General features: G+C 72.4%; 87 protein-coding genes, 4 pseudogenes and 1 riboswitch. Of the genes and pseudogenes, 42 read left to right on the top strand and 49 right to left on the bottom strand.

The genetic code is table 11. The features are described from left to right. Positions 1–477 precede the first annotated feature (477 nt). The gene (gene tyrS / locus ACWDAK_RS09110; protein WP_427394892.1) at positions 478–1,743 is read right to left on the bottom strand and encodes a tyrosine--tRNA ligase; all 1,266 of its coding nucleotides are present in this window, start codon (positions 1,741–1,743) and stop codon (positions 478–480) included. 292 nt (positions 1,744–2,035) lie between these two features. On the opposite strand from tyrS, the gene ACWDAK_RS09105 reads away from it, so the two are divergent. After that, positions 2,036–2,545: an HNH endonuclease gene (locus tag ACWDAK_RS09105; protein ID WP_344635410.1), complete on the top strand. Its 510-nt coding sequence runs from the start codon at positions 2,036–2,038 to the stop codon at positions 2,543–2,545. 115 nt (positions 2,546–2,660) lie between these two features. Here ACWDAK_RS09105 and ACWDAK_RS09100 read toward each other — a convergent pair whose 3' ends face one another. The 6 genes from ACWDAK_RS09100 to ACWDAK_RS09075 all read right to left on the bottom strand — a co-directional run bounded on the left by ACWDAK_RS09100 (position 2,661) and on the right by ACWDAK_RS09075 (position 8,806). Then, entirely contained in the window at positions 2,661–4,847 is a 2,187-nt protein-coding gene (locus ACWDAK_RS09100) for a hypothetical protein (RefSeq protein ID WP_427394891.1), read from the bottom strand. A gap of 98 nt (positions 4,848–4,945) precedes the next feature. Beyond that, on the bottom strand, positions 4,946–5,248 hold the full coding sequence (locus ACWDAK_RS09095; RefSeq protein ID WP_427394890.1) for a 4a-hydroxytetrahydrobiopterin dehydratase: 303 nt from the start codon (positions 5,246–5,248) through the stop codon (positions 4,946–4,948). A 225-nt stretch (positions 5,249–5,473) separates the two neighbouring features. After that, positions 5,474–6,232 carry a sulfite exporter TauE/SafE family protein gene (locus ACWDAK_RS09090; protein ID WP_427394889.1) on the bottom strand — a complete coding sequence of 253 codons (759 nt, stop codon included), beginning with the start codon at positions 6,230–6,232 and terminating at the stop codon, positions 5,474–5,476. Between the two features lie 176 nt (positions 6,233–6,408). Beyond that, positions 6,409–7,464, bottom strand: coding sequence for an SPFH domain-containing protein (locus ACWDAK_RS09085; protein ID WP_344635406.1), 1,056 nt, complete (start codon positions 7,462–7,464; stop codon positions 6,409–6,411). Positions 7,465–7,474: 10 nt separating this feature from the next. Continuing rightward, positions 7,475–7,897, bottom strand: a complete 423-nt coding sequence (locus tag ACWDAK_RS09080; RefSeq protein WP_344635405.1) for an NfeD family protein — start codon at positions 7,895–7,897, stop codon at positions 7,475–7,477. 117 nt (positions 7,898–8,014) lie between these two features. After that, positions 8,015–8,806, bottom strand: coding sequence for an ABC transporter ATP-binding protein (locus ACWDAK_RS09075; protein ID WP_344635404.1), 792 nt, complete (start codon positions 8,804–8,806; stop codon positions 8,015–8,017). A gap of 202 nt (positions 8,807–9,008) precedes the next feature. Between ACWDAK_RS09075 and ACWDAK_RS09070 the strand changes: the two genes are divergently transcribed. Next, positions 9,009–9,809 (top strand): hypothetical protein, encoded by an 801-nt coding sequence (locus ACWDAK_RS09070; protein WP_344635403.1) that lies wholly within the window; start codon positions 9,009–9,011, stop codon positions 9,807–9,809. Between the two features lie 54 nt (positions 9,810–9,863). Here ACWDAK_RS09070 and ACWDAK_RS09065 read toward each other — a convergent pair whose 3' ends face one another. From ACWDAK_RS09065 to ACWDAK_RS09055, 3 genes are all read right to left on the bottom strand, one after another. Next, positions 9,864–10,511, bottom strand: a complete 648-nt coding sequence (locus ACWDAK_RS09065; RefSeq protein WP_344635402.1) for a response regulator transcription factor — start codon at positions 10,509–10,511, stop codon at positions 9,864–9,866. Beyond that, entirely contained in the window at positions 10,504–11,673 is a 1,170-nt protein-coding gene (locus tag ACWDAK_RS09060) for a GAF domain-containing sensor histidine kinase (RefSeq protein ID WP_344635401.1), read from the bottom strand. The genes ACWDAK_RS09065 and ACWDAK_RS09060 overlap by 8 nt, the downstream gene beginning before the upstream one ends. Before the next feature lie 156 nt (positions 11,674–11,829). Continuing rightward, entirely contained in the window at positions 11,830–14,439 is a 2,610-nt protein-coding gene (locus tag ACWDAK_RS09055; protein ID WP_344635400.1) for an ABC transporter ATP-binding protein/permease, read from the bottom strand. A gap of 384 nt (positions 14,440–14,823) precedes the next feature. Between ACWDAK_RS09055 and serB the strand changes: the two genes are divergently transcribed. Next, positions 14,824–16,086, top strand: coding sequence for a phosphoserine phosphatase SerB (serB, locus tag ACWDAK_RS09050; RefSeq protein ID WP_344635399.1), 1,263 nt, complete (start codon positions 14,824–14,826; stop codon positions 16,084–16,086). A gap of 128 nt (positions 16,087–16,214) precedes the next feature. On the opposite strand, the gene ACWDAK_RS09045 is transcribed toward serB, so the two are convergent. The 3 genes from ACWDAK_RS09045 to ACWDAK_RS09035 all read right to left on the bottom strand — a co-directional run bounded on the left by ACWDAK_RS09045 (position 16,215) and on the right by ACWDAK_RS09035 (position 18,379). Continuing rightward, positions 16,215–16,742 carry a SixA phosphatase family protein gene (locus tag ACWDAK_RS09045; protein ID WP_344635398.1) on the bottom strand — a complete coding sequence of 176 codons (528 nt, stop codon included), beginning with the start codon at positions 16,740–16,742 and terminating at the stop codon, positions 16,215–16,217. Between the two features lie 92 nt (positions 16,743–16,834). After that, the gene (locus ACWDAK_RS09040) at positions 16,835–16,957 is read right to left on the bottom strand and encodes an SGM_5486 family transporter-associated protein (protein WP_344635397.1); all 123 of its coding nucleotides are present in this window, start codon (positions 16,955–16,957) and stop codon (positions 16,835–16,837) included. Positions 16,958–17,071: 114 nt separating this feature from the next. Beyond that, positions 17,072–18,379: a CynX/NimT family MFS transporter gene (locus ACWDAK_RS09035; RefSeq protein ID WP_344635396.1), complete on the bottom strand. Its 1,308-nt coding sequence runs from the start codon at positions 18,377–18,379 to the stop codon at positions 17,072–17,074. 148 nt (positions 18,380–18,527) lie between these two features. On the opposite strand from ACWDAK_RS09035, the gene ACWDAK_RS09030 reads away from it, so the two are divergent. Further along, the gene (locus ACWDAK_RS09030; protein ID WP_344635395.1) at positions 18,528–19,202 is read left to right on the top strand and encodes a FadR/GntR family transcriptional regulator; all 675 of its coding nucleotides are present in this window, start codon (positions 18,528–18,530) and stop codon (positions 19,200–19,202) included. Between the two features lie 148 nt (positions 19,203–19,350). Here the strand turns inward: ACWDAK_RS09030 and fabI are convergent, their stop codons facing one another. Beyond that, on the bottom strand, positions 19,351–20,118 hold the full coding sequence (gene fabI, locus ACWDAK_RS09025) for an enoyl-ACP reductase FabI (RefSeq protein ID WP_427394888.1): 768 nt from the start codon (positions 20,116–20,118) through the stop codon (positions 19,351–19,353). A 3-nt stretch (positions 20,119–20,121) separates the two neighbouring features. Further along, positions 20,122–20,841, bottom strand: coding sequence for a 3-oxoacyl-[acyl-carrier-protein] reductase (fabG, locus tag ACWDAK_RS09020; RefSeq protein ID WP_344635393.1), 720 nt, complete (start codon positions 20,839–20,841; stop codon positions 20,122–20,124). Positions 20,842–21,335: 494 nt separating this feature from the next. Here fabG and ACWDAK_RS09015 point away from each other — a divergent pair, with 494 nt between their 5' ends. The 6 genes from ACWDAK_RS09015 to ACWDAK_RS08990 all read left to right on the top strand — a co-directional run bounded on the left by ACWDAK_RS09015 (position 21,336) and on the right by ACWDAK_RS08990 (position 27,286). Further along, complete coding sequence (locus tag ACWDAK_RS09015) at positions 21,336–22,481, top strand: MBL fold metallo-hydrolase (protein ID WP_427394887.1); 1,146 nt, start codon at positions 21,336–21,338, stop codon at positions 22,479–22,481. Between the two features lie 261 nt (positions 22,482–22,742). Further along, a complete protein-coding gene (locus ACWDAK_RS09010; protein WP_344635391.1) occupies positions 22,743–24,335 on the top strand; it encodes a TldD/PmbA family protein in 1,593 nt (530 codons plus the stop codon). Beyond that, complete coding sequence (locus ACWDAK_RS09005) at positions 24,335–25,735, top strand: metallopeptidase TldD-related protein (RefSeq protein ID WP_344635390.1); 1,401 nt, start codon at positions 24,335–24,337, stop codon at positions 25,733–25,735. Before ACWDAK_RS09010 ends, ACWDAK_RS09005 begins: the two co-directional genes overlap by 1 nt. 26 nt (positions 25,736–25,761) lie before the next feature. Then, positions 25,762–26,310 carry an RNA 2'-phosphotransferase gene (locus ACWDAK_RS09000; protein WP_427394886.1) on the top strand — a complete coding sequence of 183 codons (549 nt, stop codon included), beginning with the start codon at positions 25,762–25,764 and terminating at the stop codon, positions 26,308–26,310. Between the two features lie 118 nt (positions 26,311–26,428). Next, entirely contained in the window at positions 26,429–26,758 is a 330-nt protein-coding gene (locus ACWDAK_RS08995) for a DUF3099 domain-containing protein (RefSeq protein WP_344635388.1), read from the top strand. A gap of 282 nt (positions 26,759–27,040) precedes the next feature. Continuing rightward, complete coding sequence (locus tag ACWDAK_RS08990) at positions 27,041–27,286, top strand: hypothetical protein (RefSeq protein WP_344635387.1); 246 nt, start codon at positions 27,041–27,043, stop codon at positions 27,284–27,286. A 32-nt stretch (positions 27,287–27,318) separates the two neighbouring features. Here the strand turns inward: ACWDAK_RS08990 and moaA are convergent, their stop codons facing one another. From moaA to ACWDAK_RS08970, 4 genes are all read right to left on the bottom strand, one after another. Next, positions 27,319–28,308, bottom strand: a complete 990-nt coding sequence (gene moaA / locus ACWDAK_RS08985) for a GTP 3',8-cyclase MoaA (RefSeq protein ID WP_427394885.1) — start codon at positions 28,306–28,308, stop codon at positions 27,319–27,321. 120 nt (positions 28,309–28,428) lie between these two features. Continuing rightward, positions 28,429–30,057: a solute symporter family protein gene (locus ACWDAK_RS08980; protein WP_427394884.1), complete on the bottom strand. Its 1,629-nt coding sequence runs from the start codon at positions 30,055–30,057 to the stop codon at positions 28,429–28,431. Then, positions 30,054–30,434, bottom strand: coding sequence for a DUF485 domain-containing protein (locus ACWDAK_RS08975; protein WP_344635384.1), 381 nt, complete (start codon positions 30,432–30,434; stop codon positions 30,054–30,056). The genes ACWDAK_RS08980 and ACWDAK_RS08975 overlap by 4 nt, the downstream gene beginning before the upstream one ends. Before the next feature lie 215 nt (positions 30,435–30,649). Beyond that, entirely contained in the window at positions 30,650–31,693 is a 1,044-nt protein-coding gene (locus tag ACWDAK_RS08970) for a zinc-dependent alcohol dehydrogenase family protein (protein ID WP_427394883.1), read from the bottom strand. A gap of 185 nt (positions 31,694–31,878) precedes the next feature. Between ACWDAK_RS08970 and ACWDAK_RS08965 the strand changes: the two genes are divergently transcribed. Then, positions 31,879–32,883 (top strand): DEDDh family exonuclease, encoded by a 1,005-nt coding sequence (locus ACWDAK_RS08965; RefSeq protein WP_344635382.1) that lies wholly within the window; start codon positions 31,879–31,881, stop codon positions 32,881–32,883. A 31-nt stretch (positions 32,884–32,914) separates the two neighbouring features. After that, the gene (locus tag ACWDAK_RS08960) at positions 32,915–33,739 is read left to right on the top strand and encodes an SURF1 family cytochrome oxidase biogenesis protein (protein WP_344635381.1); all 825 of its coding nucleotides are present in this window, start codon (positions 32,915–32,917) and stop codon (positions 33,737–33,739) included. A gap of 41 nt (positions 33,740–33,780) precedes the next feature. Here the strand turns inward: ACWDAK_RS08960 and ACWDAK_RS08955 are convergent, their stop codons facing one another. Beyond that, positions 33,781–34,737 carry an alpha/beta fold hydrolase gene (locus ACWDAK_RS08955; RefSeq protein ID WP_427394882.1) on the bottom strand — a complete coding sequence of 319 codons (957 nt, stop codon included), beginning with the start codon at positions 34,735–34,737 and terminating at the stop codon, positions 33,781–33,783. A gap of 103 nt (positions 34,738–34,840) precedes the next feature. Between ACWDAK_RS08955 and ACWDAK_RS08950 the strand changes: the two genes are divergently transcribed. Beyond that, positions 34,841–35,602, top strand: coding sequence for an SDR family oxidoreductase (locus ACWDAK_RS08950; protein WP_344635379.1), 762 nt, complete (start codon positions 34,841–34,843; stop codon positions 35,600–35,602). A gap of 241 nt (positions 35,603–35,843) precedes the next feature. Here ACWDAK_RS08950 and ACWDAK_RS08945 read toward each other — a convergent pair whose 3' ends face one another. The 4 genes from ACWDAK_RS08945 to ACWDAK_RS08930 all read right to left on the bottom strand — a co-directional run bounded on the left by ACWDAK_RS08945 (position 35,844) and on the right by ACWDAK_RS08930 (position 40,342). After that, positions 35,844–36,647 carry an enoyl-CoA hydratase/isomerase family protein gene (locus tag ACWDAK_RS08945; RefSeq protein ID WP_344635378.1) on the bottom strand — a complete coding sequence of 268 codons (804 nt, stop codon included), beginning with the start codon at positions 36,645–36,647 and terminating at the stop codon, positions 35,844–35,846. Positions 36,648–36,915: 268 nt separating this feature from the next. Continuing rightward, positions 36,916–37,149: a helix-turn-helix domain-containing protein gene (locus ACWDAK_RS08940; protein ID WP_030285640.1), complete on the bottom strand. Its 234-nt coding sequence runs from the start codon at positions 37,147–37,149 to the stop codon at positions 36,916–36,918. 329 nt (positions 37,150–37,478) lie between these two features. Further along, positions 37,479–39,077: an ABC-F family ATP-binding cassette domain-containing protein gene (locus ACWDAK_RS08935; protein WP_344635377.1), complete on the bottom strand. Its 1,599-nt coding sequence runs from the start codon at positions 39,075–39,077 to the stop codon at positions 37,479–37,481. Positions 39,078–39,400: 323 nt separating this feature from the next. Further along, positions 39,401–40,342, bottom strand: coding sequence for a PQQ-binding-like beta-propeller repeat protein (locus tag ACWDAK_RS08930; RefSeq protein WP_427394881.1), 942 nt, complete (start codon positions 40,340–40,342; stop codon positions 39,401–39,403). A 356-nt stretch (positions 40,343–40,698) separates the two neighbouring features. On the opposite strand from ACWDAK_RS08930, the pseudogene ACWDAK_RS08925 reads away from it, so the two are divergent. Both ACWDAK_RS08925 and ACWDAK_RS08920 read left to right on the top strand, forming a co-directional pair. Next, positions 40,699–40,833: pseudogene (locus tag ACWDAK_RS08925) on the top strand (neutral zinc metallopeptidase); the annotation flags it as partial. A 182-nt stretch (positions 40,834–41,015) separates the two neighbouring features. Further along, positions 41,016–42,269, top strand: a complete 1,254-nt coding sequence (locus tag ACWDAK_RS08920) for a glycoside hydrolase family 26 protein (protein WP_427394880.1) — start codon at positions 41,016–41,018, stop codon at positions 42,267–42,269. Here ACWDAK_RS08920 and ACWDAK_RS08915 read toward each other — a convergent pair. From ACWDAK_RS08915 to ACWDAK_RS08875, 9 genes are all read right to left on the bottom strand, one after another. Continuing rightward, positions 42,246–43,406: a GNAT family N-acetyltransferase gene (locus ACWDAK_RS08915; protein WP_427394879.1), complete on the bottom strand. Its 1,161-nt coding sequence runs from the start codon at positions 43,404–43,406 to the stop codon at positions 42,246–42,248. The genes ACWDAK_RS08920 and ACWDAK_RS08915 overlap by 24 nt on opposite strands. 43 nt (positions 43,407–43,449) lie before the next feature. After that, positions 43,450–44,115 (bottom strand): YveK family protein, encoded by a 666-nt coding sequence (locus ACWDAK_RS08910; RefSeq protein WP_344635373.1) that lies wholly within the window; start codon positions 44,113–44,115, stop codon positions 43,450–43,452. 129 nt (positions 44,116–44,244) lie between these two features. Beyond that, entirely contained in the window at positions 44,245–45,435 is a 1,191-nt protein-coding gene (locus ACWDAK_RS08905) for a glycosyltransferase (protein ID WP_344635372.1), read from the bottom strand. Beyond that, the gene (locus ACWDAK_RS08900) at positions 45,432–46,229 is read right to left on the bottom strand and encodes a polysaccharide deacetylase family protein (RefSeq protein WP_344635371.1); all 798 of its coding nucleotides are present in this window, start codon (positions 46,227–46,229) and stop codon (positions 45,432–45,434) included. The genes ACWDAK_RS08905 and ACWDAK_RS08900 overlap by 4 nt, the downstream gene beginning before the upstream one ends. After that, positions 46,219–48,123 (bottom strand): lipid II flippase MurJ, encoded by a 1,905-nt coding sequence (locus tag ACWDAK_RS08895; protein ID WP_344635370.1) that lies wholly within the window; start codon positions 48,121–48,123, stop codon positions 46,219–46,221. The genes ACWDAK_RS08900 and ACWDAK_RS08895 overlap by 11 nt, the downstream gene beginning before the upstream one ends. Further along, the gene (locus tag ACWDAK_RS08890) at positions 48,120–49,556 is read right to left on the bottom strand and encodes an O-antigen ligase family protein (protein ID WP_344635369.1); all 1,437 of its coding nucleotides are present in this window, start codon (positions 49,554–49,556) and stop codon (positions 48,120–48,122) included. The genes ACWDAK_RS08895 and ACWDAK_RS08890 overlap by 4 nt, the downstream gene beginning before the upstream one ends. Positions 49,557–49,558: 2 nt before the next feature. After that, positions 49,559–51,055: a sugar transferase gene (locus tag ACWDAK_RS08885; protein WP_344635368.1), complete on the bottom strand. Its 1,497-nt coding sequence runs from the start codon at positions 51,053–51,055 to the stop codon at positions 49,559–49,561. A 369-nt stretch (positions 51,056–51,424) separates the two neighbouring features. After that, positions 51,425–52,609 carry a glycosyltransferase gene (locus ACWDAK_RS08880; protein WP_427394878.1) on the bottom strand — a complete coding sequence of 395 codons (1,185 nt, stop codon included), beginning with the start codon at positions 52,607–52,609 and terminating at the stop codon, positions 51,425–51,427. A 210-nt stretch (positions 52,610–52,819) separates the two neighbouring features. Beyond that, entirely contained in the window at positions 52,820–53,260 is a 441-nt protein-coding gene (locus ACWDAK_RS08875; protein WP_344635366.1) for an SRPBCC family protein, read from the bottom strand. Between the two features lie 140 nt (positions 53,261–53,400). Here ACWDAK_RS08875 and ACWDAK_RS08870 point away from each other — a divergent pair, with 140 nt between their 5' ends. After that, a complete protein-coding gene (locus ACWDAK_RS08870) occupies positions 53,401–54,318 on the top strand; it encodes a HipA family kinase (protein WP_427394877.1) in 918 nt (305 codons plus the stop codon). A 426-nt stretch (positions 54,319–54,744) separates the two neighbouring features. Here ACWDAK_RS08870 and ACWDAK_RS08865 read toward each other — a convergent pair whose 3' ends face one another. Together ACWDAK_RS08865 and ACWDAK_RS08860 are read right to left on the bottom strand one after the other, a co-directional pair. Next, complete coding sequence (locus ACWDAK_RS08865) at positions 54,745–55,815, bottom strand: amidohydrolase family protein (protein ID WP_427394876.1); 1,071 nt, start codon at positions 55,813–55,815, stop codon at positions 54,745–54,747. Positions 55,816–55,847: 32 nt separating this feature from the next. After that, positions 55,848–57,188 (bottom strand): glutamine synthetase family protein, encoded by a 1,341-nt coding sequence (locus ACWDAK_RS08860; protein ID WP_344635363.1) that lies wholly within the window; start codon positions 57,186–57,188, stop codon positions 55,848–55,850. A gap of 373 nt (positions 57,189–57,561) precedes the next feature. Here ACWDAK_RS08860 and ACWDAK_RS08855 point away from each other — a divergent pair, with 373 nt between their 5' ends. The 11 genes from ACWDAK_RS08855 to ACWDAK_RS08805 all read left to right on the top strand — a co-directional run bounded on the left by ACWDAK_RS08855 (position 57,562) and on the right by ACWDAK_RS08805 (position 71,964). Next, positions 57,562–58,206: a TetR/AcrR family transcriptional regulator gene (locus tag ACWDAK_RS08855; protein ID WP_344635362.1), complete on the top strand. Its 645-nt coding sequence runs from the start codon at positions 57,562–57,564 to the stop codon at positions 58,204–58,206. Between the two features lie 67 nt (positions 58,207–58,273). Continuing rightward, entirely contained in the window at positions 58,274–59,764 is a 1,491-nt protein-coding gene (locus tag ACWDAK_RS08850) for an MFS transporter (RefSeq protein WP_344635361.1), read from the top strand. Between the two features lie 476 nt (positions 59,765–60,240). Continuing rightward, entirely contained in the window at positions 60,241–62,019 is a 1,779-nt protein-coding gene (locus ACWDAK_RS08845) for a 3-hydroxyacyl-CoA dehydrogenase family protein (protein WP_344635360.1), read from the top strand. 185 nt (positions 62,020–62,204) lie between these two features. Further along, entirely contained in the window at positions 62,205–63,131 is a 927-nt protein-coding gene (locus tag ACWDAK_RS08840; protein WP_344635359.1) for a TetR family transcriptional regulator, read from the top strand. A gap of 328 nt (positions 63,132–63,459) precedes the next feature. Continuing rightward, positions 63,460–64,797: a crotonyl-CoA carboxylase/reductase gene (ccrA, locus tag ACWDAK_RS08835; protein ID WP_344635358.1), complete on the top strand. Its 1,338-nt coding sequence runs from the start codon at positions 63,460–63,462 to the stop codon at positions 64,795–64,797. Continuing rightward, the gene (locus ACWDAK_RS08830) at positions 64,797–66,836 is read left to right on the top strand and encodes a protein meaA (RefSeq protein ID WP_427394875.1); all 2,040 of its coding nucleotides are present in this window, start codon (positions 64,797–64,799) and stop codon (positions 66,834–66,836) included. The genes ccrA and ACWDAK_RS08830 overlap by 1 nt, the downstream gene beginning before the upstream one ends. 22 nt (positions 66,837–66,858) lie before the next feature. Then, positions 66,859–67,839, top strand: coding sequence for an HpcH/HpaI aldolase/citrate lyase family protein (locus ACWDAK_RS08825; RefSeq protein ID WP_427394874.1), 981 nt, complete (start codon positions 66,859–66,861; stop codon positions 67,837–67,839). A gap of 21 nt (positions 67,840–67,860) precedes the next feature. After that, entirely contained in the window at positions 67,861–68,394 is a 534-nt protein-coding gene (locus ACWDAK_RS08820) for a MaoC family dehydratase (protein WP_344635355.1), read from the top strand. Positions 68,395–68,592: 198 nt separating this feature from the next. Further along, positions 68,593–69,795, top strand: coding sequence for an acyl-CoA dehydrogenase family protein (locus ACWDAK_RS08815; RefSeq protein WP_427394873.1), 1,203 nt, complete (start codon positions 68,593–68,595; stop codon positions 69,793–69,795). 614 nt (positions 69,796–70,409) lie between these two features. Further along, positions 70,410–71,099 carry a phosphatidylserine decarboxylase gene (locus ACWDAK_RS08810; RefSeq protein ID WP_344635353.1) on the top strand — a complete coding sequence of 230 codons (690 nt, stop codon included), beginning with the start codon at positions 70,410–70,412 and terminating at the stop codon, positions 71,097–71,099. After that, on the top strand, positions 71,086–71,964 hold the full coding sequence (locus ACWDAK_RS08805; RefSeq protein WP_427394081.1) for a CDP-alcohol phosphatidyltransferase family protein: 879 nt from the start codon (positions 71,086–71,088) through the stop codon (positions 71,962–71,964). The genes ACWDAK_RS08810 and ACWDAK_RS08805 overlap by 14 nt, the downstream gene beginning before the upstream one ends. 174 nt (positions 71,965–72,138) lie before the next feature. Here ACWDAK_RS08805 and ACWDAK_RS08800 read toward each other — a convergent pair whose 3' ends face one another. Both ACWDAK_RS08800 and ACWDAK_RS08795 read right to left on the bottom strand, forming a co-directional pair. Continuing rightward, positions 72,139–73,644 (bottom strand): hypothetical protein, encoded by a 1,506-nt coding sequence (locus ACWDAK_RS08800; RefSeq protein ID WP_344635352.1) that lies wholly within the window; start codon positions 73,642–73,644, stop codon positions 72,139–72,141. A gap of 250 nt (positions 73,645–73,894) precedes the next feature. After that, complete coding sequence (locus ACWDAK_RS08795) at positions 73,895–75,010, bottom strand: alpha/beta hydrolase family protein (protein ID WP_427394080.1); 1,116 nt, start codon at positions 75,008–75,010, stop codon at positions 73,895–73,897. 251 nt (positions 75,011–75,261) lie between these two features. Beyond that, a riboswitch (cobalamin riboswitch) is annotated at positions 75,262–75,443 on the top strand. A 118-nt stretch (positions 75,444–75,561) separates the two neighbouring features. Between ACWDAK_RS08795 and ACWDAK_RS08790 the strand changes: the two genes are divergently transcribed. From ACWDAK_RS08790 to ACWDAK_RS08770, 5 genes are read left to right on the top strand one after another with little or no spacing between them, the layout of a single operon-like run. Beyond that, positions 75,562–76,518 carry a cobalamin biosynthesis protein gene (locus tag ACWDAK_RS08790; RefSeq protein ID WP_344635350.1) on the top strand — a complete coding sequence of 319 codons (957 nt, stop codon included), beginning with the start codon at positions 75,562–75,564 and terminating at the stop codon, positions 76,516–76,518. A gap of 55 nt (positions 76,519–76,573) precedes the next feature. Further along, on the top strand, positions 76,574–78,109 hold the full coding sequence (locus ACWDAK_RS08785; protein ID WP_427394079.1) for a cobyric acid synthase: 1,536 nt from the start codon (positions 76,574–76,576) through the stop codon (positions 78,107–78,109). Positions 78,110–78,115: 6 nt separating this feature from the next. Next, positions 78,116–80,173: a putative cobaltochelatase gene (locus ACWDAK_RS08780; protein WP_427394078.1), complete on the top strand. Its 2,058-nt coding sequence runs from the start codon at positions 78,116–78,118 to the stop codon at positions 80,171–80,173. A gap of 3 nt (positions 80,174–80,176) precedes the next feature. Continuing rightward, positions 80,177–80,782 carry a cob(I)yrinic acid a,c-diamide adenosyltransferase gene (gene cobO / locus ACWDAK_RS08775; protein WP_344635347.1) on the top strand — a complete coding sequence of 202 codons (606 nt, stop codon included), beginning with the start codon at positions 80,177–80,179 and terminating at the stop codon, positions 80,780–80,782. A 10-nt stretch (positions 80,783–80,792) separates the two neighbouring features. Next, the gene (locus tag ACWDAK_RS08770; RefSeq protein ID WP_427394077.1) at positions 80,793–82,157 is read left to right on the top strand and encodes a cobyrinate a,c-diamide synthase; all 1,365 of its coding nucleotides are present in this window, start codon (positions 80,793–80,795) and stop codon (positions 82,155–82,157) included. Positions 82,158–82,280: 123 nt separating this feature from the next. Here the strand turns inward: ACWDAK_RS08770 and ACWDAK_RS08765 are convergent, their stop codons facing one another. After that, positions 82,281–83,924 carry an APC family permease gene (locus tag ACWDAK_RS08765; protein ID WP_344635345.1) on the bottom strand — a complete coding sequence of 548 codons (1,644 nt, stop codon included), beginning with the start codon at positions 83,922–83,924 and terminating at the stop codon, positions 82,281–82,283. A gap of 305 nt (positions 83,925–84,229) precedes the next feature. Continuing rightward, positions 84,230–84,679 carry a GNAT family N-acetyltransferase gene (locus ACWDAK_RS08760; RefSeq protein WP_344635344.1) on the bottom strand — a complete coding sequence of 150 codons (450 nt, stop codon included), beginning with the start codon at positions 84,677–84,679 and terminating at the stop codon, positions 84,230–84,232. Positions 84,680–84,782: 103 nt separating this feature from the next. On the opposite strand from ACWDAK_RS08760, the gene ACWDAK_RS08755 reads away from it, so the two are divergent. The 4 genes and pseudogenes from ACWDAK_RS08755 to ACWDAK_RS08740 all read left to right on the top strand — a co-directional run bounded on the left by ACWDAK_RS08755 (position 84,783) and on the right by ACWDAK_RS08740 (position 88,479). Next, a complete protein-coding gene (locus tag ACWDAK_RS08755; RefSeq protein ID WP_344635343.1) occupies positions 84,783–85,544 on the top strand; it encodes an MBL fold metallo-hydrolase in 762 nt (253 codons plus the stop codon). A gap of 87 nt (positions 85,545–85,631) precedes the next feature. After that, positions 85,632–85,976, top strand: coding sequence for a hypothetical protein (locus ACWDAK_RS08750; RefSeq protein ID WP_344635342.1), 345 nt, complete (start codon positions 85,632–85,634; stop codon positions 85,974–85,976). A gap of 44 nt (positions 85,977–86,020) precedes the next feature. Further along, entirely contained in the window at positions 86,021–87,148 is a 1,128-nt protein-coding gene (locus tag ACWDAK_RS08745; RefSeq protein WP_427394076.1) for a hypothetical protein, read from the top strand. Between the two features lie 187 nt (positions 87,149–87,335). Continuing rightward, positions 87,336–88,479 (top strand): annotated as a pseudogene (locus ACWDAK_RS08740) (serine hydrolase domain-containing protein). A gap of 86 nt (positions 88,480–88,565) precedes the next feature. Here the strand turns inward: ACWDAK_RS08740 and cynS are convergent. Together cynS and ACWDAK_RS08730 are read right to left on the bottom strand one after the other, a co-directional pair. Beyond that, positions 88,566–89,036: a cyanase gene (gene cynS, locus ACWDAK_RS08735; RefSeq protein WP_427394075.1), complete on the bottom strand. Its 471-nt coding sequence runs from the start codon at positions 89,034–89,036 to the stop codon at positions 88,566–88,568. A 100-nt stretch (positions 89,037–89,136) separates the two neighbouring features. Then, on the bottom strand, positions 89,137–89,724 hold the full coding sequence (locus ACWDAK_RS08730) for a carbonic anhydrase (RefSeq protein WP_427394074.1): 588 nt from the start codon (positions 89,722–89,724) through the stop codon (positions 89,137–89,139). A gap of 122 nt (positions 89,725–89,846) precedes the next feature. On the opposite strand from ACWDAK_RS08730, the gene cynR reads away from it, so the two are divergent. The 4 genes from cynR (at position 89,847) to ACWDAK_RS08710 (ending at position 93,302) form a co-directional block, all read left to right on the top strand. Beyond that, positions 89,847–90,749, top strand: coding sequence for a transcriptional regulator CynR (gene cynR / locus ACWDAK_RS08725; RefSeq protein ID WP_427394073.1), 903 nt, complete (start codon positions 89,847–89,849; stop codon positions 90,747–90,749). 234 nt (positions 90,750–90,983) lie between these two features. Continuing rightward, the gene (locus ACWDAK_RS08720) at positions 90,984–91,490 is read left to right on the top strand and encodes a SigE family RNA polymerase sigma factor (RefSeq protein ID WP_427394072.1); all 507 of its coding nucleotides are present in this window, start codon (positions 90,984–90,986) and stop codon (positions 91,488–91,490) included. Beyond that, positions 91,477–92,001 carry a hypothetical protein gene (locus tag ACWDAK_RS08715; RefSeq protein WP_427394071.1) on the top strand — a complete coding sequence of 175 codons (525 nt, stop codon included), beginning with the start codon at positions 91,477–91,479 and terminating at the stop codon, positions 91,999–92,001. The genes ACWDAK_RS08720 and ACWDAK_RS08715 overlap by 14 nt, the downstream gene beginning before the upstream one ends. Before the next feature lie 44 nt (positions 92,002–92,045). Then, complete coding sequence (locus ACWDAK_RS08710) at positions 92,046–93,302, top strand: hypothetical protein (protein ID WP_427394070.1); 1,257 nt, start codon at positions 92,046–92,048, stop codon at positions 93,300–93,302. Between the two features lie 85 nt (positions 93,303–93,387). On the opposite strand, the gene ACWDAK_RS08705 is transcribed toward ACWDAK_RS08710, so the two are convergent. Next, complete coding sequence (locus ACWDAK_RS08705; protein ID WP_427394069.1) at positions 93,388–94,572, bottom strand: serine hydrolase domain-containing protein; 1,185 nt, start codon at positions 94,570–94,572, stop codon at positions 93,388–93,390. Between the two features lie 223 nt (positions 94,573–94,795). On the opposite strand from ACWDAK_RS08705, the gene ACWDAK_RS08700 reads away from it, so the two are divergent. Next, positions 94,796–95,515, top strand: a complete 720-nt coding sequence (locus ACWDAK_RS08700; protein ID WP_427394068.1) for a GbsR/MarR family transcriptional regulator — start codon at positions 94,796–94,798, stop codon at positions 95,513–95,515. A 58-nt stretch (positions 95,516–95,573) separates the two neighbouring features. Here ACWDAK_RS08700 and ACWDAK_RS08695 read toward each other — a convergent pair whose 3' ends face one another. Next, complete coding sequence (locus tag ACWDAK_RS08695; protein ID WP_427394067.1) at positions 95,574–96,695, bottom strand: threonine aldolase family protein; 1,122 nt, start codon at positions 96,693–96,695, stop codon at positions 95,574–95,576. Between the two features lie 234 nt (positions 96,696–96,929). Beyond that, positions 96,930–97,081, bottom strand: a pseudogene (locus tag ACWDAK_RS08690) (cupin); the annotation flags it as partial. A gap of 320 nt (positions 97,082–97,401) precedes the next feature. On the opposite strand from ACWDAK_RS08690, the gene cobC reads away from it, so the two are divergent. Then, positions 97,402–98,868: an Rv2231c family pyridoxal phosphate-dependent protein CobC gene (gene cobC / locus ACWDAK_RS08685; RefSeq protein ID WP_427394066.1), complete on the top strand. Its 1,467-nt coding sequence runs from the start codon at positions 97,402–97,404 to the stop codon at positions 98,866–98,868. 87 nt (positions 98,869–98,955) lie between these two features. Here the strand turns inward: cobC and ACWDAK_RS08680 are convergent, their stop codons facing one another. From ACWDAK_RS08680 to ACWDAK_RS08660, 5 genes and pseudogenes are all read right to left on the bottom strand, one after another. After that, the gene (locus ACWDAK_RS08680) at positions 98,956–100,089 is read right to left on the bottom strand and encodes a M48 family metallopeptidase (protein WP_427394065.1); all 1,134 of its coding nucleotides are present in this window, start codon (positions 100,087–100,089) and stop codon (positions 98,956–98,958) included. Between the two features lie 76 nt (positions 100,090–100,165). Then, positions 100,166–100,816, bottom strand: coding sequence for an HAD family hydrolase (locus tag ACWDAK_RS08675; protein ID WP_344635328.1), 651 nt, complete (start codon positions 100,814–100,816; stop codon positions 100,166–100,168). Between the two features lie 136 nt (positions 100,817–100,952). Next, positions 100,953–101,975 (bottom strand): glutamine synthetase, encoded by a 1,023-nt coding sequence (gene glnII / locus ACWDAK_RS08670; protein WP_344635327.1) that lies wholly within the window; start codon positions 101,973–101,975, stop codon positions 100,953–100,955. A gap of 11 nt (positions 101,976–101,986) precedes the next feature. Next, a complete protein-coding gene (locus tag ACWDAK_RS08665; RefSeq protein WP_427394064.1) occupies positions 101,987–102,739 on the bottom strand; it encodes a hypothetical protein in 753 nt (250 codons plus the stop codon). Positions 102,740–103,016: 277 nt separating this feature from the next. Next, positions 103,017–103,358, bottom strand: a pseudogene (locus ACWDAK_RS08660) (hypothetical protein); the annotation flags it as partial.

The following is a 103,358-nucleotide window of genomic DNA, read 5'->3' as shown; positions in this document are numbered from 1 at the left end:
ACGAACCACAAGGATCCGAGGCCGGGGATGTCAACATATCTGGCGTTGACTTTTGGCACGCTGTTGAGTTCTCAAGGAACGGACGCTTCCTTCGGGCCGCCTTCCAGCGGAACCTCCGGGCGCTTCGTTCTTTCGTGTTTCCAGCTTATCAGATGCTTTCCGCTCCGTTTACCGGATCGAATTCCATCGGATTTGCTTTCTTCTTTCGCCTTTCGGCGCTCCCGAACTCTACCAGAGCTTTCCGGTCGAATTTCCCAATCGATCGAGATCGAAAGGGCGTGCGACGGACCATCACTGGTCGAAGGGGAGTCCACCCGAATCAGGCGACTCGACCTACGTTAGGACACCGGTCAACGGTAGTCAAACGTGGACGGGCCGGATCTGGCTTGATCCGGCCCCTCCCACCCGAAGGTGCAGCTCAACACGAGTCGGTTTGCGCCAACCCGTGTCCTGCAGGCTGTCGCTGTTGCTCGGGTGTCAGGCGGTCTTCAGTTCGATCGCGGCGAGGTTGCGCTTACCCCGGCGCAGCACCAGCCAGCGGCCGTGCAGCAGGTCGGCGGTGGAGGGGGACGCCTCCTCGTCGGTGACCTTGGCGTTGTTGAGGTAGGCGCCGCCCTCGTTGATGGTGCGACGGGCGCCCTTGCGGCTCGGGGCCAAGCCGGCCTCGACCAGGAGGTCGACCATCGGGAGCAGCTCGCTGACCGTGGCCTTGGGGACCTCGGCCAGGGCGGCGGCGAGGGTCGAGGGCTCCAGGTCGGCGAGGTCGCCTTGGCCGAAGAGCGCCTTGGAGGCCGCGACGGCGCGCTCGTACTGCTCCGCCCCGTGCACGAGGGTGGTGAGCTCCTCGGCGAGGGCGCGCTGGGCGAGCCTGGCGGCGGGGCGCTCGGCGGTCTCGCGCTCCAGTTCCTCGATCTCCTCCCTCGAACGGAAGGAGAAGATGCGCAGGAAGTTGGAGACATCCCGGTCGTCCGCGTTCAACCAGAACTGGTAGAAGGCGTACGGGGTGGTGAGCTCCGGGTCCAGCCACACGGTGCCGGACTCGGTCTTGCCGAACTTGGTGCCGTCCGCCTTGACGATCAGCGGGGTCGCGAGGGCGTGCACGGACTTGCCCTCGGCCTTGCGGATCAGGTCGGTTCCGGCGGTGAGGTTGCCCCACTGGTCGCTGCCGCCGGTCTGCAGGGTGCAGCCGTAGCGGCGGTTCAGCTCCAGGAAGTCCATGCCCTGGAGGATCTGGTAGCTGAACTCGGTGTAGCTGATACCCGCGTCGGAGTTCAGCCGCCGGGCGACCGCCTCCTTGGCGATCATGTTGTTGACGCGGAAGTACTTGCCCACGTCGCGCAGCAGGCTGATCGCCGACATCCCGGAAGTCCAGTCCAGGTTGTTGACCATCCTGGCCGCGTACTCGCCCTCGAAGTCGAGGAAGCGGGAGATCTGGCCACGCAGGCGGTCGACCCAGCCGGCCACCACCTCGGGGTCGTTGAGGACCCGCTCCGCGGTCGGCTTGGGGTCACCGATCAGGCCGGTGGCGCCGCCGACCAGGCCGAGCGGGAGGTTTCCGGCCCGCTGGATGCGGCGCATGGTGAGGATCTGCACCAGGTTGCCCAGGTGCAGGCTCGGGGCCGTCGGGTCGAAGCCGCAATAGAACGTGACCGGGCCGTCCGCGAACGCCTTGCGCAGTGCGTCCTCGTCGGTGGACAGGGCGATCAGCCCGCGCCACCGCAGCTCGTCGACGATGTCCGTCACGGTCTCGCTTCTCCTTCGATCGGGCACCCAGGCGCGTGTCAGTGGGCCGTTCCATCGGGCCCCGCGTCTGGACGACTCCAGCGTTCTAGAGGGTACGCGGTCCTGGCCAGCGGATTTCAGTTCGGGCGTGCCACCGCTGTGGCCGGGCAGGCGAAATTCCGTTGTTCGGGCGCCCGGGCCCGTCCAGAGTGTTTGCACCGCCACCGGGCGACGAGCAACGGGGCGGCTGACAGGCATGGGATCAGGACGGCCGGGCCGTCGGGGCACGGTCGGGACAGGGAGGGTGGCCCCGGTGCGCAACACGCTGGTACTCAACGCGAGCTATGAACCCCTGACGACGGTGTCGCTCAAGCGCGCCGTGGTGCTCGTCCTCCAGGACAAGGCCGTGGTCGAACACGCCCGTCCGCTGGGCGTGGTTCGCGCGACCGGCGTGTCCGTACCGGTGCCCCGGGTGATCCGGCTGCGGCGGTACGTCAGAGTGCCGTTCCGACAACGGGCCCCGTGGTCCCGGCGCGGGGTGCTGATCCGGGACCAGCACGTGTGCGCGTACTGCGGGCGGCGGGCCGGGACGGTCGACCATCTGGTGCCGAAGTCCCGGGGTGGCACCGACAGCTGGCTGAACACCGTGGCGGCCTGTGCGGAGGACAACCAGCGCAAGGCCGACCGGACCCCGGAGCAGGCCGGGATGCAGCTGCTCCGCAGGCCGTTCGAACCCACGCCGGAGGCCTCGCTGATGATGGCGCTCGGCCTGCGCGGCAGCGAGGCGGGCGAGTTCGCACCGTGGCTGCCGGCCGCGGCCTGACCGGCTCACCTGGCTCCCGGTGGACCGATCCGATCTCGTGGGGGGACGGATCGGCCCACCGGGCCGATGGCAGCGGGCCTCGGCCACCGGACGGCCGGGTACCGGTAGGGGCTGTCTAGCCCTTGGCCTGGAAGGCGGTGGCGGTACCGAAGTTGGTCGAGTGCTCGGGGACGGCCACCACCTTGTCGCCGCCGATCAGGACCCGGCCCGCGGTGAGCAGCGAGCCGGTCCCCTGCGGGTAGGCGCCGCCGGTGGACTCCTGGCCACCGGTGAGGGCGAAGCGGCTGAGGTGGGCCGGCTGGTCGAGCCGCTCGTCGACGGCGAGCATCAGCGCGCCGTTGTCGATGCCCACCGCGCGGGCTTTGCCCTTCTCCGTGGCGGCGGACTTCCAGAGCGGTTTGCCGGTGGTCAGGTCGTACGCGGTCACGGCGACCGGACTGCCTTCGGCCGGCGTCAGCGTGGTGACCATGGTGTGGCCCTGGAAGAACACGGTGGGCGTCGGGCTGAAGGTGCCCCGGGCCACGTCGAGGCGGCCGCCGTTGCCGGAGACCGGGATCTCGGTGGCGGGGTCGCCGTTGGGTCCCCAGGACAGGACCCGGTCGTCGGCGGGGCTCTGGCCGGTGGTGAGGATCGTGGCGGGTTCGGCCGACAGCACGGTGACGGTCTTCGGGCTGTTGTTGAGCCCGCGCCACCACTTGACCTTGCCGTCGGCGGTGTTGAGCGCGACGGCCTGGACGTTCGGGTCGCTGTCCGCGCAGCTGCTGCTGAGCAGCACGGTGTCGCCGCCCGCGCCGCCGGACAGGGTGCAGAACTTGCCCTGGCCGGTGTACTGCCAGGCGTCGCTGCCGTCGGCCGCTGCCCAGGCCCAGGCCTTGTCGTCGCCGACCGCGATCACCTTGTCGCCGCTGACCGCGACGTGCGCGGAGTACGGGTCCTTGGTGTCGGAGAGGGTCTTGGTCCAGGCCGTCTTGCCGGTCTTGGTGTCGATCGCGGCGAGCATTGTGCAGGGGCTCTTCGGATCGGCCTGCGGCCGGAACAGGGCGACGCCGAGACCGTTGGTGTTCACGGTGGGCGAGAGGCCGCAGGCGGCGGCGTTGTCGGCCGGCGGGGTGACGGTCCAGGCGGGCTTCCCGTCGGTCAGCGCGTACGCGTGCACACCGGTGCTGTCGGCACGGACGGCCGTGTCGGCGAGCAGCCAGCTGCCGACCAGCGTGTCGTCGGAGCCGGCCGCACCGGCGGCCGCGGGCTGGGCGGTCCAGGCCTTGGCGTGGGCGACCGCGAAGGCCTTGGCCGCGGCCGGGTCCTCGGTGCTTCCGCCGCTGCTGCCACTACTGCCGCTGCCGCTGCCGTCGGTGGCCAGCACGGCCGCCGTGATCAGGACGAGGACGGCGGCGGCACCGGCGCCGGCTCGGATCGCCAGGGTGCGCCGGTCGGGGCCGTGCTCGGCCGAGACCACGGCGGAGACTGCGGCCTTGGCCCGGTCGACGAGCGAGCCCTTGCCCTCGCCGTCGTTCGAGCCGCCGCCGTTCCGGCTGCCGTCGTCCGGCTGCTCCGCCGGGGTGGCGACCACGAAGGGCGAGAGAGGGACGGCTGCCGAGTCCCCGGAGACGGGGGGCATCGTGGCGGTCGCGGCCTGGTCGAACGGGGGGAAGGCGGCGGTGGGCGGGCCCTGGTCCGGCTCGGCGCCGGCGCGGGACGCCGGGCCGGCCGGTGGCTGGGCGCCCTGGGCGGCGGGGCCGGTGGGATCCGCGGGGTACTGCTGGTCGAAGCCGTAGTAGCCGTTTTCAGTACCCGGCGGCGCGTAGAGCTGCTGCTCCGGGGCCTGGTACTGGCCGTACACGGAGTCGGCGGTGGTGGCGGCCGCGCTCGTCCCGAACGGGTCGTAGCCGGGGGTGGCCCCGAATTCCTGGCCACCGGCGCCGGGCGCCTGGGGTGCGTAGAAGCCGTCGCCGTGCCCGCCGGCCTCCTGCTGCCCCGGATGGCCGCCCTGCCCGGGCACGCCGCCCTGCCCGTGGAGTCCGTTCTGCCACGGTCCGGTGTTCTGGCCGTCCCAGCCCGGCTGGCCCGGCAGCCCGTGCTGCTCGGGGAAGCCGGCCTGGGCGGGGGTACCGAACCCGCCGGGCTGCTCGGCGAAGCCCGGCTGCTCGTGGAAGCCGTGGTCGCCGCTCGGATACTGCTCCTGCGCGCCACCCTGCCAGGGGTCACCGGCCGCAGCCGGCTGCTGCGCTGGGTACCAGGGCTGCTGCTGGTAGTCGTACCCGATGGGCTCCTGCCCGGCGGTCCCGGAGTGGTCCTGAGCCATGCGTCCCGTCCGTCCGACTGCGTGCTACGAGGCGCCAGCATCTCACGTCGACGGACGCGGGCCCTCCCAAACCCTGGGCTCCGGCCACTGACCGGGGCTCAGGCCCCGGCGCGCACGGCCTCGTCGATCCTGCCCGCGAGGGCGAAGTCAAGGCTGGTCAGACCGCCTTCGCTGTGGGTGAGAAGGACGAAGCGCAGGGTCCGCCAGCGGATGTCGATGTCGGGGTGGTGGTCCATCTGCTCGGAGGTCACGGCGATCGAGTCCACGATCCGGATGGCGGCCGGGAAGCTGGACGCCTCGACGGTACGGGTGATCGAGTCTCCCTCGCGGGTCCAGTCGGGCAGGGCGGTGAGTGCCGCCGTGATCTCGTCCTCGGTCAGCAGGGCCGGGCGTCCGCTCATGGTGTTGCTGCCTCTCCCTCGGGGTGCGCTCACCGGTGCCTGGTGCGCTCACAGGAGCATAGGGAGGCGGCCGCCGGCGGGCCCGGCGACACCGCGCACCGCCCACGGATCGGCCGCCTCCCGCCTGTGACGGACCGTCGAACCAACAGGCCGGCGAGCCGACGGGCCAGCGGACCGCCAGACCGCCAGACCGCCAGACCGGCGAGCCAACGCACCCGCTCCCCGTCAGGCGATCAGCAGCCGGACCACCGCGACCAGGCCGATCGCCACGATGACGCCGCGCAGCACGGGTGGCGCCAGCCGTCGGCCGACCTTGGCCCCGATCTGGCCGCCGAGCACCGAACCGGCCGCGATCAGCAGCACCGCCGTCCAGTCGGTGTGCGAGGAGAAGAGGAAGAAGACTGCGGCGACGCCGTTGACGGTCAGCGCGAGCACGTTCTTGGCCGCGTTGAGGCGCTGCATCCCGTCGTCCAGCAGCATTCCCAGGATGGCGATCAGCAGCACGCCCTGGGCCGCGCCGAAGTACCCGCCGTAGATGCCGGTGAGGAACACTCCGAGCAGCAGTACCGGGCCGGTACCGGTCGCGGCGCCGTCTCTCCGCCGGGCGGCCATCGCGCGGGCCACCCTGGGTTGCAGGACCACCAGGACCAGCGCGAGCAGGATCAGGACCGGGACGATCGCCTTGAACGCGCTGCCCGGCAGCCTGATCAGCAGCCAGGCGCCGAGCAGCCCGCCGAGCAGGGAGGCGGTGCCGAGCCGGCGCAGCCGCCCGCCCTGTCCGGCGAGCTCGCGGCGGTAGCCGATGGCTCCACTGAGCGAGCCGGGAACCAGGCCGATGGTGTTGGAGACGTTGGCGGTGACCGGCGGCAGGCCGAAGGCGAGCAGCACCGGGAAGGTGATCAGGGTGCCCGAGCCGACCACCGTGTTGATCGTCCCGGCACCGATCCCGGCGGCGAGGACGAGCAGCGCCTCCCACCACGTCATGTCCGAACCCTTCGCTCGCCCCTGTCACGCTGATCCTCCAGCAGTGGCGGTACCAGGATCAGGGGGTATCCATCATCCGGAACGGGAGGCCGGAGACGGCGGACGGCCCGCCCCCGGACGGTTCCGGGGGCGGGCAGAGGCGTCACGGGCGGATCAGCATGGCCGGATCCGGTCGGTCACTCCGGGTCGATCTTGGGGTACTCACGGGTCGGCTCGACCCGGGGGCGGGCGGCGCCCTTGTCGATGTCCACCGGCCCCGGCCCCGCGGGCGGGGTGGCGGCCGGACGGGCGGCCGGGTCGAGCGGGACCTGAGTGGCCGTCGGGGCGGCGGGCGCGGCGGCGGGGCCGGCCCCGTTGCCGCCGGTCAGCCCGGTGAAGGCGCCGCCGAGGCCCTTGAGCGCGTCGCCGACCTCGCTCGGGATGATCCAGAGCTTGTTGGAGTCGCCCTTGGCCAGCTCGGGCAGGGTCTGCAGGTACTGGTAGGCGAGCAGCTTCTGGTCGGCGTCGCCGTCGTGGATGGCCTCGAAGACCGTACGGATGGCGGCCGCCTCACCGTCGGCGCGCAGCACCGCGGCCTGGGCCTCACCCTCGGCCTTGAGCACCTCGGCCTGCTTCTCACCCTCGGCGCGCAGGATCTGGGCCTGGCGGGCACCCTCGGCGGCGAGGATCGCGGCGCGCTTGTCACGGTCGGCGCGCATCTGCTTCTCCATCGAGTCCTGGATGGAGTTCGGCGGCTCGATCGCCTTCAGCTCGACCCGGTTGACCCGGATGCCCCACTTGCCGGTGGCCTCGTCGAGCACTCCGCGCAGACCCGCGTTGATCACCTCACGGGACGTCAGGGTGGACTCCAGGTCCATCGAGCCGATGATGTTGCGCAGTGTGGTGACCGTGAGCTGTTCGATCGCCTGGATGTAGCTGGCGACCTCGTAGGTGGCGGCGCGCGGGTCGGTCACCTGGTAGTAGATGACGGTGTCGATGTTGACCACCAGGTTGTCCTGGGTGATCACCGGCTGCGGCGGGAACGGGACCACCTGTTCGCGCAGGTCGATCCGGTTGCGGACGGTGTCGATGAACGGGACCACGATGTTCAGTCCCGCGTTCAGGGTCCGGGTGTAGCGGCCGAAGCGCTCCACGATGGCCGCACTGGCCTGCGGGATCACCTGGATCGTCTTGATCAGTGCGATGAAGGCCACCACGACCAGGACGACCAGCACGATAAGGACGGGTTCCACGGACTCTCCCCTAGACGACCAGGGCGGTCGCGCCCTGGATTTCGACGACATCGACCTGCTGCCCCGGCTGGTAGACCGTGCCGGGATGAAGCGCGCGAGCCGACCAGATCTCACCGTTGAGTTTGATCCGCCCGCCCTCCCCGTCGACCTGTTCCTGGACGATCGCGGTGGCCCCGATCAGCGCCGCCGTCCCCGTCCGGAACTCCGGCGCCTGGCGCAGCTGCCGGTAGGCGATCGGCCGGACGAACACCAGCAGTGCGACGGACACCCCCACGAAGAGCAGGAACTGAAGTACCACGCCGGCCCCGAGCCCGGCGGCCAGCGCGGCGGCACCGGCGCCGATCGCGAACATCGCGAACTCCGGCAGCGCGGTGAGCACCAGCGGTATGCCCAGGCCGACGGCGGCCAGCAGCCACCAGATCCAGCTCTCCACAGATCCATCCTAGGTACGGGAAGACTCTTCCCGCGTTGGTTCCCGCAGGTGGATGGGCGGAAACCGGTCGCACGTGCGACCGGTCTCCCAGCGGCCTTATTCGGTTGTCGACCGGCCTCAGCCGAGCGGCAGGCCCTGGGCGGCCCAGCGGTCGCCGCGGCGCTCCAGGGTGAGCGGCAGGCCGAAGCAGCGCGAGAGGTTGCGGGCGGTCAGTTCGGTGTCGATCGGACCGGCGGTCAGCACCTTGCCCTGACGGATCATCAGCACGTGGGTGAAGCCGGGGGCGATCTCCTCGACGTGGTGGGTGACCATCGCCATCGCGGGCGCGTTCTCGTCCTGGGCCAGCGCGCCGAGGCGGCGGACCAGGTCCTCGCGGCCGCCCAGGTCCAGGCCGGCGGCGGGCTCGTCGAGCAGCAGCAGCTCGGGGTCGGTCATCAGACCGCGGGCGATCAGGGTGCGCTTGCGCTCGCCCTCGGAGAGGGTGCCGAACTTGCGCTCGACCAGGTTCACCATGCCGAGCCGGTCGAGCAGGGCGAGTGCCCGCTGCTCGTCGGTGGTCTCGTACTGCTCCCGCCAGCTGACCGTCATGCCGTACGCGGCGGTGAGCACCACCTGGAGCACGGTCTGGTCGGCCGGCAGCCGGTCCATCATCGAGGCGCCGGCCAGGCCGATCCGCTGGCGCAGCTCGAAGACGTCCACGGAGCCGAGCTTCTCGCCGAGGATCGCGGCGGTGCCGGTGCTCGGGAAGAGGTAGGTGGAGGCGACCTGCAGCAGGGTCGTCTTGCCCGCGCCGTTCGGTCCGAGGATCACCCAGCGCTCGCCCTCCGAGATCGACCAGGAGACCTGATCGATGAGCGCGTGCCCCTCCCGGACCACGGATACGTCCACCAGCTCCAGCACGTCGCTCATGCCTAGCCTTCCCCAATGCAGATTCGGCCGTCCGTGGGACCTGGGCGAAAGGTCCTCGGGGTGCGGTCCACTCGTCTCGTCAGTCGGTGCGAACGGACGGACCACTCCGACGGCCGGGATGGGGCTCGGAGGGGTGCGCCGCGCGCAGCACTCTCCCAAACCTACGCCACGCGGATGGCCGAGTTTTCCGTAGGCTGGCCGGATGCTCGTCACTCCTGCCGACAATCCGTACGAAGAACCCCGCTCCGGGCGGCTCACCGCCTGGGGCAACGCCCTGCTCGCCGGGCTGGTTCCGCCCGACGACGCCGCCACGGCGGTGCTCGGCGCGGACGAGACGCACCGGGTCACCGGACTGCCGGGCGACGCCGCCGAGGACGAGCACGGGCTCACCTGGGCGCTCGGACGGCTGCGCGTCCTCGGCGTGACCGGGCTCCGGCTGGCCCTGCCCGACGCCGGGCACCCGCTGGGGCTGACCGGTCCCCCGGCGTTCAACGCGGAGGCGTTGGCGGCCGGTGAGGCGGTGCTGGCGGCCGGTGTGCCGATCGGGCTGGTCCCCGAGGTCGAGGTCTACGGACCGGCCGGCGACCAGGCGGTGCGGGTGCTGTGGCGCTGCGGCGCCGTCAACGACGGCCCGCCGGCCGGGGTCCCCTCGCTGCACGAGGCCGAGCGGGAGCTCGCGGAGGGGCTGCGGGAGGCGACCGTACTGCTCGCCGGGCTGGACGTCGCGGGGGCCGGGCCCGAGGCGCTGCGGGCGCTGGAGGAGTACCGGCGGCGCGGGCACGTCGAGCTGCTCGCGCCCGGGTACTCACCGCGGGCGGTGCGCGTCCTGGAGTCGGCTCGGCAGATCTCGGCACTGCTCGCCATCGCGCTGGGCGGGCACGGGGCCGCGGTCAGCGCCTCCGAGATGGCGGCCCGCCGCGAGGTGCTGGCGCCGCTGACCCGGACCGCCCGGCGGGCCCAGGTCGCCGCCTACAACTCGCTCGCCGACGAGCCGCGCGGCTGAGACACGGAGGGCTCGCCGCGGTGCCGGGCGGCCCACCGGGCGTCGCGAGGGCGGCTACGCCTCGCCGTTGCGGACGGCCCAGAGGGCGGCCTGGGTGCGGTCGGCGAGGTCGAGTTTCATCAGGATGTTGGAGACGTGGGTCTTGACCGTCTTCTCCGACAGGTGGAGCGTCCGGGCGATCTCCCGGTTGGAACGCCCGTCGGCGATGTGGCTCAGGACCTCGCGTTCGCGTTCGGTGAGGGTGCCGCCCCGGCCCTGCGGGGCCCGGGCTCCGTCGTCGGAGAGCAGGGCCTCGGCGAGTTCTGGCTGGAGCAGGACGTGCCCGGCGTGCACGGACCGGATCGCCCCGGCCAGCGCCTCCGGGTCGACGTCCTTGTACACGTAGCCGGCCGCGCCGGCCCGCAGCGCGGGGACCATGGTCCGGTGTTCGGTGAAGCTGGTGACGATCAGGACCCGGGCCGGGTTGCCCTGCTCCTTGAGCAGCCTGAGCGCCTCGATCCCGTCCGTCCCTGGCATCTTCAGGTCCATCAGGACGACGTCCGGCAGCAGATCCCGGGCGCGTTCGACGGCCTCCGCACCGTCCGCGGCCTCACCGACCACCTCGATGTCCTCCTGCACCTCCAGGAATGTGCGCAGGCCGCGCCGGACCACCTGGTGGTCGTCCACCAGCAGGACGCGGATCGCCGACGACGTGTCAGGCACCGGGTACCTCCAACTCCACGACCGTCCCCTCGCCGGGGGCGGACTCCAGTACCAGGGTGCCGCCGACCGCGGACGCCCGGTCGCGCATCGACACCAGTCCGAGGTGGCGCCCGGCCCGCCGGACCGAGTCGGGGTCGAAGCCGCGTCCGTCGTCGACCACCCGCAGCACCGCGCCGCGGCCGGCGGTACCGGCCAGGGTGACGTCGACGTGCCGCGCACCGGCGTGCCGCAGCGCGTTGTGCAGGGCCTCCTGGGCGACCCGGAGCAGGGCCGCCTCCTGGGCCGAGGGCAGCGCCCGCACCCCGCGGCTGGTGAAGCGGACCGCCGCGGAGTGCGCCCGGTCGAGTAGTTGGACCTGTGAGGCGAGGGTGGCCGCCAGGCCGTCCTCGTCCAGTGCGGCCGGGCGCAACTCGACCACCACGGTGCGCAGTTCGTCGGCGGCCTCGGCGGCGAGCCGGGCCACTTCGGCGAGTTCGGCGCGGGCCCTGGCGGGGTCGCGGTCGACCAGGGTGGCGGCGGCCTTGGCGGTGAGGCGCAGCGAGAAGAGCTTCTGCGAGACCGCGTCGTGCAGGTCGTGGGCGATCCGGGCGCGTTCGTCGGCCAGGGTGAGCTCGCGGCTGCGCTCGTAGAGGCGGGCGTTGCCGAGGGCGATGGCGGCGTGCGCGGCGAGGATGCGCAGCAGTTCCTCGTCCCGTTCGGTGAAGCCGCGGGTCCGGCCCTTGGCGCCGAGTTTGTTGGCGAGGAAGACCGCGCCGAGGACCTCGCCGTCGTCGGTGATCGGCATCCCGAGGAAGTCCTTCAGTTCGGGGTGCGCGTCGGGCCAGCCGCCGAAGTCGGGGGCGAGGCGGACGTCGGCCAGCCGGGTCGGGTCGAGCCGGTGCAGCATCGAGGCGAGCACGCCGTGCTGGCGGGGCAGCGGGCCGATGGCCTTCCACTGCTCGTCGGTGACCCCGTCCACCACGAACTGGGCGAAGCCGCCGTGGTCGTCGGGCACGCCGAGGGCCGCGTACTCGGCGTCCAGCAGTTGCCGGGCGGAGGCGGTGATCCGGCGCAGCACCTCGCGGACCTCCAGGTGCCGGCTCATCGCGAGGACGGCGGCGCTGACCGCTTCGATCCCGCCGAGGCTGGGGTCGCAGGCGGGGAGGGGTTCGTCGGCGGTCATGTCCCCAACGCTACCGCCGGCGGGACGGGCCCGGCATGGGGCGCCGGGCGTAGGACCTGCGGCGTAGCGGGGCGGGGCCGTCGGTCCCGAAGACGGAAACGGGCGGCCCGGCCGAATCCGCGATTCGACCGGGCCGCCCGTACCCGAGCGTCCGGGTCAGCCCTTCTGCATGACCTCGGGCTCGTGGCGGCGCTGCAGCCGCTGCACCAGGAACGCCAGGGCGACCGACATGGCCACCAGGACCAGGCAGTTGACGGCCCAGTGGCCCACCGAGTGGGACCAGAGCGCGTCGATCTCGGTGTCCTTGCTGCCCATCGGGTCGAGGTGTGCCAGGTCCAGGGTGGTGCCCGGGGCGGCGACGCCCCAGCGGGCGGGCATCAGCCAGGCCAACTGCTCCAGGCCGGGCTTGTGGAAGAGCTGGAAGACCGTACCGGTGAAGACCATCTGCACGAGGGCGAACATCACCAGCAGCGGCATGGTCTTCTCGGCCGTCTTGACCAGGGCGGAGATCACCAGGCCGACCATCATCGAGGTGATGCTGAGCAGGACGATGCCGATGCCCATCTCGATGATCGGCGCGTGCTTGAACACCAGCCCCTCGGTGGGCAGTTTGCGCGCACCGAAGCCGATCGCCGAGATGACCGCGCCCTGCACCACGCTGACCCCGCTGAGCACGGTGATCTTCGACATCAGGTACGCCGAGCGGGAGAGCCCGGAGGCGCGTTCCCGTTCGTAGATCGCCCGTTCCTTGATCAGCTCACGGACCGAGTTGGCCGATCCGGACAGACACGCGCCGAACGCGATGACCATCAGGATCATCCCGGCGATGCCGTTGGTGCCACGGGGGCCGGGGCGCAGGCCCAGGTCGTCCGGGATCAGCGTGCTCAGCGTGCCGAGCAGCAGCGGCATCAGCAGGGACAGTCCGATGTAGCCCCAGTCGGAGCCGATCACCGAGAGGTAGCGGCGTACCAGCGTCCACCACTGGGAGAGCCAGCTCTGCGGCTTGGGCGGGCGGAGCTGCTCCTGGGCGACAGCGGCCGGCTGGGCGGCGCCCGAGTCCACGTCCGCCGAGTACTGCTGGTAGTGCACCGAACCCCGGTAGCGGCCGGCCCAGTCGTGGTCCGGGTAGTTCTCGAACGCCTGGAAGACGTCCGCCCAGCTCTCGTAGCCGAAGAAGTGCAGCGCCTCGTCCGGCGGCCCGAAGTACGCCACCGAACCGCCCGGCGCCATCACCAGCAGCCGGTCGCAGAGCGCGAGTTCGGCGACGGAGTGGGTGACCACCAGGACGGTGCGGCCGTCGTCGGCGAGCCCGCGCAGGGTCTGCATGACCTCGCGGTCCATGCCCGGGTCGAGGCCCGAGGTGGGCTCGTCCAGGAAGATCAGCGAGGGCTTGGTGAGCAGCTCGAGGGCGACCGAGACGCGCTTCTGCTGGCCGCCGGAGAGCGCGGTGATCCGGTTGTCGGCGCGCTTGTCCAGGCGCAGCTCGTACAGCACCTCGTCGATCCGGCGCTCGCGCTCGGCGGCCTCGGTGTCGCCGGGGAAGCGCAGCCGGGCGGCGTACTTGAGGCCGGTGCGGACGGTGAGTTCCTTGTGCAGGATCTCCGACTGCGGCACCAGGCCGATCCGGGAGCGGAGTTCGGCGAACTGCTTGTAGAGGTTGCGGCCGTCGTAGAGGACGTCACCGCGGTCGGCGGGGCGGTAGCCGGTGAGGGCCCGCAGCAGCGTCGACTTGCCGGAGCCCGAGGGGCCGATGACGGCGACGAAGGACTTCTCCGGGAGGGAGAAGCTGACGTCGTTCAGCAGGATCTTCTTGGCGCCCTTGTGCTCGACCTCGACGGTCAGGTGGCGGGCGGAGAAGGAGACCGCGCCGGTGTTGAGGAACTCCTGCAGCTGGTCGCCGACCAGGGTGAAGGTGGAGTGGCCGACGGTGAGCCGGTCCTGCTGCCCCATCAACTGGCGCTGCACCGGCTGGCCGTTGAGGAAGATTCCGTTGTGGCTGCCGAGGTCGACGATCTCCCATCGGCCGTCGGGCAGTTGGCGCAGTTCGGCGTGGTGGCGGGAGACCTGTAGGTCGGAGACCACGATGTCGTTGTCCAGCGCACGGCCGATCCGGATGGTCCGCGCCCCGGTGTTGAGGCTGCGCACCATGGTCGGGCTGCCGAGACCGGGCTGCGGCTGCGCGCCACCCGAGGACTGCTGCACGCCGCCCGAGGACTGCTGCGGGAAGGCGGGCGGCTGCGGAGTGGGCCACTGCTGCTGCGGCTGCGGCTGCTGGACCGGCGGCTGGGCGGGCCAGGGCTGCTGCTGCGGCACGTACGGCTGTTGCTGCGCCGGGGGCTGCACCGGCTGCTGCGGTGGCTGGTACTGCTGGGGCTGGGGTTGGGCCGCGTTCGGGCCCGGCCTCGGCGCCGTGGTGGCCTCGTACCACGCGGGCGCCTGCGGCTGCTGGGCCTGCTGCTGGGACGGCACCCCGGCCGGCGCCGAGAAGGCCAGCCTGGGCCCGTTCTCGGCGTTGCCGAGGTGCAGCACCGTGCCCGGCAGCAGCTGCGCGTGCAGCGTGCGGGCGCCGGAGGCGTACGTGCCGTTGGTACTGCCGTGGTCCTCCAACTGCCAGCTCGCGCCGTCGAAGGAGATGGTGGCATGCCGCCAGGAGACCCTGGCGTCCTCGAACCTGAAGTCCGAGTTCGGGTCACGCCCGATGGTGTACGACTGTTCGGGCTCCAGGACCCGCTGCTGCCCGCTGATGTCTAGTACGAGTTGCGGCACTGTCCGCCCGCCCCGCTCTCCGGTTCCCCCGGTGTTTCCTGCATCTGACAGGGCGAATCATTCCAGCCGTCCGCCGCGCCTCGAAAGTCGGTCCGTCACCGGCGCGGGCCCGGGGACGAGTCGTGAGGAACCTCGGCACGAAGGGTGAACCTTCCTGGACGCGGGTGAACCTTCGGTGGCACCGGCCGCGCGACGGAGAGTCCCCGCACCCGGTGGGCCGGTCGCGCCCCGAAGCCCCCGGTGCAGCGCCGCCCCGCACGGGCCGGAGGACTGCTACGCCTTCCCTGCGCCCCTGGCGGCCGGCCCGGGTGGCTGCGCGGGGAGGTCCAAGCTCCGGACGCGTGCGGTGCGCGGACGCGGGGGCCCGGTAGCGTGGGAATCACCATGAACGCAACGCCTCCGGCCGCTGAGCCCCTCCCCGCCTCGCAGCCCCCCGCCCCGCTCGTGCAGCGCGGCGCCGACGACGAGCGAACCCTGCTGGTCAAGGTGTTCGGCAAGGACCGCCCGGGTATCACCGCGGGTCTGTTCGCCACCCTCGGCGAGTTCGGTGTCGACGTGATCGACATCGAACAGGTGGTCACCCGTGGCCGGATAACGCTGTGCGCCCTGATCACTCCCCCGGCCACCCAGAGTGCCGAGGGCACGCTCCGGGTCACCGTGCACCGCTGGGCCGAGGGCCTCCGGCTCCAGGCCGAGATCATCTCGGGTACCGGCGACAACCGCCCCCGCCGCGAGGGCCGCTCGCACGTGACCGTGCTGGGGCACCCGCTGACCGCCACCGCCGTCGCGGCGCTGGCCAACCGGGTCTCCGAGGCCGGCGGCAACATCGACCGCGTCTTCCGGCTGGCCAAGTACCCGGTGACCGCGGTCGAACTGGCCGTCTCCGGCGTCGCCACCGAGCGGTTGCGCGCCGAACTGGCCGTCGAGGCGGCCGCGCAGCGGGTGGACATCGCCGTGATCCAGGCCGGGCTGCAGCGCCGGGCCAAGCGCCTGGTCGTGATGGACGTGGACTCCACCCTGATCCAGGACGAGGTGATCGAGCTCTTCGCCGCGCACGCCGGCTGCGAGGCACGGGTCGCCGAGGTGACCGCCGCCGCGATGCGCGGCGAGCTGGACTTCGCGGAGTCGCTGCGGGCCCGGGTCGCCCTGCTGGCGGGGCTGGACGCGAGCGTGACGGACAAGGTCCGCTCCGAGGTACGGCTGACGCCGGGCGCCCGCACCCTGATCCGTACGCTCCAGCGGCTCGGCTACCAGGTGGGGATCGTCTCCGGCGGGTTCACCCAGGTCACCGACCACCTGGTGGAATTGCTGGGGCTGGACTTCGCCGCGGCCAACACCCTGGAGGTCGAGGACGGGAAGTTCACCGGCCGGGTCACCGGGGAGATCGTGGACCGGGCGGGCAAGGCGCGCTGGCTGACGCGGTTCGCCGAGCAGGCCCGGGTGCCGCTGGAGCAGACGGTGGCGATCGGGGACGGGGCCAACGACCTCGACATGCTCAACGCGGCCGGCCTCGGGGTCGCGTTCAACGCCAAGCCGGTGGTCCGGGAGGCCGCCGACACCGCGGTCAACGTGCCTTTCCTGGACACCGTCCTCTACCTGCTCGGGATCACCCGCGAGGAGGTGGAGGCCGCCGACCTGGTGGACTGAGCGGCACACCGGGGGGCGCGGGGAGCCGGGCGACCGACCGGTCGGACGCGGGTCCGTCCCCGCCCCCGCAGGGCCGGCCGCACGCGCACTGCCCCGCGCCCCCGGGGCCGCTCTCGCAGAAGCGCTGCTCAGTCCTGCGGGGTGTGGAAGGTCTCCAGCTTCGCCACGCCCGGTTCGACGTCCTTCCAGGAACCGGTGAAGCTCAGCACCGCGACCGCCGCCGTCGGGAAGCCGCCCAGGCGCAGGCGGTTGAGCGCGTCCGGATCGCCTTCCTCGCCCGCCAGGACCTGGGTCAGCCCGAGCACCCCGGGATTGTGGCCGACCAGCAGCACGTCGGTGATCTCGTCGGGGGTCTCCTGCAGCACCGTGATGATCTCACCGGCGCTGGCCTCGTACAGCCGCTCCTCGTAGACCGTCCGCCGAGGCCGCTTGGGCAGCCCGTGGACGGCCAGCTTCCAGGTCTCCCGGGTCCGCACCGAGGAGGAGCAGAGCACGAGGTCGGGGTTGATGCCGGAGTCGGCGAGCCACTCGCCGGCTTCCTTCGCCTGGGTCTGGCCACGGTCGGCGAGCGGCCGCTCGTGGTCGTCCACCTGGTTGGGCCAGTCGGCCTTGGCGTGGCGGAGAACGATGATCCTGCGGGGCATGTCGGCGCTCATACTCCCAGAGCTTCGCAGAAAATCCGCCGTCGGGCGCGGTGCCCCCGACCGGCACCACCCGCAGGAGTGGAGCACCCGGGAGCGGCCTCGGGTCAGCCCATGCTCTGGGCGACGCTGGCGATGATCGACACCACGACGACGATCGCCGCGATCACGCCGAGCAGCGCCAGCAGCTTCTTCTGGCCATTCGGCGGATTCGGTTCGAGAACGGGCATGGTGCCGAGTCTCGCATCCGGAACCCGCCGGGCGGAAACCGGGGTACGGCTCTTGACCTGCGCTTGGTGCCGGCGCACCGGCTCCTGCCGCCGGTGCGCCGGGCAGGCCCCGGGTCAGCCGGCGGCCGGCGCCTCCGCGGGGACCTCGTCCTCGATGTGCCTGGCCCGGGCCGCGCGCATGCCGACCAGGATCTGCGGGACCAGCAGTGCCGCCAGGAAGGCCAGCGGCAGGTACCAGGACCCGGTGGCCCCGTAGATGCCGCCGACCAGGATCGGGCCGGGTATGGAGATCAGGTACCCGAGGCTCTGCGCGAAGGCCGAGAGCTGGGCCACCCCGCCCGGGGTCCTGGCACGCAGACCGATCATGGTCAGTGCGAGCGGGAAGGCGCACATCGACAGTCCGACCAGGACGGCCCAGAGCCAGGAGGCGGTACCCGCGGCGAAGGCCAGGCCGACGTAGCCGAGGATCCCGCACAGGCCGAGCACCACCACGAACAACCGCTGGTCGCCGCGGCGGGCGGCCAGGCTGGGCAGCACGAAGGAGGCCGGGACGCCGATCGCCATCACCAGCGCCAGCAGCACCCCGGAGGCGCTCTCCGACACCCCGGCGTCCTGGTAGATCTTGGGCAGCCAGCCCATGGCGGCGTACGCGCTGGTGGACTGCAGGCCGAAGAAGGCGGCCAGCGCCCAGGCGGTACGGCTGCGCCGGATCGGCAGCCTGGCGGCCCCCTGCTCGGCCCGGCCGCCGGTGCCCTTCTCCCGCCGCAGCAGGAGCGTCACCAGACAGAGCACCAGGGCGGCCAGCCCGAGCAGGCCCCAGACGCCCAGACCGGCCCGCCAGTCGCCGCCCAGGGCGGTGGTCACCGGGACGGTGACCGCGGCGGCCAGCGAGGTGCCGGCCGACAGCGACATCGAGTAGAGACCGATCATCGGACCGACCCGGTCGGGGAAGTAGCGCTTGATGACCACCGGCAGCAGTACGTTCGAGACCGCCACACCCGCCAGGGCGACGGCGGTGAGCAGCAGGAAGAGCGCCGTTCCCCCGGCGAAGGAACGGGTGACCACGCCCAGCACGATCGCGCCCATCCCGGCCGTGACCACCGCGATCGGGCCGGCCTTCCGGGCCAGTGCCGGAGCCGCGACGCCGAAGACCGCGAAACAGAGCGCGGGTACCGCGGTGAGCAGCCCGGCGACGGTGGCGTTCATCCCGAGGTCGGCCCGGACCTTGTCGAGCAGGGGTCCGAGGCTGGTGACCACCGGTCTGAGGTTGAGCGCGGCGGCGGCGATCGCGACGGCCAGCAGCACGGCCGGCAGGCCGCGCCGGTCGGCTCCGGTGTCGGCGGCGGTGGTCCCGGTCGGGTGGTTCTCGGCGGATCGCGCGGTGGCGCGCGGGTCGGTGGTGGTGTCTGCGGCGGTGGACATGCCGCCCATCATAGAATCATGGGATGAATTACCGCACGCCGGTATCCTGAGCTTCATCGGGTCTTCATCACCGTCCAGGGCCGCGACGGCCCCTCAACAGCAGCCCTCCACCCAGCAGCAGCCCCTCACACAGCAGGAGACAGAGTCCATGGTGCTGTCAGCCACCCGGCGAACACCGCTGTCCGACCAGGTGATCGCGCAGCTCCGCGCCCAGATCACCTCGGGCGAATGGCCGGTCGGCTCGCGGATCCCCACCGAGGCGGAGCTGGTCGAGCAGCTCGGGGTGGCGCGCAACACCGTCCGGGAGGCCGTACGGGCGCTCGCGCACAACGGGCTGCTGGACATCCGCCAGGGCTCGGGCACCTATGTGCTGGCCACCAGCGAGCTGGCCGGTGTGATGCACCGCCGGTTCGCGGACGCCGACCAGGACCAGGTCGCCGAACTGCGGTCGATGCTGGAGAGCGCGGCCGCGGGACTGGCCGCCGACCGGCGTAGCGAGCGCGACCTGGCGCTGATGGGGACCACGCTGGCCCGCCGGGAGGCGGCCTGGTCCTCGGGCGATCCGGAGGACTTCGTGCAGGCGGACGCGGCCTTCCACCAGGCGGTGGTGGCGGCGGCCCACAACGACGTGATCTCGGCGATCTACGCCGACCTCGGCGAGGTGCTGCGGGCCCATCTGCGGCACGACGTCGGGCCGGAGCTGGTCCCGGAGAAGTACCTCGGCCACGACGGGATCCTGGAGGCGATCCGGGACGGGGACGCCCAGCGGGCCGCCGCCGAGGCGGGCCGGGCGATCGGCGCCTGCCGCACCGCCGAGGCCTGACCTTCCGGCGCCGCCGAGGCCCGACCACCGCTCCGGCCCGCCACCGGGGACACGTCGGCCCCGGGCCGGCTCCGCAGAACACGTCAGCCCCGGACCGCGGGGGTCCGGGGCTGGTGCTGGTGCTGCTGCTGGTGCTGGTGCTGGTGGGTCAGGCGCCGATGGCGTGCAGACCGCCGTCCACGTGGACGATCTCACCGGTGGTCTTCGGGAACCAGTCCGAGAGCAGCGCGACCACACCGCGGCCGGCCGGCTCCGGGTCGGAGAGGTCCCACTTCAGCGGGGAGCGGCTGTCCCAGGTGGCGGCCAGGTCGGAGAAGCCCGGGATGGACTTGGCGGCCATCGAGCCGATCGGGCCGGCCGAGACCAGGTTCACCCGGATGTTGCGCTCGCCCAGGTCGCGGGCCATGTAGCGGGAGGTGGCCTCCAGCGCGGCCTTGGCCGGGCCCATCCAGTCGTACTTCGGCCAGGCGAACTGCGCGTCGAAGGTCAGGCCGACCACCGAACCGCCGTCCCGCATCAGCGGCAGCAGCGCCATGGTCAGCGACTTCAGCGAGAACGCCGAGACCTGCATCGCGGTGGCCACGGACTCCCACGGGGTGTTCAGGAAGTTGCCACCGAGCGCGTCCTGCGGGGCGAAGCCGATCGAGTGGACGATGCCGTCCAGGGACGGCAGGTGCTCGCGCACCTTGTCCGCGATGCCCGCCAGCTGCTCCTCGCTGGAGACGTCGAGCTCCAGCACCTTCACCGGCTTGGGGAGCTTCTTGGCGATCCGCTCGGTCAGGCTGGGCCGGGGGAACGCCGTCAGGATGATCTCGGCGCCCTGCTCCTGGGCAAGCTTGGCGGTGTGGAAGGCGATGGAGGACTCCATCAGCACACCCGTGATCAGGATGCGCTTGCCCTCAAGGATTCCGCTCATGTTTCAGTGACCCATGCCCAATCCGCCGTCCACGGGAATGACGGCTCCGGTGATGTATGCGGCCTCGTCCGAGGAGAGGAAACGCACCGCCGACGCGATCTCGGCCGGTGCGGCGTAACGTCCCAGCGGCACCCCGGAGACGATCTCCTTGCGCCGCTCCTCGGTGAGCACCGCGGTCATGTCGGTGTCCACGAAGCCGGGGGCGACCACGTTGACGGTGATGTTGCGGGAACCGAGCTCGCGCGCCAGGGAACGGGCGAAGCCGACCAGGCCGGCCTTGGAGGCCGCGTAGTTGACCTGGCCCGGCGAGCCGGTCAGACCGACCACCGAGGAGATCAGCACGATACGGCCCTTGCGCGCCCGCAGCATCTTCGCCGCGGCCCGCTTGACCACCCGGAAGGTCCCGGTGAGGTTGGTGTCCAGGACCGAGGTGAAGTCCTCCTCGGACATCCGCAGCAGCAGGGTGTCCTTGGTGATGCCGGCATTGGCGACCAGCACCTCGACCGGGCCGTTCTGGGCCTCGACCTCGGTGAAGGCCGCGTCGACCTGCTCGGCGTCGTTGATGTCGCAGCGGGCGGCGATCACACCGTGCTTCGCCAGCTCCTCGGGGACCTCTCCCGAGCGGCTGGTGATGGCAACCTTGTCCCCTGCCTCGGCGAAGGCAAGGGCGATCGCGAGGCCGATGCCCCGGTTACCTCCGGTGACCAGAACCGAGCGGCTCAACGATCCACCTCTCTCCGTAGTTGTCGACGACCTCTGCGGGTCGGCACGTGGGGTGCCGCCCTGGTCGCGAACGCTCGCAGTGAACGCGTACGCAGTGTGACGCTATCGGTCCCGCCCAGACTGCGGCGAATCGGGCTCCGACAGGTCCGCCCACCGTGATCTGTGGTGTTCCGACAATGCGTGCACGGAGCGGATCCGCGCCGAAGAGCCCGCCGGTCGCCCCGGAGAACCGGTACGAGGCGGGAACACCGGCCCCACCGGGCCCGTTGCACACCGGGATGGTCCAACGGGCCCCGGGCAGCCGCCGGCCGTACACGTATGCGCGGGCGCGGTGAAGTTGGTGAAGTTACCGCGTCCGCGTCCGGTTTCGCGGTCGCAGGGTTGCTCACACCCCCGCGGCCGGGCATGGTTGCCGTCTGCGGCAGGACCGCCCGCGAGCGGGCCGATGAGCTGTCACCGCCCACCACCGGCGACAAGGAAAGCGAAGAGAGCGGATGAGCAAGGCACACCCGAGCAACGGCCGTCGCCCGCGGCTTCCGGCCATCACCGCCCTGGCCCTGGCGGCCGGTGCCACCGCCTGGGCGCTGCGCGAAGTGCCCGCCGCCTTCGGGCGCCGCCCGGACGCGCGCGACGAGCGGATCCGCAACTCCCCGCAGTTCCGCGACGGTGTCTTCCACAACGCTCCCTCCGCGCTGGCCTCCGCGACGCCGCCCGGCCCGCCGACCGACCGTTCCACCCTGCGCCGGCTGATCCTGGAACGCGAGGGCCGGCAGCCCGTCCGGCCGGTTCCGGTGGTCGTGCCCGAGGGCGGCGCCCGTCGTCCCGCCACCGAGGGCGTCGAGATCACCTGGTACGGGCACGCCTCCGCGCTGGTGGAGATCGAGGGCCAGCGGGTCCTCCTGGACCCGGTCTGGAGCGAGCGCTGCTCCCCCGTGTCCCAGATCGGCCCGAAGCGGGTGCACCCGGTCCCGGTCGAGCTGGAGGACCTGCCGCAGGTCGACGCGGTGCTGATCTCGCACGACCACTACGACCACCTGGACATGGCGACCGTGAAGCGGCTGGTGGCCGGGCAGTCCGCGCCGTTCGCGGTGCCGCTGGGCATCGGCGGCCACCTGCGGCGCTGGGGCGTGCCCGAGCACCGGATCATCGAGCTGGACTGGGACGAGACCTGCACCCTCGGCGAGCTCACCCTCACCCTGACCTCCGCCCACCACTTCTCCGGCCGGGGCACCACCCGCAACACCACCCTCTGGGGCTCCTGGGTGATCGCCGGGCCGAGCCGCAAGGTCTACTACACCGGCGACTCCGGCTACTTCGAGGGCTACGCGGAGATCGGTGAGCGGCACGGGCCGTTCGACGCCGCCCTGGTCCAGGTCGGCGCGTACGACCAGGCCTGGGCCGACATCCACATGACCCCCGAGGACGCCGTCCGGGCCCACCTCGACCTGCGGGCCGGGCTGCTCGTCCCCGTGCACTGGTGCACCTTCACCCTGGGGCTGCACCCGTGGGCCGAACCGATCGAGCGCCTGATCGCCGAGACCAAGGAGCAGGGCGTACCGCTGGCCGTCCCCCGCCCCGGCGAACGCGTCGACGTCGACAACCCGCCGGAGCTGGACCACTGGTGGGAGGGCATCGCCTGAGCCCCGGCCTTCCGGGGCGGGCGGACTCCTCGGGTGCTCGCCGGGCGGCTCCTCCAGGGACTCCGCCCGGTCAACCGCCCACCCGGGCCCGCGACTTCGCCCGGGGTCTGCGCGTGGCTCCGGCGCTCCGTCCGCAGCCCCGTGCCTAGCGGTGGCCGAAATTGCCTGGCTGATATCCCGTTGGAACGGACATGATGCGATGCGGGTAACTCTGTACCGAGTTACCCGTACTCCGACCATCGACCCGATCCGGGGAGCCAGATGCCGCCCACAGCCAGCGCCGGCACGCCGCACAGCCGCGCCGTCGACCCCCAGTTCCTCGCCTACCCGCTACGTACGCTCGCCGACGCCGCCCTCAGCCGGGCCCGTCAACTCGGCGTCAGCCACGCGGACTTCCGCCTGGAGCGGGTGCGCAGCGCGTCCGTACGGCTGCGCGACGCCCGCCCGGCGGGCTCCGCCGACAGCGTCCAGCTCGGCTTCGCCGTCCGGGTACTGCTGGACGGCTCCTGGGGCTTCGCCGCGGGGGTCGACCTCACCGCGGACGCCGCCGCCAGGGTCGCCGAGCAGGCCGTGGCGGTGGCCCGGCTCTCCGGTGGGATCAGCCACGCCGCCGGGGCGAAGGACCTGGTGGAGCTGGCCGATGAGCCGGTGCACGCGGACGCCACCTGGGTCTCCGCGTACGAGATCAACCCGTTCGACGTGCCGGAGGCCGAGAAGACCGCGCTGCTCGCCGAGTGGAGCGGCCGGCTGCTCGCCGCGAAGGGCGTCTCGCACGTCCAGGCCAACCTGCTGACGGTGCAGGAGAACAAGTTCTACGCCGACACCGCGGGCACCGTCACCACCCAGCAGCGCATCCGGCTCCACCCGTGGCTGGAGGCCACCTCGGTGGACGAGCAGGGCGGCGCCTTCGACTCGATGCGCACCATCGCCCCGCCGGTGGGCCGGGGTTGGGAATATCTCGCGGGGGTTCGGGGGTCGTCCCCCGATGGGCGCGGCCTGACGGGCACCGGCTGGGACTGGGACGCCGAACTGGCCGAGCTCCCCGAGCTGCTGGCCGAGAAGATGAAGGCGCCGAGCGTGGCGGCCGGCCGCTACGACCTGGTGATCGACCCGTCCAACCTCTGGCTGACCATCCACGAGTCGATCGGCCACGCCACCGAGCTGGACCGCGCCCTCGGCTACGAGGCCGCCTACGCCGGCACCTCCTTCGCCACCATCGACAAGCTGGGCTCACTCAGGTACGGCTCCGAGCTGATGCACGTCACCGGCGACCGCACCGCCGAGCACGGCCTGTCCACCATCGGCTACGACGACGAGGGCGTGGCCACCCAGTCCTGGGACCTGGTCAAGGACGGCATCCTGGTCGGCTACCAGCTGGACCGGGCGATGGCCAGGCAGCAGGGCCTGGGCCGCTCCAACGGCTGCGCCTTCGCCGACTCCCCCGCGCACGTCCCGGTGCAGCGGATGGCCAACGTATCGCTCCAGCCGGCCGTCGGCGGCCCCGACACCGCGGGCCTGATCGCGGACGTGGAGAACGGCCTGTACATCGTCGGCGACCGCTCCTGGTCGATCGACATGCAGCGCTACAACTTCCAGTTCACCGGCCAGCGCGCCTTCGCCATCAGGAACGGCGAACTCGCCGGCCAGGTCAGGGACTTCGCCTACCAGGCCACCACCACCGACTTCTGGGGCTCGATGAGCGCCGTCGGCGGCCCGCAGACCTATGTGCTCGGCGGTGCCTTCAACTGCGGCAAGGCCCAGCCGGGCCAGATCGCGGCGGTCAGCCACGGCTGCCCCTCCGCGCTCTTCCGCAACGTCAACGTCCTCAACACCCAGCAGGAGGCGGGTCACTGATGAACGCAACCCATCCCCACGAGCTGGTCGAGCACGCCCTCGGGCTCTCCCGTACCGACGGCTGCGTGGTGATCGCGGACGAGCAGTCCACCGCCAACCTGCGCTGGGCGGGCAACGCGCTCACCACCAACGGCGTCACCCGGGGCCGCCGGCTGACCGTCATCGCCACCGTGGACAAGGGCGAGCAGGGCGCCTCCTCGGGCGTGGTCTCCCGCGAGGCGGTGACCCTGGACGAGGTCGAGGGCCTGGTCCGGGCCGCAGAGGAGGCCGCGCACGCCGCCGAACCGGCCGAGGACGCCCGGCCGCTGGTCGAGGACCGCCCCTGCTCGCCGGACTTCACCAAGGCTCCCGAGGTCACCACGATCGAGGTCTTCACCGAGTTCGCCCCGGCCCTCGGCGAGGCCTTCGCCCGCGCCCGCGCGGCCGGCCAGCTGCTGTACGGCTTCGCCAACCACGAGCTGACCACCAGCTACCTCGGCACCTCCACCGGCCTGCGGCTGCGCCACGTCCAGCCGACCGGCTCGGTCGAGATCAACGCCAAGACCGCCGATCTCACCACCTCCGCCTGGGCCGGCGCCGCCACCCGGGACTTCCGCGACGTGGACGTGGCCGAGCTGCACGAGCAGCTCACCCGCAGGCTCGCCTGGGGCCAGAAGAAGATCGACCTGCCCGCGGGCCGGTACGAGACCCTGCTGCCACCCTCGGCCGTCGCCGACCTGCTGATCTACCTGTACTGGTCCGCCGAGGGCCGGGACGCCGCCGAGGGCCGGACGGTGTTCAGCAAGCCCGGCGGCGCCACCCGGATCGGCGAGAAGCTCACGGAGCTGCCGCTGACCCTGCGCTCCGCCCCGGCCGAGCCGGGCCTGGAGGCGGCGCCGTTCGTCATCGCACACAGCTCCGGCGACACCCACTCGGTCTTCGACAACGGCCTGCCGCTGACCGCCACCGACTGGATCCGCGACGGCGAGCTGACCAACCTGGTCACCACCCGTCACTCGGCCCGGCTGACCGGCCTGCCGCTCACCCCGCCGGTCGACAACCTCGTCCTGGAGACGGCCGACCAGTCGGCCGCCCCCACCCTGGACGAGATGATCGCGCGCACCGAGCGCGGCCTGCTGCTCACCTGCCTCTGGTACATCCGCGAGGTCGATCCGGCCACCCTGCTGCTCACCGGCCTCACCCGGGACGGCGTCTACCTGATCGAGAACGGCGAGGTGGTCGGCGCGGTGAACAACTTCCGGTTCAACGAGTCCCCGGTGGACCTGCTCGGCCGGATCACCGAGGCCGGCCGCACCGAGCCGTGCCTGCCGAGGGAGTGGGGCGACTACTTCAACCGCGCCGCGATGCCGCCGCTAAGGGTCGACGGGTTCAACATGAGCTCGGTCAGCCAGGCTTCGTAGCCCCCGTTCACGGAAAGGACCCCGGAGTGGACGACAGACGGCTGGTCAAGACCTCGAAACTGCTGTCCCGGGTGCTGCGGCACGACCCGGGCGCGGTCGGGGTCGTCCTGGACGAGCACGGCTGGGTGCGGGTCGACAGCCTGCTCGCCGCCCTCGCCCGGCACGGCAGGCGGCTCAGCCGGGCCGAGCTGGACCTCGTGGTCGGGACCAACGACAAGAAGCGCTTCGCCTACTCCGAGGACGGCGCGTCCATCCGCGCCAGCCAGGGCCACTCGGTGGCGGTGGACCTCCAGCTCGCCGCCACCGAGCCGCCCCCGGTGCTCTACCACGGCACCACCGGGCGCTGGCTGGACGCCATCTTCCGGGAGGGCCTGCGCCCGATGTCCCGGCAGGACGTCCATCTCTCCGCGGACACCGGGACGGCCGTCAGGGTGGGGTCCCGGCACGGCCGCCCGGTCGTACTGGCGGTCGACGCCGCCGCGATGTCGGCCGACGGCCACCTCTTCCGGGTCAGTGCCAACGGCGTCTGGCTCACCGACGCCGTCCCCGCCTGCTACCTGCGGGCCCTTGGGTAGGGCGCGCTCCAGCGCACGCGTCTCCCCCTCCCCCGCCCTGCTGGGGCGAGGGGGCGCGGCGTACGGTGAGGTGGCCGCACCCGGTGATGGGTGCGGGTGCGGACGAGAGCGGTGGACCATGGGCAAGAGCGACGAGGTGTTCCGGATCACCGGAGCACGCACCAGCCTCTCCGACGACGTGCGCAGCCGTCAGCGCCGGTACGTGATCTCGATGTCGCTGCGCACGGTGTGCGTGCTGCTCGCCGTGGTGTTGTGGGACGTGCAGCGGCTGGTGGCCTACGGAGCGCTGGTGGGAGCCGTGCTGCTGCCGTACTTCGCCGTCCTGATCGCCAACGCCGGCCGGGAGCGGGCTCCCGGCCTCCCGAGCACCTTCGCGGTCCCGCCGGAGACCCCGCTGATGCTGGGCCCCGGGGGCACCGGCGGGGGCGGCGCCTCGAAGGAGAGCTGACAGAGCCTCAAGAACTGCTGTCCGTTTTGCTGGCGTTTACCGACATTTGAACCCCGGAAAGCTCAGATACAGCTCAGATTAATCATGAAAGAGCTAGCCATTCGGGGGTCGAGCCGTGACATACTGCGTACGCGCTCCGCATCCCCCGTCGGAGCGACAGACCGACGCCGGGCGGCTCCCCCCGTGGCTGCCCGGCGTCGTCATGCCCTCTTGTCGGGCCTCCCGGCGGTGAATGCGAGACTGGCGGTACACAGCGCCACCGCGACCGACAGGACGGCTCCCATGGAATCCCCCACGCATCCGCTCTTCGGCGCGCCGGACGGCCCCGAGGGCCCGCCGGTCTGCTCCGGGAAGGGCTGCCGCAAGCCCGCCGAGTGGGTGCTGGTGTGGAACAACCCCAAGCTGCACACGCCGGACCGCCGCAAGACCTGGCTCGCCTGCGACGAGCACCGCGAGCACCTCTCCCAGTTCCTGGGCGTACGCGGCTTCCTGAAGGAGGTCGTCCCGCTCGCCGGCTTCCAGGGCTGACCGGCCCGGGCGGCGCCCTCCGGGGTGGCCGGCTACCCGCCGATGGCGGACATCGGGCGGGCGGGCTGGAGGAAGTCGGGGTTGTCGATGCCCGCGCCGGCCTTCTTGCCCCACATCGCCCGCCGCCACAGCTCGCCGAGTTCGGCGTCGCTCGCACCGGAGCGCAGCGCACCGCGCAGGTCCGTCTCGCCGGTCGCGAACAGGCAGTTGCGGACCTGGCCGTCGGCGGTGAGCCGGGTACGGTCGCAGGCGCGGCAGAACGGCCGGGTGACGCTGGCGATCACACCGACCCGGGCCGGCCCGCCGTCCACCAGCCAGCGCTCGGCGGGCGCCGCGCCGCGGCCGTCGGACGGCTCGGGGGTGAGCGGGAAGCGCGCCCGCAGCCGGTCCAGGATCTCCTCTGCGGTGACCATCCTCGAACGGTCCCAGCCGTGTTGGGCGTCCAGCGGCATCTGCTCGATGAAACGCAGCTCGTACCCGCGCTCCAGGCACCAGGCGAGCAGGTCGGCGGCCTCGTGGTCGTTGCTGCCGCGCATCAGCACGGCGTTGACCTTGACCGGGGTGAGCCCGGCGGCCTCGGCCGCGGCCAGCCCGTCCAGCACGTCCTGGTGGCGGTGGCGCCGGGTCAGGATACGGAAGGTCTCGGCGTCCAGGGTGTCGAGGGAGACATTGACCCGGTCCAGGCCCGCGGCCCTGAGCGCGGCCGCGGTACGGGCCAGCCCGATCCCGTTGGTGGTGAGCGAGAGCTCGGGGCGCGGTTCGAGCCTGGCACAGGCGGCCACGATGTCGACCAGACCCGGGCGCAGCAGCGGCTCGCCGCCGGTGAAGCGGACCTCGCGGACGCCCAGGTCGCGGACGGCGAGGGTGACCAGCCGGACGATCTCCTCGTCGGTCAGCAGCTCGGGCTTGGCGAGCCACTGGAGTCCCTGCTCGGGCATGCAGTAGGTGCAGCGGAGGTTGCACCGGTCCGTGAGGGAGACCCGTAGATCGACCGCCTGCCGGCCGAAGGTGTCGAGGAGCATCGCGGCCCCCTTCCCTGGAAAAGCCGACCCGGCCGCCACATACGGCGGGCCGGGCCAGCTTATCCGGGCGATCGGACACCCTTTCGAGGCGTCCGCCATGCGAAAGGCGCGTCCGGCGGATCAGTGCGCGCCCAGTCCGGTGAGCGAGCGGACCTCCAGTTCGGCGTACTTCGCCGCGTCGGCGGTGTCCTTGGCCAGCAGGGTGCCGATCCACCCGGCCAGGAAGCCGATCGGGATCGAGATCAGACCGGGGTTCTCCAGCGGGAACCAGTGGAAGTCCCGGTGCGGCAGGAGCGAGGTCTTGGCTCCCGAGACCACCGGCGAGAAGACCACCAGGACCACCGAGGAGACCAGGCCCGCGTAGACCGAACTGACCGCGCCCGCGGTGTTGAAGCGCTTCCAGAACAGCGAGTACAGCAGGGTCGGCAGGTTGGCCGAGGCGGCCACCGCGAAGGCCAGGGCGACCAGCGCGGCCGTGTTGAGCTGGTCGGCGAAGATGCTCAGCAGGATGGCGATCGCGCCGATCGCCACGGCGGCCAGCTTGGCGGCACGGACCTCCTCCTGTTCGCCCGCCCGCCCGCGCCGGATCACGTTGGCGTAGAGGTCGTGGGCGAAGGAGGCCGAGGACGCCAGGGTGAGCCCGGCGACCACGGCGAGGATGGTGGCGAAGGCCACCGCAGAGATCACCGCGAGCAGGACCGCACCGCCGCCGGAACCCGCGCCGCCGCCGAGCTCCTGGGCGAGCAGCGGGGCGGCGGTGTTCCCGGCCGCGTTGGACGCCTTGATCACCTTGGGTCCGACCAGGGCGGCCGCGCCGAACCCGAGCGCCAGCGTCATCAGGTAGAACACCCCGATGATCCCGATCGCCCAGAGCACCGACTTCCGGGCCGCCCTGGCGGTGGGCACGGTGTAGAAGCGGACCAGGATGTGCGGCAGGCCCGCGGTGCCGAGGACCAGGGCCAGGCCCAGGCTGATGAAGTCCAGCTTGGTGGTGCCGGTGGTGCCGTACTTGAGTCCGGGTTCCAGGAAGGCGGAGGCCTTGCCGCTGGCGTCCGCGGCGGCGCCGAGCAGGCTGGAGATGTTGAAGTGGTATCTGGCCAGGACCAGGACGGTCATCAGCGCGGCCCCGGCGATCAGCAGCACCGCCTTGACGATCTGCACCCAGGTGGTGCCCTTCATGCCGCCGACGACGACGTAGAGCACCATCAGTGCGCCGACCGCGACGACGGTCCAGCGTTTGGCGCCCTCGCCGCTGACGCCGAGCAGCAGGGCCACCAGCGAGCCCGCGCCGACCATCTGGGCCAGCAGGTAGAAGATCGACACCACGATGGTGGAGATCCCGGCGGCGGTGCGGACCGGGCGCTGGCGCATCCGGAAGGCGAGGACGTCGGCCATGGTGTAGCGGCCGGAGTTGCGCAGCGGCTCGGCGATCAGCAGCAGCGCGACCAGCCAGGCGACCAGGAACCCGATCGAGTAGAGGAAGCCGTCGTAGCCGAAGAGCGCGATGGCGCCGGCGATGCCGAGGAAGGACGCGGCGGACATGTAGTCGCCGGAGATCGCCAGACCGTTCTGGAGGCCGCTGAAGCCCCGGCCGCCGGCGTAGAAGTCGGCGGCGCCCTTGGTCCGGCGCCCGGCCCAGACGGTGATGACCAGGGTGACCAGGACGAAGGCGCCGAACAGCGTCATGGTGAGGCCGCGGTGGCCGCTCGCTGCGGTGGCCGTCCGGGACACGGTCAGGACGGTGGTCATTCGGCGGCCTCCTGGGGCAGGCGGGCGGTGTCCCGGCGGCCCGCGGCACCGGTCCGGTGGCTCTCGCGGATGGCGGCGGCCGACGGATCGAGCCTGCGGTCGGCGAAGCGGGCGTAGCACGCGGCGATGGCGAAGGTGCTGGCGAACTGCAGCAGGCCGAGCACCAGGGCGACGTTGACGTGGCCGACGACCCTGGTGGCCATGAAGCCGGGGGCGTAGCTGGAGAGCAGGACGTACAGCAGGTACCAGAGGATGAAACCTGCGGTCACGGGAAAGGCGAAGCCCCGGAAGGATCCGCGCAGTTCGCGGAACTCCTGCGACTGGGCGATTCGCCGGCCGTCGGGCGGGGCCGGTTCTTCGTTCGGCGGAGTGTCCATGCGGTGCCTCCTGACGTCCGAGGTGCACTACGGAACAAATACGACGTGATGGATGTCACACCACACGTGCCGCTGCATGCTAGATCCACAGGGGGGTCGCGCACAGGCCGCCGGGCGCGGCAGGCGACATCTGGCCGAAAATCGATCGCGACACGCCGGAGAGGCGGTGCCCGATCGGGCACCGCCTCTCCTGATGTTCCGTCAGGGGCCTTTCCTCAGAAGCCGATCCGCACCTTGAGTGCGGTGCGCTCGTCCATCGCACGGTACCCGTCCGGCACCCCGGCCAGGTCGACGGTGCGGTCGAAGACCAGGCCGGGCTCGATGGCTCCGGAGAGCACGTCGGGGAGCAGCTCGGGGATGTACGCGCGGGCCGGGGCCACGCCGCCGTTCAGCGAGATGTTGCGGCCGAACATCTGGCCGATGTCCACACCGGCGCTGCCGCCGTGCGGGACGCCGACGTAGCCGACCGCGCCACCGTCGCGGGCGACGGAGATCGCGGTGCGCATCGACTCCTCGGTACCGACGGCCTCCAGTACGGCGTGCGCGCCCTGGCCCTTCGTCAGCTCCTTCACCGCCTCGATCGCGGCCTCGCCGCGCTCGGCGACCACGTCGGTGGCGCCGAACCTGCGGGCGATGTCGGTCCGCACCTGGTGGCGGCCGAGCGCGATGATCCGGCCCGCGCCGAGCCGGTGCGCGGCCAGCACGCCGCACAGGCCGACCGCGCCGTCACCGACCACGGCCACCGTGGCGCCCGCCTTGACCCCGGCGGAGACGGCCGCGTGGTGGCCGGTGCTCATCACGTCGGAGAGCGCCAGCAGCCCCGGCAGCAGCTTCTCGTCGCCCGCCGCCTCCTTGGGCAGCCGGACCAGGGTGCCGTCGGCGTACGGGACGCGCACCGCCTCGCCCTGGCCGCCGTCGTAGCCGACCTGGCCCCAGAAGCCGCCCTCGGGGCAGGAGGTGTGCAGGCCCTCGCGGCAGAAGTCACAGGTCCCGTCGGACCAGACGAACGGGGCGACCACGAAGTCACCGGGCTTGAAGTCGGAGACCTCGGAGCCGACCTCCTCGACGACGCCGAGGAACTCGTGGCCGATCCGCTGCCCGGCCTCGCGGGCGGCCACACCGCGGTACGCCCAGAGGTCGCTGCCGCAGATACAGGCGTTGACCACGCGGACCACAGCGTCGGTGGACCGCTGGATCCTCGGGTCGGGCACTTCCTCGATTCGTATGTCGTTCGGACCGTGGATCACGGTGGCACGCATGAGGAGTCTTCCTTCGCGATTGAACGTACTGCCGTCACCTGCTCGGACGGCCTGGGCTACCTCGCCCGGATGTACGACTCCCCCGCCGCCCACTCTATTCCGCGGTGTCACGTACGCCACTCCTGCCCCTGTGGACCCGATCGGGTCGCTCTTCCCTGTGGGCGGGCCCCTTAGAGTGGTTGACCATGCATACGATCCAGTCCACTGGCGACGACTCCGCCCTGGCGGGCTCCACCCGCACCGCGCCGCTCCCGGCGCAGCGCACCGGTGAGAGCGGCCAGGGCTTCGCCGTGGTCGACGTCGAGACCACCGGGCTCGGCCGCTCGGACCGGATCATCTCCGCCGGTGTGTACCAGCTGGACGCCTTCGGTGAGGTGACCGACAGCTGGTACACCCTGGTCAACCCCGAGCGCGACCCGGGGCCGATCTGGATCCACGGCCTGACCCGCGAGATGCTCGCCGACGCACCCGTCTTCCGGGAGATCGCGGACGAGCTGGCCGACCGGCTGTGCGGGCGCGTGATGGTGGCGCACAACGCGCTCTTCGACTGGAACATGATCTCGCGCGAGTACTCGCGCGCCGGGTTGCGCGCCCCCGTCGAGCAGCGGCTGTGCACCATGGTGCTCTCCCGCGACCTCGGTCTGCCGCTGCCCAACGGCAAGCTGGCCACCCTGGCCCAGTACTTCGGGGTGCAGCAGCGCCAGGCGCACAACGCGCTGGACGACGCCCGGGTGCTCGCCGAGGCGTTCCGGCCCAGCCTGCACCTCGCCCGGCAGGCCGGCATCCCCCTGCCGCTGACCACCTGCGTCGCCGTCACCGACCTCGGCGAGGACAGCCCGGCCCCCACCCGGGGCTCCTGGTCCTCGTCCTACCGGGCGAGCCGGAAGCGGCCGCCGTGCCCCTACCCGAACCCCGGACGCTGGCAGGACGGCAGCCCGCTGGTGCAGGGCATGCGGGTCGCCATCACCGGCGACACCGCCACCGACCGCGAACTGCTGGAGGACCGCGCCGTCGAGGCCGGACTGCACGTCGCCACCTCTGTGAGTCGCCTCACCAGCCTGCTGGTCACCAACGAGCCGGACAGCTGGAGCGGAAAGGCCCGCAAGGCCCGTGAGTACGGCACACCGGTGGTCGGCGAGGACGCCTTCCTGCAGCTGCTGCGGGAGGTGGCCCCGCACCCCGGTGTCTGACCGGAGGGATAAGTGGGCGTAGCGTGCCATTGTGTACCGATTCCTGCTCTCCCGGCGTTGGGCGATCATTTTCCTGGTCGCCCTGCTGCTGATCCCCACCATGATCCGGCTGGGTTTCTGGCAGTTGCACCGCCACGAGGCCCGGGTGGCCCGCAACGAGCTCATCGCGACGAACCTCAAGGACGAGCCCGTCGCCTTCGACTCGATCTCGACCGCCCCGGGCTTCAACGTGCCGACGGACGAGACCTGGCGGGCGGTCACGGCCAGGGGTCAGTACGACGCCGAGCACGAATTCGTCATCCGCAACCGGCTGGAACCGGGCGGGACCAGCGTCGGCTTCTTCGTGATCACCCCGCTGAAGCTGGCCGACGGCAAGGGCGAGGTCCTGGTGAACCGAGGCTGGGTGGACTCCCCCGGCGACGCCACCAGCTACCCCACCGTGCCGAAGCCGCCGGCCGGCGAGGTCACGGTGACCGGCCGGCTGCGGGCCGACGAGACCACCGCGAGCAGCGGGATCAAGGACCGCGGCGGGCTGCCGCCGCGGCAGTTCAAGCTGATCAACAGCGCCCAGCAGGCCAAGGAGAACGGCACCACCGTTCTCGGCGGCTACCTGGAGCTGGTCTCCACCGCACCCGCCCCCGGCGGCGACGCCCCCGAGCTGCTGCCCGACCCCGAGCACTCGGACATCGGCCCGCACATGGCCTACGCGATCCAGTGGTGGCTCTTCACCACCCTGATCCCGGTCGGCCTGGTCGTCCTCGCCCGCCGCGAGGCCAAGGAGCGCCAGGAACGCCAGGCCGCCGAGACGCCCGAGGAGACGCCCGGCGAGCCCGAGCCCGCCGCAGCGGGAGCCTGAGCCCGCCGCCGGTCCCCGGGGGCCGGCACCCCGCGCTGCGGTCAGAGGCCGGCCAGGAAGGCGATCAGCGCCTCGTTGACCTCCTTGGGACGCTCCTGCTGGGTCCAGTGCCCGGTGTCCGGCAGCCAGACGACGTCCCGCAGGTCGGGCACGAACTCCGCGAGCCTGTCGATGCCGTCCTGGGCCGCCCGGTTGGCGACCACGACGTCCCGCTCCCCCGCCACGAGCAGGGCGGGCGGCGTGATCCGGGCCCCCTGCCATGCCGCGGTGAGCTCCCAGGAACGGTCCAGGTTGCGGTACCAGTTCAGCGGCCTGGCGAATCCGTGCTCCTCGAACTCGGCCGCGTAGAAGTCGAGGTCCTCCTCGGTGAGCCAGTCCGGCAGCACCTCCGGATCCCGGAAGATGTCCAGGAACCCGCCGCCCTCCGGCACCAACGGCACACCCGCCGCCCCGAATTCGCCCCTTCCGCCCAGGAGTCTGCGCAGGCCGGCCCGCACATCGCGCTGCAACTCCGCCTCGGGAACGCCCCGTTGCTGGAAGTACAGCATGTAGTACGCCTCCCCGAACAGGTGCCGCAGCACGGCAGTCGGCGCGGCGGTACTGCGCGGACCGGGCGGCACGGAGAGCCCGACCACACCCCGCACCAGGTCGGGACGGAACTGCGCCGAGGCCCAGGCGACCGGCGCGCCCCAGTCATGGCCCACCACCACCGCGTCCTGCGCACCGAGCGCCGGGATCAGCCCGAGCGCGTCCCCGACCAGGTGCGGGATGGTGTACTTCTCGACCTCCTCGGGCCCGCCGGTCCGCCCGTACCCGCGCTGGTCCGGCGCGACCGCGTGGTACCCGGCCTCGGCGAGGGCGGTGAGCTGGTGCCGCCAGGAGTACCAGCTCTCCGGGAAGCCGTGCAGCAGCAGGACCAGCGGGCCGGTGCCCGCCTCGGCGACATGCATGCGAAGACCGCTGGCGGACTCCACGAAGCGGTGCGAAACCTCGGTCATTCGGGATCCCTCCGGTTCACGTCAACTGACTCACTGTCAGCTGTCGTCCGCGCCCGGTCAAGCTCTCCCCCCGCCCGGCGTCCCGATCAGGCACGATGTCCCCATGGATCTCGGACTTCAGCAGAGGGTGTACGTACTGACCGGCGCCAGCCGGGGGCTCGGCCTGGCCGCCGCACGGGAACTGGTCGCCGACGGCGCCCGGGTGGTACTCGGCGGCCGGAGCAAGGAGACGCTGGACGCCGCGGTCGCCGGACTCGGCGGCCCCGGGCACGCGCACGGCGTGGTCGCCGACAACGCCGATCCCACCGCCCCCGGACGGCTGATCGCGGCGGCCAAGGAGCGCTTCGGGCGGTTCGACGGTGTACTGATCAGCGTCGGCGGCCCGACCGCCGGTCCCGTCCTGACCGCCGAGGACGAGTCCTGGCGCGACGCCTTCGAGTCGGTCTTCCTCGGCGCGCTGCGGATCGCCCGGACCGCGGCCGGCGAGTTGGATGCCGGCGGCGTGATCGGGTTCGTCCTCTCCACCTCGGTGCGCCAGCCGATCCCGGGCCTCGGCATCTCCAACGGCCTGCGGCCCGGTCTCGCGATGGCCGCCAAGTCGCTCGCCGACGAGCTGGGGCCGCGCGGCATCCGGGTACTGGGCCTGCTGCCCGCCCGGATCGACACCGACCGGGTCCGCGAACTCGACGCCGCCGGCAGCGACCCGGAAGGCGCGCGCAGGCAGTTCGAGGCCGCGATCCCGCTCGGCCGCTACGGCACACCCGAGGAGTTCGGCAAGGTCGCCGCCTTCCTGCTCTCCCCCGCCGCCTCCTACCTCACCGGCTCGATGATCGCCGTCGACGGCGGCGCCCTGCGGAACCTGTGACAGCCGAGGGGTGCGGGGAACCGCAGGAGCGGCCCAGCACCTCCGGTCCGGTTCCCCTCGGCCCCGGACGGTCCGGTCCGCCGAAGGCCTCCACAGGGGTGCGGGCGACCGGCGCGACCCCCGTGCCCCGGTGCCCGCACTTGGAACCGCCGTGCCACGGACGGGAGAAGCCGAGCGGCCCGGCCCGGGAGAGCCGCTCCCGGGCCGGGCCGCTCGCCGCGGGCCCTACTGCCGGTCGGTCTTAGTCGCCGATGCCGGCCAGGTCGCGCAGCCGACGGGCCTGCGCCGCCCGTTCGGCCGCACGCTGCTCCTCGTACGAGCGTCCGGCGGCACCCTGCAGCAGGGCCTTGGTCTCGATCACCGCACTGCGCGGGGCGGCCAGCAGCGCGGCGGCCAGGTCCTTCACCGCGTCGTCCAGTTCCGCGGCCGGTACGGCGAGGCTGGCCAGGCCGGTGGCCACGGCCTCCTCGGCGCCGACCTGGCGCCCGGTCGCGCAGATCTCCAAGGCCCTTGCATAACCGACCAGTTCGGTCAGCGGCTTGGTGCCGGCCAGGTCGGGTACCAGGCCGAGCGAGGTCTCCTTCATGGCGAACTTGACGTCCTCGGCGACCACCCGCAGGTCGCAGCCGAGCGCCAGCTGGAATCCGGCCCCGATCGCATGGCCCTGGACTGCGGCGATGCTGATCAGGTCGGGACGGCGCCACCAGGTGAAGGCCTCCTGGTACCCGGCGATGGCCGCATCCAGCTCCTTGTCCTCGGCGGCCGCCAGCTGGAGGAAGCTGGGCTCGCCGGGGATGCCCTCCGGGGTGAACATCGCCCGGTCCAGACCGGCCGAGAAGGACGTGCCCTCGGCCCTGAGCACCACCACCCGGACGGTCCCCGGCAGCGCACGGCCGACGGCGGCGAGCGCCCGCCACATCGCGGGCGACTGGGCGTTCAGCCGCTTGGGGTTGCAGAGAGTCACCACGGCGGTCCCGCCGTCGATTTCCAGCCGGACTCCGGCTTCTTCCCACTGCGGATCCGGCTCGATGGCGGGAGCGGTCATGGCGATACCTCCAGCAGACGTACAAGTGCATGAACATGCGGACGAACAGCAGAGCTACTGGAGAGTAACAAATCAAAGCCCCCACCGGACAGGACCTTGTTCACGCGACCGGGAAATACCACGCGGAAATGACGATCGGCGGTCCGGATGGCACCGGCCGCCGAATCGTCTGAAGCTGTCGGATCTGATGCTGCGCACTCGCGCGCCCTGCCGCCTCGGCGCGCTGTAAGGGTGAGCGTGCGGCACCGGCTCACTCGGTGATGGAGCGTCAGGAACCCGCTGCCGCAGTAGCCTTGTTCTTGCCGCGCGTCGCACCGCCGCGGCCCCGGAGGATCACTCCGGATTCGCTCAACATGCGGTGCACGAAGCCGTAGGAGCGACCGGTCTCCTCCGCCAGGGCGCGAATGCTCGCCCCGGAGTCGTATTTCTTCTTAAGATCGGCCGCGAGCTTCTCACGCGCGGCACCGGTCACCCGGCTGCCCTTTTTCAGAGTCTCGGCCACCCGTGCCTCCTCGTAGCTGTGCTCGGTCAGATTCCCATGATCACCCATAGCCAGGCTCCTGGCCACCCATTCGACAAGGTCGATACCGGGAAAGCGCAGTCTGCCGGTGGTGCTCACAGCGCACAAGGGCGCTCACCGTGGGTGCACGCGCCCCCATCAGATCCAGCCATCCGGGGCGAAAGAGCTGATCAGCACCATCGGCCCGCCGCTTGAACAGCGGCGGGCCGATGGTGGCAAAGGTAAACGGAATCCTCCGCTCTCTCATTCCCCGAGTTGCCGAAGGACGAGAGTTTCTACGTCGGATCGCTGATTAGGCGTCTACTTCAGGGTCAGGCCAGCGAGACCAGATCCGCATAGGCGGGGCTCCACAGGTCCTCGACGCCGTCCGGAAGCAGGATGATCCGCTCCGGCTGGAGCGCGTCGACCGCGCCCTCGTCGTGGGTGACCAGGACGACCGCGCCGGTGAAGGAGCGCAGTGCGCCCAGGATCTCCTCGCGGCTGGCCGGATCCAGGTTGTTGGTGGGCTCGTCCAGCAGCAGGACGTTGGCGCTGGAGACCACCAGCGAAGCCAGCGCGAGCCTGGTCTTCTCACCGCCGGAGAGCACCCCGGCCGGCTTGTCCACGTCGTCCCCGGAGAACAGGAAGGAACCGAGGATCTTGCGGATCTGCACCAGGTCGGTGTCCGGCGCGGCGGAGCGCATGTTCTCCAGCACCGTACGGTCCGGGTCCAGGGTCTCGTGCTCCTGGGCGTAGTAGCCGATCTTCAGACCGTGTCCCGGGAGCACCTCGCCGGTGTCCGGCTCCTCGACGCCCGCGAGCATCCGCAGCAGCGTGGTCTTGCCGGCACCGTTGAGACCGAGCACGACCACCCGGGAGCCCCGGTCGATCGCCAGGTCGACGCCGGTGAAGATCTCCAGCGAGCCGTAGGACTTGGAGAGGTCGCTGGCCGTCAGCGGAGTCTTGCCGCAGGGGGCCGGGTCCGGGAAGCGCAGCTTGGCGACCTTGTCGGACTGCCGCACCTCGTCCAGGCCGGCGAGCAGCTTCTCGGCACGGCGGGCCATGTTCTGCGCGGCGACGGTCTTGGTGGCCTTGGCGCGCATCTTGTCGGCCTGCGCGTTGAGGGTCGCGGCCTTCTTCTCCGCGTTCGTGCGCTCGCGCTTGCGGCGCTTCTCGTCGTCCTCGCGCTGCTGCTGGTACTGCTTCCAGCCCATGTTGTAGACGTCGATGCAGGAGCGGTTGGCGTCCAGGTAGAACACCTTGTTGACGACCGTCTCGACCAGGTCGACATCGTGCGAGATGACGATGAAGCCGCCCTTGTAGGTCTTCAGGAAGTCGCGCAGCCAGGCGACCGAGTCGGCGTCGAGGTGGTTGGTCGGCTCGTCCAGCAGCAGGACGTCGGCGTCCGAGAAGAGGATCCGGGCCAGCTCGACGCGGCGGCGCTGACCACCGGAGAGGGTGTGCAGCGGCTGACCGAGGATGCGGTCCGGCAGGCCGAGCGCGGCCGCGATGGTGGCGGCCTCGGCCTCGGCGGCGTACCCGCCCTTGGTGAGGAACTCGGTCTCCAGGCGCGCGTACTTCTTCATCGCGTTGTCGCGGGTGGCGCCCTTGCCGTTGGCCATCCGCTCCTCGTTCTCGCGCATCTTCTTCAGCACGGTGTCCAGGCCGCGGGCGGAGAGGATGCGGTCGCGGGCGAGGACGTCGAGGTCACCGGTGCGCGGGTCCTGCGGCAGGTAGCCGACCTCGCCGCTGCGGGTCACCGTACCGGCGGCCGGGAGGCCCTCGCCGGCCAGCACCTTGGTGAGCGTGGTCTTGCCCGCGCCGTTGCGGCCGACCAGACCGATCCGGTCACCCGGGGCGACCCGGAAGTTGGCGGACTCGATCAGGATTCGGGCACCGGCACGCAGTTCGAGGGCGTTGGCGGAAATCATGGCTGGGAGGAACTCCTGGGACGTGGGCGGGCACCTGGACCTGGACTTGACACAGGGCCGGAGCGCTTGGGACTGGGCGGCGCGCGGAGGTCGGCGTACCACCCGGAGGGGCGCGCCGGCTGCCCGCTAATGCCCGGGGGAAACAGCCATGCGGGCCAGTCTACCGGGCCCGCCGGAGAGCCTTGCTGGAATAATGCGCGACCGCCGTCCCGCCGGCCCGGGCCCGAAGCGCGCGGGCCCGCGGCGAGGACCCGCGAGGTGCGCGGGCCACCGTCCGGTCGCACGGCCGCGCACCACCCGGCGGCGGGTGTCCGGAGCCCCGGTCAGGGCTTGGAGCAGGTGCCCTCGGGCTTGACCGCGGCGAAGGGGACCTCCGGGGTGCCGCAGACCGGCTCCAGGGCGCCCTGGACGGTGTCGAAGACCCGGGTGCCCACGACCGGCCCGTCGTCGACGGCGGCACGGCGCCCGTCCAGCCGGTGCAACAGGACGCCGGGGCCGGTGTCCAGGTGCCAGTTGGGGGCGTCCAGGCGGAACCCGGTGACCAGGCCGGGCAGCGGGTGGCCCGCGCCGCCGGTGCCGGTGCCGGTGCCGGTGCCGGTGCCGGTGCAACTGCGCGGTACCAGCACCGCGTTGTCGGTGTGCACGGTGCGCAGCGGGTCGTAGAGGCACCCGGTCTGCGGTCGCGAGTTGAACCGCAGGTCGCCATCGCGGTCCCGGAAGCCCATGGCCAGCGTCGGTGTGACCACGGCGACCCAGGGCTCGGGCTCGGTGACGGTCTGCAGGGCGGCGGCCGCGCGCTCCACCTCGGTGTCACGGCGCTCGGAATCCGTCCTGGCGTCGGCGCCGGGTTCGCCGGCGGCGCGCAGCCACTCGGCGAGACCGGGCACGGCCCGGTGCCAGCGCACCGAGTGGTCGCTCGGCCGTACCGAGGTGATCATGCCGTCGTCCCAGACCACCACGGCGTTCTCCCCGGCCATCGCCATGTGCAGGGCGGTGGCGCCCTCCCGGCGGTAGGACCACAGGTGCTCGTCGGTGGTCTGGTCGTACGCCTCCAGGCCGGGGCCGACCTTGAGTTCCAGGCTGCCGGTGGCCAGCGACTGGGCGCTCACCGGGCTGGCGTCGGCGATGCCGGGCGCGTCCACCCGGTCCCCGAAGGGCACCGGCCTGTTGGCGTGCGCGGCTGCCCCGGCCCCGAGCACCAGCAGGACGGCCAGGGCTGGGAGGACGGATCGAGAGCTGAGGGGACGAACCGGCTTCCAGGACACGGCCGGAGCGTACCCTCCGCACGCGTGGCCGTCAGCCGAATGCGGCCCTCCGCTCCTGCGGGCGATCGCGGCCCGGCCGGGCCGACACACCGCGCCGACCTGCGCATCTCGCCGGGCAGCCGGGCGGGGCGGCCGCTACCGTGCGACTGCAGCGGCCGGCCGGACCGTTATAGAGGTGAGACGGGATGCGGGTCGACGATCAGGCGGAGCTGGACACCTCGCGGGTGCAGGATCGGCGCGGGATGTCCGACGGGAAGGACGGGAAGGTCGCCGTCGGGGGCGGCGCGGTCGGGCTGATCGGACGGCTGCTCGCGCTCTTCCTGAGCGTCGATCCGAGCACCCTCGGGCTCTTCCGCGACGACCGGATGCGGCGGGCCACCGGCCGGGTCAACCCCGAGAGCCGGCACCACGGATCCTCCGCCCAGCGCCGGCAGTGGTTCGGCACCGGCTACCGGACCGGGGACCTGGCGAAGTGCAACACCTTCGGGTAGGGCCCGCAACGGGACATGCACCCGATCGGTTCCGGCGATCCACCTGGATGCCACTTCTGAGTGACATGCGCATTTTCTGACGGACCGTGGGCTTAACTTCTGAATCGCGGTACTCATCCCCGTACCGCAGCCGGTACCGCCCGACACCTCCCGCACCGGCGCCGTCCCAGAGGAGAAGACCCATGCGACTCGGCCGCCTCACCCTGGCCGCCTCCGCACTGCTGCTGGCGACCACCGCGAGCGTTCCCACCGGCGCGCCACTGAGCCGGGCCGAGCGGCACGTCGCGCTCTCCTCGGGCGCGGCCCAGCCGCACCACACCGCGTCCGGGCCCGACGTCGGACGGGCTGCGCACGAGGTGCCGTTCGGCGCGTTCGTCGGCTCCTGGGACAGCTACATCCCGCAGATCGCCAAGATGGCACGCTGGCTGAACGGCGCCGACATGCAGGTCGGCCACACCTACCTGGCCGGGAACAACTGGAAGGACATCGAGGGTGAGCCGGCGATGCTCGGCCTCTGGACGCAGTGGCGCCAGGGCGACCCCCAGCGGGGGCTCGTCCTCGGCGTGCCCATGCTGGCGCCCAGCGAGGGCAACCTCGCGGACCGCGAGGTGACCCGACTGCTGGCGCGGGCGGACCGGGGCGAGTTCGACTCGCACTTCCTCCAGCTGGCCAGGCGGCTGGTGGCGCTCGGCGGCGGCGACACCGTCCTGACCCTCGGCTGGGAGATGAACGGCATCACCTACACCCACCGCTGCAAGCCCGACCCGGCCGCCTGGAAGGCGTACTGGCGGCGGATCGTCACGGTGATGCGCTCGGCCCCGGGCCAGCACTTCAAGTTCGACTTCGCGCCCACCCGCGGCCTGGACGCCATCCCGTGGACCCGCTGCTACCCCGGTGACGACGTGGTCGACATCATCGGCATGGACAGCTACGACCAGCCCGTCGGCGCCACCTTCGACGACTACGTCTCCGAGCCGTACGGGCTGCAGGACCAGGTCGAGTTCGCCGCCAAGCACGGGAAGCAGGTCTCGTACCCGGAGTGGGGGCTGTTCCGCAACGGGGACAACCCCGAGTTCGTCCGGCGGATGGTGGAGTGGATGCGCACCCATGACACCGCTTACCAGACCGTCACCGACTACTGTCCGCACGGCTTCTGGGAGTGCAACCGCAACCCACGCGCCAGCGCGGTCTTCAAGCAGCTGATGTCGGGATCGAAGGGCGCGGGCCCGCTGACCGGCAGCGGCGGCGCGACCGCCGGTGCCCGCCCGACGCCCGCGCCGTGGCCCAAGCCCACCGCGAAGCCCGGCGAGCGGCCGGGCGAGCGCCCCTCCGGGTGGCTACCCGGCTGGCCGGGCAGCGGCCACGGGGTGCCCGGGACGCGGCTCGACCCCTGGCTCGGCGGCCCCAGGCCGTCAGCTGCGCCGTCGGGCCGCTAGCGCCTCCTTCAGCCTGGGCAGCCTGGTGCCCAGCTGCCGCACCACCGCCCGGCGCACGGTCACCCGTAGTGCGCGGGCCGCTGCGAACGGCGCGAGGCGCCCGGGTCCGAGCACCAACCGCTGGTTGGACAGCTGGTCCGGGCGCCAGCGCTGCTTGTACGGCTCCTGGCCGCGCAGCAGGCTCAGCACGGGGATCTCGGCCGCCCGCACCTCGTCCAGGGCGGCGCCGAACAGCAGCCCGGCGATGTCCAGGCGCTCGCGCAGTTTCGGGTGGGCACCGTACATGTACAGGCCGCCGAAGGACGGACAGAGCAGCAGCAGGTTGATCGCGACCACCTCGCCGTCCAAGCGGAAGCGGTGCAGGGCGGCGCGGCCGGTGGCGACCAGTCCGGTGGTGGACTCGGCCAGATGTGCGGCGAAGCGCTCCCTCCGGTGCTCCGGGGTGACCCCGCGCTCCTGCCACTGCAGGAAGTGCAGCCGCAGCAGCTCCTCGATCGCCTGCGGCACCTCGTCGGGGGTGACCGAGCCGACCTCGACACCCGCCTCCGCGATCTTCCGCTGCTTGACCCGGCTGCGCTGGGCGGTCTTCCCGGGCAGCCGCTTGAACAGCTCCTCCATCGGCACCGCCGGGAGGTACTGGCAGAGCGAGTCGGGTAGCCGGTGGCGGCGGCCGCGCCAGTGCTCGAAGACCCGCTGGACGGCCGCCTGAGGGTGCACCTCGCGCAGCTCCAGGCTGTGCCAGGGGCGGCGCAGCGGGAGGGCGCGGGCGAGTTCGGCGGCCGCCAGGTCGGCGACGGCGTCGTCCAGCAGCACGTCGGTGAAGTCGACCAGGCCGCCGCCGAGGTTGGTCAGGCCGCCGAAGGGGCCGCGGCGCCGCAGGGCCGCGGCCCCGACCAGCCGTCCGTCTTGGCGCACCAGCACCACGACCAGGCGGCCCGGGCGGCCGTACTGGCGCCACCAGGAGCGCAGCCAGGCCGTGGCCTGGAACGAGGTCGCGGCGGCGCACCGCCGGGCCAGGTCGTCCCACTCCTCGGCCACCCGGTCGAGTGCGTCGTCGGTCCGCAGGACCTCGGCCCGCCAGGTGGGCGCGCCGCTCTGTACGGGGAGCGCCGCCCCACTCAGTTGTTCGGTGCTCATCGGCCTTCCCCCGCCTGTGGGGGAAGGCCGCCGGGGTTCTCGGTCATGCCGGGCTTCCTGCCTTCCGCGCCTCGACGGCCCCGGCGCCCCCGGCCCGGGTGCCGGGCGCGGAAGCCGGGGCGGGGAGGGGGACCGCGGCGGCCGGAGCGGTGGCGGGACGGCGGCGGGTCATCATGACGAGGGCGCCGACCAGGACGCCGGCGGCGGTGCCGACCGCGGTGTCCAGCTGGACGGAGGGCGAGGACGGTCCCTCCGGTGCGGCCGCCGGGGCGAGCGGGACCAGCCGAACGCCGGTCTCCTTGCTGCTCGTGTCGGCGAACGCCACCAGGGACCTGGCGACCGCGTCGGCGGCCCGGACGGCCTCCTTCGGGCGCTCGCCGGTCCCGGTGATCTCGATCACCGGCGCATCCGGCGAGGTGGTGCCCCGAACCCGCTCGGCCAACTCCGCGATGGTCTCGTCGAGTTGGGCTGCGGCGCCGGCCAGCACCTGCGGCTGTCCGGCCAGCCTCCCGTACGCCTGGGCGAAGTTGACCGCGGTGGAGCTCTCCCCCGGCCCCTGCGAGACCACCACCACGTAGGAGTTGGCGGCGTAGCTGGGGTGCGCCAGGAGGCCGTAGCCGGCCCCGGCCAGGGCGCCCAGCGGCACGGCGAGTGCCACCGGCCACCAGCGGCGGGTCAGCGCACGTGCGCTGCGGCCCAGTTCGGACATCGGTGACTCCGTGAGGTGTGAGGCGGCCCCGAAGGGCCGGGGATGGGGATGGTGCGCGGGACCGGACGGCGGCCGGCCCCGGACCGCCGCCGCGTCCCCGAGGGCTGCCGCCGCCCGGCTGGTCGGGTGTCATGACGGGACGGCGGTCGAGGGCCGCTCGGGCAGTTCCCGGCGCACCCCCGGGTCCGCGTCGGCGGTGAGACTGTCGTAGAGGCGGCCCAACCCGTCGGCGACACGGGCGATGTCGTAGTGCGCGACGGCCGGGGGCTGCGGCAGGGGGGTGCTGCGGCGGCTCCACAGTTCGCACAGGGCGGCGGTGTAGGCGGCCGCGTCCGAGGGGACGCGGGCAGCCTCGGGGGCGGCCTCGGGGCCGAGTTCCTCCAGGGCCGGGCAGGCGCTGTAGCGGACGGGCAGTCCGGCCGCGAGGCCCTCGAGGACGGCCAGCCCGAACGTTTCCTCGGTCGAGGGTGCGGCCAGGACGTCCATGGCGGTCAGGAGTTCGGGGACGTCCTCGCGCTCCCCCGGGCAGAGCAGCCGCGCTCGTACCCCGAGCCGCTTGGCCCGCCGCACCAGTGCCTCGCGCTCCGGCCCGGCACCGACCAGCAGCAGCCAGGGCTCGCGCAGCGCCGGGTGCTCCCCGGCCAGCGCGACGAGTTCGGCGAGCGTGTCGACCAGGACCTCGAAGCGTTTGCCGGGCACCAGCCGTCCCACCCCGCCGACCACCCAGGCCTGCTGCGGCAGGCCGAGCTCCGTCCTGACGATCTGCCGGACGGCAGCCCTGGAGGCGGTCGGCAGGCTGTAGCGGGCGGCCTCGACACCGTTCGGCAGCAGGTGCACCCGGTGCGGCGGGACACCCCAGGCGTCGAGCGTGCCGGCCACCTGGCGGGAGACCGCAACGGTGGTGCTGCCGAGCCGTTCGGCGAGCAGGTAGAGCACCCTGACCCCGATGGTGGTCCGGCGGCCCTCGATCACCCCGGCTTGCAGCGAGTGCTCGGTGGCGACCACCGTGCGGACCCCGGCCAGCCGGGCGGCCAGCCGCCCGTAGAGGCCGGCCCGGTAGAGATGGGTGTGCACCAGCCGGTAGTCGCCGGAGCGGATCAGCCGGATGAGTCGGGGCAGCACGGTGAGGTCGCGGTTGCCGCGCATCGCCAGGTCGTGCACCACCACGCCCTCGGCGCGCAGCGCCTCGGCGACGGCCCCGGGATCGGTCAGGGTGGCCACCTCGCAGCGGTACCGCTCGGGCAGGTGGCGCAGCAGCAGCAGGAGCTGGCGTTCGGCACCGCCGGACGCCAGGCCGGTGACGACGTGCAGCACCCTCATCGGGCGGTCCCCCGCTGCCCGCCCAGCGGGCCTCGGCGCAGTGCGCACGCCGCGTCGCGCAGCCGGTGGCGGCCCTGCTTGGCGAGCAGCCGCAGGGCGCCGTCCCGTTCCCCGACGTACGAGCGCGGCAAGGCGAACCGGCTGGTGAGCGCGCCGTGCTGGATGGCGCAGGCGTAGTGGTAGCCCGCGTCGCGGACGGCCAGGACGGCGGGCGGGTCGATCGCGCCGTACGGGTAGCAGAACCCGGTGACCGGACCGCCGACCAGCCCCTCCAGCGCGCGCCGGCTCTCCCTGGTCTGCTCGGCGAGTACGTCGGCGGGCAGTCCGGGCAGCGCCCGGTGGCTGAGGCCGTGCGAACCGATCTCCCAGCCCGCGGCGGCGAGTTCGGTGACCTCATCGACCGTCAGCAGCTGCTTGCGGGGGCCCAGCACATCCCAGCCGTTCTCGGTGCCGAGCAGGTCCGGGACGACGTAGGCGGTCGCGGTGAACCCGTGCGCACGCAGGATCGGGACGGCCTGTCCGGCGAAGTCGGCGTAGCCGTCGTCGAAGGTCAGGCCGACCAGCCGCGCCGCCCGGCCGGCGGCCCGGGCCCGCAACAGTTCCCGGACGCTGACGCCCCGCCTGCCGGTGCGGGCCAGCCACTCCATCTGGGCGGCGAACCGGTCGGGGCTGACGGTGAGCCGGTAGGGGTCCTCCTCCTCGTCGGCCACCGAGTGGTACATCAGGATCCAGGGCGCGGCCGTGGTTCTCTCGGCCGGTGCCGGGAGATGCGGTAGCCGGGTGTCAGCGTCCATGGGGCAGCTTCCCTTCAGCGGCCGGGTTCGGGCACAGGGCCCGGACGAGGGCGAGCACGGGGCCGCGGACCTCGGCGGCGCCGAACGCGGTGCCGAGCACGGCGAAGACGAGGAGCACGCAGCCGCCGCCGAACAGGGTGGACAGCAGCGGGTCGGCGGTCAGCGCGCCGGCCGCGGTACCCGCGGCGGCGGCGCCGACGGCGGCGGCCAGCAGCCGGGCCTGGCCGCCGAGCACCCGGGGCAGCCGCAGGGCGATACCGCGCGGCGGCAGCCCGCGCAGCAGCAGCGCGGCGGTGGCGGTGATCCCGGCGGCGTTGCCCGCGGCGATGCCCAGGGCACCGGTACGGGGAACGGCGACGAGTCCGACGCCGATGGTGACCAGCAGTCCGAAGGCCATCGCGGCGACCGGGTACCAGTCGAGCAGGGTGACCGAGCCGGGGGCCGGGAGGGCCCGGCGGTGCCGAGAGCGACAAGCGACAGGCGACGCAGGAGCGCCGGAGTGCGGAGCGTCGGCGCCGGGCCCGAGGACCCGGCGGCCCCAGAGGACGAGGTCCCTGATGCCGGGCTCCCGGCCCGCCGGCGTCGCGGTCGAGCGGTGCGGCAGCCACCGGCGGTTCCCGGCGTGGCCGTTGTACGGCTCGTCGGCGCGCCGGACCACCGGGCGCACCGAGAAGTACGGCCGGACCATCACACCGACCAGCGCCTGGGCGGGCAGTCCGAGGCCGTAGACCCGCATCACGGCGGCGGTGGCGGCGGTGTCGTGCGGGCCGAAGGCGCCGCGCTCGAACAGCAGCGAGACCACCGAGGGCGCACAGGCCATCAGGCAGGCGGTGCCGGCCAGAACCACCGCGGCGGCCTGGCCCAGATCCTTCTCAACCCGGTCCCTGGCCGCCGTCAGGTCACCGGCCGCGAGCGCCCTCGCAACCAGCGGGAAGGTCACGGTACAGATCAACACAGCAGCGGTCATGGCGAGTTGGGAGACCTTGGCCGCGTAGTTGAGGTGCGAGATGGTGCCCGGCGGCAGGCCGGAGCCGAGGCAGCGCTCGATGAAGACCTGGGCCTGCCGGGTGAGGGTGAATGCGGCGACCGGCAGCAGCGCGAGCGGGATCAACACCAGCGGGGCCGGCCCCCGGTGGCGCCCCGGCCTGCGGCCCTGGCGCAGCCGGCGGCGGAACGGCCCGATCAGCACCCCGGCCATCAGCAGGCTGCCGAGCGCCACCCCGGCGGCGGCCGAGCGGACCCCGAGCGTCGCGTGGCAGGTGAGCAGCACGGTGAGGATGCCCAGGTTGTACGCGACGTAGATGGCGGCGGGTGCGGTGAAGCGGTGGTGGGCGCGCAGGGCGGAGCCCAGGTACCCGGCGAGACCGAAGGGCAGGACGGTGCAGGCGGTGATCCGGGTGCAGGTGACGGCGAGGCCCGGGTCGGCGAGGCCCGGGGCGAGCAGCCCGACCAGCCAGGGGGCGCCCAGGGCGACGATGGCGGTCAGGGTGCACAGTGCCAGCAGCAGCCAGGGCAGGGTGGACCGGATCAGCCGGCGGACCGGGTCGGCCTGGTCGGGCCGCTCCTCACGCAGCACCAGGGCGAGGCTGAAGGCGGGCACCATCAGGAAGGCCATGGCGTCCTCGATCAGCAGCGGCGCCGCCGTCTCGGGGACCGTCCAGGCGACCAGGAAGGCGTCGGTGCCCTGGTTGGCCCCGAAGTAGCGGGCCAGCAGCAGGTCGCGCAACAGCCCGAGGGCGGAACCGGCGGCGCTGAGCAGGGCGGTGACCCCGAAGGCCCGGGCCAGGAAGCCGGCCCGGGCAGGAGGGTGCGGGGTGGTGCTACCGCCCTTGCGGGCGGGCGGCGGCGCGGGGGTCAGCGGGGCGGCCAGGGCCCTCGGCTGCTCCCTCGTCATGGGCGCACCCCCGAGGAGGCGGCCGCGGGTGCATCGTCAACGGCCGGCTGCGGCGCTGGACTTGGCAGTAGCGCCGCCGTACCGCTCTCGTCGGGGCCGGCGAGAGCGGTCCGGGCGGCGAGGCCGAGGACGACCGAGGTGAGCACGGTGGTCGCCCCGCCGATGTCGCCGTACAGGAAGTCGACCAGGACCCAGACCAGCAGGGCGAGCGCGGCCAGACCCGCTCCCCCGTCCGGCTCCGGATGCCGACCGCCGCAGGCGTGGCGGAGGCAGCCGATCAGCAGGGCCAGGAAGAGGGCGGCGTACGCGAGCATGCCGACCAGGCCCTGCTCGCTGAGGACCAGCAGGTACATGTTGTGCGGGGACAGCAGGGGTTCGCGCTGGAAGCCGATGGTGGCGTCGGCGGTGTCGCTGCCGGATGACAGCCTCAACGGGGCGTGGCTGTCGCGCAGTTGCTGGAAGGCCTTGGGCCCGGCGCCGGTGACGGGGCGGTCCTGCCAGATCCGCAAGGCGGTGGCCCAGAGGTCGTAGCGGTCGCTGACGGACTGGTCGGGCGCGGCGGAGACCGAGCCGATACTGGAGAGCCGCTGGGTGACGCCGTCGGAGCCGATGCCGATTCCGCAGACCAGGACGGTGCCGGCGGCCAGCCCCAACAGGGCGGCGCGGACGGCCAGTCGGGCGTCGGCCCGCAGCACCAGCACGGTGGCGGCGGCGGCACAGGCGATCCAGCTGCCCCGGCTGAAGGAGACGGCCAGCGGGAAGGTGAGGAAGGCGGCGGCGGCGAACATGGCCAGCCGCAGCGGGCGGTTTCCGTCGGGCCCGCGTTCGGCGAGGCCCAGGGCGAGGGCGGCTAGCAGACCGAAGCTGACCACGGTGGACATCGCCATGATGTCGAGGGCGCCGAAGGTGCCGACCGCGCGGATCGGCAGGCCGGTGTAGGAGGCACCGGTCCTGGTCAGGTACTGGTTCGCGCCGACCGCTCCCTCGACCAGCGCGGCCAGCACGAGGGAACCGAGGATCAGCCGCTGGTCGAAGCGGTCGCGCAGGGCATTGAGTACGCAGGCGGGCACCAGCACGAAGACCTGGACCAGCCGGACGAAGCCGGTGAGGCTGGCGGCCGGGTCGATCGAGGTGACGGTGGCGACGGCGGCCGCGCAGACCACCGCTCCGAACAGTGCGCAGGCAGTACGACTGAGCACGGGGGCACGGCCGCGCAGCAACTCGACGGTGGTCCAGCCGACCAGGGCGAGCGAGGCCACATCGGCCGCGGTGACGTGGACGGCGGCGGTGACGTCCTTCTCCCCGCCGGGTACGCAGACCAGCAGCACGGTGGCGGCGGCCACCAGGCTGGGCCGGGTGATCAGGGCACCCCGGGCGGTCCGTAAGGCCGGCCGCACCGGTTCCCCGGGCGCCCGGGTCAGCGCGAGGGCCATCGTCAACTCCCGTCCGGGTGGAGCAGCAGGACGGCGGTACGGAGCAGGATCTTGGTGTCCAGCCAGAGGCTCCAGCCCTCGATGTACCGGTTGTCGTAGCGGGCCCGGTCCTCGATCGAGGTGTCCCCGCGCAGGCCGTTGACCTGGGCGAGGCCGGTGAGCCCGACCGGGACGCGGTGGCGGTCGGCGTACTCGGGATAGGCCTGGCCGAACCGCATGACGAAGTACGGGCGTTCGGGGCGCGGTCCGACCAGGCTCATGTCGCCGCGCAGCACGTTCCACAGCTGCGGCAGTTCGTCCAGCGAGGTGCGGCGCAGCAGGCGGCCGACGGTGCCCATCCGGTGGTCCTGGGAGATGTTCCAGCGGGTGGCCGACTCGTGCTCACTACTGGGGCGCAGGGTACGGAACTTGAGCAGGGTGAAGGACTTTCCATCGAGTCCGGTGCGCTGCTGGCGGAACAGGACCCCGGGCCCGGTGTCGAAGCGGACGGCCAGGGCGCAGGCGGCCAGCACGGGGGAGAGCGCGATCAGGCTGAGGCCGGCGGCGAGGATGTCCAGCCCCCGCTTGACCGGCCAGCCCCGGCGGCGCAGCGCCGGGCGGCCGAGCTTGAGGCAGGGGAAGCCCCAGAGCTGGTCACGGTCGGACCCGGTCACCGAGCCGTACTCGCGCAGTGCGGGGACCAGCCAGATGTGGCAGCCGAGCCGGGCGGCCTCGCGGAGCGCGGCGGCGGTCTCGGCCTCGTCGGCGGCGCCCTCGGTCGCGACCACGTGGTGGATGCGGTGGCGCCGGATCTCGCGCTCGAGCACCTCGCGCCCGCCGAGGACGGGCAGTTTGGCGTCCGGGCCGAGCAGGACGGGGTCGGCGTCGAGGAAGCCGACCGGGCGCAGTCCGTACTCGCGGTGCTCGATCAGGACGGCTGCGACCCGCTGGCCGAGCTGGCCCGCGCCGAGCACCAGGGTGGGGCTCGGGCGGCGGCCGCGGGCGCGGCGCAGCTGGCGGTAGACCAGCGCCCGGCCGCCGGAGGCGAACAGGATCAGGGCGGCCAGGGTGGCTAGCAGGCGCAGCGGGTGTGCGGCGGCGACGTCGGGCAGGCCCTCCAAGCAGGCGGAGAGGGTGACCGCGAAGGCCAGCGCGACGGTGGCCCGGGCGGCCAGCGCGGGGAGTTCGTCGAGAGCGGAGAGGGTGAGCCTGGTGCGGTAGAGGCCGGCGGCGAGGTTGAGCGGAAGCAGCAGGGGCAGCACGGCGACCGCGCCGAGCAGGGGTTGTCCGGTGCGGTCGGCGGTGAAGCCGGTGGCGGCGCAGACCGCGAGAGTGTCGGCGGCCAGCAGCGCGCCGGGAACCACGGCCCGGGAGCGGAGTGCTCGGCGGTGGCGTCCGACCGCCGCGGAGGAGCGGGCCTGGGCGGTCCGGGCGGGGCGGTCGAGGATGGCGGCGCCGGTCCGCCGGGAGTTCGGCAGCGGGCGCCCCGGTCGCGGCACGCTCTCGTGGTCAATGGTCATCAGCGCACGAACTCCCTGTTGTGGGACCGCCTTTGACAGGCTGTGCGGCCGCTCTGGCAGGACGGCCGGACCGGCAACCGCATCGGCGCGGACATCCCGGCTCGATGGATCCGGCTCGGGTGACGCCTGCCGCCGAGAGTGGATTTCGGCCCATTCCCAGACCGCCTTCCGAAAGACCGGCGACTGGAAAAGGAAACGAGACAGGCAAAATCAGACAATGCCGAACAGCGGCTTGGCTGCAGAGGATTGGCTTGCCATTTCATTCCACCCGCCCATTAATCAGACTTTCGCATTTGGACCCTCGTTCGCATGGTCAAGGAGCGAACACGGCGACACCGCCACGGCAAGCGTCCACAGCCTGAGAAACGATCAGGCACCGTCCGGGACACGGGCAGTTGGGCACGGCAAGCGCGACCGGCCGGACGCATCCGGGAATTCCGCAGCCGAAATTGTTCGATAGAGCTCCGCCACTCGCCCCACCATCGATCGCACGTCATGGCGACCGATCACATGTTCCCTGGCTGCCACCCCAATCCGTTCGCATTCAATTAGATCATCGAGCGACTCGGACAATCGCCGGGCGAGTTCCGTCGGATTCTCCGGTGGAACCAGTCCGCGCGCCGACTGCGCCGGCGGCAGCGACTCCCGGGCCCCCGGCACGTCCGTCAGCAACACCGGGCGGCCCGTCGCCATCGCCTCCAGCGGCGCCAGCGCCATGCCCTCCCAGCGCGACGGCAGCACCACCAGATCGGCGGCGGCCAGCCAGGGCCTGGGGTCAGCCACGTCCCCCGCCAGCCGCACCCGGGACGGGTCCGGCAGGGTGCGGACCAGGTCGGCCAGCGCGGTGGCGTCCGGGCCGCCGCCAACCAGGGCCAGCCTCGCCTCCGGCAGTCGCTCGGCCACGCCCGGCCAGGCCGCCAGCAGCACGTCCTGGCCCTTCTGGCGGCAGAGCCGGCCGAGGCAGACCGCGAGCGGGGCGTCCAGGTCCAGGCCGAGCGACATCCGGGCGGCGCGGCGGGCCGCCCGGTCGGCCAAGGCGTGGTGCCGGACGTCCACCCCGTTCGGGACCACCCGCCAGTGCGCCCGCAGCCCGGCCGCCTCGCCGTCCAGCCGCTCCCGCTCGCTCACACAGAGCACCGCGTCGGCCCAGCGGGTCGCGTACCGCTCCCAGCGCTGGGTGGCCGCGGCGAGCACGCCCTCGACGGCCGCGAAGGACCAGGCGTGCGGCTGGAAGACCGTCGGCACCGCCCCCCGGATCGCCAGCCGGCCTGCCAACCCGGCCTTGGCGCTGTGCAGATGGACCACGTCGGGCGCCGCGGCCCGGACGATCCGGCGCAGCCGCCACACCTCCGCCGGCGTCCCCGGACCGGGCGAGCGCGTGGCCGGCCAGTCCAGCACCAGCGCCCCCGCCGCCGTCGCCTCGGCGGCCAGCCGGCCGACCCGCGGGCAGGCCACCAGCACTCTGCAGCCCGCCTCGCGCTGCCCGCGGACCAGGTCCACCACCACCCGGGCGACGCCGCCGTCTACCGGCTGGGAGATGTGAAGGATCGTCATATGCACGGCGGCGAGCCTAGGTTGGCGCCAAGCCGTACTCCGGGCGGTATCACCCGGGACGGGGAACGCAATCACCCGTACGGCTCAGCGGCCGTACGGGCATGCGACCACCCTCCGGAAGCACCGCGGGCCGGCCCCCGAGGGCTTCCGGCAGCGGTGCCCCCGGTGACACCCGAAGCCCCGCCCGTGGTGCCCGGGAGACGCCGGGTTTCAGGCGACTTCGGTGGCGAGGCGGGCGAGGACCTCGTCGTGGATGCGGTTGAGGCCCTTGGGGGCGAAGGTCCGCTCGAAGAAGCCGCCGATGCCGCCCGCGCCCTGCCAAACCGTCTCGACCAGCACCTTGGCCTGACCCGCGCCGGCCGCCGTGACGGTCCAGGTGGTCACCATCGAGGAGTTGGCGTCGGACTCGACCAGCTTGAGCGGCGCCGGCTCGGTGACGTTGAACAGGCAGTCCCGGACCCGCTTCTCGGTGGCCTGGAGCTTCCAGTGCACCTGGGTGCCCGCGCCCCGGCCGCCCGCCCTGACCTCGTACTCGCTGTACTGCGCTGGCAGCAGCTTCGGCCGGGTGACGGCGTAGTCAGCCAGCGCCTCGTACACCCGCTCCGGGGACGCCTGGTAGACCCGCTCGGTGGCGGCGTACACCTGACCCATGACCTGCTCTCCTCCGACTGTGTGGCAACGCTCGCAACGCTCTGCGGCCAGCTCCGATATCGGGCCCAAGCCAACCACCGCTCACCCGAGCTACCAAAACCGGGACCCCGTCCGCCGGCCACCGGGTTAGGGTGGCCGATGTGCTTACCGAGGTGACTGCGATCCGCTACCTGAACCCCTTGCGGGCCGGCGGCTCCGTACCGGGGATCGTCGAGGCCGACGACCTCGGGACGTACGTGGTCAAGTTCACGGGTGCCGCGCAGGGCCGCAAGGCGCTGGTCGCCGAGGTGATCGTCGGCGAACTGGCCAGGCGGCTCGGCCTGCGGGTGCCCGAGCTGGTCCTGGTGGACTTCGACCCGGCGGTCGCCGCCGAGGAACCGGACGCCGAGATCCAGGACATGCTGCGCGCCAGTGTCGGCCACAACCTCGGCATGGACTACCTGCCGGGCGCCCGCGACTTCGATCCGGAGGGCGGCGCCGGTGGCAAACCGCCGATGGTGGACGTCCACCCCGTCGAGGCCGGGCAGGTGGTCTGGCTGGACGCGCTGACCGGCAACGTCGACCGCAGCGTCCACAACCCCAATCTGATGGTCTGGCACGGCCGGCTCTGGCTGATCGACAACGGCGCCGGGCTGATCTTCCATCACCGCTGGTCCGGCGCGCACGCCTCGCTGCTCAAGCGCTACGACCTGAGCAACCACGCGCTCGCCGGCTTCGCCCCGGACGTGCCCGCCGCCGACGCCCGGCTCGCCCCGCTGGTGACCCCGGAACTGCTGCGCGAAGTGGTCGCGTCGGTCCCCGGGCAGTGGCTGGCCGACGAGCCGGGGTTCGGGTCGGTCGACGAGGTCAGGGAGGCCTACGTCCGCCACCTGGCCGCGCGGGCCCGGCAGTCGGCGGCCTGGCTGCCGGAGGGGTTCGCCACCCCCGAACAGCTGCGGCGGACCGAGGCGGAGCGCGCCGCCGCGACCCGGGCGGGGCGCCCTGCCTGGCTCAGGCACGTGCCCGACCTGCACGGCAAGCCGTCGGCCGCACCGGACTGGAGCCGGCACGTCGACTGACGGGCTTGCCGTGGCGCGGGGGCGTCCGTGAATCACAGCGGTTGCCCCTCCCGCGGCATCCGGATGAACGTCCGGAACGCTATTGACATCCTCCCCCGGCCAAAAGGGTCGGCGGGCAGGGAGCGGCGGGAACCTCCGGCAGGTGCTTCACAGACATGACTTGAAGCCAGGTCCGGGCAACTGCCGTGCGATGGCCAGGAGTTAGACCGACCGGCAATAGGGCCCGCGGCGTCGCGTGCCGACAGCTCTCGCCTGGACGCACATTCCTCGTCGCGCGCAGCGCCGCTGCGCTCTCTTCCCCCAGCCTGACGGCCGGGGGGACCCCCGCACGATGCACGCCCAGACTCGGCTCTCGACCCTCCCCCAGCCTTCGGCCGGGAGGTGCCCCCTTCTTCTCCCACGCTCCCTATCGCCGGTCGGTCTTACTCAGAGGCGGTACAGGCGGCGGGCGTTGCCGGCCGAGACCATCCGCTCGATCCTGGCCGCGTCGGCCGCCGGACAGCCGCCGTCCGCCTGCCAGCCGGCGAGCAGCCGCCCGAGGCTGTGCCGGTACTGGGCGGCGCCGACCAGGAAGAGTTCGGGCAGCCCGTAGGCGTCGGTGGAGAACAGCACCTTGCCGAACGGGGCGAGTTCGAGCACCTCGCCGAGCACCTCGGCGGCCCGCGCACCGGTGTGCGTGACGGTGAGACCGATGTCCGCGTACACGTGTGGGAAGGAGGCGGCCAGCCAGGCGGCCTGTCGGTGGTACGGGTAGCCGTGCAGCAGCACCAGCGGAACGCCGCTGGGCTCGACGGCGCGGACGAAGTCGACCAGCAGCGCCGGGTCGGCCAGGTGCAGCCGCAGGTCGGGGTCGCCGAAACCGGTGTGCAGCTGGATCGGCAGGCCGAGCGGTTCGCAGACCTCGACGGCCGTCCACAACAGCCGGGCGAGCAGTACAGGGTCGGCCAGCCTGGTCCGGGGGCCGCTCAGCCAGGCGCCGGCCGCCCGGATCACCTCGGCCTCGTCCGGCGGCCCGGGGGGTACGGCCAGCCCGCACCGGTAACCGACTATGGACTTCAGCGCGGCGGCTTCGGCGCAGGCGCTCTCCAGCGCCGCCCGCACGGCCCGGGACCACCCCGCCGCGGTGCTGTCGACCCGCTCGGCGACGCTCTCCATCCGGACCACCTCGCGGACCTCCGCACCGGTGGCGGCAGCCAGCTCGGCCAGCGGGAGCAGGGGCCGCCCGGCGGCGCCGGTCAGTCCGGTGTCCACCAGGCAGCAGTCCAGGCCGGCCGCGGCCAGCAGCCGGGCGGTCGCCTCGGCGGGGCCCAGCTCGCGCCGCCGGACCAGGTAGTCCGCGGCCGGGGCGTACTCGGGCAGCCCGAGCGCGGGCGGGCACCAGCGGCGGACGGCCAGGCCGGTCGCACTGTCGAAGGGTGTGGTCCCGGCCGCGGGCGGCCGGTCGGACTCGGTGATCAGGGCGGCGAAGGCGGCCGGGTCCAGATCGGCGCGGACCACGCTGTGACAGTGCTGGTCGACCAGCCGCACGGTCAGTACCGCCAGCGGGTCGCGGCGATCAGCTCCTCCGCGCCGAGGCTGCCGAGGAGTTCCACCTCCGCCCGGCGGACCGCGAGCACCGCGGCGTGCAGCTGGGCACCGAGCGCCTCGCGCAGCAGGACGGACTTCTCGTAGGCGTCCACGGCCACCGACAGCTCGCCGGGGAGGCGCTCGACGCCGCTCTGTCCTGCCGGGTCGCCGTGCACCTCAGGCGGCAGCGAGCGGCCGGCGTCCAGCCCGGCGAGCCCGGCGGCGAGCACCGATCCGATCACCAGGTAGGGGTTGGCGGCCGCGTCGAAGCACTTGATCTCGGCGTTGGCCTGGGAGCCGGTGGAGCCGGTGATCAGCCGCAGCGCGGCCTCCCGGTTCTCCAGGCCCCAGCAGCGGAACGGCCCGGCCCAGCGGGAGGGCTGCAGCCGCAGGTAGCTGGCCACACTGGGAGCGCCGAGGGCCAGCAGCGCGGGCAGCTCGGCCAGCACTCCGGCGAAGAAGGTCTCCGCCTCGTCGTGCAGTCCGTAGGGCCCCGAGCCGCCGTGGCCGAGGCTCTGCTCGCCGCGCCACAGACTGAGGTGCAGATGGCCGCCGTTGCCGACGCCGTCCGCCGTGACCGCGGGCGCGAACGAGGCGCGCAGCCCGTAGCGCTGCGAGACGGCGCGCACCGTGTGCCGCACCAGCAGCGCGGTGTCGGCCGCCTCGATCGGGCCCTCGGCGGCGACCGAGACCTCGAACTGGCCCGGGGCGTACTCGGGATGGATCTGCAGGACCGTCAACTCCTGTGCGGTGAGCGCCCGCAGCACGTCCCGGAGGTAGTCGGAGTGCTCGATCATCCGGTTCATCCCGTACGCCGGGCCCTCGGTGGCGGGCCTGCCGTCGGCGTCGGTGACCACCCACTCGACCTCGAACCCGGCGCGCAACGAGAGACCGCGCCGGGCGAGGGCGTCCACCATCCGGCGCGCGAAGCGCCGCTGGCAGCCGGGGTGCGGGGTGCCGTCCTGGGTGTAGCGGTCGACCGGGGCCCAGGCCCAGCCGGGCTGCGCGGCCAGCCGGGAGAGTCTGGTCAGGTCGGGGACCAGCCGCAGGTCGCCCTCCGGGCCGGTGGTGAACGGGCTGCTGGTCATCGAGTCGTCCAGCAGGAACACGTCGAAGCTCGGCGAGGCGCCGACGCCCCACTCGGCGGCGTGCGCCAGCTGGCGGACCGGGATGGCCTTGACCCGGCTGATCCCGGCGTTGTCGACCCAGCCGAGCACCACGCCGTCGATGGCCTCGTCGGTGAGCTTGGCGGCGGCCAGCCGGGCCTGGGCTGCGCGTTCCGCACGGGGCTGCGTGGTGGTCATACGTCCATGCTGCCGTTCCCGCACTCGTTCGGGGGCCAACCGGGCGGATCCGTCACCCGTCCGGCTGGCGGCGGGGCCCGACGCGGGCCGGGCGGATCTGCGACCATGGGTGTCTCGGAGGTCTCCGGCGCCCGTACGGAAATTCGGTTGAAGCGGGCGCCGGCATCGCGGAGAGTGGTCAGTCTGGGCCTCGTCTGCGGTGAAGGGGGCGAAGACCGCACGAGCACATCCCGGCGCCTGTGACACAGGTCACCGGCCGGCCCGAAATATCCGGGGAGAGATTCCCCGTTTACCTCTTCGTCCGCACGATCCGGGGACGCATTCCCCGGATGCACCCATACCGACGGACCCACCTCGAAGGGAGCACCCGACCATGACCGTGACCGCCGCCAAGCCGGCCGGCCCCCGGCTCAGGGCCGACGCCTCCCGCAACCGGGAGCGGATCATCGTCGCCGCCCGCGAGGCCTTCGTCGAGTTCGGTGCGGACGTGCCGCTGGACGAGATCGCCCGCCGGGCCGGGGTCGGGAACGCCACGCTGTACCGCAACTTCCCGGACCGGCGCGAGCTGATCCTCCATGTGACGCTCTCGGTGCTCACCAACGTCGTCGGGCACGCCGAGGCGGCCATGGCCGAGGAGGCGGACACCTTCCAGGCCGTACGCCGCTTCGCGCTCGCGGCCGCCCGCGAGCGGATCGGCGCCCTGTGCCCGCTGCTCTCCGACCACATCGACCGATGCGACCCCGAACTCGCGGCCAGCCGCCTGCGGTTGACACAGGTGGTGACCGAGCTGGTGGCCCGCGCCCAGCGGGCCGGCCGGCTCCGTCCCGACGTCGCCGTCGGCGACTTCGTGGTCGTGCTCACCCAGCTCACCCGTCCACTGCCGGGCAGCGGATGCCTGGCCATGGACGGCTTCGTCCAGCGCCATCTCCAGATCTTCCTGGACGGCCTGGAGGCCCCGGCCCGCTCCATCCTGGACGGCCGCGCCGTGACCCTGGAGGACCTCAAGCGGCACAACTGACCTGCATCTGATCTGCGCTCCGACTTCTCGCACTTCTGCACGCTCTTGTACGTAGATGGGTACCCCCATGTCTGAATCCGCCCTGCAGCCGGATCCCCGGCGGTGGAAGGCCCTCGCCTTCATCGCCCTCGCCCAGCTGATGGTCGTGCTCGACGCGACCATCGTGAACATCGCCCTCCCGACCGCCCAGGCCGACCTCCACATCTCGGACGCCAACCGCCAGTGGGTGATCACCGCCTACGCCCTGGCCTTCGGCGGCCTGCTGCTGTTCGGCGGCCGGATCGCCGACCTGTGGGGACGGCGGCGGACCTTCATAGTCGGCCTGAGCGGCTTCGCGCTCGCCTCCGCGCTCGGCGGCGCCGCCGCCAACACCGGCATGCTGCTGGGCGCCCGCGCCCTGCAGGGCCTGTTCGGCGCGCTGCTCGCCCCCGCCGCGCTCTCGCTGCTCGCGGTGATGTTCACCGAGGCCCAGGAGCGGGCCAAGGCCTTCGGCATCTACGGCGCGATCGCCGGTGGCGGCAGCGCCATCGGTCTGACCCTCGGCGGCCTGCTCACCGAGTACCTGAACTGGCGCTGGACCTTCTTCGTCAACATTCCGTTCGCCGCGGTCGCCATCACCGGCGCCGTGCTGGTGATCCGCGAGCCCGCCCAGGGGCGCAACCGCAGCAAGCTGGACATCCCCGGTGTGCTGCTGGTGTCCACCGGCCTGGTCTCGCTGGTCTACGGCTTCACCCGGGCCGAGTCGGACGGCTGGACCGCGGGCACCACGCTGGGCCTGTTCGCCGCCGCGGTGGTGCTGCTGCTCGCCTTCGTGCTGGTCGAGCGCTCGGTCAAGGCCCCGCTGCTGCCGCTGCGCGTGGTCACCAACCGCAACCGCGCCGGCGTCTACCTCTCGCTGGGCCTGGCCGTGATCGGCATGTTCGGGCTCTTCCTGTTCCTGACCTACTACCTGCAGGTCGTGCTGCGGTACTCCCCGGTCGTCACCGGCCTGGCCTTCCTGCCGATGGTCGCCGGCATGATCACCGGTTCCACCCAGATCGGCGCCCGGCTGATGACCAAGGTCGCCCCGCGCCTGCTGATCGTGCCCGGCTTCACGGTCGCCTCGCTCGGCATGCTGATCCTCACCCAGATCAAGGTGGACAGCTCCTACCCGGTGCACATCCTGCCCGGCCTGATCCTGATGGGCCTCGGCATGGGTACCGCGTTCATGCCCGCGATGAGCCTGGCCACCTACGGGGTCGAGCCGCGCGACGCCGGTGTCGCCTCCGCCATGGTCAACACCTCGCAGCAGGTCGGCGGCGCGATCGGCACGGCGCTGCTGAACACCATCGCCACCAGCGCGATGACCTCGTGGATCAAGTCGCACCAGGCCCTGGCCCAGACCCCGCAGGGCAAGCTGGTGGGCATGGTGCACAGCTTCTCGACCGCGATCTGGTGCTCCTTCGGCATCCTGCTGCTGGCAGCGGCGATCGCCTTCGTCTTCATCAACGTCGGCCGCCCCAGCGCCCAGGAGCAGGCCGTCGAGCAGGAGGACGCCGTTCCGGTCCTGGCGCACTGACGCTACGGCTCCGAGGCCCCGAAGCCCCCGCCGCCCACCCTTGTCAAGGGAGGAGCGGCGGGGGCTTCGTCATGCCCGGACTCCGCCCGCAACTCTTCCTACGCGGCAGTAACTTCGCTACAGTGACCGCACGCACCACCGCCGGGCTTCGGGAGCCGCACCGGCGGGACCGGCGTCCGACGTGCCATCGCGCGTTCCACGGGCCCGGCGCGGATGCCCATTTCCCGGCCGAGCCCCGACTCGGGCGACGGCCGGCACTCCACCAGCGTCAGCGTCGCTTCAGCTCATCCAGCGCGCCTGAGCACCACGGCACTTCCGCAGCACGGCCGGAGCGGACCGGACCGTCCTGCGGTGCCGCAACCGTCATCACCACTCCCCCGCGCCGCCGCACCCTCCTCCGGTACGCCCGCGGCACAGCGCTGCCCCGGCGCAGTACCGGAGCGCGGCGCGGGGACCATGACAAGGAGTCAGGACTCATGAAGCGTCCCTTCCCCACCGTCGCCGTGGTCGGCCTCGGCACCATGGGCGCCGGTATCGCCGTGGCCGTCGCGCGCAGCGGCCGCCGGGTGATCGGCATCGAGGCCGGCCCGGACGCCGCCGCGCGGGCGCTGGCCCGGATCGAGGAGGCCACCGCGCACGCCGTCCAGCGCGAGCGGTTCACCGCCGAGGAGCGTACGGCACTGCTCGCGCTGATCTCGGTCGGCGACCGGCTGGACGCGGCGGCCGACGCCGACCTGGTGATCGAGGAGGTCCCCGAGCAGCTGGAGCTCAAGCGGGAGGTCTTCGCCGAGCTGGACCGGATCTGCCCGCCGGAGACCGTGCTGGCCACCGGCACGACCGCACTGTCGGTCACCCGGATCGCCGCCGCCACCGCCCGCCCCGAGCGGGTGCTGGGCCTGCACTTCTTCAACCCGGTGCACAGCATGAAGCTGGTCGAGGTGGTCCGCACCGTGCTGACCTCGCCGCAGACTGCCGAACAGGCCGCCGAGTTCGCCCGCGAGCTGGGCAAGGAGCCGGTCGCGGCCGGTGACCGGGCCGGGTTCGTGGTCAACGGCCTGCTGTTCGCGTACCTCAACCAGGCCGCCGCGATGTACGAGTCCAAGTACGCCACCCGGGAGGACATCGACGCCGCGATGCGGCTCGGCTGCGGCCTGCCGATGGGCCCGCTGGCGCTGCTGGACCTGATCGGTGTGGACACCGCCCGTACCGTGCTGGAGGCGATGTACGAGCAGTCCAGGGACCGGCTGCACGCCCCCGCGCCGATCCTCGGCCAGCTGGTCGCGGCCGGGCTGCTCGGCCGCAAGTCGGGCCGCGGCTTCTACACCTACGAGGCGCCGGGCTCGTCGAAGGTGGTCGCCGACCAGGCCGCCCGCACCGGCGCGCCCGCGGCCGCCGGGCGCCAGGTGCGCGCCGTCGGCGTCTGCGGCTCGGGCACCATGGCGACCGGGATCGCCGAGGTCTTCGCCAAGGCCGGGTACCGGGTGCTGCTCGCCGCCCGCAGCCAGGACAAGGCCGACCGGGCCCGGGCGCAGCTGGCCAGGTCGCTGGAGCGGTCGGTGGCCAAGGGCCGGCTGACCGAGGAGCAGTCCCGGGCGGCGCTGGAGCTGGTGGTCCCGACCGGTTCGTACGCCGAACTCGCCGACGTGGACCTGGTGGTGGAGGCGGTGGCCGAGGATCTGGCGGTCAAGCGCGAGCTGTTCGCGACCCTGGACAAGATCTGCAAGCCGGGCGCGGTGCTGGCCACCACCACCTCCAGCCTGCCGGTGATCAGTTGTGCGACCGCGACCTCGCGGCCGCAGGACGTGATCGGGATGCACTTCTTCAACCCGGCCCCGGCGATGAAGCTGGTCGAGGTGGTCTCCACCGTGCTGACCTCGGCCGATGTCACCACGACGGTACTGGAGTTGTGCGCCGCAGTGCGCAAGCACCCGGTGGGGTGCGGGGACCGGGCCGGGTTCATCGTCAACGCCCTGCTGTTCCCGTACCTGAACGACGCGGTGCGGATGCTGCAGGAGCACTACGCCACGGTGGACGACATCGACACCGCGATGAAGCTGGGCTGCGGCTACCCGATGGGCCCGTTCGAGCTGCTGGACGTGGTCGGGCTGGACGTGTCGCTGGCCATCGAGAAGGTGCTGCACCAGGAGTTCCGCGAGCCGGGTCTGGCGGCGGCGCCGCTGCTGGAGCACCTGGTGGCGGCGGGGTGCCTGGGCCGCAAGACCGGCCGCGGTTTCCGCGACCACGCACGCCGGTGACCGGCCGGCCGGCGCAGGGCCCTGCGCCCGGCTCCCGCCCGGTCGGCGGGCTGCCTCCGCGCCCGGCCTGGGGCCCGGGGACGGTCTCCTCCCGGTGGCCCCGGCCGGCCTCGACCGGGCCGGTGGCACCGGTGCGCCGCCCCAAGGCCGCGGGCCCGGCCGCCGGGGCGTGTAGCGTGCCTGACATGGATCGGGATCAGTCATCCGCGGAGCAGTCGGCCCTCGAAGAGGCACTGGCAGTACAGGCGCTGGCGGCGCAGTCGGCGGCGGGGGTCTCCTCCGCCGGTCACCGGCGGGCGGCGGCCCAACGGCAGCAGATGCGCCAGGACCTGGCCAAGGCCGCGATGGAGCTGTTCGCCTCGCAGGGGTACGAGGAGACGACGGTCGATCAGATCGCGGCCGAGGCCGGGGTGGCCCGGCGGACCTTCTTCCGGTACTTCCGCTCGAAGGAGGAGGCGATCTTCCCGGACCACGACGACACCCTGGTCCGGGTGGCCGACCTGCTGGCCAGCGCCGGGCCCGAGGAGCACCCGCTGGACGTGGTCTGCCGCGGCATCAAGGAGGTGCTGCGGATGTACGCCTCCACGCCCGGGGTGTCGGTGGCCCGGTACCAGCTGATCCGTCAGGTCCCGGCGCTGCGCGAGCGGGAGATCGCGGTGGTCTCCCGGTACGAGCGGCTGTTCACCCGGTACCTCCTCGGCCGGTTCGACGCGGCCGAGGAGATCCCGCCCGGCTGGCGGCGCGGCGGGGACGACGACTCGATGCTGGCCGAGGTGTCGGCGGCGGCCGTGGTCGCGGCGCACAACCACGTGCTGCGGCGCTGGCTGCGCGCGGGCGGCCACGGCGACGTCGAGGCGCAGCTGGACCACTCCTTCGAGGTCATCAGGGGGACGTTCTGGGCGACCGCTCCGCACCGGATGCGACGGCGTGGCACTCCCGTGGCACCCGGTGCCAGTGATGACACGCTGTCGGCTCTCGGAGGGGCGGCAGTGAGCGCACTGAGTGCCAGCCCCGGCGGTGAGGTGCTCATCACAGTGGCGCGCACCGACGCTCCGCTGGACCTGGTGGTGGACCGGATCAGGGCCGCGCTGAACGGCACTCCGGCAAGCTGATCACGCAGGTCAGACGGGTTTTCAGGGCCCGTTCCGCAGTAGCGGGACGGGCCCTTCCCGTGCCCGTTTCACGGCTTTCGAACGGCCGTCGCATTCACTCGAATTGATGACACCCAGTGTCTTTACGAGTGGCACAGGGTGCCACTACCTTGTTACTCGCCAGTCGCGGCGCCGCGGCTCCCCACCTCGGCGCGCCTCGTCCGGTGCGACTCCACCACCCGTCGCAGGCACCACCCACCCTCAGACCGACAGTGAAGCCGGTGTCCGCTCCCGGCTCCCCCAGACGCCCTGTGCAGCCCCTCACACAGGTACGCCTTCGGAGGCAGCCATGAAGGAAATCCTCGACGCGATCCTCAGCCCCGACAGCACCCCGGCGGACTTCGCCGCGCTCAAGCTGCCGGAGTCCTACCGAGCGGTGACGCTCCACAAGGACGAGGAGCAGATGTTCGCCGGCCTCGACAGCCGCGACAAGGATCCGCGCAAGTCCCTCCACCTCGACGAGGTGCCCCTCCCCGAACTCGGCCCGGGCGAGGCCCTGGTGGCCGTGATGGCCAGCGCGGTGAACTACAACACCGTCTGGAGCTCGATCTTCGAGCCGGTCTCCACCTTCGGCTTCCTCGAGCGGTACGGAAAGCTCTCCCCGCTCACCAAGCGCCACGACCTGCCGCACCACATCGTCGGCTCCGACCTCGCGGGCGTGGTGCTGCGCACCGGCGCCGGGGTCAACGCCTGGAAGCCCGGTGACGAGGTGGTCGCGCACTGCCTCTCGGTCGAACTGGAGTCCCCGGACGGCCACAACGACACGATGATGGACCCGGAGCAGCGCATCTGGGGCTTCGAGACCAACTTCGGCGGCCTGGCCCAGCTGGCGCTGGTGAAGACCAACCAGCTGCTGCCCAAGCCCAAGCACCTCACCTGGGAGGAGGCCGCCTCCCCCGGGCTGGTCAACTCCACCGCCTACCGCCAGCTGGTCTCGCGCAACGGCGCGGGCATGAAGCAGGGCGACAACGTGCTGATCTGGGGCGCCAGCGGCGGGCTCGGCTCGTACGCCACCCAGTACGCGCTGGCCGGCGGCGCCACCCCGATCTGCGTGGTCTCCAGCGAGCAGAAGGCGGAGATCTGCCGCGCCATGGGCGCCGAGGCGATCATCGACCGCTCCGCCGAGGGCTACCGGTTCTGGAAGGACGAGCACACCCAGGACCCGCGCGAGTGGAAGCGGTTCGGCTCCAGGATCCGCGAGTTCACCGGCGGCGAGGACGTGGACATCGTCTTCGAGCACCCGGGCCGGGAGACCTTCGGCGCCTCGGTGTACGTCACCCGCAAGGGCGGCACCATCGTCACCTGCGCCTCCACCTCCGGGTACATGCACCAGTACGACAACCGCTACCTGTGGATGTCGCTCAAGCGCATCGTGGGCTCGCACTTCGCCAACTACCGCGAGGCGTTCGAGGCCAACCGCCTGATCGCCAAGGGCAAGATCCACCCGACGGTCTCCAAGGTCTACCCCATGGAGCAGACCGGCCAGGCCGCCCTCGACGTCCACCACAACAAGCACCAGGGCAAGGTCGGCGTGCTCTGCCTGGCCCCGCAGGAGGGCCTGGGCGTGCGCAACGAGGAGTTCCGCGCCAAGCACATCGACGCGATCAACCGTTTCAGGAACATCTGATGACAGATCAGAAGCGTGACCGGCCCTGGCTGATGCGCACCTACGCCGGCCACTCCACGGCGAGCGACTCCAATGCGCTCTACCGCCGCAACCTCGCCAAGGGCCAGACCGGTCTGTCCGTCGCCTTCGACCTGCCGACCCAGACGGGTTACGACTCCGACCACGTGCTCGCGCGCGGCGAGGTCGGCCGGGTCGGCGTGCCGGTGGGCCATGTCGGCGACATGCGCACCCTGTTCGACGGCATCCCGCTCGAACAGACCAACACCTCGATGACGATCAACGCCACCGCGATGTGGCTGCTGGCGCTCTACCAGGTGGTCGCCGAGGAGCAGGGCGCCGACATCGCGAGGCTCACCGGCACCACCCAGAACGACATCGTCAAGGAGTACCTCTCGCGCGGGACGCACGTCTTCCCGCCCGGCCCGTCCGTGCGCCTGATCACCGACATGATCGCGTACACGGTCGCCAACATCCCCAAGTGGAACCCGATCAACATCTGCAGCTACCACCTGCAGGAGGCCGGGGCCACCCCGGTCCAGGAGATCGCGTACGCGATGTGCACCGCGATCTCCGTCCTGGACGCCGTCCGCGACTCCGGCCAGGTGCCGGAGATGCGGATGGGCGAAGTGGTCGGCCGGATCTCCTTCTTCGTGAACGCGGGCGTCCGCTTCGTCGAGGAGATGTGCAAGATGCGCGCCTTCGCCCAGCTGTGGGAGAAGGTGACCCGCGAGCGGTACGGCATCGAGGACCCGAAGCAGCGCCGCTTCCGCTACGGCGTCCAGGTCAACTCCCTCGGCCTGACCGAGGCGCAGCCGGAGAACAACGTCCAGCGCATCGTGCTGGAGATGCTCGCCGTCACGCTGTCCAAGGACGCCCGCGCCCGTGCCGTCCAACTGCCCGCCTGGAACGAGGCGTTGGGCCTGCCCCGGCCGTGGGACCAGCAGTGGTCGCTGCGGATCCAGCAGGTGCTCGCCTACGAGTCCGACCTGCTGGAGTACGGCGACATCTTCAACGGCTCCACGGTCGTCGAGGCCAAGACCGCCGAACTGCTCGCCGGGGCCGAGGCCGAGATCGCCAAGGTACTGGAGATGGGCGGGGTGATCCCGGCCGTCGAGTCCGGCTACCTGAAGTCCAACCTGGTGGCATCGCACGCCGCCCGCCGGGCCCGGATCGAGTCCGGCGAGGACAGGATCGTCGGGGTCAACTGCTTCGACACCACCGAGGAGAGCCCGCTCACCGCCGATCTGGACACCGCCATCATGGTGGTCGACCCGGCCTCCGAGCAGTCCGTCCTCACCGCGCTCGAACAGTGGCGGGCCGGCCGCGACGAGGCCGCCGCCCAGGCCGCATTGGAGCAGCTGAAGGCCACCGCCGCGACCAGCGACAACCTGATGCCCGCCACCCTGGCCTGCGCCCGCGCCGGCGTCACCACCGGCGAGTGGTCCTTCGCCCTGCGCGAGGTCTTCGGCGAGTACCGCGCCCCCACCGGGGTCGGCAGTGCGCCGGTCGCGGTGGCGGCCGAGCCCGGCGGCGAACTCGCCACCGTACGCGAGGCGGTGGCCGCCACCGCCGCCGAGCTGGGTGCGGGCAAGCTGCGGCTGCTGGTCGGCAAGCCCGGCCTGGACGGCCACTCCAACGGCGCCGAGCAGATCGCGGTCCGCGCCCGCGACGCCGGTTTCGAGGTCGTCTACCAGGGCATCCGGCTGACGCCCGAGCAGATAGTCTCCGCCGCGGTCGCCGAGGACGTGCACTGCGTCGGCCTGTCGATCCTCTCCGGAGCCCACCCGGAGCTGGTTCCCGACGTGCTGCAGCGGCTGCGCCGGGCAGGGGTGGAGGATGTGCCCGTCGTCGTGGGTGGCATCATCCCGGCTGCGGACGCCGAGGCCCTCAAGGCCGCGGGGGTCGCAGCAGTCTTCACCCCGAAGGACTTCGGCATCACCACCATCATCGGCCGGATCGTGGACGAGATCCGGCTGGCCAACAGGCTCCAGCCTTGGGCCGCGACGCTGCCCACCGACCAGCACGCCGCGACCAGCTGACCCCGGAAGGAACCACCCGCACATGACCGCACAACCGTCGCCCGCCGCCGTCAACCACCTGCGGCCCCGCCGCTCCTGCCTGGCCGTTCCCGGCAGCAACCCGCGCTTCCTGGAGAAGGCCCAGGGCCTGGCCGCCGACCAGGTCTTCCTCGACCTGGAGGACGCCTGCGCCCCGCTGGTCAAGGAGAGCGCCCGCCACAACATCGTGGACGCCCTCAACAGCGGCGACTGGGGCGGCAAGACCCGCGTCGTCCGGGTCAACGACTGGACCACCCACTGGACGTACCGGGACGTCGTCACGGTCGTCGAGGGCGCCGGCCCGAACCTCGACTGCATCATGCTGCCCAAGGTCCAGGACGCCACCCAGGTCAAGGCGCTCGACCTGCTGCTCACCCAGATCGAGAAGACCATGGGCTTCGAGGTCGGCCGGATCGGCATCGAGGCGCAGATCGAGAACGCCAAGGGCCTGGTCAACGTCGACGAGATCGCCGCCGCCTCGCCGCGCCTGGAGACCATCATCTTCGGCCCGGCCGACTTCATGGCCTCGATCAACATGAAGACCCTGGTGGTCGGCCAGCAGCCCCCCGGCTACCCGGCGGACGCCTACCACTACATCCTGATGCGCATCCTGATGGCCGCCCGCGCCAACGACCTGCAGGCCATCGACGGTCCCTTCCTGCAGATCCGCAACCCCGACGGCTACCGCGAGGTGGCCGGCCGCGCCGCCGCGCTGGGCTTCGACGGCAAGTGGGTGCTGCACCCGGACCAGGTCGCCATCGCCAACGAGGTCTTCTCCCCCAGCCAGGAGGACTACGACCACGCCGAGCTGATCCTGGACGCCTACGAGTGGTGCACCTCGGAGGCCGGCGGCGCCAAGGGCTCCGCGATGCTCGGCGACGAGATGATCGACGAGGCCAGCCGCAAGATGGCCCTGGTCATCGCGGGCAAGGGCCGCGCCGCCGGGCTCCGGCGCACCTCCAAGTTCGAGCCCCCGCAGTCCTGACCCGCCGAGGAGACCACTGAGATGCAGTTCGGACGCACCTACGAGGAGTTCGAGGTCGGCGCGGTCTACAAGCACTGGCCCGGCAAGACGGTCACCGAGTACGACGACCACCTCTTCTGCCTGCTCACCATGAACCACCACCCGCTCCACATGGACGCCAACTATGCGGAGAAGACGACGGACTTCGGCAAGAACGTCGTGGTGGGCAACTACATCTACTCCCTGCTGCTCGGCATGTCCGTCCCGGACGTCTCCGGAAAGGCCATCGCCAACCTGGAGATCGAGTCGCTGCGCCACATCGCGCCGACCTTCCACGGCGACACGATCTACGGCGAGACGACGGTGCTCGACAAGTGGCCGTCCAAGTCCAAGGACGACCGCGGCATCGTCTACGTCGAGACCAAGGGCTACAAGCAGGACGGTACGGTCGTCTGCATCTTCCGGCGCAAGGTGATGGTGCCGACCGAGACGTACATCAAGGAGCGCGGCAAGGGGGCACCTCCCGGCCGCCAGGCTGGGGGAGAGCAGCCCGGCCGTCCCACTCCGCTCTCCTGAGGTCCCCCGGATCTCCCAAGGCCCCGGTCGGGTAGGCCGCCGTCATCGGCCGACCCCCATCCGGACACGGGGGCCCTGCTGCCGCAGCCACGCCGGCAGGGTCCCCGTACACCCCCTCACCCGCCGCCGCTCGGGACGCACTGCGCGCGGCGAGACCTCTAACACCTCTCTTCTTCTCTCTATATACGGAGTCGCACGATGGGACGCCTCGCACAGACCGACGGCCTCACCGAGATTCAGCGGGACATCCTCGCCACCGTGCGGGACTTTGTCGACAAGGAGATCATCCCGGTCGCCACCGAGTTGGAGCACAAGGACGAGTACCCGACCGCGATCGTGGAGGGGATGAAGCAGCTCGGCCTGTTCGGCCTGACCATCCCCGAGGAGTTCGGCGGCCTCGGCGAGTCGCTGCTGACCTACGCGCTGGTGGTCGAGGAGATCGCCCGCGGCTGGATGTCGGTATCCGGCATCGTCAACACGCACTTCATCGTCGCGCACATGATCAACGCGCACGGCACCCAGGAGCAGAAGGAGTACTTCCTGCCCAGGATGGCGGCCGGCGAGATCCGCGGCGCCTTCTCGATGTCCGAGCCCGGCCTCGGCTCCGACGTGGCGGCGATCACCACGAAGGGCGTCAAGGACGGCGACTTCTACGTCCTCAACGGCCAGAAGATGTGGCTGACCAACGGCGGCACCTCCACCCTGGTCGCGGTCCTGTGCCGGACGGACGAGGGCGGCTCCACGCCGTACAAGAACATGACCACCTTCCTGATCGAGAAGACTCCCGGCTTCGGGCCCAACCCGACCGTCCCCGGCCTCACCGTGCCCGGGAAGATCGAGAAGATGGGCTACAAGGGCGTCGACACCACCGAGCTGGTGCTCCAGGACGTCCGGCTCCCGGCCGGCCGGATCCTGGGCGGGGTCCCCGGCAAGGGCTTCTACCAGATGATGGACGGCGTCGAGGTCGGCCGGGTCAACGTCGCCGCCCGCGGCTGCGGCGTCGCCCGCCGCGCCTTCGAGCTGGGCATCTCCTACGCCCAGCAGCGGTCCACCTTCGGCAAGAAGATCGCCGAGCACCAGGCGATCCAGTTCAAGCTGGCCGAGATGGCCACCAAGGTAGAGGCCGCGCACCAGATGATGGTGATGGCCGCCCGCAAGAAGGACAGCGGCGAACGCAACGACCTCGAGGCCGGCATGGCGAAGTACCTCGCCTCCGAGTACTGCAAGGAGGTCGTCGAGGACGCCTTCCGGATCCACGGCGGCTACGGATTCTCCAAGGAGTACGAGATCGAGCGCCTCTACCGCGAGGCCCCGATGCTGCTGATCGGTGAAGGTACTGCGGAGATCCAGAAGATGATCGTGGGACGCCGCCTGCTGGAGGAGTACCGCATCGCGGAGTGAGCGGAGCAACACGCCGGTGACCCAGCGGCCGGATTCCGGCCATGCCGGACTCGGTCAACGCCGATTCCGGGCTCGGGGAACACCGTGCAGTAGAGCCATTCGAAGGCCGGGGGGCAGGCGTGCGGGCCCGCCTCCGGGCCCCGCCGTACCGCGCGGTCCCCGGGCCTGGTCAGCCATCGGGGGCGGTACGGCGGTTCGGGGAAGGTCGTAGGGCGCGCACCCATAGGTGCGCGCCCTACGGCACATCCGCACGCCTCGAGACGCCCAGGAAGGCTCCCAGGGCGTGCTCAGCACCCTGTCGAACCCCTCCCGAGGGGGCGGTGCCGCCACCTGACCGGCAGTCAGTCGGGACCCGTCCCGTCGCTCTCACCCGAATTGAGACATGGGTCACGCGCCTCGTTCAGCCCCTTGGGGAACCGCGTCGAACCGAGCTACGGTCGTACACATAGCAGGCACAGATCGGCGCCGCACCGGACTCCTGAACACGCAGGCGGCTTGCCCACCTACCGCCTGGTCCCGATAGCATCCACCGGGACAGTAGCCGTCCCCATCTCAACCGATCCCCGCGGTGGCCCCCGTCCAGCGGCCATGATCCCCCGCGACTAAGGTCTTCGATGCCCATCAGCCCGTCCCCTCACACCTCCGCTCCGACCGGCGCCTTCGACGCCCCGGCGGATGGTCGGCGTCCCCGCGTGACGATCGCGCGCGGTGCCACCCCCTGGTTCGTCCCGACCCTGGCCACTGCCGCCCTCACCACCGCCCTCACCCGGCGGAACGGCAAGTGGGCCCTGGCAGCGGTACCGGCCTGCGCGCTCGGCGCGGGCATGCTGTGGTTCTTCCGCGACCCGGAGCGCGAGATCGGCACCGGCAGAGTGATCTCCCCGGCCGACGGTGTGGTGCAGAGCATCGACGCCTGGCCGGACGGCCGCACCCGGATCGCGATCTTCATGAGCCCGCTCAACGTCCACGTCAACCGCGCGCCGCTGCCCGGCACGGTGACGTCGGTGGAGCACGTCGCCGGTGGCTACGTCCCGGCGTTCAACAAGGACAGCGACCGCAACGAGCGGGTCGTCTGGCACTTCGACACCGAGCTCGGCGACATCGAGATGGTGCAGATCGCGGGGGCCGTGGCCCGCCGCATCGTGCCGTACGTGGACGCCGGCACCAAGGTCGAGCAGGGCGAGCGGATCGGACTGATCCGCTTCGGCTCTCGCGTAGACACCTACCTGCCGGCCGGCGTCGAGGTCGGCGTAGAGGTCGGCCAGAAGACCACTGCCGGGGTGACGCGCCTTGACCGTGACTGATCCTGAGACTCTCGTCGGCCTGAGTGACGAGGAGGAGACCAGCCTGCACCGCCGCCGCTGGGCGCGCGACCGCGAGCTGCGCGCTCCCCGCTCGCCGCAGCACCTCTCCACCGCCGACTTCCTGACCCTCGGCAACGCCGTCTGCGGCTTCATGGCGATCTACTCGATCACCACCGGGGTGCTGATGCCGCACCTGATGGGCGACTCGATGCCGAACCGGCACAGCGCCGCCACCGCGGTGACGCTGCTGCTGATCGGCTCGATGTGCGACCTGTTCGACGGCCTGGTCGCCCGCAAGCTGCGCTCCTCGGCACTCGGCGCGGAGCTCGACAACCTGGCCGACCTGATCAGCTTCGGCATCGCGCCGGCCTACTTCGTCGCGGTCTGGGGCATCGTCTCGCCGGACAGCAACCAGCAGCTCTCGGCGTTCATCGCGGTGACCGTGCTGCTCGCGGTGGTGCTGCGGCTGGCCCGGTTCTCGGCCGTCAAGATGCGGCCCGGGATCTTCCAGGGCATGCCCTGCCCGATGGGCGCGATGACGGTGATCGCCATCGTGCTGCTCGAGCCGCCGCTGCTGCTCGGGCTGCTGATGATCCTCGGTGTGGCGTACCTGATGGTGAGCCGGATCGAGTACCCGAAGCCGCAGGGGCTGCTCGCCACCGCGACGCTCTGCTGGATCGTGGTCTCCATCGGCTGCCTGGCGGCCTGGGCGGCCGGCCTGCCCGGCGGTGACACGCTGATGCACATCGGGGCGATCGCGCAGATCACGCTGGCGGCGATGGCTCCGCTGCTGGTCATCCGCCGCAAGGTGGGGCAGAAGGTGGGCGACGTGCGCGCCCGCCGCGCGGAGTCGCGGGGCTACTGAGGCCCACCCTGAACACCGGAAGGGGCCCGGATCCTTGAACAGGATCCGGGCCCCTTCGTCGTTCTCGGGGAACCCTGCAGAGGGCCTTCGCACGGAATCCGGGGCACGAGCGTCCGCTGCCCGGAGGACCGGGCCGTCCCTCCCCGGGACCCGGCACTCTGCCGCCCGGAGGGGCTAGGCGCCGCCGCGGTGCACGCTGAAGGCGGAGCGGCGGGCCGCGCGGGCGACGGCGGGGTCGGGATGGACGCCCGCGACGGCCGTGAGGACCGAGGCCGCGCGGGGGTGGCCGGACTGGCGGGCCCGGTTGAACAGTCGCACCGGCTCGCCCGCCGAAGCGCCCTCCACATGGCCGACCAGCAGCTCGGTCTCACCGTGGTCCAGTACGGCGGCGGCCGTGTCCACCCAGAGCCAGGCGGCGTCCACCGCCCCGAGCACATCGGCCGGGGAGACCCCCTCGTCCGACTGCTCGGCCAGCCAGAGCAGCGCGTAGGGCCGCAGCACCGGCTCGTCCACGGCGGCCCGGACGCCCTGCTCGGCGGTGCCCCCGGCGACCCGGAGCGCCTCGAAGGCGAGCCCGCGCAGCAGCGCGTCCTCGCCCCGGGCGGCGTCCAGCAGCTCGGCGACCGCGCGGTCCACGGGACGGGCGGCGACCCAGGCCCGGTACTCGGCGCGGGCCGGGCCCGGGGAGTAGTTGGCGCAGGCGTCCAGCAGCTCCAGGGCGCTCTGCTCGATGTGCCCGGCGGCCGTCTGGGCGACCGTGCAGATCTCCTCCAGCTTGGCGCGCACGGCCCAGTGCCCGAGCAGCGAGAGCTCCGCGGCCTCGTCCCGGCGGACCAGGGCGCCGACGGCGGCGAGGCCGTCCAGCATCCAGTCGAGGACGGCGGCGACGTCGGAGGGGGCGACCGGCGGGGAGTCCACCTGCGGCTCGCGGCAGGTGCCGCGGACGGCGGAGACGGCCGAGGCCGCGTGCGGGACCGGGGAGAGCGCCAGGGTGCCCGTCCCGACGCCGTGGCGGCGCTCGTCCAGGCCCCGGCGGAGCAGCTCCAGCAGCTCGCCGTCGGAGACCGGGCCGTCCACCAGGTGCAGGAAGGACAGCAACTGCGGCGCGTGGTCGACGGCCTGCCCGGCGAGCACGGCGAAGACCCCGCGCATCGCGGCGGGCGGAACGGGGGCGACCAGCGTCCAGGAGTCGAACAGCGCGGACCAGCCCCGGATCACGGCCTCGTCGTCGTGCTCCCAGGCGTGCAGCCGCCAGCCCGGCCCGGCGCCGCCCTCGCGCGGCTCGACCAGGCCCACCAGCAGGGCCTGACCCCAGGCCTTGGCCGCGGCGCCGACCGTCATCGCCAGGGCGTGTCCGGCGTCCCGGGCGTCCTCGGGGAGCAGCTCGCCCCGGCGGTCGACCTTGTCGAGCTCGCCGGCCCAGCGCGCGATCCGTACGGCGTCCGCGAGCATCCGGCGGGCCAGCGGGGCGAGCTCGGCCGGAGCGGGGAAACCGTCGGGCACCGGGACTCTCCCGCGCCCCGGCTTGGGTGCCGGGACGCGGCGGCGGGCTCCGGCGGGGTGGCCGGGGTACGCGCCGTCGGCGCGGCGGGCCGCACCGGGCAGACGGGTCACCGTCGCACCGGTACCGATCGTCGGCTGGAGCGGGGCATCACGGTCGCGCGGGTTCCGAGACGTCACGCCGTGCAGTCTTCCCCGTGCACCGGCCTTCTGTCACATCGGGTTCGGCGCGTCTTCGGCCGCCCGGTGTGAAGAGGTGGAAGAGATCGGGCAACAACCCGCAAACCGGGCTTGACATTCGAATGGTTGGCTTGTTCTGACTGTCGTGCACCCAACAAATCGATCGACCATCCGCCAGATCCGCACCGGAACCGGACCCTCGACACTTCCAGCTAATGTGATTGAATATCTACGGAGAGTGACAGTGTTTTCAGAGTAGCGGAGTGAGCCAGCGCCTCAGCACCTCGGCGTAGCCGTCCGAGTCGGCGTTCCAGAGCTGGGCGTGCTCCGCGTCCGGCACCTCGTGCAGGCTCACCAGGTCCCAGCGGCGGTGCGCCAGCCGGCGGGCGGCCTCGATCGGTGCGATGCCGTCGGCCGGGCTGCCCAGCAGCAGGGTCGGGAGGTGCAGGTCAGTACCGTCCGCGAGACGGGCGAGGGCCGCCGGGTCCACCTTGGTACGGCCTTCGGCGGCCAGGGCGCCGAGCTCGGCGAGGACACCCGGGACACCGGCGCGGACGCTCTCCCGGCGGACGCTCTCCTGCCAGTCGAGGATCGGGGAGTCCAGCACCAGTCCGGCGACCGACTCCCGCCGGGTGGACCTGGCGGCGGTCAACAGGCACATCGTGGCGCCCAGCGACCAGCCGTACAGCACGACCCGTCCCGCGCCACTCTCCAGGGCGAGCCCTACGGCCGCCTCGACGTCCCGCCACTCTGTCTCACCGAAGTGGCCGAGTCCGTCCGGTGGGTGCGGGGCGTCGGCGTCGCCCCGGTAGGTCACGGTCAGCGTCGGCAGTTTCAGCGAGTTCAGCACCGGGAGCACCGGGAGCGCCTGGGTGCGGTCGGCGCCCGGGCCGTGCACCAGGATCACCCAGGTGCCGCGCATGGCGTGGACGTACCAGGCGGGCAGCAGCCCGAGGTCGCCCTGGGCGACGGTCTCGGTGAAGTCGAGGCCGAGGGCGGTGGCCGGATCGCCGAGGTGGACCCGGGGGGTCAGCTCGACCTCGGTGCCGACGGTGAGGGTTCCGCTGTCGACACGCTCCAGCCGGCGGGTGACGGTCTGGATGTCGGTGCGCAGCACCCCGCCGACCACCGCGTGGCCGCCGCCGGCCCACTCCAGCGCGTACCGGCCCGCGCGTACGGTCTGCGGGGCCCGGGTGAGGGTGACGTGTCCGGCGGCGACCTCGTGCACCCGCAGTGTGGCGGCCAGGCCCGGCTTCCCGGGCTGCGGACGGACCGTGCGCTCGGACACCCTGCGGCCGATCAGGATGACCGCAGCTCCGGCTCCTACTGCGGTGGCCGCCACGGCGGCGGCGGTTCCCCAACGCATAGTGCTCCCCGGTGTGACCTTCATGGGCGGTACCTTCCAGTCCACTCTCCGCACGGCGGGCCTGCCACCGGGGCGTAGTCCGTCCGTGCGGACGGTGGGCCGGGCCTTCGCGGCGGCGGGCAGCCGGGCGGCTCCGCGGAGCCGGCGCCACCCCCGTGCGGTGTGCCGCGCGGTGGGCGGTGGACGGCCGAGACGGCTGTGATCAAGCCCTCCGCGCGGTTTGTTGACTCCCGGTCGCGGACCGTGGTGGGATCTTTCAGCCAAACGGAGGCATGCAGAGGAAGCCGGTGCGAATCCGGCGCGGTCCCGCCACTGTCACCGGGGAGCACGCTCGACTCATGGTCACGGCGGTCCGGTCGTCCGGCTGCTGGAAGGCCCGAGGGTGTGTCCGACCCGGGAGCCAGGAGACTCTCGCCCCCGGTACGTCGATCCAGGGCGCGGACCCTGAGTGAGGACACGCACGCCATGCAGGCTGCCCTGGCCGCTGTGCGGCCGCCGTTCGACCCGGCCGTGCCCGCCTTGCGGTCCGCCTCCGCCGCTGTGTCCGCACCGTGCCCCGCCTGAACCGCGCCGCCGCCTTCGCACTGGGCAGTGTCGCCGGCTACCTGGCCGACGCCGTCCTCGCCGACCCCCGGCGCGGGCATCCGGTAGCCGTCTTCGGTGCCGCCGCCGGGCGGGTGGAGCGCGCGCTCTGGCGCGACCGGCGGGCGGCGGGCGCCGGGTACACCGCAGTCTGCGTCGGTTCGGTCGCGGCCGGGGCGCACCTCGCCGAGCGGGCGCTCGGGCGCAGCCGGTACGGGCAGGCGGCGCTGGCCGCCGCCGCGACCTGGACGGTGCTCGGCGGTACCTCGCTCACCCGGGAGGCCAGGACGATCGGCCGTTCGCTGCGGGCCGGCGATCTGGCCGCCGCCCGGGAGCGGCTGCCGCACCTGTGCGGCCGCGACCCCAGCACGCTGGACGAGCAGCAGATCGCCCGCGCCGTCGTCGAGTCGGTGGCCGAGAACACCGCCGACGCCGTGGTCAACGCGCTGGCCTGGGGTGCGCTGGCCGGTACGCCGGGGCTGCTCGCCTTCCGGGCCGTCAACACGCTGGACGCGATGGTCGGTCACCGCTCGCCGCGCCATCTGCGCTTCGGCTGGGCCTCGGCCCGGCTGGACGACGTGGCCGGCTGGCCCGGTGCCCGGCTGACCGCCCTGCTCACGGTGGCCGCCGCGCCCGAGCCGCGGACCGCCTGGCGGGTCTGGCGCCGGGACGGCTCCGCGCACCCGAGCCCCAATGCCGGGCAGGCCGAGTCGTGCTTCGCCGGGGCGCTCGGGGTGCGGCTGGGCGGGACGCTGCGGTACGGCGAGCGGGTGGAGCACCGGCCGGTGCTCGGTGGGGAGTTGCGGCCGGTCGAGGTGGCGGACATCGAGCGGGCGTGTCAGCTCTCCCGACGGGTCGGGGCGTTGGCGCTGGCGGTCACCGTGACCGGGCGGGCGCTGTGGACCTGGCGGCGGGGGCGGTCGTGAGCGGCAACCCGGGAACGAGTGGCCGCAGAAGGACTGTTGAGTGGAGCGGAGGAGCATGAGCGGGGCACTGCTGGTCGCCGGGACGACCTCGGACGCGGGCAAGAGTGTGGTCACGGCGGGCATCTGCCGCTGGCTGGCCAGGCAGGGCGTGCGGGTGGCGCCGTTCAAGGCGCAGAACATGTCGCTCAACTCCTTCGTCACCGCCGACGGCGCCGAGATCGGCCGCGCCCAGGCGATGCAGGCGCAGGCCGCCCGCATCGAGCCGGAGGCTGCGATGAACCCCGTGCTGCTGAAGCCCGGCGGCGACGGCCGCAGTCAGGTGGTGCTGCTCGGCAGGCCGGTCGCCGAGGTGGGCGCGCTGGACTACCGCGAGCGCAAGCCCGTACTGCTGGAGCGGGCTCTGGAGTGCCTGGCCGATCTGCGCAGCCGGTACGAGGTGGTGGTCTGCGAGGGCGCGGGCTCGCCGGCCGAGATCAATCTGCGGGACCGGGACATCGCCAACATGGGGCTGGCCACGGCCGCCGGACTGCCGGTGGTGGTGGTCGGGGACATCGACCGGGGCGGGGTCTTCGCCGCGATGTACGGCACGCTGGCACTGCTCTCGGCCGAAGACCAGCGGCATGTCGCGGGCTGGTTCGTCAACAAGTTCCGGGGCGACGCCAGGCTGCTGGCGCCCGGTCTGGAGATGCTGCGTCAGCTGACGGGCCGCCCGGTGCTCGGCACCCTGCCGATGCTCTCCGGGCTGTGGCTGGACGCCGAGGACTCGCTCGACCTGACCACGGTGGTGGACCGGGCGGAGGCGAGCGGGCCGGTCGGCCGGGACGTCCTGCGGGTGGCAGTGGTGCGCTTCCCGAGGCTCTCCAACTTCACCGACGTGGACGCGCTGGCGCAGGAGCCCGGCGTGCTGGTCCGCTGGGCGACCCGGCCAGAGGAGCTGGCCGACGCCGACCTGGTGGTGCTGCCCGGCACCCGGGCCACCGTCGCCGACCTGGCCTGGCTGCGCGAGCGCGGCCTGGAGCCCGCACTGAAGGCGCGGGTGGCCGCCGGGCTGCCGGTGCTCGGGATCTGCGGCGGATACCAGATGCTCGGGCGGGTGATCGTGGACGAGGTGGAGTCCAGGGCCGGCGAGGTCGCCGGGCTCGGCCTGCTGCCGACCCGGGTGGTCTTCGGTGCCGAGAAGGTGCTGGCCCGGCCGGTCGGCGAGGCGCTCGGCGAGCGGGTCGAGGGCTACGAGATCCACCACGGTGTGGTGTCGGTCGAGGGCGGCGAGACCTTCGTCACCGACGGCCGCGGACACGGCCTGGACGGCTGCCGCCTCGGCCCGGTCTGGGGCACCACCTGGCACGGCGTGCTGGAGAACGACGCCTTCCGCCGCCGACTGCTGCGCCGGATCGCCGAGTCGTCCGGGCGGGAGTTCGTCCCCGCGCCGGACACCTCGTTCGCGGCGGCCCGGGAGGCCAGGCTCGACCGGCTCGGCGACCTGATCGAGGAGCACGCCGACACCGATGCGCTGTGGAAGCTGATCGAGAACGGGGTACTGGACGGACTGCCGTTCCTTCCGCCCGGTGCACCGCGACTGATGGAGAGCTGAGAGCTGATGAGTGACCTCCCGTACCCGTTCACCGCGATCGTCGGCATGGCCGACCTGCGGCTCGGGCTGCTGCTCAACGCCGTCTCCCCGGCGGTGGGCGGGGTGCTGGTGCGCGGCGAGAAGGGGACCGCCAAGTCGACCATGGTGCGCGCGCTGGCCGGCCTGCTGCCGTCGATCGCAACCGTGCCCGGATGCCGGTTCGCCTGCGACCCCGCGGCGGCCGATCCGCAGTGTCCGGACGGCCCGCACGCCCCGCAGCCCGCCGAGCAGCGCCCGGCGCACCTGGTCGAGCTGCCGGTCGGCGTCTCCGAGGACCGGATCGTCGGCTCGCTCGACCTGGAGCGGGCGCTGGCCGAGGGCGTCAAGGCCTACGAGCCGGGACTGCTGGCCAAGGCGCACCGGGGCGTGCTCTACATCGACGAGGTCAACCTGCTGCAGGACCACGTGGTCGACCTGCTGCTGGACGCCGCCGCGATGGGCCGCTCCTACGTGGAGCGCGAGGGCGTATCGGTGCGGCACGCGGCCAGGTTCCTGCTGGTCGGGACGATGAACCCGGAGGAGGGCGAGCTGCGTCCGCAGCTGCTCGACCGCTTCGGCCTCACGGTCGAGATCGCCGCCACCCGCGACCCGGACGAGCGGGCCGAGGTCGTCCGGCGGCGACTCTCTTACGACGCCGACCCGGCGGGCTTCGCCGCGCGGTACGCGGACGACGAGCGGGCGCTGGCCGAACGGATCACCGCGGCACGGGAGTTGCTGCCGAAGGTGGCACTCACTGATCTGGCGCTGCGTCAAATCACCGCCGTGTGCGCGGCGTTCGAGGTGGACGGCCTGCGGGCGGACATCGTGATGGCCCGGACGGCGGTCGCGCTGGCGGCCTGGGACGGGCGCACCGAGGTGGCGGAGGAGGACGTCCGCCGGGCCGCGCGGCTCGCCCTGCCGCACCGGCGCCGGCGCAACCCCTTCGACGCGCCCGGGCTGGACGAGGAACAGCTGGACCGGACGCTGGCGGAGCACTCGGAGCCGTCCGGCCCCGACGAGGACCCCGGCCAGACCCTCGACCAGGGCCCCGATGGCGACGGCGACGGGCCGGGCGACGGCGGCCCCGGTGGCGGCGGTGGAGCTCCCGCACCGGGTGACGCCCCCGACGGCGCCGCCGCCGCGCAGAGCGAGCCCGCCCCGGAGGCGGGCGTCCCGCCGCAGGGCACGGGCGGCGGCGCCAAGGCGCCGGTGGCCGCCGCCGGAGACCCGTACCGCACCAGGCTGTTCAAGGTGCCCGGCACCGGGAAGGGCGCCCAGGGCCGCCGCTCCCCCGCCGAGACCGACGGCGGGCACACCGTCCGGGCGCGCCGTCCGCAGGGCGCGCTGCACCGGCTGCACCTGAGCGCCACGCTGCGCGCCGCCGCCCCGCACCAGCTGGCGCGGGGCCGCGACTCACGCGCCCTGGTGCTGCACCGGGACGACTTCCGCGAACAGGTGCGCCAGGGCCGGGAGTCCAACCTGGTGCTGTTCGTGGTGGACGCCTCCGGGTCGATGGCCGCGCGACAGCGGATGACGGCGGTCAAGGGCGCGGTGATGTCGCTGCTGATGGACGCCTACCAGCGCCGCGACAAGATCGGGATGATCACCTTCCGGGGTTCGGCCGCCGAGCTGGCACTGCCGCCCACCTCCTCGGTGGAGGTCGGCGCCGCCCGGCTGGAGCAGCTGCCGACCGGCGGCCGTACGCCGCTCGCGGCCGGCCTGCTGCGCGCGCACGAGGTGCTGCGGGTGGAGCGGATGCGCGACCCGCACCGCCGTCCGCTGCTGATGGTGGTCACCGACGGCCGGGCCACCGGCGGGCGGGACGCGCTGGCCCAGGCCGGGCGGGCGGCCGGGCTGCTGGCCGGGCAGGGCGTGGCGAGCGTGGTGCTGGACTGCGAGTCCGGCCCGGTGCGCCTGGGGCTCGCCCGCACCCTCGCCGCCCAACTGCGCGCCTCCGCAGTGACCTTGGACGAGCTGCGGGCCGACGGCGTCACCGCACTGGTCCACGCGCACCGCACCGCCTCCTACGACCGAAAGGCAGCCTGAGCCATGCCGAAGGGCATTCCCGAGTCCGTCCCCGATGACGGCCTGACGACCCGCCAGCGTCGCACCCTGCCGATCACCGCCGTCCACACCGGCCCCGGCAAGGGCAAGTCCACCGCCGCCTTCGGGATGGCGCTGCGGGCCTGGAACCAGGGCTGGTCCATCGGGGTGTTCCAGTTCGTGAAGTCCGCCAAGTGGAAGGTCGGCGAGGAGAACGCGCTGCGCGTGCTCGGCGCCTCCGACCAGGGCGGCACGGTGGACTGGCACAAGATGGGCGAGGGCTGGTCCTGGCTGCAGCGGTCCACCGAGATGACGATGTCCAGCGAGGAGGCGGCCAAGGAGGGCTGGGAGCAGGTCAAGCGCGACCTGGCCGCCGAGCGTTACCGCTTCTACGTGCTGGACGAGTTCACCTACCCCATGCACTGGGGCTGGGTCGACGTGGCCGAGGTGCTGGAGGTGCTGGGGGAGCGCCCCGGCAGCCAGCATGTGGTGATCACCGGCCGCTACGCGCCCGAGGAGCTGACCTCCTTCGCCGACCTGGTGACCGAGATGACCAAGGTGAAGCACCCCATGGACGCCGGCCGCAAGGGCCAGCGCGGGATCGAGTGGTAGTCCGACGCACGTGAACATCCCCCGTCTCGTCATCGCCGCGCCGTCCTCGGGCGCGGGCAAGACCACCGTCGCCACCGGGCTGATGGCCGCGCTCTCCGCCCGGGGGCTCGCCGTCTCCCCGCACAAGGTCGGCCCGGACTACATCGATCCCGGCTACCACTCGCTGGCCGCCGGACGGCCCGGGCGCAACCTGGACGCGTATCTGTGCGGCCCGGAGCGGATCGCGCCGCTGTTCCTGCACGGCGCGGCCGGGGCGGACATCGCGGTGGTCGAGGGCGTGATGGGGCTGTTCGACGGGGCGGGGGGCCGCGGGGAGCTGGCGTCCACCGCGCACGTGGCCAAGCTGCTGCGGGCTCCGGTGGTGCTGGTGGTGGACGCCTCCTCGCAGTCCCGGTCGGTGGCCGCGCTGGTGCACGGCTTCGCCTCCTGGGATCCGGAGGTCCGGCTGGCCGGGGTGATCCTCAACCGGGTCGCCTCCGACCGGCACGAACTGCTGCTCCGCGAGGCCCTGGAGGAGGGCTCCGGCGTCCCGGTGCTGGGCTCGGTGCGGCGGGCGGCCGGTGTGGCGACGCCGTCGCGGCACCTGGGCCTGATCCCGGCGGTCGAACGCTCCGCGGAGGCCCTGCGGGCGGTGGGCGACATGGGTGAACTGGTCGCCGCCTCGGTCGATCTGGACGCGCTGGTGGCGCTCGCGCGCAGCGCGCCGCCGCTGGACGCCGAGCCGTGGTCGGCCGCCGGGGAGGTGTCGGCGGTCCCCGGGCGGCCGAGGATCGCGCTCGCCTCGGGTGCGGCGTTCTCCTTCTCGTACGCGGAGAACGCGGAACTGCTGGCGGCGGCCGGGGCGGAGGTCGTCCCGTTCGACCCGCTGCACGATGCCGGACTGCCGGACGGCACGGCCGGCCTGGTGATCGGCGGCGGGTTCCCTGAGATGTACGTCAGCGAGCTCAGCGAGAACGCGGCGCTGCGCACCTCGATCGCCGCGTTGGCCGCCTCCGGTGCGCCGGTGGCCGCCGAGTGCGCCGGACTGCTGTACCTGGGCCGGGAGTTGGACGGGAAGCCGATGTGCGGCGTGCTCGACACCACCGCCCGGATGACCGAGCGGCTCACCCTCGGCTACCGCGAGGCGGTGGCCGTCCGCGAGAGCGTGCTCGCCCCGGCCGGCCTGCGGGTCCGCGGGCACGAGTTCCACCGCACCGTCTGCGAGCCCGGCTCGGGCCCGCAGCCCGCCTGGGGCTGGCGCGGTCCGGACGGGCCGCGCACGGAGGGCTTCACGGCAGGCTCGGTGCACGCCTCGTACCTGCATCTGCACTGGGCGGGCGCACCGGCGCTGGCCGAACGGCTGGTCCGCGCGGCGGCCGGGTACCGCGCGGCCTGATCTGCGGCCGCGTGGATCCGGTGCTCCGACTCGGCCGCAGCGGAGCCGACCCGCTCCGCACGGGTCGTCGCCGCAGGCGGTGGCGACCACGCCGGCCCGGGGCGGCGGTGCGCTGACGGTGGTTCAGCCTCCGGTCCCGTCCGTCACCGGGACGCCGTGGATGTTGCGCGCGATCGCCTCGGCGGGCAGCGCGCACCGCAGTGCCCAGTAGTAGACGGCCAGCGAGAAGGCGACCACCACCAGGATGTCCCACCACAGCGGCAGGTTGCCGGCGGCTCCCGCGCCGAAGCCGCCCTGCCAGGAGATCAGGCCCATCCCGACCAGGTAGACCGGCAGCCAGCGGCCCGCGGCGAAGTCCATCCGCGGGGCGTCCGGCAGGCCCTTGGCGTTGGCGTACCAGGCGTACGAGCCCATCAGCAGGTAGCCGATCAGGATCGCCAGACCGAGCCGCCACAGGGTGTCCCAGCCGGACCAGTAGATCACCAGGCCGGCGACCGCGAAGGCGACCGGTGAGACGACCGCGCCGCCCGGCAGGCGGTACGGGCGCTCGGTCTCCGGCAGCCGCCTGCGCAGTACCCCGAAGGCCAGCGGCGCTCCCGCGTACATCAGCACCACCGCCGAGGTGATGAAGCTGACCAGCCGCTGCCAGCTCGGGAACGGCAGGAAGCAGAGCGCCCCCGCCACGAAGGCGACGATCAGACTGACCCAGGGCACCGAACGCCGGTCCGTCCACTGGAGTGCCCGCGGGGCGTAGCCGTTGCGGCTCAGTCCGTAGGAGATCCTGGAAGTGGAGGTGATGTAGACCAGTCCGGTGCCGCCGGGGGAGATGATCGCGTCGGCGTAGAGCAGCACGGTCAGCCAGCCGAGGCCGATCAGGGTGGCGAGTCCCGCGAACGGGCCGACGATACCGGGGTAGTTGAGCCCGGCCCAGCCGCTGGTGAAGGTCTCGGGCGGCAGCGAGGTGATGAAGACCGCCTGGAGCAGGATGTAGATCAGCGTCCCGAGGGCGACCGAACCGATCACGGCCCGCGGGATGTCGCGCCGGGGGTTCAGGCTCTCACCGGCCCACTGGATCGCCTGCTCGAAGCCGAGCAGCGCGAAGATCACCCCGCTGGTGCTGATCGCCGCCAGTACGCCCTTGGCCCCGTACGGCGCGAAGCCGCGCACGGTGAGGTTTCCGCCGTGGAACCCGGTCAGCGCCAGCGTCAGAACGGTGAGCAGCGGGATCGCCACCTTCCACCAGGTGGCCGCGCTGTTGGTGTGGGCGAGGACCCTGACGCCGAGGAAGTTGATCACCACGAAGAGGGCCATCAGGCCTGCCGCGACCGCGATGCCCGAACCGGTGAGGGTGTGGTCGGGGTGCAGGAAGCCGCGGGCCCAGCTCCAATGCCCGGCATAGTTGATCATTGCCTGGACCTCGATCGGCGCGATCGTCGCGGCCTGCAGCCAGGAGAACCAGCCGAAGGACATCCCGGCGAAGCCGCCGAAGGCGTAGTGCGGATAGCGGGCGGTGCCGCCCGCCACCGGGAACATCCCGCCGAGTTCGGCGTGCACCAGGGCGAGCAGCACGATGGCCACCGCGCCGATGCCCCAGGAGAGCAGCGCGGCCGGTCCGGCGGTCACCACCGCGTTCTTCGCCCCGAACAGCCAGCCCGAGCCGATGATCGCGCCGACCGAGGCCCACAGCAGACCGATCAGGCCCACCTCGCGACGCAGCCTGCCGTTCCCTTCCGCGCCGGACGGAGTGATCTGGTCGGTCGATGCCATGCGTTCGGCCTCTCGGGACTCTGTCGGAGGGTGCGCGGGGACCGTGCGGCGGTGTCGGGTCGGGGTGTCGCGCGGTGCGCTGACGCCGACGGTGCCGCAGATCCGGCACGGAGGAGTCCCGGCGACCCGGACACGCGCGGGCACAGCCGCCCCTCGGCCGAGTCGTCGGATGGTATGTCCGGCTTGCTGCGGCGTCCCGGCCCGCACCCCAGGTCACCACCCCCAGCCCCGAGGCGGCACCTGGCGGAGTCCGTCGTGCGCCGGGCCGGTGCCGGACGCACGATCGGTTCCCGTGTCCGGTCGGTCTAACCCTGTCGCCCGCTCAGTGACTTGAAGAAGTGCACGTCCTCGTGCCCGCCCGGGATACCCAGGGTCCGGCCGGTCTCCTTGTAGCCGTGGCGCTGGTAGAACCCGGGCGCCTGGAAGGTGAAGGAGGACACCACCATGCGGTCGCAGCCGCGCCGCAGTGCCTCCTCCTCGGCGGCCCGCAGGATCCGGCTGCCCCAGCCGTCCTTGCGGCTGTCCTCGCGGACCCAGAGCAACGAGACCCCGCACAGGCCGCCCCAGGTCCACCCGGCCAGCCCGCCGATCAGTTCGCCCGCCTCGTCGGTGACCTTGACCGAGAGCGTGCCCTGCTCGGCCACACCCGTGGCCGCCGCGTTGAAGGCGTCGAGCCCCTCGCTCAGCCGCTGGTTGAGGTCGGTGTCGCGCTCGCCGACGGTCAGGGTCGGGCCGCTTCCTTGATCACTGTTCATGGGCCGGAGTATGGCAGCCCGCCCGGCCGCCCCACCTGCGATTTCCGGCCGGTCCCGGACCGGCCCTCCGGTCGGCTCGCGGCGTCCGGCAGACTCGATCGGCATGGACAACTGGTACGAGCGGTACGAGACAGCCGATGGAGTCGTCCGCATCACCGAGCCGCACGTCGACCCGCTGCTGTCCGCGAATCTGTGGTGGTTGCACGGATCGGACCGTGACATCGTGGTGGACACCGGCCTCGGTGTGGTTTCTCTGCGCCGGGAGATCCCGCAACTGTTCGAGCGGGATCCGCTGGCGGTCCTCACCCACGCACACCTGGACCACGTCGGCGGAGCACACGAGTTCCGCGAGCGGGCCGCGCACACCGCGGCGGCCCCGCTGCTGGCGGAGGGTGTCCCGGCGAGCCTGTACGGCGCCGAGCTCTACCGGCTGCTCGGCATCGACGCAGCGGGAGAGCCCGTCCCCGAGCTACTGGTCAAGACCCTGCCGCACCCCGGCTACGACCCCCGGACGTACCGGGTCGAGCCGGTAGCCCTGACCCGCCGGCTCCAGGACGGCGACCGGATCGACCTGGGCCGCCGCACCCTGACCGTGCTCCACCTGCCCGGTCACACGCCCGGCTGCATCGCCCTGCTGGAGGAACGCACCGGGGTGCTGTACTCCGGCGACGTGGTGTACAGCGGGCACCTCATCGACGACCTGCCCGAGTCCGACGTGCCCTCCTACCGGCGCACCATGGAGTTCCTCGCGCAGCTGGACGTGTCCGTCGTCCACCCGGGCCACGGGCGCAGCTTCGACCGTGCCCGGCTCCGCGAGCTGGCCGGCGGCTACCTGCGCCGCACCGCCGGGCAGCACGGACACTGAGCGGCCTGGGTATCCCCGGCTCGGTCCAGGTCGGCTAGCCTTTTGACCGACTATCAGCCTGTAAGTAGAACTCATGGGGGAGCGGCTGTGGGATTGTGGGACGACGTCAAGGATCTGGGCAGCTCGGCGGTGCACGTCGCCGAGGACGTCTTCTGGGCCCCTACCAAGATCGCGCACTGGGTGCTGACCAAGATGTTCGGCGACCCTGACGCCGAACTGAACAAGTACGCCGCCCAGCTCGAGGAGATGAGCCACGAGGTGGAGGCGCTCGGCAAGGAGATCAACACCGCGCTGAGCCAGCTCACCTGGCACGGAGCGGCAGCTGACGCCTTCATCGCGCACGCCCAGGGCCGGGTCAAGGAGCTGAACACCGTGGCCGACGAACTCGGAGATCTGGGCAAGGAGATCAAGGGCCTCGCCGACGCGTTCTGATCCGCCCGCGTCCACATCCACACCGCACGAAGGAGTACCGCCCCGTGGGCGACCAGTTCGGATACCAGCTGCAGGAGCTGGCCAAGATCCAGAGTGACTTCCAGAAGATCACCCAGCGGATGACCGAGATGAGCCAGCAGGTCGCGGCCATCAAGGCGGCCGTCGAGAACGCGGCCTCGATGGACGTCGCGGCCGGCGCGCCGTTCGGCGTCGGGAACTTCATCGCGGTCGCGGCCAACGTCGCGCACCGCGTCAAGGCCATCAAGGACAAGGCCGAGCAGTTGGAGGCGGCCAAGAAGAAGCTCACCTCGGATCTCGCCGAGGACGAGCAGAAGATCAAGCAGGTGATCTCCCAGTACCAGCAGGCCGAGCAGAAGATCGCGGATGAGCTGAAGAAGAAGCAGGAGAGCCACGAGAAGCCGAAGTCCCCGCACACCGGGACCGACGGGGTCGGTGGCGGCAGTGGCGGCGGTGGCGGTGGCGGCGGCGGCCACACCGGTGGTGGCGGCGGTGGCGGTGGCCACACCGGTGGTGGCGGTGGTGGCGGGGGTGGCGGCGGCCACATCGGCGACGGTGGCGGCGGCACCGGCGACGCGGGCGGCCCCGGCGGCCTGCACGACGGCGGTGAGATCAAGGACCACAGTCGCGGCGACTGGAGCACCCACTTCATCAACGGCTCCAGCAGCTGGGAGGACTGGCCGGCGAACAGCCACTCGCACCTGCACCCGAAGAACGGCGAGGGCGCCGGCGTCGTCGACCGGCCCAACCTCGACGGGCTCTCCGCCGACCGCCGCGGCATCGTGGAGCGCGCCCTGGAGCGCGCCGAGCACAAGCTCGGTTACAGCCAGGGCGCCGAGACCAACGGCTACCGGGTGGACTGCTCGGGTCTGGTCTCCTGCGCCTGGGGCCTGCCCGGTCCCGGCCTGGACACCTACGGCCTGATGTCGTCCAGCATCTCGCACCGCATCGGCAAGGACGACCTGCAGCCGGGCGACGCGATGATCATGGGCGACCACACCGTCATCTTCGGCGGCTGGGCCGACGCGTCCCACACCCAGTACATCGCGATCGAGGACAGCGGCAGCCAGGGCTGTGTCTCGCACGTGATTCCGTACCCCTACTACCACAACGACCAGCGGTACCTGCCCTACCGCCGCAATGGCGTGTCCTGATCGCCGGACGGTAGCAGCCTGACCGGCCCCAGCCGGACACAGGGCCCCTCGCGGTGTTCCGCGAGGGGCCCTGTCTGCACAAATTCGCTGGAGCCAGCGGACCGGGCCGCATACCGTGGCCCGGTCCACGGCTGACGCGGCGTCGTCGCCCGTGCGGGCGGCAGCGCGATGGGGAGGGAAGAGAACAGTGGAGTACAGCGGATGGGCCGACGAGCGGTTCGGGGCGGTCGCGGACGCGTTCGCCCGGAACTTCGCCGAGCACGGCGAAACTCGGCGCGGCCGTAACCGTGTTCGCCGGCGGACGCAAGGTCGTCGACCTGTGGGGCGGGATCGCGGACGAGCGCGACGGCCGGCCCTGGACCGAGGACACGATCGCGCCGGTCTTCTCCTGCGCCAAGGGCCTCGTCAGCATCTGCGCCCACCTGCTCGCACAGGAGGGGCGGCTGGACCTCGACGCCCCGGTGGCCCGCTACTGGCCCGAGTTCGCGCGGAACGGCAAGGAGGCGATCACGCCGCGGATGGTGCTCGGGCACCGCGCCGGCCTCCCCGCGCTCGACCGCGTGCTGAGCTTCGAGGAGATCACCGAGTGGACCCCGGTGGTCCACGCGATCGAGGAGCAGCAGCCGCTGTGGGAGCCGGGTGCGGCCCACGAGTACCACGGGCACGTCTTCGGCTTCCTGATCGGCGAGCTCATCCGGCGGATCACCGGGCTCACCCCGGGTGCCTACTTCCGCAAGACCGTCGGTGACGTGCTGGGGCTGCGGACCTGGATCGGCCTGCCGCAGGACGAACTCGAGCGGCTGGCCCGGCTGGCCGAGGCCGAGGGGCGTCCGCCGATGCCCGGCCCCGAGACCCTGATCATGCGCATCGTGACCATGAACGGCGCACTCGTCTTCCCCGGCCTCGACCAGCCCCGCGGCTGGAACGACCCCGCGCTGCTCACCGCCGAGTTCCCCGGGGCGGGCGCGGTCTCCTCCGCGAGCGGCCTGGCCGCGCTGTACGCCGCCGCCGCGACCGGAGTCGACGGCTCGGCCCGGCTGCTCACGACGGACACCGTCACGGACGCGTTGCGGGAGCTGTCGGCCGGCCCCTCCTGGTCGGGCTTCCCCGACCTGGGCGCCCGCTGGGGTGCGGGCTTCCTGCTGGACGCACCCCGGTTCCGGCCCATGCTCGGCCCGCGCAGCTTCGGCAACGACGGCGCGGGCGGCCAGTTCGCCTTCGGGGACGACGAGTTCGGGGTGGGCTTCGGCTACGTCGCCAACCGGATGGTCGGCTACGGTGACGCCCGGGCCAAGCAGCTCGTCGCGGCCGTACGGGAGTGCCTGGGCTGAGGCGTACGGCCCTCGCCGGCCCCCGAGGACCGGCGAGGGACCGCCTGTTGAGCCTGTCGATCCGATACGTCCCGGACGAGCCCGGATCAGAAGGGCTTGGTCGGCAGGTACTTGCCGTCGAGCGTGATCACCGCACGCTCGCCGCCCTCGGGGTCGGCGACCTTCTTCACGTCCAGCTTGAAGTTGATCGCCGAGATGATGCCGTCTCCGAACTGCTCGTGGACCAGGGCCTTGAGGGTGGTGCCGTAGACCTGGAGCATCTCGTAGAAGCGGTAGATGGTCGGGTCGGTCGGGATGCCGCCGGGGATCGAGCCCCGGGTGGGGACGGTCCGCAGCAGCATCACCGCATCCTCGTCCAGGCCCAGCAGCTCGGCGACCGCCCGGGCGGACTCCTCCGGCAGGGCGTGCTGGCCGAGCACGGCGGCGGTGGTGAAAGCGACCGACAGGCCGGCGGCGTCGGCGATCTGCTGCCAGGTCAGGTCCCGGCGGATCTTGGCCTCGACGGCGACGACGGCCAGCGCCTGGCGGGCGGCGGGGTCGAACTGTGCGTGCACCATGGGAAGTTGGTCCTTTCTGGTATGCCGGTCCGCGGGCCGGAGCGGCAGGTTCGGGTGCCCCGCGAGACGGGACTGCCCCTGATCACGGGGAGGGCGGGAGTCAGGCCGCCAGGCCGGGGACACCGTCGGCGTCGAGGACGGCGACCGCGCCGGTGGGGATGTCGTAGACCCAGCCGTGCAGGGTGACCTTCCGCTCCGCCAGGGCGCGGGCCACCGACGGGTGGGTGGCCAGATTCACCAGCTGCGCGCGGACGTTGGCGCGCACCAGCGCGTCCACCCCGGCACCGGCGGCGCGGGCCAGGGCGGCGTCCGCGTGGCGCAGCCAGCCGACGATCGCCGGCAGGGCGCCCAGGTCATGGCCTTCGGCCAGGGCGGTCATCGCGCCGCAGGCGGAGTGCCCGCAGACGACGATGTCCGTGACGCCCAGGACGGCGAGGGCGTACTCGATGCCGGCCGCGACGCCGTCCGGGCCGGGCGCATGAGCCGGGACGAGGTTGCCGGCGGTGCGGATGACGAACAGTTCGCCCGGCTCGCTGCCGGTGATCAGCTCCGGCACCACGCGGGCGTCGGAGCAGCCGATGAACAGCGTCGTCGGCCGGTGGGTGTCCGCCAGGCGGGCGAAGAGCTCCGCCTTGGCCGGGAAGACCTCGCGCCTGAAGCGCGCGAGTCCTGCTGCCAGGTCTGGCACGGTCACTCCCTTCGGTGGGCGCCGCCCTGTGGGGCCGGCTGAATCCACCATGCACGACCTGTTGCTATAGCGTCCAAGACTTGCTGTCGATAGATACCAGTGATGTCATCTATGGTTGACGCATGGCCCTGGAACTGCGTCATCTGCGCTATCTGCTCGCCGTCGCGGAACACGGCAACTTCACCCGCGCCGCCGAAGAGCTGCACATCTCCCAGCCCACCCTCTCCCAGCAGATCAGGCAGTTGGAACGCACCGTCGGCGTACAGCTGCTGGACCGCACCGGCCGCACCGTACGGCCCACCGACGCCGGCGCCGCCTACCTCCACTACGCCCGCCGCGCCCTGCGCGACCTGGCCGCCGCCGAGCGCGCCCTCCATGACGTACAGGACCTCTCCCGCGGCCACCTGCGCCTCGCGCTCACCCCCACGTTCACCGCCTACCTGGTTGGTCCGCTCACCGCCGAACTGCACGGCCGCCACCCCGGCATCACCCTGGAGATCAGGGAGATGACCCAGGACCGCATCGAGTCGGCGCTGCTCTCCGACGACCTCGACCTCGGCATCGCCTTCGACGGCCCCCACCTGCCGGGCATCGCCCAGGCCGCCCTGTTCACCGAGACCCTCAGCCTCGTGACCGGCCCGCGCCCCGACGCCCGCCCGGCCGCACCACTGTCCGTCCACGAGCTAACTGACTATCACCTTGCCCTGCTGAGCGGAGACTTCGCCACCCGCAGCCACATCGACGCCTACTTCGACCGCCACCGGGTCAGCCCCCGTATCGCCGTCGAGGCCAACTCCATCCAGGCCCTCACCGAGATCGTCCAGCGCACACCGATGGCCACCGTCCTGCCCGACGCGGTCACCCACGACCACCCCCACCTGGCGCCCGTCCCCCTCGAACCCGCCCTGCCCGCACGGACCGTCGCCCTGCTACGCCGCGAGAACGCCTACCAGAGCGCCGCCGCCCGTACCTTCACCCGCCTCACCGAGGACCTGGTCCGCGCCCGCGGCTACGCCCCGGCCTGACCGCCGCACCCCCGCTGGGCTCACCCCGCGACTCGACCCTGGCCTGAGCCGCCGGTCGCCGCTGCCGGTCGCCGCTCTCAACGGCAGCTGCACCACCGCTGTTCAGGCGGTCCGCACGGGGCCCAGCCGACCACATCCACCATACCCGGTGTGATCTGCGTCTCTCCATGTCAACCAGACCCGCGCGGCCGAACGTAGGGAGTTCGAGTAGCCGATCTTTCAAGGAGCCGACCGTTGACCGAGGAGGAGTTCACCGAGTTCTACACGCACTCGGTCCGCCGGCTCACCGGCCAGCTGCATCTGATGACCGGTGACCTGCACGAGGCCCAGGACGTCGTACAGGAAGCGTTCGTGCGGGCGTGGGGCCGGCGCAGGCGGCTGGACCGCGAGGCGGCACCGGAGGCCTGGGTCCGTACGGTGGCCTGGCGGCTGGCGGTCAGTCGCTGGCGGCGCACACGGACCGCGGCCCAGGCCTGGCTGCGCCACGGCGACGCCCCGCAGGTCGCCGGCCCCGTCCCGGACACCGTCGACCTGACCGCCGCGCTGCAGCGGCTCCCGCCCAGGCAACGCCTGTGCGCCGCCCTGTTCTACGTCTGCGACCTGCCCGTGGCGCAGATCGCCACGGAGACCGGGATGGCCACCGGCACCGTCAAGGCCCACCTGTCCCGAGCACGGGCCGCCCTGGCCCAGCACCTGGGCGAACCCTCCCACACCGAGGAGAACGCCGATGACTCCCAGTGATGAGCGCGTCGCCGCCCTGCTGCGCGCTGCCGCGGCGGAGGCTGCCGCGCGGACCGAGGTCGTCCCCGCGGCGCGGATCGCCGCCTTCGGCAGAAGGCGTCACCGGCGACGGGTGGCCGCCGCCATGGCCGGCGCCGCCTGCCTGTGCACCGCCGCCGCGGTCCTGACGATCTCCCTCACCCCCGGCGGCAATCCCGTCCGCACCGTCAACCCCATTGCTCCGGCCGGGACTTCACCCTCCACCGGGACCGCCTTCCCCAGCCCCACTCCGACGGAGCAGGCCAGCGCGAACCCGAGCCCTCCCTCTCCGTCCCGCACCGCCACACCGACACAGCCGGGCGGATCAACGCCCTCCCGCGAGCCCTCGATCTCCAGCCCGCCCCCGACCACCAGCCTGCCCCCGATCTCCAGCCCGCCCCCGACCATCAGCCCGCCGCCGACCACCAGCCCGCCCTCGATCTCCAGCCCGCCGCCGACCACCAGTCCCACCGCCGGCATCCCACCGCGCTGACCCGCCCCGGCGGCCCCGAACCCCTCCGACGAACCAGGACGTTCATGCCCAGTCCGTCCCTGCACGACCATGTCCGCCTGACCGGCCGGCTCCCGGCACCGGCCATCACCGCACCGCCAGCCGCGCCCCCGGCCGCACCGCGCAGGGCCGACCCGGCCCGTACCCCGCTGGGGCCCGCCGCGCCGCGGCGGGCCTGGTACGCGGCCCGGCCCGCCCTCGCCGTGTACACGGCGGCACTCGTGCTGCACCTGGTACTGCTGTCCGCCATGATCCCCCCGCACGGGCCCGCGGTCAGCGACCGGCTCCAGGCGTGGGACGGACGGCTCTACACCCAGATAGCCGCCGAGGGTTACCCGCACGGTTTCACCTACACCCCGGACGGCGAACTCACCGGCAACAACCTGGCGTTCTTCCCGCTCTACCCGCTGGCGGTCCGCGCCGTTCACGCCGTGACCGGCCTCGGCTGGGGCACAGCGGCGATCGTCGCCGCCCAACTGGCCACCATCGCCGCGCTGTTGATCGTGCACAGACTCCTGGCCCGCTTGTACACCCGGCGCACCGCCACCGTGGGCATCGTTCTGCTCGCCGCTGCGCAGCCCATGTCGATCACGTTCTTCATGGCCTACAGCGAGTCCCTGTTCCTCGCCCTCGCCGCGGCCACCCTCCTCGCCGCCCACCGCCGGGCCTGGCTCACCGCCGGTTGCTGCGCCTTCCTGACCGGCCTGACCCGGCCCGTCGGCGTCGCCGTCGTCGCCGCCCTCGCCCTGGCCGCCCTCATCCAGCTGCGCCGCGAGCGGCGGCTCTCCTGGCGGCCCATCGCCGCCGCCCTGCTGGCCTGCACCAGCACCCCGGGCTATCTGTGGTGGGTCGCGGAGCGCGTCGGCCCGGTCGACGCCTGGTTCACCATCCAGGAAGCCGGCTGGGGAACCCACTGGGACCGGGGCAGCTCCCTGTGGCAGTTCCTCACCGAGACCCTGCACTCCGGCGAGGGCTGGGTTCCGGTCAGCGTCGCCGTGCTCCTGCTCGCCCATCTCCTCGCCGCACTGCTCGCCTGCCGGCGCACCACCTGGCCGCCCCTGCTCGTCCACGGCGCGGTGATCATCGTGCTCACCCTCGGGCAGAGCAACTACTACCACTGCAAGCTCCGCCTGCTCACCCCCGCCCTGATCTTCCTCATCCCCACCGCCACCGCACTCGCCAGGGCCCGCCCCGCCACCCGCGCCCTCGTCCTGGCCGCCTCGGCGCTGTTCGGCTGCTGGTACGGCGCCTACATGCTCACCACTTGGCACTATGCGATCTGAGCGGGCGGGGGCTTCCTCGCGCCACAGGCGTACGACCGCGTGTTGCGGACCGCGTCCGGACGTCTCGTAGCGGCCGTCCGGCCCGTCACGAAGCGGGGCAGAACTCCGCCGACAGCTCGTCGGTGAACACCGTGATCGGCCCACTGCCCTTCACCCAGTCGCCGTTGACGTTGGTGGCGAGCAGGCGCCGGCCGTCCCGGGTGCCGTAGGTGTAGCTCCACGAGCCGTTGATGGCACCGCCCATGCCCCAGACGGTGGCGCCGCAGTCCAGCTTGATCGAGCTGACGCCCAGGCCGTAGGTCGTGTTGTCGATCCACTTGCCCTTGGGCGTCGGGATCATCGTGAACATCTCCTCCTGCTGGGCGGGCGGCAACAGCAGTCCGCCCAGCAGCGCGCCGAAGAAGGTGGCGAGGTCGGGGGCGGTGGAGATCATGTCGCCGGACGCCCAGCCCCAGGACGGGCTCAGCTCGGTGACGTCGTAGGCGGGGGCGTTCGGGTCGAGGTCCCAGAGGTGGGAGTACGCGCGTCCGTGCGGCCCGTGGATGGTGACGTCGTCGGGGGCGGGCGTGTAGGTGCCGGTCAGGCCGAGCGGAGCGACGATCCGCTGCTCGATCTGCTCGGCGAGGGTGCTGCCGGTGGCCCGTTCGACGATCATCCCGGCGAGGACGTAGTTGGTGTCGGAGTACGTCCAGCCGGCACCGGGGGCGAAGTCGGGCTGGTGGGCCATGGCGATCCGGACGAGCTGCTCGGGGGTGTAGCGGTCGAAGCGGTGCTGCAGGAAGGGGGTGCCCTTGTTCTCGTCGATGACCTTCTCGTCCACCGCGAAGTTGTAGATGCCGCTGGTGTGGTTGAGCAGTTGTCGGACGGTGATCCGGTCGGGCTCGTAACCGGGGCCGTCGACGACGCCGGGCAACCAGTGCTCGACGCTGTCGTCGAGGCTCAGCCGGCCCTCGGCGGCGAGCTGGAGCAGGACGGTGGCCACGAAGGTCTTGGTGGTGCTGCCGATCCGGAACCGGTCGTGCGCGTGGCGGGCCCGCCAGGTGGCGGTGTCGGCGACGCCGGCGCTGCCGAACCAGTGGCGGTGGCCGTCCCGGACCTCGGCGACGATGCCGGGCACTCCGCCTTCCGTCACGGCCCGGTCGAGGACGGTCTGCACGCCCGGGTGGCCGCCCTGCTCGGCCTGATCGGCGAACGCCGGCGTGGCGGCGGTGGCGGTGAGCACGGCCCCGGCGAGCAGGGCGGTGACGGTGGCGCGGGTGGTGATCCTCATGGCGCGTTCCCCCTTGGTTGTGTTTCGCATTCCGGGAAGAACTGTCCCGTTGATTCACAGGTCCGTCAACATCAACTCTGCGCCTGTACTGCAGATCTGCAGATAGAGGCATGAATTTCCTTGCAATGGGCCTGCTGGCAAATGCAACACCAACCCATCTCCATTGCAACAACCTCCATGCCGGACGGATACTGTCCTGGCGATCGCGAGGAAACGAGGACGGATGCCCGGAGCCAGACTGACCCAGCAGGACCGCCGCCGGATCGCCACCGGCCTGGCCGAGGGACTCGGCTACGGCGAGATCGCCCGCGGCCTCGGGCGGCCGACATCGACCGTCACCCGCGAGATCGCCCGCAACGGCGGTCCGTCCGGCTACCGCGCCGACCACGCCCAGCGCGCGACCGTCCAGCGCTCCCGCCGCAGCCATACCACGGCAGCCTCGCGCACGGCCGTCGCAGCCCCTGGCGCCGCAGACCGAGACCCTGCCGCCGTACGCGAATTCGCCGACCAACTGGCCGAGTTGCTGGTGCACAGCGGCATGCCCCGGATGGTGGCCCGGGTGCTCGCCTGCCTCCACGTCACCGACGACGGCAGCGTGACGGCCGGCGAACTGGTGCAACGGCTGCGGGTCAGCCCGGCCTCCGTCTCGAAGGCGATCGGCTACCTGGAGGGCCAGGCGCTGGTCCGCCGGGAGCGCGACGAACGGCAGCGCCGCGAGCGGTACGTCATCGACGACGACGTCTGGTACCGCGCTCTGCTGGCCAGCGCCGAACGGAACGCGATGCTCGCCGGAATCGCCCGCCACGGCGCCGAACTGCTCGGCCCCGCCACGCCCGCTGGCGCCCGGATGGACGGCGCGGCCGCGTTGCTGGACCGGATCGGCCAGGACATCGTGCGGACCGTCCGGCAGTGGCACGAGGAGAGCGGCTCAGCCTCGTCCTGAAGCGACACATGTTCGGCCGCGCCGGCTTCACCCCTCTGCGCGAGCGCGTTCTTCGCTCCTAATATGCGGAACCGGCCGCCAGCTCCAGGAAGCGCAGCCCGATGTCGGTCACCTCGTCTGCCGTCCACTCCAGCGCCGGGCCGGTGAGACTCACCTCCGCCATCGCCAGGCCGGGTGCGGCATCGGTCCAGTGCGAGACGAACCAGGTCCGCTCCTGCTCGGCGAGGGCCAAGTGGGCCGCGTTCAGGGCCTTTGCGGGGTGCGGGAGCCAGAGCTGGAACTCGTGGGTGGGCGGGACGACGGGGTGGATCCGGGCACCGGGGAGCGCGGCCAGGGCCGGGGCGAGGGTCGCGGCGTGACGGGCGAAGGCGGGTAGCTCGGACAGGAGGGTATCCAGACCCGCCAGCGCGGCAAGCGCGGCCGGCCACTGCTGGAAGAGCGTGCCGCCGTAGCGGTGGCGCCAGGTGCGGGCGTAGGCGGTGAGCGCCGCGTCGCCGGCCAGTGCAGCACCGCTGATGCCGCGGAGGTCCTTGTAGAAGGAAACGTAGACGCTGTCGGCGAGCGCCGATATCTCGTCAAGCGGCTTGCCGAAATGGGTTGTCGTGTTCCACAGTCGGGCACCGTCGAAGTGCACCCGGGCACCGGTCGCGCGGGCCGCCTCGGTGAGCTCGACCAACTCTTCCCAGCTCGGCAGCAGATAGCCGGGGTCGCGCAGCGGGAGTTCGACCGCCAGGGTGCCGAACGGCTCGCCCAGCGCGCCGAGTTCCTCGGTGGTCGGCTGCCGCTGCTCGGTGGTGGGCCACAGGCCGCGCAGACCGGTGAGCTGGGCGTAGGCGTGCCGCTCGTGCCGCTCCAGATGGCTGAGCGGATGGAGTGCGACGGCCGAACGGCCGGTCAGCTCGGCGCCGTAGCGCAGCGCGACCTGCTGGGCCATGGTGCCGGTGGGGAAGAAGACCGCGTCCTCCTTGCCCAGCAGCGCGGCGGTCCGCTCCTCCAGTTGCTGCACCGGGCCGTCGCCGCCGTAGATGTCGGGCTCGACGTCCAGCCCGTCCAGGGCGGCGAGTTCGGTCAGCCGCTCCCGGATGCTGGCGGAACGCTCGCCGGAGAGAAACCGCTTGCAGGCCCTGCGGGCCGCGCGGCGCCGCTGTTGATCATTGGCAGTGCTCTGATCATCGCTCATCCGGCGATTCTCGGCTCGACAGGTCAGCCGGGCCAAGCACTTTTCGCAGGCGAAGGCCCCGGGCCTGACCCCGGTCGTGCAGGCAGAACCTGAGCGGGATCCGGCCGACATGGGCGGCGGCACGGGAGGAGTGGGGCAGCTGGTTCCCCGGCGCCCCACCCCCGCCGACATTACGGATCGCGAACTCGCGGAGCGGCGGTGGCCCGGCAGCGGGTGTACCGGGCCACCTTCCGCTCACCGGGCGTCGGTGCGCCTTTCGAGGCGGGTGCCGTCGCGAAGGGTGATCGACATCAGGTCGCTGGGACCGTCCAGTTCCAGGCGGTGCCAGCGACCGCGGGGGACGATCACGGCGCTGCCCGCCGCAGTCGCACCATCTCCTCCGCGCCCGGGCCATCAACGATGCCCTCGGCTACCGGCCGACCCACCGGTCGCTCGGGTACCAGCTCGACCTCTAGCCGACGACCTGTAGCCGACGACGCGGCCGGGGCGCCCCGTTATCCCGTTCGGGCGCCCCGGCCTGCCGCGCGATCGTCGACACACTCGGCAGTCCGCCGCCCCGGCCCCGGTCCGGCGGCCCGCGATCCGCTGCGGACGGCTCGTCGCCCCCGCCGGGTCTCGGTCACCGATCAAACGATTGACCTGCTCATCGGGGCCGTGGTGGGATTCCGGGGCTGATGGGGCAGACGGGATCACCGGGGGTGTTCGAGTGCGGGACGTGGTCGTGGGGGTGGGGGCGAGCCGGGGGGTGGCGGCCGGCGAGGTGCTCGGCCTGATCGACGCCGTCTTGGCCGAGACCGGCCTCGGACGTGACCGGATCGCCCAACTGGCCACCGTACGCGGCAAGGCCGAGGAGCCCGGCCTGCTGACGGCGGCCCGGGAGTTGCGGGTGCCGCTGGTCGGCCATGAGGCCGAGGCGCTGGCCGCCGTCCCCGTTCCGCATCCGTCCTCCTCCGTGCTGGCCGCGGCCGGTACGCCGAGCGTCGCGGAGGCTGCAGCCCTGCTCTCCGCGCCCGACGGCGAACTGCTGGTCCCCAAGCGCAAGTCCGCCCGGGCCACCGCGGCGGTCGTCCGACAGTCCTCGCCGCGAGCCACCCCACCGCCCCCTTCCGCCAGGAGCCACGACGTGATGACCATCGAGCCCGATCTCCGCCACCACGGCGACGCCGAGGTGCGAAGCGCCGGACTGGTCGACCTGGCCGTCAACGTCCGTACCGGCACGCCGCCGTCCTGGCTCCGCGAGCGGCTGGCCGCCACCCTCGGCGATCTCGCGGCCTACCCCGAGCAGAGCGCGGCCCGGGCCGCCGTCGCCGCCCGGCACCGGCGGCCGGTGGACGAGGTGCTGCTGACCTCGGGTGCGGCCGAGGCTTTCGTCCTGCTCGCCCGCGTCCTGAAGCCGCGCCATGCCGCGGTCGTGCACCCTCAGTTCACCGAACCGGAGGCCGCCCTGCGCGACGCCGGGATCACCGTCCACCGGGCGGTCCTCTCGCCCGCCGAGGGGTTCCGGCTCACGCCGGGTGCGGTGCCCGAGGAGGCCGACCTGGTGGTGCTCGGCAATCCGACCAATCCGACGTCCGTGCTCCACCCGGCCGCCGGAGTGGCCGCGCTCGCCCGGCCCGGGCGGACGCTGGTGGTCGACGAGGCGTTCATGGACACCGTCCCGGGTGAGACCGAGTCGCTGGCCGGGCCCGGGTTCCGCGACCTGCCCGGCCGCGTGGTGGTGCTGCGCAGTCTGACCAAGACCTGGGGGCTGGCGGGACTGCGGATCGGCTATGTGCTCGGCCCGGCCGGCCTGGTCGCCGAACTCGCCGCCGCCCAGCCGCTCTGGCCGGTCTCCACTCCCGCGCTGGTCGCCGCCGAGGTGTGCAGCGCGCCCGCCGCGCTCGCCGAGGCCGAGCAGGCCGCGCGCACCACCGCCGAGCAGCGCACCCACCTGCTGGGGGGCCTCGCCGCGTTCCCCGGCGTCCGGGTGCACGGCGAGCCGGCCGCCTCCTTCGTGCTGATCGAACTGCCCGGCGCGGCGGCGGTCCGCGAACGGCTGCGCGCGACCGGGTTCGCGGTGCGGCGCGGCGACACCTTCCCCGGCCTCGGTCCCGACTGGCTGCGGATCGCGGTACGGGACGAGGCCACCACCGACCGCTTCCTCGCCGCGCTCGCCACCGCCATCGAGGGCTGAGGGCCGTGCGGCGGATCGCCGACTGACGTCAACCGCCGTCACCTCTCGGCCACTTCGGCGGGCGTCGCGCCCCGGGTAGCCGTGACGTCACGCCGGGGCGGGCCGCCAAGCACGGGCGGCGGCGATCCGCCGGGTGGCGCTGGGGTGGGTGGCGAAGAGGAGTTCCAGCAGCCGGGGCGGGTCGACGTCGGAGACGTTGGTGACCGCGAGGCGGCGCTGCATGGCGATGAACTGCTCGGGATCCGAAGTGAGTTCGAGCGCGTGCCGGTCGGCCCGGGTCTCGACCCGGCGGCTCACCGCGCACTGCGGCGGCCCGGCTGGGGCACCGATCAGCGCGGCACAGGCAGCCAGCAGCGGCAGCGAACGCGGGTCGGCCGCGTCCGCGGCGCCGGCGGCCGTGAGCAGCACGGACCGGTCGGCGAGCAGCCCCATCAGGGCGACCGCGACGGCCGCGCCCAGCGCGCCCAGGACCGTCCCGGTGAGCACGTCCCGGTGTTTGACGTGTCCCAGCTCATGGGCCACCACCAGCTCGACCTCGCGTGGCTCGGCGGCGGACAGGAGCGTGTCGTAGGCGACGATCCGCCGGGTGGCGCCGAAGCCGGAGACGTACGCGTTGAGGGCGGTGGTGCGGCGGGAGGCGTCGGCGACCAGCACCTCCTTGACCCGGATCGCGTCGCGAGCGGCCAGGTCGAGCAGAGCGGTGCGGAGCGGGCCCTCCGGCATCGGGGTGAAGCGGTTGAAGACCGGTTCGATCAGCAGCGGATACAGGAAGGACAGGGTGGTGGTGAGCAGCGCGGCGAAACCGGCGGCGGGCAGCCACCAGCCGTGCGGGGAGCGATCGGTGAGCGCGTACAGCCCGTACACCACCGGCAGTCCGAGCAGCAGGGTGAGCCCGAGCCCGCGCAGCGCGTCCACGGCCCAGCCGGCCCAGCCCTGGGTGACCAGGCCGTAGCGGCGCCGTACCACCCGGACCCCGGCGCCGAACGGGAGTTGCAGCAGCTGCCCGATCAGCACCAGGGCGGCGGCGCCGGCCAGCACCCGCGCGGTGCGCGAGCCGCCTAGGACTGAGCCCGCCGCCGTGACCAGTCCGGCTCCGGCCGGGGTGAGGCCGAGGGCGAGGGTGCAGAGCAGCCCGGCGATCCGGCCGCCGAGGGCCCACGGCAGCTGGGCGCGGCGCAGTGCCCGGCCTCGGGCCACCTGCTCCGGAGTGAAGTCGTCCATGGCGCAAGCGTAGAAGCGCCGGGTGCCGTAGCGGAGGGTGTCCCTGGCCGGAGGCTGTCCCGGGGCCGGTGGCGGGTTACAGCTCGGCGAGGAGGAGCGGGAGTTCGCGCATGTCGTGGAAGACGACGGTGCCGGGGCCTTCCAGCCAGTCGGCGGGGGTGAGCCCTCCGGCGTAGCCGAGCGAGCGCATGCCGGCGGCGCGGGCCGCCTCGACGCCGTACCGGCTGTCCTCGACCACGACGCACGCCGCGGGGTCGACGCCCGACTGCCGGGCGGCGTGCAGGAACAGGTCCGGGGCCGGCTTGCCGCGGGAGACCTCGGTGGCGCTGAAGACGCGGCCCGCGAAGCGCTCGTAGAGGCCGGTGTGGCCGAGGGTGTGGCGCATCTTCTCGTGGGAGCCGCTGGAGGCGACGCACACCGGCAGGGTGATCTCCTCCAGCGCCTCGGGCAGCCCCTCGACCGGGGAGAGTCCGGCGTCCACCGCCTCCCGGTGCAGTTCCACGAACCGCTCCTCCCAGGTGTCGGCCGTCTCCCGGCCGAGCCGGTCGGCGATCTGCTCGCCGATGGACCGGCTCGAGCGTCCGACGAACCGGCTGATCACCTCGGCTTCGGTCAGCGGCCAGCCCAGCTCAGCGCCCAGGGTGACGTGCACGCGCACGGCGATGCGCTCGCTGTCGACCAGCACCCCGTCGCAGTCGAAGATGACGAGTTCAATCGGCTTGATCATTCCCGCAGGATAGGGGAGTTGGGACTGCGGAGTCACCGTCGTATCCGACTGCGGAAGAGGCAGGACGAAAAGAACCCGCCGGGCGTCTCCGTCGTGGGGGAGAGACGCCCGGCGGGCAGTGTCGGCTGGGGCCGGATCAGACCTGGCCGGCCTTCTCCAGGGCGGAGCAGCAGGTGTTGACCAGCAGGCGGGTCACCACGTACGGGTCGACGTTGGCGTTCGGGCGGCGGTCCTCGATGTAGCCCTTCTTCTCGACCTCGACCTGCCACGGGATGCGGACCGAGGCACCGCGGTCGGAGACACCGTAGCTGTAGACGTTCCACGGGGCGGTCTCGTGCTTGCCGGTGAGGCGGGACTCGATGTCGGCACCGTACTGGGTGACGTGCTCCAGGACCTTCTCCTGGCTCTCGCCGAGCGACTCGCAGGCGGTGATGATCGCGTCGTAGCCCTCGCGCATCGCCTTGGTGGAGAAGTTGGTGTGCGCGCCCGCACCGTTCCAGTCGCCACGGGCCGGCTTCGCGTCCAGGGTGGCGTCGATGCCGAACTCCTCGGCGGTGCGGTACAGCAGGTAGCGGCCGATCCACAGGTCGTCGGAGACGGTCAGGGCGTCGACCGGGCCGATCTGGAACTCCCACTGGCCGGGCATGACCTCGGCGTTGATGCCGCAGATGGCCAGGCCGGCCTCGATGCAGCGGTCCAGGTGCAGCTCGACGATCTCGCGGCCGAAGACCTCCTCGGCGCCGACGCCGCAGTAGTAGCCGCCCTGCGGGGCCGGGAAGCCGCCCTCGGGGAAACCGAGCGGGCGGGAGCCCTTGAAGAAGGTGTACTCCTGCTCGATGCCGAAGATCGCCTCCTGCGCGGCGAACTTCTCGGCCACCTCACGGAGCAGCGCACGGGTGTTGGACTCGTGCGGGGTGCCGTCGGTCTCCAGGACCTCGCACAGGACCAGGATGTTGTCACCGCCGCGGATCGGGTCCTTCACGACCTTGACCGGCTCCAGCACGCGGTCCGAGGCGTGGCCCTCGGCCTGGTTGGTGGAGGAACCGTCGAAGCCCCAGGTGGGGATCTTGTCCGCGTTGGCCAGAACACGAGTCTTGGAACGGAGCTTGGCCGTCGGCTTGGTGCCGTCGATCCAGATGTACTCGGCCTTGATCGCCATCGCGGGGTACCTCACTGCTTGGGTGGTGGGTGCCTGCGTACTGTTGCAAGCCGCCGTTTCCCGGTTGTTTTTCCTATGTAACGCCCATGTGAACCAACCGTCCGCAGTGGCACGCTCACACACCGGCAGTGCCAGGCCGCCGCGGGCCCGGTGCCCCGGCGCGCACAGAGCGGTGCCCCGGAGCGCTCGAACCGCACTCCGGGGCCACGTTCGCCCAGCTGCCAGGGCATGCGCCCACCAAAGGGCGGTGTCAGCCGCAGTGGAAGGCCGCGTTGCCGAACCGGCCGCTCCAGTACCAGGCGTGGTTGCGAATCGGGGGTGTCGTTGTCGAAGGTCTCCGCCCACAGGCTGATGCAGTGGCCCTGGGCGTTGACGCGGACCGGCCCGGCGAACTGGCTGTAGAGCCTGCTGTCCGTCGGGTCCTGGTCGATCGCGGTGCGCGTGCAGTCGCTCGCCGGAGACGTCTCCGCGCAGGCCTCCAGGTTGACGTAGGTGTGGCTCGGCGTGCCGGAGAGAGCGGGCACCTTCACGTTGACGGCGCAGTTCTGGCCACTTGACGAGTCGTAGTACAGGTGCGCCCAGCTGAACACGTTGCCGTTGTCGTCCTTCACCGCGTACGGCGAGCCGCTCACCTCGCTGCCGGAGCAGCCCCAGCCGCCAGCCGCGGCCGGGCCGGCGGTGGCGAACGTCAGCCCGCCGCCGAGGGTGAGGGCCGCCATCGCCGTGACGGCGAGCCGGCGGACCGTTCCACGTATGCCACGCATCTTCTGGCGTCCTTTCACGGATTTGCCCACAGGGCCGCGCCCTTCCTGGCGCGCCCGATCACCCGGCCAGCGTGGCGAACCGGTGTAACAACTCCGTCTCACCACGGTACTGCGGGTGGAAACCGGACGACAGCCCACCCGGAGGAGCTCACCCCACACGTCGGGTCTGCCGTGCTGCGGGACCCGAGGGAGGAGGGCGGTGGCGCACCCGCCGGCTTCCTCCGTGCTTCGGCGGCGGCGCAGGCCACCGCGGTTCGAACACGACCGGAGGGCGGTGTCAGCCGCAGTGGAAGGCCTCGGGGGCGAACTGGCCGCTCCAGTACCAGGCGTGGATGCGGTTGGAGGTGTCGTTGTCGTAGGTCTCCGCCCACAGGCTGACGCAGTGGCCCTGGGCGTTGACGCGGACCGGCCCGGCGTACTGGCTGTAGCGCTTACTGAAGTCCGTCGGGTCGTCGTCGGCCTGGGTGGACGTGCAGTTGCCCGGGGACGTCTCCGCACAGGTCGCCAGGTGGACGTAGGTCCAGCTCGGCGTGCCGGAGAGAGCGGGCACCTTCACGTTGACGGCGCAGTTCTGGCCACTTGACGAGTCGTAGTACAGGTGCGCCCAGCTGAACACGTT

The sequence above is a fragment of the Kitasatospora sp. NPDC001175 genome (assembly GCF_053598215.1).
This window is presented reverse-complemented; position numbering and strand designations above follow the sequence as displayed.

Coding starts and splice junctions, on each gene's coding strand:
- ACWDAK_RS09100 (WP_427394891.1), bottom strand. CDS start 4,847: ATGGCTCAGGACCACTCCGGGACCGCCGGGCAGGAGCCCATCGGGTAC.
- ACWDAK_RS09095 (WP_427394890.1), bottom strand. CDS start 5,248: ATGAGCGGACGCCCGGCCCTGCTGACCGAGGACGAGATCACGGCGGCA.
- ACWDAK_RS09090 (WP_427394889.1), bottom strand. CDS start 6,232: ATGACGTGGTGGGAGGCGCTGCTCGTCCTCGCCGCCGGGATCGGTGCC.
- ACWDAK_RS09075 (WP_344635404.1), bottom strand. CDS start 8,806: ATGAGCGACGTGCTGGAGCTGGTGGACGTATCCGTGGTCCGGGAGGGG.
- ACWDAK_RS09070 (WP_344635403.1), top strand. CDS start 9,009: ATGCTCGTCACTCCTGCCGACAATCCGTACGAAGAACCCCGCTCCGGG.
- ACWDAK_RS09060 (WP_344635401.1), bottom strand. CDS start 11,673: ATGACCGCCGACGAACCCCTCCCCGCCTGCGACCCCAGCCTCGGCGGG.
- serB (WP_344635399.1), top strand. CDS start 14,824: ATGAACGCAACGCCTCCGGCCGCTGAGCCCCTCCCCGCCTCGCAGCCC.
- ACWDAK_RS09045 (WP_344635398.1), bottom strand. CDS start 16,742: ATGAGCGCCGACATGCCCCGCAGGATCATCGTTCTCCGCCACGCCAAG.
- ACWDAK_RS09040 (WP_344635397.1), bottom strand. CDS start 16,957: ATGCCCGTTCTCGAACCGAATCCGCCGAATGGCCAGAAGAAGCTGCTG.
- ACWDAK_RS09035 (WP_344635396.1), bottom strand. CDS start 18,379: ATGTCCACCGCCGCAGACACCACCACCGACCCGCGCGCCACCGCGCGA.
- ACWDAK_RS09030 (WP_344635395.1), top strand. CDS start 18,528: ATGGTGCTGTCAGCCACCCGGCGAACACCGCTGTCCGACCAGGTGATC.
- fabI (WP_427394888.1), bottom strand. CDS start 20,118: ATGAGCGGAATCCTTGAGGGCAAGCGCATCCTGATCACGGGTGTGCTG.
- ACWDAK_RS09015 (WP_427394887.1), top strand. CDS start 21,336: ATGAGCAAGGCACACCCGAGCAACGGCCGTCGCCCGCGGCTTCCGGCC.
- ACWDAK_RS09010 (WP_344635391.1), top strand. CDS start 22,743: ATGCCGCCCACAGCCAGCGCCGGCACGCCGCACAGCCGCGCCGTCGAC.
- ACWDAK_RS09005 (WP_344635390.1), top strand. CDS start 24,335: ATGAACGCAACCCATCCCCACGAGCTGGTCGAGCACGCCCTCGGGCTC.
- ACWDAK_RS08995 (WP_344635388.1), top strand. CDS start 26,429: ATGGGCAAGAGCGACGAGGTGTTCCGGATCACCGGAGCACGCACCAGC.
- ACWDAK_RS08990 (WP_344635387.1), top strand. CDS start 27,041: ATGGAATCCCCCACGCATCCGCTCTTCGGCGCGCCGGACGGCCCCGAG.
- moaA (WP_427394885.1), bottom strand. CDS start 28,308: ATGCTCCTCGACACCTTCGGCCGGCAGGCGGTCGATCTACGGGTCTCC.
- ACWDAK_RS08980 (WP_427394884.1), bottom strand. CDS start 30,057: ATGACCACCGTCCTGACCGTGTCCCGGACGGCCACCGCAGCGAGCGGC.
- ACWDAK_RS08975 (WP_344635384.1), bottom strand. CDS start 30,434: ATGGACACTCCGCCGAACGAAGAACCGGCCCCGCCCGACGGCCGGCGA.
- ACWDAK_RS08970 (WP_427394883.1), bottom strand. CDS start 31,693: ATGCGTGCCACCGTGATCCACGGTCCGAACGACATACGAATCGAGGAA.
- ACWDAK_RS08965 (WP_344635382.1), top strand. CDS start 31,879: ATGCATACGATCCAGTCCACTGGCGACGACTCCGCCCTGGCGGGCTCC.
- ACWDAK_RS08955 (WP_427394882.1), bottom strand. CDS start 34,737: ATGACCGAGGTTTCGCACCGCTTCGTGGAGTCCGCCAGCGGTCTTCGC.
- ACWDAK_RS08950 (WP_344635379.1), top strand. CDS start 34,841: ATGGATCTCGGACTTCAGCAGAGGGTGTACGTACTGACCGGCGCCAGC.
- ACWDAK_RS08945 (WP_344635378.1), bottom strand. CDS start 36,647: ATGACCGCTCCCGCCATCGAGCCGGATCCGCAGTGGGAAGAAGCCGGA.
- ACWDAK_RS08935 (WP_344635377.1), bottom strand. CDS start 39,077: ATGATTTCCGCCAACGCCCTCGAACTGCGTGCCGGTGCCCGAATCCTG.
- ACWDAK_RS08920 (WP_427394880.1), top strand. CDS start 41,016: ATGCGACTCGGCCGCCTCACCCTGGCCGCCTCCGCACTGCTGCTGGCG.
- ACWDAK_RS08915 (WP_427394879.1), bottom strand. CDS start 43,406: ATGAGCACCGAACAACTGAGTGGGGCGGCGCTCCCCGTACAGAGCGGC.
- ACWDAK_RS08910 (WP_344635373.1), bottom strand. CDS start 44,115: ATGTCCGAACTGGGCCGCAGCGCACGTGCGCTGACCCGCCGCTGGTGG.
- ACWDAK_RS08905 (WP_344635372.1), bottom strand. CDS start 45,435: ATGAGGGTGCTGCACGTCGTCACCGGCCTGGCGTCCGGCGGTGCCGAA.
- ACWDAK_RS08900 (WP_344635371.1), bottom strand. CDS start 46,229: ATGGACGCTGACACCCGGCTACCGCATCTCCCGGCACCGGCCGAGAGA.
- ACWDAK_RS08895 (WP_344635370.1), bottom strand. CDS start 48,123: ATGACGAGGGAGCAGCCGAGGGCCCTGGCCGCCCCGCTGACCCCCGCG.
- ACWDAK_RS08890 (WP_344635369.1), bottom strand. CDS start 49,556: ATGGCCCTCGCGCTGACCCGGGCGCCCGGGGAACCGGTGCGGCCGGCC.
- ACWDAK_RS08885 (WP_344635368.1), bottom strand. CDS start 51,055: ATGACCATTGACCACGAGAGCGTGCCGCGACCGGGGCGCCCGCTGCCG.
- ACWDAK_RS08880 (WP_427394878.1), bottom strand. CDS start 52,609: ATGACGATCCTTCACATCTCCCAGCCGGTAGACGGCGGCGTCGCCCGG.
- ACWDAK_RS08875 (WP_344635366.1), bottom strand. CDS start 53,260: ATGGGTCAGGTGTACGCCGCCACCGAGCGGGTCTACCAGGCGTCCCCG.
- ACWDAK_RS08860 (WP_344635363.1), bottom strand. CDS start 57,188: ATGACCACCACGCAGCCCCGTGCGGAACGCGCAGCCCAGGCCCGGCTG.
- ACWDAK_RS08855 (WP_344635362.1), top strand. CDS start 57,562: ATGACCGTGACCGCCGCCAAGCCGGCCGGCCCCCGGCTCAGGGCCGAC.
- ACWDAK_RS08850 (WP_344635361.1), top strand. CDS start 58,274: ATGTCTGAATCCGCCCTGCAGCCGGATCCCCGGCGGTGGAAGGCCCTC.
- ACWDAK_RS08845 (WP_344635360.1), top strand. CDS start 60,241: ATGAAGCGTCCCTTCCCCACCGTCGCCGTGGTCGGCCTCGGCACCATG.
- ACWDAK_RS08840 (WP_344635359.1), top strand. CDS start 62,205: ATGGATCGGGATCAGTCATCCGCGGAGCAGTCGGCCCTCGAAGAGGCA.
- ccrA (WP_344635358.1), top strand. CDS start 63,460: ATGAAGGAAATCCTCGACGCGATCCTCAGCCCCGACAGCACCCCGGCG.
- ACWDAK_RS08830 (WP_427394875.1), top strand. CDS start 64,797: ATGACAGATCAGAAGCGTGACCGGCCCTGGCTGATGCGCACCTACGCC.
- ACWDAK_RS08825 (WP_427394874.1), top strand. CDS start 66,859: ATGACCGCACAACCGTCGCCCGCCGCCGTCAACCACCTGCGGCCCCGC.
- ACWDAK_RS08820 (WP_344635355.1), top strand. CDS start 67,861: ATGCAGTTCGGACGCACCTACGAGGAGTTCGAGGTCGGCGCGGTCTAC.
- ACWDAK_RS08815 (WP_427394873.1), top strand. CDS start 68,593: ATGGGACGCCTCGCACAGACCGACGGCCTCACCGAGATTCAGCGGGAC.
- ACWDAK_RS08810 (WP_344635353.1), top strand. CDS start 70,410: ATGCCCATCAGCCCGTCCCCTCACACCTCCGCTCCGACCGGCGCCTTC.
- ACWDAK_RS08795 (WP_427394080.1), bottom strand. CDS start 75,010: ATGCGTTGGGGAACCGCCGCCGCCGTGGCGGCCACCGCAGTAGGAGCC.
- ACWDAK_RS08785 (WP_427394079.1), top strand. CDS start 76,574: ATGAGCGGGGCACTGCTGGTCGCCGGGACGACCTCGGACGCGGGCAAG.
- ACWDAK_RS08780 (WP_427394078.1), top strand. CDS start 78,116: ATGAGTGACCTCCCGTACCCGTTCACCGCGATCGTCGGCATGGCCGAC.
- cobO (WP_344635347.1), top strand. CDS start 80,177: ATGCCGAAGGGCATTCCCGAGTCCGTCCCCGATGACGGCCTGACGACC.
- ACWDAK_RS08765 (WP_344635345.1), bottom strand. CDS start 83,924: ATGGCATCGACCGACCAGATCACTCCGTCCGGCGCGGAAGGGAACGGC.
- ACWDAK_RS08760 (WP_344635344.1), bottom strand. CDS start 84,679: ATGAACAGTGATCAAGGAAGCGGCCCGACCCTGACCGTCGGCGAGCGC.
- ACWDAK_RS08755 (WP_344635343.1), top strand. CDS start 84,783: ATGGACAACTGGTACGAGCGGTACGAGACAGCCGATGGAGTCGTCCGC.
- cynS (WP_427394075.1), bottom strand. CDS start 89,036: ATGGTGCACGCACAGTTCGACCCCGCCGCCCGCCAGGCGCTGGCCGTC.
- cynR (WP_427394073.1), top strand. CDS start 89,847: ATGGCCCTGGAACTGCGTCATCTGCGCTATCTGCTCGCCGTCGCGGAA.
- ACWDAK_RS08715 (WP_427394071.1), top strand. CDS start 91,477: ATGACTCCCAGTGATGAGCGCGTCGCCGCCCTGCTGCGCGCTGCCGCG.
- ACWDAK_RS08710 (WP_427394070.1), top strand. CDS start 92,046: ATGCCCAGTCCGTCCCTGCACGACCATGTCCGCCTGACCGGCCGGCTC.
- ACWDAK_RS08705 (WP_427394069.1), bottom strand. CDS start 94,572: ATGAGGATCACCACCCGCGCCACCGTCACCGCCCTGCTCGCCGGGGCC.
- ACWDAK_RS08700 (WP_427394068.1), top strand. CDS start 94,796: ATGCCCGGAGCCAGACTGACCCAGCAGGACCGCCGCCGGATCGCCACC.
- ACWDAK_RS08695 (WP_427394067.1), bottom strand. CDS start 96,695: ATGAGCGATGATCAGAGCACTGCCAATGATCAACAGCGGCGCCGCGCG.
- ACWDAK_RS08680 (WP_427394065.1), bottom strand. CDS start 100,089: ATGGACGACTTCACTCCGGAGCAGGTGGCCCGAGGCCGGGCACTGCGC.
- ACWDAK_RS08675 (WP_344635328.1), bottom strand. CDS start 100,816: ATGATCAAGCCGATTGAACTCGTCATCTTCGACTGCGACGGGGTGCTG.
- glnII (WP_344635327.1), bottom strand. CDS start 101,975: ATGGCGATCAAGGCCGAGTACATCTGGATCGACGGCACCAAGCCGACG.
- ACWDAK_RS08665 (WP_427394064.1), bottom strand. CDS start 102,739: ATGCGTGGCATACGTGGAACGGTCCGCCGGCTCGCCGTCACGGCGATG.